Source organism: Glaciihabitans sp. dw_435 (genome assembly GCF_018449675.1).
Classification (GTDB): domain Bacteria; phylum Actinomycetota; class Actinomycetes; order Actinomycetales; family Microbacteriaceae; genus Glaciihabitans.
This window is the reverse complement of the sequence record NZ_JAAVUZ010000007.1, coordinates 56,734-171,080: the sequence shown is the minus strand read 5'-3', so window position 1 is coordinate 171,080 and position 114,347 is coordinate 56,734. Positions and strand designations below refer to the sequence as shown.

106 protein-coding genes (2 of these 106 only partly in view) are annotated in these 114,347 nt (G+C 66.5%); 24 read left to right on the top strand and 82 right to left on the bottom strand.

Annotated elements, in window-relative coordinates:
• The 4 genes from frr to rpsB form a co-directional block, all read right to left on the bottom strand.
• Positions 1-552, bottom strand: the 5' portion of a protein-coding gene (frr, locus tag HB677_RS11455; protein ID WP_213815835.1) for a ribosome recycling factor. Its footprint begins 3 nt before the window's first position; only the first 552 of its 555 coding nucleotides appear in the window; its start codon is at positions 550-552; the stop codon falls past the left edge of the window.
• 149 nt (positions 553-701) lie between these two features.
• Positions 702-1,415 carry a UMP kinase gene (pyrH, locus tag HB677_RS11450; RefSeq protein ID WP_213815834.1) on the bottom strand — a complete coding sequence of 238 codons (714 nt, stop codon included), beginning with the start codon at positions 1,413-1,415 and terminating at the stop codon, positions 702-704.
• A 97-nt stretch (positions 1,416-1,512) separates the two neighbouring features.
• Positions 1,513-2,340, bottom strand: a complete 828-nt coding sequence (gene tsf / locus HB677_RS11445) for a translation elongation factor Ts (protein WP_213815833.1) — start codon at positions 2,338-2,340, stop codon at positions 1,513-1,515.
• 10 nt (positions 2,341-2,350) lie between these two features.
• The gene (gene rpsB, locus HB677_RS11440; protein ID WP_213815832.1) at positions 2,351-3,421 is read right to left on the bottom strand and encodes a 30S ribosomal protein S2; all 1,071 of its coding nucleotides are present in this window, start codon (positions 3,419-3,421) and stop codon (positions 2,351-2,353) included.
• Positions 3,422-3,798: 377 nt separating this feature from the next.
• On the opposite strand from rpsB, the gene HB677_RS11435 reads away from it, so the two are divergent.
• Positions 3,799-4,374, top strand: coding sequence for a M23 family metallopeptidase (locus tag HB677_RS11435; protein WP_213815831.1), 576 nt, complete (start codon positions 3,799-3,801; stop codon positions 4,372-4,374).
• 54 nt (positions 4,375-4,428) lie between these two features.
• Here the strand turns inward: HB677_RS11435 and HB677_RS11430 are convergent, their stop codons facing one another.
• Together HB677_RS11430 and HB677_RS11425 are read right to left on the bottom strand one after the other, a co-directional pair.
• Positions 4,429-5,328, bottom strand: a complete 900-nt coding sequence (locus HB677_RS11430) for a tyrosine recombinase XerC (RefSeq protein ID WP_213815856.1) — start codon at positions 5,326-5,328, stop codon at positions 4,429-4,431.
• 130 nt (positions 5,329-5,458) lie between these two features.
• Positions 5,459-6,742: an MFS transporter gene (locus HB677_RS11425; RefSeq protein WP_213815830.1), complete on the bottom strand. Its 1,284-nt coding sequence runs from the start codon at positions 6,740-6,742 to the stop codon at positions 5,459-5,461.
• Positions 6,743-6,780: 38 nt separating this feature from the next.
• Between HB677_RS11425 and HB677_RS11420 the strand changes: the two genes are divergently transcribed.
• The 3 genes from HB677_RS11420 (at position 6,781) to HB677_RS11410 (ending at position 8,684) form a co-directional block, all read left to right on the top strand.
• Positions 6,781-7,551: a GntR family transcriptional regulator gene (locus HB677_RS11420; protein WP_213815829.1), complete on the top strand. Its 771-nt coding sequence runs from the start codon at positions 6,781-6,783 to the stop codon at positions 7,549-7,551.
• Between the two features lie 90 nt (positions 7,552-7,641).
• Positions 7,642-8,253 carry a DUF3887 domain-containing protein gene (locus HB677_RS11415; protein WP_213815828.1) on the top strand — a complete coding sequence of 204 codons (612 nt, stop codon included), beginning with the start codon at positions 7,642-7,644 and terminating at the stop codon, positions 8,251-8,253.
• A gap of 89 nt (positions 8,254-8,342) precedes the next feature.
• On the top strand, positions 8,343-8,684 hold the full coding sequence (locus HB677_RS11410; RefSeq protein ID WP_213815827.1) for a hypothetical protein: 342 nt from the start codon (positions 8,343-8,345) through the stop codon (positions 8,682-8,684).
• Here the strand turns inward: HB677_RS11410 and HB677_RS11405 are convergent.
• From HB677_RS11405 to HB677_RS11390, 4 genes are all read right to left on the bottom strand, one after another.
• Positions 8,681-9,643 carry a phosphodiesterase gene (locus HB677_RS11405; RefSeq protein ID WP_213815826.1) on the bottom strand — a complete coding sequence of 321 codons (963 nt, stop codon included), beginning with the start codon at positions 9,641-9,643 and terminating at the stop codon, positions 8,681-8,683. The genes HB677_RS11410 and HB677_RS11405 overlap by 4 nt on opposite strands.
• Positions 9,644-9,708: 65 nt before the next feature.
• Positions 9,709-10,923, bottom strand: a complete 1,215-nt coding sequence (gene dprA / locus HB677_RS11400; protein WP_218624658.1) for a DNA-processing protein DprA — start codon at positions 10,921-10,923, stop codon at positions 9,709-9,711.
• A 2-nt stretch (positions 10,924-10,925) separates the two neighbouring features.
• Positions 10,926-12,458, bottom strand: coding sequence for a YifB family Mg chelatase-like AAA ATPase (locus HB677_RS11395; RefSeq protein WP_213815824.1), 1,533 nt, complete (start codon positions 12,456-12,458; stop codon positions 10,926-10,928).
• Positions 12,458-12,814 (bottom strand): YraN family protein, encoded by a 357-nt coding sequence (locus HB677_RS11390; RefSeq protein ID WP_213815855.1) that lies wholly within the window; start codon positions 12,812-12,814, stop codon positions 12,458-12,460. The genes HB677_RS11395 and HB677_RS11390 overlap by 1 nt, the downstream gene beginning before the upstream one ends.
• A gap of 313 nt (positions 12,815-13,127) precedes the next feature.
• Between HB677_RS11390 and HB677_RS11385 the strand changes: the two genes are divergently transcribed.
• The gene (locus HB677_RS11385) at positions 13,128-14,573 is read left to right on the top strand and encodes an MFS transporter (RefSeq protein ID WP_213815823.1); all 1,446 of its coding nucleotides are present in this window, start codon (positions 13,128-13,130) and stop codon (positions 14,571-14,573) included.
• A 30-nt stretch (positions 14,574-14,603) separates the two neighbouring features.
• Here HB677_RS11385 and HB677_RS11380 read toward each other — a convergent pair whose 3' ends face one another.
• From HB677_RS11380 to HB677_RS11355, 6 genes are all read right to left on the bottom strand, one after another.
• Positions 14,604-14,927 carry a DUF2469 family protein gene (locus HB677_RS11380; RefSeq protein ID WP_213815822.1) on the bottom strand — a complete coding sequence of 108 codons (324 nt, stop codon included), beginning with the start codon at positions 14,925-14,927 and terminating at the stop codon, positions 14,604-14,606.
• Positions 14,928-14,974: 47 nt separating this feature from the next.
• Positions 14,975-15,640, bottom strand: coding sequence for a ribonuclease HII (locus tag HB677_RS11375; protein ID WP_213815821.1), 666 nt, complete (start codon positions 15,638-15,640; stop codon positions 14,975-14,977).
• Positions 15,641-15,642: 2 nt separating this feature from the next.
• Positions 15,643-16,377, bottom strand: a complete 735-nt coding sequence (gene lepB / locus HB677_RS11370) for a signal peptidase I (protein ID WP_213815854.1) — start codon at positions 16,375-16,377, stop codon at positions 15,643-15,645.
• A 5-nt stretch (positions 16,378-16,382) separates the two neighbouring features.
• Entirely contained in the window at positions 16,383-17,132 is a 750-nt protein-coding gene (gene lepB, locus HB677_RS11365; RefSeq protein ID WP_213815820.1) for a signal peptidase I, read from the bottom strand.
• Positions 17,133-17,210: 78 nt separating this feature from the next.
• The gene (rplS, locus tag HB677_RS11360; RefSeq protein WP_213815819.1) at positions 17,211-17,555 is read right to left on the bottom strand and encodes a 50S ribosomal protein L19; all 345 of its coding nucleotides are present in this window, start codon (positions 17,553-17,555) and stop codon (positions 17,211-17,213) included.
• Positions 17,556-17,781: 226 nt separating this feature from the next.
• A complete protein-coding gene (locus tag HB677_RS11355; RefSeq protein WP_213815818.1) occupies positions 17,782-18,297 on the bottom strand; it encodes an MFS transporter in 516 nt (171 codons plus the stop codon).
• Between the two features lie 54 nt (positions 18,298-18,351).
• Here HB677_RS11355 and HB677_RS11350 point away from each other — a divergent pair, with 54 nt between their 5' ends.
• Both HB677_RS11350 and map read left to right on the top strand, forming a co-directional pair.
• The gene (locus HB677_RS11350; protein WP_218624643.1) at positions 18,352-18,999 is read left to right on the top strand and encodes a TetR/AcrR family transcriptional regulator; all 648 of its coding nucleotides are present in this window, start codon (positions 18,352-18,354) and stop codon (positions 18,997-18,999) included.
• Complete coding sequence (gene map, locus HB677_RS11345; protein WP_213815817.1) at positions 18,996-19,766, top strand: type I methionyl aminopeptidase; 771 nt, start codon at positions 18,996-18,998, stop codon at positions 19,764-19,766. The genes HB677_RS11350 and map overlap by 4 nt, the downstream gene beginning before the upstream one ends.
• Positions 19,767-19,829: 63 nt before the next feature.
• On the opposite strand, the gene trmD is transcribed toward map, so the two are convergent.
• The 5 genes from trmD to HB677_RS11320 form a co-directional block, all read right to left on the bottom strand.
• Complete coding sequence (trmD, locus tag HB677_RS11340; RefSeq protein WP_213815816.1) at positions 19,830-20,531, bottom strand: tRNA (guanosine(37)-N1)-methyltransferase TrmD; 702 nt, start codon at positions 20,529-20,531, stop codon at positions 19,830-19,832.
• A 97-nt stretch (positions 20,532-20,628) separates the two neighbouring features.
• A complete protein-coding gene (rimM, locus tag HB677_RS11335) occupies positions 20,629-21,249 on the bottom strand; it encodes a ribosome maturation factor RimM (RefSeq protein ID WP_307852570.1) in 621 nt (206 codons plus the stop codon).
• Between the two features lie 2 nt (positions 21,250-21,251).
• A complete protein-coding gene (locus tag HB677_RS11330; protein WP_213815815.1) occupies positions 21,252-21,488 on the bottom strand; it encodes an RNA-binding protein in 237 nt (78 codons plus the stop codon).
• A 3-nt stretch (positions 21,489-21,491) separates the two neighbouring features.
• Complete coding sequence (gene rpsP, locus HB677_RS11325) at positions 21,492-21,914, bottom strand: 30S ribosomal protein S16 (protein WP_213815814.1); 423 nt, start codon at positions 21,912-21,914, stop codon at positions 21,492-21,494.
• A 214-nt stretch (positions 21,915-22,128) separates the two neighbouring features.
• The gene (locus HB677_RS11320; protein WP_213815813.1) at positions 22,129-23,082 is read right to left on the bottom strand and encodes a DMT family transporter; all 954 of its coding nucleotides are present in this window, start codon (positions 23,080-23,082) and stop codon (positions 22,129-22,131) included.
• Between the two features lie 119 nt (positions 23,083-23,201).
• Here HB677_RS11320 and HB677_RS11315 point away from each other — a divergent pair, with 119 nt between their 5' ends.
• Positions 23,202-24,338, top strand: a complete 1,137-nt coding sequence (locus HB677_RS11315; protein WP_213815812.1) for a glutamate--cysteine ligase — start codon at positions 23,202-23,204, stop codon at positions 24,336-24,338.
• A gap of 34 nt (positions 24,339-24,372) precedes the next feature.
• Here the strand turns inward: HB677_RS11315 and HB677_RS11310 are convergent, their stop codons facing one another.
• The 7 genes from HB677_RS11310 to HB677_RS11280 form a co-directional block, all read right to left on the bottom strand.
• Positions 24,373-26,376 carry a hypothetical protein gene (locus tag HB677_RS11310; protein WP_213815811.1) on the bottom strand — a complete coding sequence of 668 codons (2,004 nt, stop codon included), beginning with the start codon at positions 26,374-26,376 and terminating at the stop codon, positions 24,373-24,375.
• A 102-nt stretch (positions 26,377-26,478) separates the two neighbouring features.
• On the bottom strand, positions 26,479-29,013 hold the full coding sequence (locus HB677_RS11305) for a hypothetical protein (protein ID WP_213815810.1): 2,535 nt from the start codon (positions 29,011-29,013) through the stop codon (positions 26,479-26,481).
• 144 nt (positions 29,014-29,157) lie between these two features.
• A complete protein-coding gene (locus HB677_RS11300; RefSeq protein WP_213815809.1) occupies positions 29,158-29,943 on the bottom strand; it encodes an LLM class F420-dependent oxidoreductase in 786 nt (261 codons plus the stop codon).
• A 44-nt stretch (positions 29,944-29,987) separates the two neighbouring features.
• Positions 29,988-31,169 (bottom strand): glycosyltransferase family 4 protein, encoded by a 1,182-nt coding sequence (locus tag HB677_RS11295; RefSeq protein WP_213815808.1) that lies wholly within the window; start codon positions 31,167-31,169, stop codon positions 29,988-29,990.
• 177 nt (positions 31,170-31,346) lie between these two features.
• Positions 31,347-32,909 carry a signal recognition particle protein gene (ffh, locus tag HB677_RS11290; RefSeq protein ID WP_213815807.1) on the bottom strand — a complete coding sequence of 521 codons (1,563 nt, stop codon included), beginning with the start codon at positions 32,907-32,909 and terminating at the stop codon, positions 31,347-31,349.
• 154 nt (positions 32,910-33,063) lie between these two features.
• The gene (locus tag HB677_RS11285) at positions 33,064-34,503 is read right to left on the bottom strand and encodes an HNH endonuclease signature motif containing protein (protein ID WP_213815806.1); all 1,440 of its coding nucleotides are present in this window, start codon (positions 34,501-34,503) and stop codon (positions 33,064-33,066) included.
• A gap of 123 nt (positions 34,504-34,626) precedes the next feature.
• A complete protein-coding gene (locus HB677_RS11280; protein ID WP_213815805.1) occupies positions 34,627-35,166 on the bottom strand; it encodes a hypothetical protein in 540 nt (179 codons plus the stop codon).
• 85 nt (positions 35,167-35,251) lie between these two features.
• Between HB677_RS11280 and HB677_RS11275 the strand changes: the two genes are divergently transcribed.
• Positions 35,252-35,764: a gamma carbonic anhydrase family protein gene (locus HB677_RS11275; protein WP_213815804.1), complete on the top strand. Its 513-nt coding sequence runs from the start codon at positions 35,252-35,254 to the stop codon at positions 35,762-35,764.
• 25 nt (positions 35,765-35,789) lie between these two features.
• Here the strand turns inward: HB677_RS11275 and HB677_RS11270 are convergent, their stop codons facing one another.
• The 7 genes from HB677_RS11270 to HB677_RS11240 form a co-directional block, all read right to left on the bottom strand.
• On the bottom strand, positions 35,790-36,191 hold the full coding sequence (locus HB677_RS11270; protein ID WP_213815803.1) for a hypothetical protein: 402 nt from the start codon (positions 36,189-36,191) through the stop codon (positions 35,790-35,792).
• 109 nt (positions 36,192-36,300) lie between these two features.
• Positions 36,301-36,510, bottom strand: a complete 210-nt coding sequence (locus tag HB677_RS11265; RefSeq protein WP_213815802.1) for a hypothetical protein — start codon at positions 36,508-36,510, stop codon at positions 36,301-36,303.
• Between the two features lie 3 nt (positions 36,511-36,513).
• Positions 36,514-36,825, bottom strand: coding sequence for a hypothetical protein (locus HB677_RS11260; protein WP_213815801.1), 312 nt, complete (start codon positions 36,823-36,825; stop codon positions 36,514-36,516).
• Position 36,826: 1 nt separating this feature from the next.
• The gene (locus HB677_RS11255; RefSeq protein ID WP_213815800.1) at positions 36,827-37,135 is read right to left on the bottom strand and encodes a hypothetical protein; all 309 of its coding nucleotides are present in this window, start codon (positions 37,133-37,135) and stop codon (positions 36,827-36,829) included.
• Positions 37,136-37,137: 2 nt separating this feature from the next.
• Positions 37,138-38,007, bottom strand: a complete 870-nt coding sequence (gene ftsY / locus HB677_RS11250; RefSeq protein ID WP_213815799.1) for a signal recognition particle-docking protein FtsY — start codon at positions 38,005-38,007, stop codon at positions 37,138-37,140.
• Between the two features lie 18 nt (positions 38,008-38,025).
• The gene (locus HB677_RS11245) at positions 38,026-40,317 is read right to left on the bottom strand and encodes a hypothetical protein (RefSeq protein WP_213815798.1); all 2,292 of its coding nucleotides are present in this window, start codon (positions 40,315-40,317) and stop codon (positions 38,026-38,028) included.
• Positions 40,318-40,458: 141 nt separating this feature from the next.
• Positions 40,459-44,229 carry an AAA family ATPase gene (locus HB677_RS11240; protein WP_213815851.1) on the bottom strand — a complete coding sequence of 1,257 codons (3,771 nt, stop codon included), beginning with the start codon at positions 44,227-44,229 and terminating at the stop codon, positions 40,459-40,461.
• Between the two features lie 192 nt (positions 44,230-44,421).
• Here HB677_RS11240 and HB677_RS11235 point away from each other — a divergent pair, with 192 nt between their 5' ends.
• The gene (locus HB677_RS11235; RefSeq protein WP_213815797.1) at positions 44,422-45,498 is read left to right on the top strand and encodes a GNAT family N-acetyltransferase; all 1,077 of its coding nucleotides are present in this window, start codon (positions 44,422-44,424) and stop codon (positions 45,496-45,498) included.
• Positions 45,499-45,502: 4 nt separating this feature from the next.
• Here HB677_RS11235 and mutM read toward each other — a convergent pair whose 3' ends face one another.
• The 12 genes from mutM to HB677_RS11175 all read right to left on the bottom strand — a co-directional run bounded on the left by mutM (position 45,503) and on the right by HB677_RS11175 (position 56,760).
• Entirely contained in the window at positions 45,503-46,390 is an 888-nt protein-coding gene (mutM, locus tag HB677_RS11230) for a bifunctional DNA-formamidopyrimidine glycosylase/DNA-(apurinic or apyrimidinic site) lyase (protein ID WP_213815796.1), read from the bottom strand.
• A gap of 4 nt (positions 46,391-46,394) precedes the next feature.
• Positions 46,395-47,117 carry a ribonuclease III gene (rnc, locus tag HB677_RS11225; RefSeq protein WP_213815795.1) on the bottom strand — a complete coding sequence of 241 codons (723 nt, stop codon included), beginning with the start codon at positions 47,115-47,117 and terminating at the stop codon, positions 46,395-46,397.
• Between the two features lie 29 nt (positions 47,118-47,146).
• Entirely contained in the window at positions 47,147-47,350 is a 204-nt protein-coding gene (rpmF, locus tag HB677_RS11220) for a 50S ribosomal protein L32 (protein ID WP_131415693.1), read from the bottom strand.
• Between the two features lie 2 nt (positions 47,351-47,352).
• On the bottom strand, positions 47,353-47,931 hold the full coding sequence (locus HB677_RS11215; RefSeq protein ID WP_213815794.1) for a YceD family protein: 579 nt from the start codon (positions 47,929-47,931) through the stop codon (positions 47,353-47,355).
• Between the two features lie 336 nt (positions 47,932-48,267).
• A complete protein-coding gene (locus HB677_RS11210) occupies positions 48,268-49,629 on the bottom strand; it encodes an aspartate aminotransferase family protein (protein ID WP_213815793.1) in 1,362 nt (453 codons plus the stop codon).
• 92 nt (positions 49,630-49,721) lie between these two features.
• Positions 49,722-50,864: an ABC transporter substrate-binding protein gene (locus HB677_RS11205; protein ID WP_213815792.1), complete on the bottom strand. Its 1,143-nt coding sequence runs from the start codon at positions 50,862-50,864 to the stop codon at positions 49,722-49,724.
• Positions 50,865-50,930: 66 nt separating this feature from the next.
• The gene (locus tag HB677_RS11200) at positions 50,931-51,704 is read right to left on the bottom strand and encodes an ABC transporter permease (RefSeq protein ID WP_213815791.1); all 774 of its coding nucleotides are present in this window, start codon (positions 51,702-51,704) and stop codon (positions 50,931-50,933) included.
• Positions 51,701-52,540, bottom strand: coding sequence for an ABC transporter ATP-binding protein (locus tag HB677_RS11195; RefSeq protein WP_213815850.1), 840 nt, complete (start codon positions 52,538-52,540; stop codon positions 51,701-51,703). The genes HB677_RS11200 and HB677_RS11195 overlap by 4 nt, the downstream gene beginning before the upstream one ends.
• 20 nt (positions 52,541-52,560) lie before the next feature.
• Positions 52,561-53,430, bottom strand: coding sequence for an ABC transporter permease (locus HB677_RS11190; RefSeq protein ID WP_213815790.1), 870 nt, complete (start codon positions 53,428-53,430; stop codon positions 52,561-52,563).
• The gene (locus HB677_RS11185) at positions 53,427-54,443 is read right to left on the bottom strand and encodes a TIGR03842 family LLM class F420-dependent oxidoreductase (RefSeq protein WP_213815789.1); all 1,017 of its coding nucleotides are present in this window, start codon (positions 54,441-54,443) and stop codon (positions 53,427-53,429) included. Before HB677_RS11185 ends, HB677_RS11190 begins: the two co-directional genes overlap by 4 nt.
• Positions 54,444-54,453: 10 nt before the next feature.
• Entirely contained in the window at positions 54,454-55,887 is a 1,434-nt protein-coding gene (gene hydA / locus HB677_RS11180; RefSeq protein WP_213815788.1) for a dihydropyrimidinase, read from the bottom strand.
• 24 nt (positions 55,888-55,911) lie between these two features.
• On the bottom strand, positions 55,912-56,760 hold the full coding sequence (locus HB677_RS11175; protein ID WP_213815787.1) for a nitrilase-related carbon-nitrogen hydrolase: 849 nt from the start codon (positions 56,758-56,760) through the stop codon (positions 55,912-55,914).
• Between the two features lie 102 nt (positions 56,761-56,862).
• Between HB677_RS11175 and HB677_RS11170 the strand changes: the two genes are divergently transcribed.
• From HB677_RS11170 to HB677_RS11145, 6 genes are all read left to right on the top strand, one after another.
• On the top strand, positions 56,863-58,254 hold the full coding sequence (locus HB677_RS11170) for a PLP-dependent aminotransferase family protein (protein ID WP_213815786.1): 1,392 nt from the start codon (positions 56,863-56,865) through the stop codon (positions 58,252-58,254).
• Between the two features lie 147 nt (positions 58,255-58,401).
• On the top strand, positions 58,402-59,442 hold the full coding sequence (locus tag HB677_RS11165; RefSeq protein ID WP_213815785.1) for a hypothetical protein: 1,041 nt from the start codon (positions 58,402-58,404) through the stop codon (positions 59,440-59,442).
• Positions 59,443-59,641: 199 nt separating this feature from the next.
• A complete protein-coding gene (locus tag HB677_RS11160; protein WP_213815784.1) occupies positions 59,642-60,745 on the top strand; it encodes a BTAD domain-containing putative transcriptional regulator in 1,104 nt (367 codons plus the stop codon).
• A 178-nt stretch (positions 60,746-60,923) separates the two neighbouring features.
• Complete coding sequence (locus tag HB677_RS11155; RefSeq protein WP_307852568.1) at positions 60,924-61,883, top strand: putative F420-0 ABC transporter substrate-binding protein; 960 nt, start codon at positions 60,924-60,926, stop codon at positions 61,881-61,883.
• A 3-nt stretch (positions 61,884-61,886) separates the two neighbouring features.
• On the top strand, positions 61,887-62,930 hold the full coding sequence (locus tag HB677_RS11150; protein ID WP_213815783.1) for a putative F420-0 ABC transporter permease subunit: 1,044 nt from the start codon (positions 61,887-61,889) through the stop codon (positions 62,928-62,930).
• Positions 62,927-63,700: an ABC transporter ATP-binding protein gene (locus tag HB677_RS11145; protein ID WP_213815782.1), complete on the top strand. Its 774-nt coding sequence runs from the start codon at positions 62,927-62,929 to the stop codon at positions 63,698-63,700. Before HB677_RS11150 ends, HB677_RS11145 begins: the two co-directional genes overlap by 4 nt.
• A 78-nt stretch (positions 63,701-63,778) precedes the next feature.
• On the opposite strand, the gene HB677_RS11140 is transcribed toward HB677_RS11145, so the two are convergent.
• From HB677_RS11140 to HB677_RS11130, 3 genes are read right to left on the bottom strand one after another with little or no spacing between them, the layout of a single operon-like run.
• A complete protein-coding gene (locus HB677_RS11140; RefSeq protein ID WP_213815781.1) occupies positions 63,779-66,133 on the bottom strand; it encodes a DUF3488 and transglutaminase-like domain-containing protein in 2,355 nt (784 codons plus the stop codon).
• Positions 66,130-67,419, bottom strand: a complete 1,290-nt coding sequence (locus HB677_RS18840; RefSeq protein ID WP_213815780.1) for a DUF58 domain-containing protein — start codon at positions 67,417-67,419, stop codon at positions 66,130-66,132. The genes HB677_RS11140 and HB677_RS18840 overlap by 4 nt, the downstream gene beginning before the upstream one ends.
• 5 nt (positions 67,420-67,424) lie before the next feature.
• A complete protein-coding gene (locus HB677_RS11130; protein WP_255546552.1) occupies positions 67,425-68,399 on the bottom strand; it encodes a MoxR family ATPase in 975 nt (324 codons plus the stop codon).
• Positions 68,400-68,561: 162 nt separating this feature from the next.
• Here HB677_RS11130 and cofD point away from each other — a divergent pair, with 162 nt between their 5' ends.
• Entirely contained in the window at positions 68,562-69,539 is a 978-nt protein-coding gene (cofD, locus tag HB677_RS11125) for a 2-phospho-L-lactate transferase (RefSeq protein WP_213815778.1), read from the top strand.
• Positions 69,540-69,698: 159 nt separating this feature from the next.
• On the opposite strand, the gene HB677_RS11120 is transcribed toward cofD, so the two are convergent.
• From HB677_RS11120 to fgd, 5 genes are read right to left on the bottom strand one after another with little or no spacing between them, the layout of a single operon-like run.
• Complete coding sequence (locus tag HB677_RS11120) at positions 69,699-70,151, bottom strand: hypothetical protein (protein WP_213815777.1); 453 nt, start codon at positions 70,149-70,151, stop codon at positions 69,699-69,701.
• A 52-nt stretch (positions 70,152-70,203) separates the two neighbouring features.
• On the bottom strand, positions 70,204-70,800 hold the full coding sequence (gene cofC, locus HB677_RS11115; protein WP_213815776.1) for a 2-phospho-L-lactate guanylyltransferase: 597 nt from the start codon (positions 70,798-70,800) through the stop codon (positions 70,204-70,206).
• Positions 70,797-71,648: a coenzyme F420-0:L-glutamate ligase gene (gene cofE, locus HB677_RS11110; RefSeq protein WP_255546543.1), complete on the bottom strand. Its 852-nt coding sequence runs from the start codon at positions 71,646-71,648 to the stop codon at positions 70,797-70,799. Before cofE ends, cofC begins: the two co-directional genes overlap by 4 nt.
• A complete protein-coding gene (locus HB677_RS11105) occupies positions 71,648-72,649 on the bottom strand; it encodes a TIGR03557 family F420-dependent LLM class oxidoreductase (protein ID WP_374193814.1) in 1,002 nt (333 codons plus the stop codon). The genes cofE and HB677_RS11105 overlap by 1 nt, the downstream gene beginning before the upstream one ends.
• Positions 72,642-73,664, bottom strand: a complete 1,023-nt coding sequence (gene fgd / locus HB677_RS11100; protein ID WP_213815774.1) for a glucose-6-phosphate dehydrogenase (coenzyme-F420) — start codon at positions 73,662-73,664, stop codon at positions 72,642-72,644. Before fgd ends, HB677_RS11105 begins: the two co-directional genes overlap by 8 nt.
• Before the next feature lie 81 nt (positions 73,665-73,745).
• Between fgd and HB677_RS11095 the strand changes: the two genes are divergently transcribed.
• Positions 73,746-74,321 (top strand): TetR/AcrR family transcriptional regulator, encoded by a 576-nt coding sequence (locus tag HB677_RS11095; RefSeq protein WP_213815773.1) that lies wholly within the window; start codon positions 73,746-73,748, stop codon positions 74,319-74,321.
• A 6-nt stretch (positions 74,322-74,327) separates the two neighbouring features.
• Here the strand turns inward: HB677_RS11095 and coaD are convergent, their stop codons facing one another.
• From coaD to HB677_RS11075, 4 genes are all read right to left on the bottom strand, one after another.
• The gene (gene coaD, locus HB677_RS11090) at positions 74,328-74,810 is read right to left on the bottom strand and encodes a pantetheine-phosphate adenylyltransferase (RefSeq protein ID WP_213815772.1); all 483 of its coding nucleotides are present in this window, start codon (positions 74,808-74,810) and stop codon (positions 74,328-74,330) included.
• A gap of 85 nt (positions 74,811-74,895) precedes the next feature.
• Positions 74,896-77,130 (bottom strand): ATP-dependent DNA helicase RecG, encoded by a 2,235-nt coding sequence (locus tag HB677_RS11085; protein ID WP_213815771.1) that lies wholly within the window; start codon positions 77,128-77,130, stop codon positions 74,896-74,898.
• 85 nt (positions 77,131-77,215) lie between these two features.
• On the bottom strand, positions 77,216-78,331 hold the full coding sequence (locus HB677_RS11080) for a PD40 domain-containing protein (protein ID WP_213815770.1): 1,116 nt from the start codon (positions 78,329-78,331) through the stop codon (positions 77,216-77,218).
• Positions 78,332-78,434: 103 nt separating this feature from the next.
• Positions 78,435-80,147: an acyl-CoA dehydrogenase family protein gene (locus HB677_RS11075; RefSeq protein WP_213815769.1), complete on the bottom strand. Its 1,713-nt coding sequence runs from the start codon at positions 80,145-80,147 to the stop codon at positions 78,435-78,437.
• Between the two features lie 126 nt (positions 80,148-80,273).
• On the opposite strand from HB677_RS11075, the gene rsmD reads away from it, so the two are divergent.
• The gene (rsmD, locus tag HB677_RS11070) at positions 80,274-80,870 is read left to right on the top strand and encodes a 16S rRNA (guanine(966)-N(2))-methyltransferase RsmD (protein ID WP_213815768.1); all 597 of its coding nucleotides are present in this window, start codon (positions 80,274-80,276) and stop codon (positions 80,868-80,870) included.
• 19 nt (positions 80,871-80,889) lie between these two features.
• On the opposite strand, the gene HB677_RS11065 is transcribed toward rsmD, so the two are convergent.
• From HB677_RS11065 to thiL, 3 genes are all read right to left on the bottom strand, one after another.
• Positions 80,890-81,390: a hypothetical protein gene (locus tag HB677_RS11065; protein WP_213815767.1), complete on the bottom strand. Its 501-nt coding sequence runs from the start codon at positions 81,388-81,390 to the stop codon at positions 80,890-80,892.
• 210 nt (positions 81,391-81,600) lie between these two features.
• Positions 81,601-81,870, bottom strand: a complete 270-nt coding sequence (locus tag HB677_RS11060) for a helix-turn-helix transcriptional regulator (protein WP_213815766.1) — start codon at positions 81,868-81,870, stop codon at positions 81,601-81,603.
• The gene (gene thiL / locus HB677_RS11055; protein ID WP_213815765.1) at positions 81,867-82,841 is read right to left on the bottom strand and encodes a thiamine-phosphate kinase; all 975 of its coding nucleotides are present in this window, start codon (positions 82,839-82,841) and stop codon (positions 81,867-81,869) included. Before thiL ends, HB677_RS11060 begins: the two co-directional genes overlap by 4 nt.
• 24 nt (positions 82,842-82,865) lie before the next feature.
• Between thiL and HB677_RS11050 the strand changes: the two genes are divergently transcribed.
• Complete coding sequence (locus tag HB677_RS11050) at positions 82,866-83,513, top strand: DUF3515 family protein (RefSeq protein WP_213815764.1); 648 nt, start codon at positions 82,866-82,868, stop codon at positions 83,511-83,513.
• Positions 83,514-83,541: 28 nt separating this feature from the next.
• Here HB677_RS11050 and HB677_RS11045 read toward each other — a convergent pair whose 3' ends face one another.
• The 17 genes from HB677_RS11045 to HB677_RS10965 form a co-directional block, all read right to left on the bottom strand.
• Positions 83,542-84,633 carry a D-alanine--D-alanine ligase family protein gene (locus tag HB677_RS11045; protein WP_213815763.1) on the bottom strand — a complete coding sequence of 364 codons (1,092 nt, stop codon included), beginning with the start codon at positions 84,631-84,633 and terminating at the stop codon, positions 83,542-83,544.
• A gap of 3 nt (positions 84,634-84,636) precedes the next feature.
• A complete protein-coding gene (locus HB677_RS11040) occupies positions 84,637-85,641 on the bottom strand; it encodes an NAD(P)H-dependent glycerol-3-phosphate dehydrogenase (protein WP_213815762.1) in 1,005 nt (334 codons plus the stop codon).
• Positions 85,628-86,308, bottom strand: coding sequence for a 1-acyl-sn-glycerol-3-phosphate acyltransferase (locus HB677_RS11035; protein ID WP_255546551.1), 681 nt, complete (start codon positions 86,306-86,308; stop codon positions 85,628-85,630). Before HB677_RS11035 ends, HB677_RS11040 begins: the two co-directional genes overlap by 14 nt.
• Before the next feature lie 100 nt (positions 86,309-86,408).
• Positions 86,409-87,773 (bottom strand): UDP-N-acetylglucosamine 1-carboxyvinyltransferase, encoded by a 1,365-nt coding sequence (gene murA / locus HB677_RS11030; RefSeq protein WP_213815761.1) that lies wholly within the window; start codon positions 87,771-87,773, stop codon positions 86,409-86,411.
• Complete coding sequence (gene leuD / locus HB677_RS11025; protein WP_213815760.1) at positions 87,774-88,370, bottom strand: 3-isopropylmalate dehydratase small subunit; 597 nt, start codon at positions 88,368-88,370, stop codon at positions 87,774-87,776.
• Positions 88,370-89,947 (bottom strand): 3-isopropylmalate dehydratase large subunit, encoded by a 1,578-nt coding sequence (gene leuC, locus HB677_RS11020; protein ID WP_255546542.1) that lies wholly within the window; start codon positions 89,945-89,947, stop codon positions 88,370-88,372. The genes leuD and leuC overlap by 1 nt, the downstream gene beginning before the upstream one ends.
• A gap of 239 nt (positions 89,948-90,186) precedes the next feature.
• Positions 90,187-90,921, bottom strand: a complete 735-nt coding sequence (locus HB677_RS11015) for a hypothetical protein (protein WP_213815759.1) — start codon at positions 90,919-90,921, stop codon at positions 90,187-90,189.
• Between the two features lie 32 nt (positions 90,922-90,953).
• The gene (locus HB677_RS11010) at positions 90,954-91,691 is read right to left on the bottom strand and encodes a GPP34 family phosphoprotein (RefSeq protein WP_213815758.1); all 738 of its coding nucleotides are present in this window, start codon (positions 91,689-91,691) and stop codon (positions 90,954-90,956) included.
• A gap of 20 nt (positions 91,692-91,711) precedes the next feature.
• A complete protein-coding gene (locus HB677_RS11005; RefSeq protein ID WP_213815757.1) occupies positions 91,712-92,362 on the bottom strand; it encodes a GPP34 family phosphoprotein in 651 nt (216 codons plus the stop codon).
• A complete protein-coding gene (locus tag HB677_RS11000) occupies positions 92,359-94,842 on the bottom strand; it encodes a transglutaminase family protein (protein WP_213815756.1) in 2,484 nt (827 codons plus the stop codon). Before HB677_RS11000 ends, HB677_RS11005 begins: the two co-directional genes overlap by 4 nt.
• Complete coding sequence (locus tag HB677_RS10995; RefSeq protein ID WP_213815755.1) at positions 94,839-96,044, bottom strand: DUF58 domain-containing protein; 1,206 nt, start codon at positions 96,042-96,044, stop codon at positions 94,839-94,841. Before HB677_RS10995 ends, HB677_RS11000 begins: the two co-directional genes overlap by 4 nt.
• 10 nt (positions 96,045-96,054) lie before the next feature.
• Positions 96,055-97,023: a MoxR family ATPase gene (locus tag HB677_RS10990; RefSeq protein ID WP_213815754.1), complete on the bottom strand. Its 969-nt coding sequence runs from the start codon at positions 97,021-97,023 to the stop codon at positions 96,055-96,057.
• Positions 97,024-97,060: 37 nt separating this feature from the next.
• On the bottom strand, positions 97,061-102,664 hold the full coding sequence (locus HB677_RS10985) for an Ig-like domain-containing protein (RefSeq protein WP_213815753.1): 5,604 nt from the start codon (positions 102,662-102,664) through the stop codon (positions 97,061-97,063).
• Positions 102,665-102,781: 117 nt separating this feature from the next.
• Positions 102,782-104,512: a serine/threonine-protein kinase gene (locus HB677_RS10980; protein WP_213815752.1), complete on the bottom strand. Its 1,731-nt coding sequence runs from the start codon at positions 104,510-104,512 to the stop codon at positions 102,782-102,784.
• Positions 104,509-105,888 carry an FHA domain-containing protein gene (locus HB677_RS10975; protein WP_213815751.1) on the bottom strand — a complete coding sequence of 460 codons (1,380 nt, stop codon included), beginning with the start codon at positions 105,886-105,888 and terminating at the stop codon, positions 104,509-104,511. The genes HB677_RS10980 and HB677_RS10975 overlap by 4 nt, the downstream gene beginning before the upstream one ends.
• A gap of 10 nt (positions 105,889-105,898) precedes the next feature.
• Positions 105,899-106,759 carry a protein phosphatase 2C domain-containing protein gene (locus HB677_RS10970; protein WP_307852567.1) on the bottom strand — a complete coding sequence of 287 codons (861 nt, stop codon included), beginning with the start codon at positions 106,757-106,759 and terminating at the stop codon, positions 105,899-105,901.
• Between the two features lie 159 nt (positions 106,760-106,918).
• Positions 106,919-107,935 carry a TerC family protein gene (locus tag HB677_RS10965; protein WP_213815750.1) on the bottom strand — a complete coding sequence of 339 codons (1,017 nt, stop codon included), beginning with the start codon at positions 107,933-107,935 and terminating at the stop codon, positions 106,919-106,921.
• A gap of 252 nt (positions 107,936-108,187) precedes the next feature.
• Here HB677_RS10965 and HB677_RS10960 point away from each other — a divergent pair, with 252 nt between their 5' ends.
• Positions 108,188-108,928, top strand: a complete 741-nt coding sequence (locus tag HB677_RS10960; protein ID WP_213815749.1) for a TIGR00645 family protein — start codon at positions 108,188-108,190, stop codon at positions 108,926-108,928.
• Positions 108,929-108,981: 53 nt separating this feature from the next.
• Here the strand turns inward: HB677_RS10960 and HB677_RS10955 are convergent, their stop codons facing one another.
• The gene (locus HB677_RS10955; protein ID WP_213815748.1) at positions 108,982-109,407 is read right to left on the bottom strand and encodes a RidA family protein; all 426 of its coding nucleotides are present in this window, start codon (positions 109,405-109,407) and stop codon (positions 108,982-108,984) included.
• A 183-nt stretch (positions 109,408-109,590) separates the two neighbouring features.
• Between HB677_RS10955 and HB677_RS10950 the strand changes: the two genes are divergently transcribed.
• Positions 109,591-111,051 (top strand): HNH endonuclease signature motif containing protein, encoded by a 1,461-nt coding sequence (locus tag HB677_RS10950; protein WP_213815747.1) that lies wholly within the window; start codon positions 109,591-109,593, stop codon positions 111,049-111,051.
• A 106-nt stretch (positions 111,052-111,157) separates the two neighbouring features.
• Here HB677_RS10950 and HB677_RS10945 read toward each other — a convergent pair whose 3' ends face one another.
• Both HB677_RS10945 and HB677_RS10940 read right to left on the bottom strand, forming a co-directional pair.
• Positions 111,158-112,015 carry an NmrA family NAD(P)-binding protein gene (locus HB677_RS10945; protein ID WP_213815746.1) on the bottom strand — a complete coding sequence of 286 codons (858 nt, stop codon included), beginning with the start codon at positions 112,013-112,015 and terminating at the stop codon, positions 111,158-111,160.
• A gap of 59 nt (positions 112,016-112,074) precedes the next feature.
• Positions 112,075-113,199: a VIT1/CCC1 transporter family protein gene (locus tag HB677_RS10940; RefSeq protein ID WP_213815745.1), complete on the bottom strand. Its 1,125-nt coding sequence runs from the start codon at positions 113,197-113,199 to the stop codon at positions 112,075-112,077.
• Positions 113,200-113,524: 325 nt separating this feature from the next.
• On the opposite strand from HB677_RS10940, the gene HB677_RS10935 reads away from it, so the two are divergent.
• Both HB677_RS10935 and HB677_RS10930 read left to right on the top strand, forming a co-directional pair.
• On the top strand, positions 113,525-113,821 hold the full coding sequence (locus HB677_RS10935; protein ID WP_213815744.1) for a 2TM domain-containing protein: 297 nt from the start codon (positions 113,525-113,527) through the stop codon (positions 113,819-113,821).
• A gap of 73 nt (positions 113,822-113,894) precedes the next feature.
• On the top strand, positions 113,895-114,347 hold the 5' portion of the coding sequence (locus HB677_RS10930) for a hypothetical protein (protein ID WP_213815743.1). Its footprint extends 102 nt past the window's final position; only the first 453 of its 555 coding nucleotides appear in the window; it begins with the start codon at positions 113,895-113,897; its stop codon lies off the right edge, out of view.

The window sequence follows — 114,347 nt, the reverse complement described above, 5'->3', positions numbered from 1 at the left end:
GACCTCGAGCAGCTCGATTTCCTTGCGCTTGAGGGCTTCATCAATCGCGTCCACGTGGACCTTGGTGATGGCTTCAAGTTCCTTCTCGGCGCGGCTCAGCTCGTCCTCGCCGGTGTCGCTCTTGAGGGCGTCGAGCCCGTCCTTGGCGCTGCGGCGGATGTTACGCAGGGCAACCTTGGCCTCTTCGCCCTTGCCGCGCACGATCTTGACGAACTCCTTGCGGCGGTCCTGCGTGAGCTCGGGAAGCGTGACACGCACCATTTCACCGTCGTTGCCCACGTTGGCACTGAGGTTCGGAACGTTGACGAGTGCCTTCTCGATCTCCTTGAGCGCCGTCTTGTCGTACGGCGTCACGATCAGGGTGCGCGCTTCGGGGTTCTGCAGCGACGCGAGCTGGCCGAGAGGCGTGGGGCTACCGTAGTAGTCGACGAGAACCTTCTGGAACAGCGCGGGGTTTGCACGTCCCGTGCGAACGGAACCGAAGTCATCCTTCGCGACCTCAACGGCCTTGCTCATCTTGTCTTTGGCCTCGGCCAATACGTCGGTAATCACGGCAGCTCCTTTGTGTCGATATGAGTTTAGTTGTTAGCCGAGAACCAATAATGCGATCCAGCCGAGAGCGCGAAGGGGATCGAGTGGATGACCCGGGGCCCGGGTCATCCACTCGTCCCGTCGCGCTCGTAGTTTTCAGTTAGTGGGCGCTATGCGCTGACCAGCGTGCCGATGCGATCGCCGCGAATGGCGGCCGCGACGTTGCCCTCGGGGTGCATACCGAAGACGACCATGGGCATCTTGTTGTCCATGCACAGGCTGAACGCGGTGGAATCGACGACCTTGAGGCCCGCGACGAGCGCTTCCTGGTAGGTGATCTCTTCGATTTTGGTAGCGGATGCATCGATGCGCGGGTCGCTCGTGTACACACCGTCTACACCGTTCTTGGCGACGAGCACCACGTCCGCACCGATCTCGAGCGCACGCTGGGCGGCGACCGTGTCGGTGGAGAAGTAGGGAAGGCCGGCGCCAGCGCCGAAGATGACGACGCGCCCCTTCTCGAGGTGGCGCTCCGCGCGACGGGGAATGTAGGGCTCGGCGACCTGCGTCATCGAGATGGCGGACTGCACGCGCGTGGCGGCTCCGGCCTGCTCGAGGAAGTCCTGCAGGGCGAGGGCGTTCATCACGGTTCCGAGCATGCCCATGTAGTCGGCACGACCACGGTCCATGCCGCGCTGGCTGAGTTCCGCACCGCGGAAGAAGTTGCCGCCGCCGACGACGATGGCGACCTCGACGGTCTGCGCGGAGAGGGCGATCTCCTTGGCGATGGTGCTGACCACGTCGGGATTGACCCCGAGGGATCCCCCGCCGAAGGATTCACCCGAAAGCTTGAGGAGTACGCGTCGTTTGGGCTGGTCTGTCATGGGGTGCTCCTCGTGCTGGCTCGTTACAGGGTATTGCTGTTGGGCGTAAAAAAGGGAGGTCCGAGACAATGTCCCGGACCTCCCGTTATTTCACGTGTTACGCGCCGACCTTGAACCGGGCGAAGCCGGTGATCGTCAGTCCGGCCGTTTCAGCGACCTTCTTGACCGTCAGCTTGTTGTCGCGAGCGTAGTCCTGCTCAAGCAGTGCGACCTGCTTGTAGAACGCTCCGAGGCGACCCTCGATGATCTTCGGCAGTGCGGCTTCGGGCTTGCCCTCGCCACGGCTGATCTCCTCGACGATACGACGCTCATTCTCGACGTCGGCCGCGGGGACCTCTTCGCGAGAAACAAATGCCGGGTTCGCGAACGAGATGTGCTGCGCGATGCTGCGAGCAACCTCAGCGTCGTCACCCGAGTAGGCAACAACAACGCCGACCTGCGGGGGCAGGTCCTGGCTCGTGCGGTGCAGGTAAACGGCGAAGTGATCGCCCTTCAGCAGCTCGATGCGGCGAAGCTCGATCTTCTCTCCGAGGATCGCGGCTTCGTCACCGATGAGGTCGCTGACACTCTGGGTGCCGGCGGAGGCCGCGAGGCCCTCCTCAACCGTGGTGGCGCCCGCGGCTGCAACAGCCTCGAGAACCTTGTTGCCGAGTGCGATGAACTTGTCGCTCTTGGCGACGAAGTCGGTCTCGCACGCGAGCTCGATCAGCGTCGTGCTCGTGCCGTTGTCCTGCGCGGCGATGAGGCCCTCGCTGGTCGAACGGTCCGAACGCTTCGCGTTGTTCTTTGCACCACGCAGTCGCAGCAGCTCGGTGGCCTTCTCGAGGTCACCGCCCGCTTCGACGAGCGCGTTCTTGGTCTCAACCATGCCGGTACCGAGCTGCTCGCGCAGCGTCTTGAGGTCTTCCAGCTTGAAATCTGCCATCGTGACTTCCTTACTTGGTTTCGGCGGCGGCGTCAGCCTTGGCCGGGGTCTTCTTGGCGGGCTTTGCAGCAGCCGGCTTCTTCTCGGCGGGAGTTGCCTCTGCCTCGATCTTGGCCTCGGCTGCGGCATCCGACTCGACAGCGTGGACGGGGACGAGGGTCTCGTCAGCGTCGGCCTCGTGAGCGGCGGCGACTGCGTCAGCGTCGTTCTCCTCGACGGGAGCCTCAGCGGTGACGACCTCTGCAACAGCAGCGGTGTCGGCCTCGGTCGATGCGACGAGTCCGTCAACGGCCTCGATCTTCTCGGCCTCGGTGGACGGGGTCTCGGACGCCTGGAGAAGCTCGGCTTCCCATGCGGCGAGAGGCTCGACCTCTGCACCCTCTTCGGGCTTCTGGTGACGCTGGATGAGTCCCTCGGCAGCCGCGTCCGCGATGATGCGGGTCAGCAGGCCAACAGAGCGGATCGCGTCGTCGTTACCCGGGATCGGGTACTGAACGTCGTCGGGGTCGCAGTTGGTGTCGAGGATCGCGATGACCGGGATACCAAGCTTGTGAGCCTCGTCAATGGCGAGGTGCTCCTTCTTGGTGTCGACGATCCACACGGCAGACGGGGTCTTCGTGAGGTTACGGATACCACCGAGGCTCTTCTGAAGCTTGATGAGCTCGCGCTTCTGGATCAGAAGTTCCTTCTTGGTGTAACCGCGGGTCGTGTCGTCGAAGTCGACCTCTTCGAGTTCCTTCATGCGTGCAAGACGCTTGGAAACCGTCTGGAAGTTGGTGAGGAGTCCACCGAGCCAACGCTGGTTGACGTAGGGCTGGCCGACGCGGGTGGCCTGCTCGGCGATGGAGCCCTGAGCCTGCTTCTTCGTTCCGACGAAGAGGATGGTGCCACCGTGGGCAACCGTCTCCTTGACGTAGTCGTACGTCTTGTCGATGTGGGTCAGCGACTGCTGAAGGTCGATGATGTGGCTTCCCGAACGCTCGGTCAGGATGAAGCGCTTCATCTTCGGGTTCCAACGACGGGTCTGGTGTCCGAAGTGGACGCCGCTGTCAAGCAGCTGGCGGATGGTTACGACGGCCATGGCCGTTCTCCTTTACTGGCGGGCGCCGCTTTCAGGGCAGGCTCAAACACGCCGAATCAGTTGTTATCGCACCGGTTGGTGCGAATCCTGGTGCCCGGCGCGCATCCGCTCCGATTCATCATGCTGGGCATGACTGTCAGAGACTGATTGGATGGGGTAGCGCATTCTCACGAACTGGGTCCGATTGATTGCAGCGGGCACGCGTAGTCATCCCGAGTCATCGGGACGCTGAGGAAATCATAGCATCGCGCCGCGCATTTACGCACGACACTATGGCGGGTGGGAATCCTGTTCCCCCCCGCGGTGCTACAGCATCAATTATCCACGGATGAGTCACCTCCCGTTTCCTTGTCGAGCGGCTCGATGAGGATAAGTGGATGCTTCGCACCGCCGCCATTCTCGCCCTGACCTTGCTGCTGCCGGGGGCCACCGCCGGCTCCTCGCCCCAGGTCACTGCCGCACCCCACGTCACCACCGCGCGCTCTTCATCCCACGTCACCACCGCACCCCACGTCACCATCGCGCCCCTCGTCGCTCCGGCCTCCGCCACGACGGAGCACTGGGTGTGGCCGACGGACGCGCCCCGGGGCATCCTTCGTCCCTTCATTGCGCCCGCTTCCCGCTATGGTGCCGGCCACCGTGGCATCGACATGGCGGCGGGGACCTCCGCGATAGCACCCGCGGCGGGAATCGTGCATTTCGCTGGAGTCGTGGTGGACCGACCCCTTATGTCCATCGAGCACCCCGGTGGCGTGCTCACCAGCTACGAGCCGGTGGTGTCCGCGCTGCACGCTGGCGACAGTGTGACCGCGGGACAGATGCTGGGCGCCGTGCAACCGGGCCACTGCACGCAGACATGCCTGCACTTCGGCGTACGTATCAATGGTGAGTACGTCTCCCCCATGAATTACTTCGGCGGCATTCCTCCAGCCGTACTACTACCCCTGAGATGACGTGGCGGAGCATGCACAGTCGAACAGCCGCTCGGATGCCCGGGAAAGGAGCCGCTATGCCCGGGGGTGAGCCGTGCGGTAGCTCTCCTTGAGCCGTTCGGCCGACACGTGCGTGTAGAGCTGGGTGGTGCCGAGGCTCGCATGGCCGAGCATCTCCTGCACCGATCGCAGGTCGGCTCCCCCGTCGAGAAGGTGGGTGGCCGCGGTGTGACGCAGGGTGTGTGGCCCCGCCGGTCCGGATCCGGGGATGGTTGCCAACAGACCCGCGATGAGTTCGTAGATGGCGCGGGATCCGATGCGTCCACCGCGCACTCCGAGGAAGAGCGCCGGTGTCGGCCCCTTCGCGAGGGAGTGTCGGAGCGCCTGGTAGCCGGCGATGGCGCGGTGTGCGGGAATGCCGAAGGGCACTATGCGTTCCTTCGAACCCTTTCCGGTGACCCGAGCCGTCATTCGATCCATGTCGACGTCGACCATGTCGAGACCCACCACTTCACTGACACGCAGGGCGGAGGCGTACAGCAACTCGACGATCGCGAGATCGCGGGCGGCGTTGACATCTTCCTCAGCAGCTCGGGCGATGAGACTGTCGAGCAAACCATCGATCTGTGGACGCGTGAGGACCCGGGGAAGATGCTTGTCGGCCTTCGGCGCGCGCAACCGTGCTGCGGCGTCGGCGGGGGCCACCCCGGTGCGCGCCAGCCAGACCGAGAGAGCACGCGCAGACGCCGACCGCCGGGCGAGGGTCGTCTTGGCCAGACCGGCGTTGGAGCCGCGCCATAGCCAGTCGCGCAGTAGTTCGAGATCCACCTGTTCGGCGGAAGTGACCCCCCGCTCGGCGGCGAATCCGGCGAGATCACCGAGGTCGGACCGGTACGAACGGACGGTGTGCTGGCTGAAACCGCGTTCGGCGGCGAGATAGATCGAAAAGTCCTCGATCGCCCGGTGCAGTTCCATTCCCTTATCGTCACTCACCGGTGGCCGCCGTGCCGGGAGGCGCGTCGCGGCGGGGTCGAGTGGGTCAGGCCCGCGCCTGACTACTGCCGGTCGCCGGTCGGGCACGGGCGTCGCCACTGCCGGTCACCGGTCAGGCCCGCGCGTGGCCGGTGCCCGTCGCGGGCACGTGCTCCGTTCCCGCTCCCCCAGTCGGCACGGCATGCCGGTCGGCGCCCTCGTCGTAGTTCGGAACAAGCGGAACCGCGATGAGGGCGCACAGTGCCGATGCCACGAACGTCAACGGGTACCCAACGAGACCGATGAGCGCGCCCGCAACCGGACCCACCGCAGAAGCGGCAATGTATTGCCCGGTGTTTTGGGTTCCCAGGGCCCGACCCGACCAGTGCGGACCGGCGATCTCCGCTACCGCGGTGAAGGCGAGACCGTTGTCCGCGACAGAAATTGTCGTGGCCAGCACCATCGCGACGATGGCGAATGGCCACTCAAGCCAATCGAGACCCGCCAGGACGATCATGGCAACGGCCGCAGCGATAGCGACCCACCGCAAGGGTCGCATCCGGCTGCCTACCCGATCGCTGAGTACACCGGCACCGATACGGCCGACAGCGCCGACGAACTGCGAGAGCCCAATGACGACCCCGGCGAGTGCGGCGGTGACGTGCTGGTCGGCGATCAGCCACACAAGCCCGAAGGTGGACAGGGTGAACTGCGGAACGACCAGCAGCAGGGAAACCGAATGGATCCGCCACAGCAGCGAGCTCCCCCGGTACGGGTTCGACTCAACCGCCTTCGTCGCGGCGGCGCGGGGGTGCCTCAGGGGATCACGCAAGAAGATGGCGCAGGCAATAGCGAGCACACCACAAAAAACCACCGACGCAAGGATCGCCGGGGCAATGCCGTCGCGTTCGGCAAGCACCGGGATGGTGACGGCCGCGATGGCTACTCCGAGCGGCTGCGACATCTGTCGGATGCCCATGGCGAGCCCCCGACGTTCCCGCGGGAACCACCCCACCACAAGCCGGCCGCTCGCCGCATTTGAGCTGGCAGCTGCCGCACCGCCCAGCAGGAAGAAGATGCCAAGGACCACATAATTTGCGGATGTCGCGGCTGCCGCACCCGCGGCGAGCGCAGCCAGTGCGGTGCCGCCGGCAATCACCCAGCGCTCCCCGACGCGGTCGGCGAGCGCGCCCCACAGGATCAGCGTCAACACCATCCCGATCGTGGGCGTCGCGGCAAGCAAGCCGGCGAGTGGCAGGGGCAGACCTCGCTCGGTGTGTAACAGGGGGATGAGGAAGGCGGGAGTGCTGAGCAGTACCGTGCCTGCCGCCTGAGCGAGAACGCCGAGCGCAAGCATGATCCAGGGATTTCCCGTGGGCGTGGGCACACCTGCTCGGACATCGGGCAACGACTTCATTGGGATACCATACTGGTATACCAATCAGGAGGACAACGATGGTCGATAGCGAGGACCGCGCCACCGCGGCCGCAACAGCGACCCGGGCCGCAGCAACACCGGCCGCAGCAGCAACACCGGCCACAGCGCTGGCGGCCGAGCGCCCGGCGCCCGACCTCTATGCCCGCATGCGTGAGGCGGTGCTGTCACTGGAGTTGGCTCCGGGGCAGAGACTGAGCGAACGCGGGCTGGAACCCCAGTTCGGGGCATCCCGCACTCCCATTCGTGCCGCGCTCATGCGGCTGGAATCCGAGGGTCTCGTCAGCCGCGACCCCCGTGGATGGACGGTTGCGCCGATCGACCTCGATGAGCTGGCGACGCTGGCCGAGTTCCGCGAGGTGCTCGAGACCGCCATCGTGCGCCTGGCAACGGAGCGGGCGAGCGACGACGATCTGGCGGGGGTCGCGGAGCTGGTGATGACCCTGTCGTCCGCGTCATCCGCTGACGACGGCCTCGGGACAGGCACTGGATTCCACCGGGAGCTCGCATCCCTCTCGGGAAACACGTTCCTCGCCACCGCCCTGGAGGGTGTGCTGACGAGGTTGTATCGCACCCGCTGGCTCGAGGTGCGGTCCGCCGAGTCACGGGAGCGCGCCCTGCACGAGCACGAAGCCATCGCCAATGCGCTCCGATCGCGGGACCCGGCCGGTGCGGAACTCGCCGTCGTGCAGCATCTGCGTGCGACCCAGCAGCGGCTTCTCGAGTCGCTGAACGCCAACCGTGTTGGCTTGCGCGCCAGCGGCATGACCATCGCGGGTGACGCGCGGTGACACAGCGCCGCTGGCGAGGCACCAATCTTTCGGGTGCGGCGCCCGCAATTGACGGATGACATCGACCCGCTGTAAAGGTAATCTTTACAGATGACCGACACATTCGATTCAGCCGGAGCTCGCATTCGGGACGAGATCGACCGGTTATTCGTGTCCCCCGCATACACCGGGGACGAACCCGCCCTCGATCGGTTACGGGCGGCGCTGGCGATTCAGGCGCACTCGGCCACGTTGGTCGCAGCCGCCGTCGAACACGCCCGCGCGACCGGTCGCACCTGGCAGGACGTTGCCGACGTGCTTGGCGTCACCCGACAGGCCGCCTTTCAACGATTTGGTAAGCCCATCGATCCACGAACAGGAGCAACCATGAGCACCACACCCCTTGCTGAAGCCACTTCCCTCGCCGAGAGCATCATCGACGCTTTGGCAATGAGCCGCTGGACGGAGGTCACGTCCCGATTCGACGCACAGATGAACAGCGGGCTCACCTCAGACGGACTCGCCGCCGCCTGGGCGCAGGTCATCGGAATGGCCGGCGCCTACGAAGGGCACGGGGTCCCCGAGGCGACGCGGGCGGCAGACATCACGATCACCAACACTCCCCTGGCCTTCGAGGCCGGAGACTTCATCGCGCGTATCTCCTTTCACGATGATCATTCGATCGCAGGGCTGTACATCCTTCCGTCTGAGCCGACGGCATGACCCCCGGGAGCAAGAGCCCTGTCGGGTTCGTGGCGCCTCCAGGCAGGAGCTCCGCAGCCGTGTGGATCCGGGACGACAGCCTTATCGTCGTGCCTCGCAGCATATGGAAATTCCTCAGTCTGAGAGGGCACTTCGTTGTGTCCCTCGACCACGTCCTCGGGTGCACCGTCACCACGCGGCCCGACCGCCGCGTGCCGGTGCGGTTTCGGATCGGTGGAACGGCGGCAGCGGGACTCCTGGCCGGAAACATGATCAGCCAGGGCAGGCGGTCGTGGTGGGCGCATCGGTACGGCTATCCCGCGCTCGTAATTGACCTCCGGTCCAATCGCTACGCGCAGCTGGTCGTGGACGTCGAGGACCCTGGGGCCACCGCTGCCGCGATTGGCGCGGCCATCGAGGATCGTTCCGCCGTGGGGACGGGCCGCGGTTAGGCGTCTTCGTCCGGACCGGCGCCGGCGGCAGGGACATCCGCTTCCCCACCCGTATTGAACGGGGAGAGCTTCTTGGAGAACATCTCGAGCTGCTCCTCGAGGGTCATTCTCTCGATCTCGTCAAGGCGATCATCGGGGAAGCCGGTGATTTCGGTTGTTTCGCCGATGGGGACGATCGAGTGGACGATCTGTTCGTCGTACACCGAGACGATGGTCATCGACTGTCCGGAGTTGGCACCGGAGTAGAGCCGCTTCGGCTCCGTGAGGTTCATCGTGTAACAGGTGGCCGCGGCGACGGCGACGGGAATGCCCGCGAAGGTGCTGTGGGTGGAGTAGTGGAGGTGACCGCCGAGGATGCCACGGACGTCGGTTCCCCGCACGACAGCCGCAAGGCGGTCCTGACCCTGCAGCTCGAGCATCTGCATCGCGCGCACCAGCGGCGTCGGGATCGGTGGATGGTGCACCGCAATGAGGGTTCCGTGGGGAGCCGGTGTTGCGAGAACCTCGCCGAGCCACTCGAGTTGCTCGTCGGTGAGGCTGCCGTGGTGGTAGCCGGGCACGGTCGTGTCGAGCGAGATGATGCGGAGCCCACCGATGTCGTAGACCCGATCCTGCGGTGCCTCGGACCCCTCGGTGCCGAACAGCAGCTGCGAATACTGCAGGCGCTCATCGTGGTTACCCATGACCCAGATGACCTCCGCACCCAGACGCGCAGCGACCGGGTCGACCAACTCGCGCAGGCGGGTGTACGCGGCCGGTTCGCCGAGATCTGCCAGGTCTCCGGTGAAGACGAGCGCCTCCGGGCGGATGCCTGAGCGCTCGAGTTGTTCGAGGGCGCGAACGAGGTTCGCCTCCGTATCCACCGTCCCGTAGAGCAGAGCATCGTTCGCGAGAAAATGCGTGTCACTGATGTGCGCGATCACGTGCTGGGGGTCGGGATACTGTCCAAGTTGAGCCACGGGTTCAGGCTATCCCCGATGAACCCGCAGACACGACGGTAGTTCACGAATGCGGTCCCCCCGGGTTACCTGCTCGGGCTCCTGATCCACCCCCTCTCCCGTTCGCTCGTCACTCCCTCCAGTTCGAGCCGTCCGAGCACCGACTGCACCGTCGTGATGGCCAGACCCGCCCGGGCCGCGATGTCGCCAGCATTGCGGGGCGCCCGGGCGCTGAGCGCGTCAAGCACGCGGGTCTCGTCGGAGGTGCGACCCGTTGCGGGAAAGGTGAGTTCGTCCACCGGGGTACGGGGAACGAGCTCCGCCATTTCGTCGGCGTTCGTGACACAGACAGCATCAAACTCCCGGATCAACCGGTGGCAGCCCGCCGACGCCGCCGAGGTCACCGGACCCGGGACCGCGCCGAGCGGCCGGCCGAGGGTTGACGCGTGCCCGGCCGTGTTCAGAGATCCGGAGCGCCAGCCCGCCTCCAGCACGACGGTGGCGGCGCTCGAGGCCGCGATGAGCCTGTTGCGCTGGAGGAACCTCCACTTCGTGGGCGGCTCCCCGCAGGGCAGCTCGGACACCACCGCACCCGATTCGACGATTCTCGCGAGGAGGGAATCGTGACCGGCGGGGTAGAACCTGTCGACTCCCCCGGCTAGGAAGGCAATGGTGATGCCGTTGCTGGCGAGCGCCGCGCGGTGGGCCATCCCATCGATGCCGTAGGCGGCACCGGAGACAATCGCGAAGCCCCGATCGACCAGCCCGGCGGATGCCTCCATCGTGACGTGCTCGCCGTATCCGGTGGCGGCGCGGGCTCCCACGAGCGCGATCGACGCCGGCAAGGCATCAAGCGCCTCGGCGACGCCCCGCGTCCACAGGGCTACGGGGGCATGGAGTTCGAGGTCGTCAAGGGATGACGGCCAGCCCGGGTCATCCGGAGTCAGCAGTCGTGCGCCGAATCGCACCGCCTGACGCATCGCGAACAGAGCGCCACTGGGATCCGCGCGGGGTTGCCAGCGCGCGAGTGCCTTGCCGAGGTCCTCTGGTGCGAGCGACTCGACGCCCGCCGCGCGGAGTCGGTCGTGAAGCACCACGGTTCCCGCATCCGTGAGTACGAGGGCGAGAGCCTCTGCGGCACCCAGGGTCCCCACGACGAGACCGGCCATGCGATCACCCGGTTCGGCGATCCCCGTCCAGGCTGCGCGGGCGAAACGTTCGGAGATGCCGTCACGGTCAAGATCGGCGCCGGCGACCGCGCGCACCGCGGTGGCGACATCGGCTTCCTTCAGCCCGAACATGCTCACGATGCCATCGCCTTCCTCAGGTAGAGCGCCCGCCCGATGTGATCGGCGGTTGGTGTGGGTGTCCCGTCGAGGTCGCTCAATGTCCAGCCGACCCGGAGTACCCGGTCGTATCCGCGCATGGTGAGGCCTCCCCGTTCGAGCGCACGGTCGATGGACACGGTCACGACAGAGGGAAGTCGCGCCTCTCCGCGGAGCCAGGTGCCCGTGGTCTGACTGTTCAGCGTCCACGGAGTCGAAGACAGGCGCTCCCGTGCGCGGGACCTCGCCACCCGAACGCGTTCGCGTGCTTCGGCAGTCGTGATGTGGGGTCGCTCGCTGGACATGCGCAGCTGCGCCGACGTGATTCGCTGTACGCGGAGCTGGATGTCGATGCGGTCGAGCAGCGGCCCGGAGATACGTCCGAGATACCGCCGGCGAACGCTGGGCCCGCAGGTGCAGTCGGAATCGCGGGCCCCGTATTGCCCGCAGGGACACGGGTTTGCCGCCATCACCAACTGGAAACTGCCCGGGTACTGCGCGACCGCGTTCGCCCGGTGAATGCTGATGACACCCGATTCGAGCGGTTGCCGCAGGGCGTCCAGCACCGCGCCGGAGAACTCCGGAGCCTCGTCGAGAAACAACACGCCGTTGGCGGCGCGTGCAGCGGCACCCGGACGGATGACAGCGCTCCCGCCGCCCAGGAGCGCCGCCGCCGTCGCCGTGTGATGCGGGCTCTCGAAGGGCGGTCGCGCCACAAGCGTCTGGCCGACCGGCATCCCACTCAGCGACCGTATGGAACTGACCTCCAGCGCCGCCTCGGGACCCAGGTCGGGAAGTAGCCCGGGCAGCCGCGCCGCCAACATGGTCTTGCCCGCACCCGGCGGCCCGAGGAGAAAGACATGGTGCCCTCCCGCGGCAGCAACCAGCATCGCCTCAACCGCATCTTCGTTGCCGATGACGTCTGCGAGGTCGCCGTCGTCCCGGGAGGTCTCGACCGGCGGGGGAAAAAGGATCGGTTCCACCGGGCGCGGATCGAAGCGCGCGCCGTGCCAGATTGCCGCCTCCCGCAATGAGGACACACCGATGACCCGCACGCCCGGGACGAGGGATGCCTCGTCAACATTGCCTGTCGGAACCATCACCGTGCGGAATCCCGCCCGTGAGACGGCCAGCACCGCCGGGAGTATCCCGTGCAGCGGCCGGAGGCGTCCGTCCAACCCCAGTTCGCCGAGATGGACAACGCGGTCAATGGACTCGGGTCTCACGATGCCGGCCGCGGCAAGCGAGGCCAACGCGATGGCGAGATCGAATCCCGAACCGTGTTTCGGGAGGGCAGCCGGGGACAGGTTGACGGTGATCTTGCGGTGCGGCAACGCGCAACCGGAATTCGTCGCCGCCGCACGCACCCGGTCTTTCGCCTCGTTGAGAGCCGTGTCCGGAAGACCGATCAATACGAACGCGGGAAGGTTGCTCGAGATGTCCGCCTCGATCTCGACGATCGCACCGCGCATGCCGAGAAGTGAGACCGCCTGCGTGCGTCCGAGCGCCATCAGAAGATCCGCTCGACGTGGTCGATCTCGACACGTCCGACGCGCGGGAGCAGGACGGCGATCGCGTCGATCCTCACCCCGGCCGCGGCGCCGGGATGCGCAGCACACCACGCCGCCGCCAGACGTCGCAGCCGGGCGAGCTTGCGTGTGGTGATCGCCTCGAGCGGATGGCCGAATGACGTGCCCGACCGCGTCTTAACCTCAACAAAGACGAGCTCGCTTCCCGCTCGCGCCACAATATCGATCTCGCCCTGCGAGCACCGCCAGTTGCGTTCGATGAGTTGCATCCCGCTCTTCGTCAGGTGCTCTGCCGCGATCGCTTCGCCCCGTCTGCCGAGGTCATCCTTTGCCGCCATGTCTACGAGGGTGCCGGGAAGCGGGAGTGGGATGTCCGGGGCTGCGGGATCCGTGGACAACGGGATACTGCGGGCAGGTGGGGAGGACGGGAGCGTCTCGGAACAGGGGCGGAGGTGGAGAGGAGAGGACGGTGGAAGGTTCGCGAGTGGAAGCAGGGAGGACGGGGGCGGGGCGACCGGCGCAGGGGTGGGTAACGAGGGTATCTCGGGATGACTGTGCAGCGAGGCATCCCGAACCGTTTTGGTAACGAAAGGGTAACGGAGGCGCCCGCGGGCACCCATCAGCCGACACCGATGGGGCGACCGGCGTTGGATGGAACCGCCCCACCATCCGCACCTTCGGAGGACATCCGTGACCGTCAACACCCCCACCAGCACCCCCGCCGACCGGGCTCCCACCCGGTCGCAGCGCCTCGACGTCCTGCCGTGGACACGCAAACACACCCGGTTGCTCTCCGGATCCGGAATCGGGTGGGCGCTCGACGCCATGGACGTCGGACTCATCTCGTTCGTCCTCGCGCAACTGGTGGTGGTGTGGAAGACCGATGCTGCACAGCTGTCGTGGGTCGCGTCGGCGGGGTTCCTGGGCATGGCCATCGGTGCGAGTCTCGGCGGTCTGCTCGCCGACAGGCTCGGCCGCCGGCAGGTGTTCGCTCTCACCCTGCTGGTCTACGGGGCCGCCACCGGCGTTTCGGCGCTGTCGTGGTCGGTGGGTGCACTCATCGCACTGCGCTTCGTCGTCGGGCTCGGCCTCGGCGCGGAGCTACCCATCGCATCGACCCTGGTCAGCGAATTCGCGCCCGCACGCATCCGCGGCCGCATCATCGTGATTCTCGAATCGTTCTGGGCCATCGGCTGGACGGTGACTGCCCTCATCGGATTCCTCGTCGTTCCGCGCGGAGACGACGGCTGGCGCTGGGCCCTGGCGATCGGCGCCGTGCCCGCGGTGTGGGCCATCTTCGTCCGGCTGAAGCTGCCCGAGTCCGTGCGATTCCTCGAGTTGCGGGGTCGGCACCACGAGGCCGAGGCCATAGTGAGGGACTTCGAGGATGCCGCGGCCGCGCGCACCCCGGCGGCTGGCGTGACGCCCGCCGGGGCATCCGCTCATCCCGCTGCCGCACCGCTCACCGAACCGGACGCGGCCGATACCGCGCCCACCGCGGCGCCACGCATCTCGGCGCTGTTCAGCACGGCGCTGCGCCGGAGGACCATTCCCCTGTGGATCGTGTGGTTCTGCGTGAACTTCGCCTACTACGGCGCATTCATCTGGTTGCCGACCCTGCTCGTGGCGGCGGGTTTCCCCCTGGTGCGTTCGTTCGAGTACACGCTCATCATCACGATCGCCCAGCTGCCCGGATATGCGGCGTCTGCCTGGCTCGTCGAAAAGTGGGGCCGGCGCACGACGCTGGCGGTCTTCCTCGCCGGGTCCGCGGTGTCGGCCGGACTGTTTGCGAGCGCGGGCGAGGTGTGGCAAATCCTGCTGTTCGGCTCGCTGCTGTCGTTCTTCAACCTGGGCGCCTGGGGCGCGCTCTACGCCGTGACCCCCGAGCTGTACCCGACGCGGGTGCGCGGGACGGGTGCCGGCTGGGCGGCGGGATTCGGCCGTCTTGCGTCGATTCTCGCGCCGCTGTGCGTTCCGCTGCTCAGCGCGGCGGGTGGTACGGCGCTGCCGTTCGCGGTGTTTGCGGGCGTGTTTGTGATCGCGGCGATCGCCGCCCTCGCGCTGCCCGACCTTCGTGGGCGCGCGTTGGAGGACTAGCCATTCGGTGGAGCGAACAGCCGGGTGTCGCTACTCGTCGAGCGCGAGTTCCTTGGGAAGCTCGAGTTCCTTCGCCGACAGCTCCTCGACGTTGACGTCCTTGAACGTCAGCACGCGGACCGACTTCACGAAGCGGTCGGAACGGTAGACGTCCCACACCCACACGTCGTTCATCGTGAGCTCGAAGTAGAAGTCGTGCTCGGTGTCCTGGCGGACGAGGGTGACCTCGTTGGCCAGGTAGAACCGACGCTCGGTCTCGACGACGAACCGGAATTGCGAAACAACGTCGCGGTACTCCCGGTATAGGGCAAGCTCGACCTCGCGGTCGTAGTCTTCGAATTCGTCTTCTTCCATGCTGCGATCAGTCTAGGCCGCTTTCGGCCGACTGGTGCGGCGTGGGATTACGCGACGTCCTCGGCTTCGTCGGGAGCAGAGTGCAGCCAGGTGAGACGGTGCAGGGGCGATGGCCCGAGGGTCGCGAGGCCCTCGTAGTGTCCGGCGGACCCGTACCCCTTGTTGCCCGTCCAGCCGTATCCCGGATGCACGGCATCGGCGTCGATCATCAGACGGTCGCGGTGCACCTTGGCCACGACGGAGGCGGCGGCCACGGACGCGCAATCGCGGTCGGCCTTGACCCGCGTGCGCACGTGCAGCGGCGTTGACAGTGACGGGGTCAGCCAGTCGTGCGATCCGTCGAGCAGAATCACGCTCTCGCGAATGCTTGCCCCGGCGGCGTGGAGCTGGCCGAGCGCACGCTTGCCGGCGAGGCCGAGGGCGCGGATGATTCCGACGCTGTCGACCTCCTCGGCAGTGGCCAGACCGACGGCGCTGTAGAGCGCCCAGCTCGCCGCGAGCGGGGCAAGAGCCTCGCGTCGCTTCTCGCTGAGCATCTTGGAGTCGCGAAGCCCCTCCGGATGGGTCCCGATCTCGACATCGACCACGCAGAGTCCGACGCCGACGGGTCCGGCGATCGCGCCACGACCAACCTCGTCGCACCCAATCACGTAGCGGGCGCCGCCCGCGTGCAGTTCAGCCTCGAATTCGAGGGTGGGATCCGCAACCGCCATCGTTACTTGCTCACGACTTTCGCGTCCTTCACATCACCGAAAACACTCGGGTAGTTGTCGAGCCACGTCCACCTGTTCACGGGGAACGTGATGACAAATGCGCGCCCGACGACATCAGAATAAGGCACGTATGGCCCGCCGGAAGAGTCAGTGTTGTACCGCGAGTCACGCGAGTTGTCGCGGTTATCCCCCATGACCCAGAGGGACTTGGCGGGCACGGTGATGTCGAACGGAACGACGGTCGGAACCTTGGCGCCGCTGGCAACCTTCACGTACGGTTCCGCGAGCGTCACGCCATTGACGGTCAGCTGGCCGTTGGCATTGCAGCAGACGACGTGATCTCCCGGCAGTCCGATGACTCGCTTGATGAGGTGGTCGTTGCTGTCGCCGGCGCCGAGGCCGATGAAGGTGAGGGCGGCGTCGAGGGGACTCTGTTCGACGACGGGCGTGCCCTCGAGCCATCCACCCGGATCCTTGAACACCACAACGTCACCGCGCTCGAGCGGGACGACGTTGGGCACGAGCTCATTGACGATGATGCGGTCGTTGATCTGCAGGGTGTTTTCCATCGAGCCTGACGGAATGTAGAACGACCGGAACAGGAACGACTTGATCAGGAACGAGATCAGCAGGGCGGCGATGACGATGATCACGAGATCACGGACGAACCGCAACGGCCCGCCCTTCTTCGGCCGCGGCTTATCGCGCTTCCTGCTGCCCAGCAGGTTCACAGTCATCACGCCTATTTGCTCTCATCCTCGACATCGCGGAACACCACGGGGTAGTTGTCCAGCATGCTCCACCTGCTGATGGGCCAACTGATCAACACAGCGCGCCCCACAACATCGGAATACGGAACATACTCGTGACCGGGTTCGTTCTGGTGATGGTATGCCGAGTCGGCTGAGAAATAGCGGTTGTCGCCGAGCACCCACAACGATTTCGCCGGCACCGTGATGTCGAAGGTCTCCGGCGTCGCGTTCGACGTTGTCGTCGGCAGCACCGTGTACGGCTCGTCGATCGGAATGTCGTTGACGGTCAGCTGACCGAATTCGTTGCAGCACACGACGTGATCCCCCGGCAAGCCGATGACCCGCTTGATCAGGTGGTCGTTACTGTCGGTCGCGCTGAGACCCACGAAGCCGAGAGCGCTGTCGACGGCGGCCGCGATCGGGTTCTTGGCCACGACCGGCTGGGTGTCGAGCCATCCACCCGGATCGGTGAAGACGATGACATCGCCGTGATGGATCGGCATGAGGCCGGGCTCCAGCTGATTGACGATGATGCGGTCGTTGACCAGGAGGGTGTCTTCCATCGACTCAGACGGGATGAAAAACGACCTGATCAGAAAGGTTTTGATCAGAAAAGAAATGAGAAGCGCGACCAGAACGATGATCAGGATGTCCCGGAGAAAGAGCTTCACTCCCCGTGGCTGCCGCGGCTTTTTTGATTCGAGAGTGGGTTGCCCCACCTCGTGCACTTCGCTTGTCATTAAACCCCTGAACTCCCTGCCAAGTGTAAAGGCAGGGAGCTCAGGTGTAATTCAAAAAGCGTCGGGAACGCGCTGGTGTTAGCGCTTTTCCTTGATCTTGGCCTTCTTGCCACGCAGGTCGCGCAGGTAGTACAGCTTGGCGCGACGAACGTCACCGCGGGTGACGACCTCGATGTGATCGATGACCGGGGAGTGCACCGGGAAGGTACGCTCGACGCCGACCTGGAAGCTGACCTTACGGACCGTGAAGGTCTCGCGGACGCTGTCACCCTGGCGGCCGATAACGACTCCCTGGAAGACCTGGATGCGGGCGCGGGTGCCTTCAATAATGTTTACGTGCACCTTGACGGTGTCGCCGGCGCGGAATTCCGGGATGTCGGAACGCAGCGATGCCGCGTCGACACCGGACAGGAGATGACTCATGAGTATTTCGCTCTCTGTAACCGCCACGGGTCGATCACGGATTAGTAGATCAGAAGTTGGATTGCACCGAAGTAATGATTGGTTCCCCTGTGGCAGAACCTAAACATGGCGCAACGGGTAATTCTGTCATAAACGAGCCGGTTACACCAATGAGCCCGGCAGTGCCGACGGCGCGCGGGTTACTACCCTGCGGTTAGTGCGGAGAGTGGATGCCCCGGGGCGGCCGTCAGCGCGTCGGGCCCGGGTCATCCGGATTGATGATGACTACGCGGGGAGCCTCGCCGTCGCGGGTCTCGCCCCCACCCACGGGACCGCCGTAGCCCGGCTGCCCGGGAAGGCGCGCTGCCTGCTCGAAGCCGTCCATCAGGCCGCGGAATCGTGACCGCGTCTCTGTGAAGAGCTGCCATGCGGCGAGCCAGAAGCCCACGACCGAGAGCACGACGACGAGCACTGCCAGTGCGGTGTAGGCCCAGAGGCCGTAGCTGATGATCGCGAGGTACCAGACCGTGAGAAGCCCCGCGTCGTACCGGGAGACCGTGCGCGTCCTGCGTACTGACGTGCGCGCGGAGATCAGTCCGCCGACGGCGAGCATCGCGATGGAGAGGAACGGACAGGCCACCACGTAGACGAGAAACTCCCACCCAACACCGTTGGCGATGACGCCGCGACCGATGAGCACCCAGGTGGGGAGCAGCACGGCAGCGACAAACTGGCCACGGTAGAGAATCCGGCGATACAACATGCGTTAAGGGTATCTTCAGCAGTAGTGACGCACCCAAACGAAAGACATTCTGCAATGAACGACCAGCCGGAAATCCCGTCAGTGAGCAATCTGGTCCGCACGGAGCCGGTTCAGCAACGCAGCGCGCAGCGCATCTCACTGCTGCTCGACGCTGCCGCCGAGCTGATCGACGCCGACGGTATCGACAGCCTCACGACCAGCGATGTTGCCACCAGGTCCGGGTCATCCGTCGGCGTTGTCTATCGGTACTTCCCGAACATCCAGTCGCTCCTTCGTGCCCTTGCCGCGCGGAACATGGAACGGTTCAACGACATGGTCTACGCCTCGCTCGACGGCGAGGCCAGCGAGTGGCGCACAGCGCTCGATCCGGTGCTGGATGCCTACGTGGCGCTCAACCGCAGCGAGCCGGGCTTTAGGTCCCTGCGCTTCGGTGACATCATCGCCGACAGGTTCCTCGATCCGTCGATGAGTAACAACGGCGTGCTCGCTCGCGCCTTCGCCGGAATCCTCGGCGAGAAGTACAACTTTGCCCCCGATGGGCAGCTCATCTTCGACCTCGAAGTGCTCATCGAAATCGAAGACGCGCTGCTCAAGCGCGCATTCCTCCTCGATCGCCACGGCGACGAGCGGTTCATCCGAAAGGCCCACGAATTGGCACGCGACTACCTCAACACGATCTCTGCTTTCCCGGGTGCCCTGTGATCGAGATCCGCACCCCCGCCGAGGTCAACCAGATGCGCGCGGCAGGGAAGTTCGTCGCAAGCGTGCTGGACGCCACCTCGGCTGCAGCGGCCGTCGGAGTGAATCTGCTCGCCCTCGACAAGATCGCCGGCGACATGATCAAGAAGCGTGGGGCGATCAGCTCCTACGTCGACTATCACCCGTCGTTCGGGGCATCCCCCTTCGGTAAGTACATCTGTACGTCGGTCAATGACGCGGCGCTGCACGGTCTCCCCCACGACTACCGGCTGCAGGATGGCGACGTGCTGAGCCTGGACTTCGCGGCATCCGTCGATGGCTGGGTCGCCGATTCCGCGATCACCATCGTCGTGGGCACCCCACGCGACGAAGACCTGCGGCTGATCGAGGTCACCGAGCGCGCACTGCAGGCGGGCATCGCCGCGGTGAAGCCCGGCGGACGCATGGGTGACGTCTCCGCCGCCATCGGCGCTGTTGCGCATGCGGCGGGCTTCAGCGTGAACACCGACTTCGGCGGACACGGCGTCGGCCGCACCATGCACAGCGACCCGCACGTTCCGAACGATGGACGGCCCGCACGCGGTGTGCCGCTGCGCGCCGGACTCGTCTTCGCCATCGAGCCGTGGTTCATGCTCGGCACCGACAAGATCTACACCGACAGCGACGGCTGGACCCTGCGGAGCGCCGACGGATCACGCGCGGCGCACTTCGAGCACACGGTGGCGGTCACTGACTCCGGAACCGTCGTCCTGACGGCCCGCGGCCAGTAACCGGCGGCTGGTGGCCGGTGGCTAATGGCTGACGGCTGACGGCCGGCATCTGACAGCCCGCGGCTACTCGGACAGCAGGTCCGGGCGAACGCGACGCGTGCGCTCGAGCTGCTGCTCGTGCCGCCACGTGGCGATGGCACCGTGGTTACCGCTGAGCAGCACCGGCGGCACGTCGAGGTCGCGCCAGACCGAGGGCTTGGTGTAGCTCGGGTACTCAAGGAGCCCCGCTTCGTGGCTCTCCTCGGTGAGCGACTCGGGGTTGCCGACCATTCCGGGAACGAGACGACCGATGGCCTCGATCATCGCCATCGCGGCGACCTCTCCCCCATTGAGCACGTAGTCACCCAGGCTGATCTCGCGCACCGTGGCGCGGGTCTTGGTGTGCTCGACGACGCGCTGGTCGATTCCCTCGTAGCGTCCGCACCCGAACACCAGGTGCGGTGCAAGCGCCAGTTCGCGGGCGATCGCCTGCGTGAACGGTTCGCCGGCGGGTGAGGGAAAGATCACGACGCTGGATGACCCTGCGCCCGGGTCATCCGCCTGCAGAATGCCATCGAGCGCTTCGCCCCACGGCTCGGGCTTCATGACCATGCCTGCACCCCCGCCGTACGGGGTGTCGTCCACCGTGCGGTGACGATCGTGGGTGGAATCCCGCAGATCGTGGACGGCGAGCTCGATGAGTCCCGACTGGCGGGCCTTGCCGATGAGGGACACGTCGAGCACGGAGAAGAACTCCGGGAAGATCGTGACGATGTCGATGCGCACGTTTTGACCCTAGCTGGTGGTGGATACGGAAAGAGGCGCCGATGTGGTTTCGGTGCGAACACCGGGACCACAGGGGCGCCTCTGAGCGACGGGAGTGTTACTTCTCGTCGAGTTCGATGTCGGCAGGAATGCCGGCTTCGGGAGCGTTTTCCGGAGCGTCGTCCGGCAGCGGCTCGAACAGCCCGGGCGGCGGCGTCACGGTGAGGGTACCCGCCTTGATGTCGACCGCGGAGACGAACGCCTTCACGAACGGCACCAGCACATCGCCGTTGTCGGTCTTCACCGTCAACAGGTCCTGCGCCGGGAAGTGGTCGACCTGGGTGAGCGTGCCCACCTTGGCGCCATCGCGGATTACCGTCAGTCCGACCAGCTGGTGGTCGTACCAGGCGTCTTCCTCTTCGGGAAGCTCTGCCGCGTCCTGCTCGACCCAGAGGATCGCCTTCACCAGGGTCTCGGCCGCACTGCGGTCGGGAACATCCTTGAAGAAACCGACCGCGTGGCTGTTGTACCAGCGCATCTCGATCAGCTCGAGGGTCTTGCCGTGCCAGGCGTGGCCTGTCGGCACCTGAAGCGAGAACACGGCGCCCGGAACGAAACGTCGTTCCGGGTCATCCGTGTATAGCTCGATCTTCAGCGCGCCCTTGAGGCCGTGCGCCTTCGTGAGACGACCGATGCGAAGCTGCGTGCGGCCAGCGCCCGCAGCTTTTTCGGTAGCCACCGTTAGAAGTCGGTGTCGACCACGTCGACGCGCACGCGCTTGCCATCGGCCAGGGCCGTGATAAGGGTACGGAGAGCCTTCGCGGTGCGACCAGCGCGACCGATAACGCGACCGAGGTCCTCGGGGTGCACGCGCACCTCAAGGACCTCGCCACGAGGGGAGTTCTTTGCTACTACCTGCACTTCGGCGGGGTTATCTACGATCCCCTTGACGAGGTGCTCGAGAGCGGCTGCGAGCACGTGCTACGCCTCGGTGGTCTCGGCTGCGTCGGCCTCTTCGACCTCGGCGGGTGCCTCAACTACGGGAGCCGGCTTCTCAGCCTTCGGCTTCAGAACAGGCTTCTTCTTCTCGTCAGCAACGAAAGCGACCTTGGCCTCTTTGGTCTTGACGGTGGACTTGGCGTCCTTGTCACCCTTGAAGATGCCCCAGTCGCCCGTGAGCTTCAGGATGGCTTCGACCTGCGGGGACGGCTGAGCGCCAACGGAGAGCCAGTACAGCGCGCGAGCTGAGTCGACCTCGATGAACGAGGGCTCCTCGGTCGGGTGGTACTTGCCGATCTCCTCGATCGAGCGGCCATCGCGCTTGTTGCGCGCGTCGGCAACGACGATGCGGTAGTACGGTGCACGGATCTTGCCCATGCGCTTCAAACGAATCTTTACAGCCACAATTCTCCTGAATTAATGTTTGGGTGGCGAACTGCTAGCCGTGAGCGTGGGGGCACACTCGGCACAAAAGCTCTAGGGGAATCGTTCCGGACCTGATTAGAGGGTCGGGTACCGGAGGACTCAACTTGCTATTCTGCCAGACAAAGTCACGGTTTGGGTACCACAGGGCCCCAAACAGGGACCGGATCTGGCAAGCGGATGCCACGGAGCGCGGTTACGAAGCGACCACCCCGCTTTTCACCCGCGTGGTGCGGCGACTGAGGGCCACGCCGACGAGGCAGACCACCCCGCCGACGATGGCAAGCGCCGCCGGCACCTCGGCAAAGATGATGAGCCCGAGGATCGTGGCCAGCGGCGGTACGACGTAGGTCGTCACCCCGAGCCGCCCGGCAGGCATGCGCGCGAGGGCGTACGCCCACGTGCTGAACGCCAGCGCGGTGGGAACGGCGCCGAGGTACACGGCCCCCAGAATCGCGGGCAGCGGGGCATGCTGCACATCGCGCACCAGGTCACCCGCGAACGGCAGGCACACCACCATGCCGATGACGCAGCCAAGGAAGGTCACCTGGGATGCAGGCAGGCGGCGAAGCACGGGCTTCTGAAACAGCACGCCCACCGCGTAGGTGACGGCGGCGACGAGGCACCACAGCACTCCCGTGCCATCCCCGAAGCCCGCAGATCCCGTGTTGGCGCTTGTGCCGATACCGATGAGCACGACACCAACGAAGGCCACCCCCGCGCCGATTGCCGGCCACTTGGGGATGCCCTCACCCAGGAACAGCCCAGCGCCGAGCGCGATGAGGATGGGCCCGATGTTGACGATCATGGCGGTCGTTCCGGCGTCGAGGGTTTGCTCGGCCGTGTTGAGGGCAACGTTGTAGGCACCGAACCACGCGGCTCCGAAGATGATGATCTGCAGCCACTCGCGCGCCGTGGGGCGCACCCAGGTGCGGCCGATCAGCACGAGGCTGAGCAGAACCGACCCCACGAGGAGCCGGGCGAGAGCTAATCCCCCACCGGTGAAATACGGGGCGGTGCCACGGATGACGATGAACGCCGTTGCCCAGGCGAGCACAGTGACGATGATCGCGATCAGTACCCAGGGGGTGGGCCGGGCGGAGGAGGTTGTGGGCGACGACGTGAGCGTCACCGGGGCATCCGGAGTCATATTTTACGGTAGCGCGCACCACCCACATCCCCGGCTCCCGTGGCGGGTGAATGGCAGGGGTCCTACGGATTGTGACCGAATGTCACCCGCGGCGATCGAATACTTGCCACAATCGCTGGATGGAGATCGAATTTGTGTCATCCGCTCGGTCCAGCGTCGGTCTCGAGTGGGAGCTGGCCTGCGTCGATCACGACTCGGGAGAGCTGACCCCCGCGGCCCCCGAGGTGCTGGCAAAGCTCGGCGAGGGTGAGGACGGCGTATTCCCGCAGGTCACCGCAGAATTGCTCACCAACACCGTCGAGGTCGTCAGCGGTCCGCACGACCGGATCCGCGATTCGGTGGGTGACCTGTCGCACATGATCGATCGCGTGCGCACCGTCACCGACGGTATGGGCGTCGACCTGATGAGCGCGGGCACGCATCCGTTCAGCCAGTGGTTTGAACAGGATGTCACGCCCAATCACGAGCGGTACGCGACGCTCATCGACCGCACGCAGTGGTGGGGTCGGCAGATGCTGATCTGGGGTGTGCACATGCACATCGGCATCGAGGACAAGAAAAAGGTGTTGCCGATCCTCAACGGCCTTCTCACCTATTACCCGCACTTTCAGGCGCTCTCGGCGTCGAGTCCGTTCTGGGCGGGCGAGGCGACCGGGTACGCCTCCAGCCGTGCCCTGATCTTCCAGCAGCTGCCCACGGCGGGGCTACCCCCGCAGCTGACCGGCTGGGACAAGTACGAAGAACTCGTGGGCGACCTCACCCACGTCGGCGTCATCGACGACCACTCGGAGCTGCGCTGGGACCTGCGCCCCTCCCCCAAGTGGGGAACGCTTGAGGTGCGGTACTGCGATGGCGTGTCAACGACCGCCGAGATCGCGTCCCTTGCCGCCCTCGCCCAGTGTCTCGTAGAGGAGTTCTCCACCGCCCTCGACAACGGCGAAGAGATCCCCGTCATGCAGCCCTGGTTTGTGCGGGAGAACAAGTGGCGTGCCGCCCGGTATGGAATGGACGCCATCATCATCCAGAACGCGGCCGGCGACGAGCAGCTGGTTGCGGATGACCTTCTCGCCCTGCTGACCCGCCTCGAGCCCATCGCCAGTCGGCTTGGCTGCCTCGACGAGCTCATGGGACTCAGCACGATCCTCGACCGCGGCGCCAGCTACCAGCGGCAGCTCGCGGTCGCGGCGGCCAACGACGGAAACCTGCGGTCGGTGGTGTCCTCGCTCGTCGCAGAACTCCGCGACGGGCTGCGGTAACGGGCCACCCCGCCTCAGGCTCCAGTAGGCGGAGCTACCTGCCCGCGGACGCCTGACGTCGCACGACCATGACGATCAGCCCTGCCAGGATCACGGCGAGCACGATCCCCCCGGCGAGAATGATCCACGAGAGACCCCCGGTTGCCGACGCGACGACCGGAGCCGCCGTCTCCGGCCCGGCCGCCGACAGACTCGGAGAGGGAACGGGAGCGCCGGTGGCTGCGTCGGTGGGTGTCGGCGTGCTGCCCGCTCCCGGCGATGGCGTCATCACCACGGTGCCCGCCCCGGTCGCTCCCACATCGGTGAGCAGCGAACTGTCGACCGGACCACCGTCGCCAGTGGCCCCGACTCCAGACGCAGACCCAGTGCCGGAACCGGATGACCCTGCGCCGACGGTCGACGCGGGAGTCGACTCATCCGTGCACGTCGCCGTCGTGTCGCGGTAGAAGTCGACCGCGACGGTCATGACCTTCGGGGTTCCCGCTTTCAGCGTCACCGGGACGGAGCACATGGGTCCATCGACCGTCGTGTAGTCGTCGTCGGAGCGGTATCCGGTGATGGGCAGCCAGCGGGACCCGATGGAGAAGCGCAGGTGGTAGTCGCCCGCAGCAAGGGTGGACCCGGCAAGGGGGAACCCTATCCGGTACCCCTCGGCTGGCACCAACGCTGACGGGGACGAACCGATCTTCTTCCAGGAGGCGCCGGACTTCCGGTACAGGGTCGCGGTCATTCCTTTGAGCGGATCCGGATCGCCTCCCGCCACCAGGGTGTTGAGCGGGTACGGGCTCACGGTGCCGATCAGTGAGGTCACCGTCGGTCGCAGGGAGAAGTTGAATGCGCGCTTATCGAAACCCGGAATAAGGAAGTCGACGGGTGTTGCCTTTGCCTCGTTCTCCGTGTTGGGGAAGAACCGCGTATAGAAGCCCGACTTTGCGGCACCAAGGGTGAGCTTCGCCCCGGGGTGGATCTTGACCGCGTAGTGACCGGACTTATCGGTGTAGGCCGACTCCCGGGCGGACTGATCGACCTTGCCGTGATACGCCGAAACCTCGGCGTCCGCCAAGGGCTTGGTGCCGGCAGTTACGGTTCCGCGCGCGATGACCGCTCCGATAAGCGTCACGTCATTGCCGGGCGACGCCACGCTGTCCGCGAGCAGTGGGGCATGAGCGACGGCCTGTTCGAGGTCACTGGGTTCACCAAAGGAGCCGTACGCCCATTCGTACTGGTCGTAGGGATACCCACCCTGCGCCGTATCGAAGTACGGAGCGGTCTCGCCGGCCGTTACGGCCACGAAATACCGGCCAGCTCGCGTTACCGATGGGAACGAGTAAGTTCCCGTGGAACTGAGCGCCGACCTGTCGACCTCGACAGCCGTATCGGCCGCCGTCGCGTAGTAGAGTCCAACCTCGGTGGCGTTGCCCTTGGCCCATCCGGTCACCGATCCGGAGAACGAGGCGCCGGTTCCCCAGGGCGCAGTGCAGACGGATTTCGCGGTGTCACCCAGGCGGAAGAAGCCCAGGTCGATGTCGTGTCCACGGGTGAGGGTGAGCGGCACGAGGCATCCGTCGCCCGCAACTGATCCGCCCGGAAACATGCTGCCGACCTGTGGACTCAGGTTGTTGTAGAGCGCTGGCACCCATGCGTGCGTGTCGCCATCACGGAAGGCGATCGCATAGTCGCCCGGTGCGAGCTCGTCGAACTCGAAGGAGTCGCCGGATGGGAACGCCTGCACCGGGACAGACGAGACGACGCCGTCCGTCAGGGCGTAGATGCTGACCTGGACGTTCGTAGGTCCGGTGAAGGGCCCGGCGATAAGGTCGCTCTCCTCTTCGTCGTCAACGGCGTCGAAGTACCCCGATACCGTCGACGTCGGTTGGACTGACGCGCGAGCCACTCCGGTCGTCGGGAACGACGTCGTCGCAGCTGCACCGAGCACCCCCGTCGTGCTGGCGAGGGCCACCACTGCGAGCAGAGCGAACGACCGCGTGATCAGGCGAGCGCCCCCGGGCCGACGGGAGGTGTTGATGCGAAGGCTCATTGGCTCGACTTTCACGACTCACAACTGACACATAACAAAACGCAAGGTAACGCGTTGGTGAGAATGTATCAGCTGAGAGTCGTGACTCCGCGCCAGCTGCTCCTACTTGCCCGCGGCGGCCTGCCGACGCGCGACCATGATGATCAGTGCGGCAATGATCGCGGCGAGGATGAGGCCGCCGACCACGTAGATCCACGCCAGGTTGCCGGACACCGAAGTGTTCTGCGGCGAGGCGACGGGCGCTTCCGATGCGGTCTCGGACGGCTCGGCAGTGTCAGTCGGCTCGGCAGTGACCGTCGGGGTGACCGAGGGCGTCGGCGTCGCGGTGGGCGTCGGAGTCGACGTCACGGACGGCGCCATGATCACGGCGGGGTCCGCGGGCCACGAAATGACTGCTGGATTGGATGCGGATGACCCTGTGCTGACGATCGGCTTCTTGACCGGCTCATCCGCACACTTGGTCTTCGTGTCCTTCAGGTCGAGCGAGGCGTAAACCAACTCCTGGGTCGCCGCTCCCAACTTCACTGGAATGAAGCACGCGGGACCGTTTGTGGGCTCATCGATAGTGGCGGGGGTGGCGTACTGGGACATGGGAATCCACCGTGTGCCCACGGAGAAACGCACGTGGTAGTCACCCGCGACCAGAGCGGGGGCTCCCGCCACCGGGAACTGGATCGAGTTGCCAAGCTCTTCAATCGCGGGTGCAAGCTCGGTAGCGACCTTCTTGTAGTAGCCGCCGATCTTGCGATACAAGGTTGCGCTGAGGTTCTTGACGGGGGCCACGCTGTCGGGCAGCTCGTTCGCAGTCAGCGGGAAGGTGACGACGATGCCGCTCACCGTCGGCGAAAGCGGCTTCATGGCGAAGTTGAAACTCCGCGGATCCTTCCCGGGCTTTGCGAAGCTGACCAGGGTCGCATCGTCGAGAGTGGCCTTGCCATCGAAGTACTGGGTGCTGTAGTCATCAGCCTCGGCCGCGATCGCGTAGTTGCTGCCCGTCCGCACCTTCAACAGGTATCGTCCGGCCGCGTCTGTAGCCGTGGAATCGTACGTCAGCGAGTCGCCGTCATCGGCGGAGTCAATTTGGCTAATCAACGCGTAGGCGCCCTCGAGCGGCTTGCCTCCTCCGGTGATCTTGCCGGTCACGATCGCGGCGGGGATCAGCGTCACGTCATTGCCGGATGACGCCGTGTTGGCGGCAACCTTCGGTGCGTGGGAAACGACCTGCGCGGCGACGTCGTTCGACGTGCTGTACCCACCCTGGAGTGTGTCGAAGTAGGGCGCATCCCGGCCGGCCGTCACGAGCACGAAGTACCTGCCCGCGGTCGTGATTGCGGAGAAGGAGTAGGTTCCCGTCGCGCTGACGGTGGCGATGTCCACATCGACGATGTCATTGACGGAGGTCGCGTAGAACAATTCGGCGGTAGTGGCGGCACCCTTCGTCATGTTGGTGACCTTGCCCGAGAAGACGGCGCCGGTTCCCCAGGGCGCGGTGCACGGGGTCGTTGCGGTCGCACCAAGGCTGATGACACCCAGGTCGACATCGTGTCCGCGGACGAGGGTCAGCGGCACGAGGCATCCATTGCCCGACACGGCGCTGCCGATCTTGGGGGCTCCGGTGTTCGACGTCGCGGGAATCCAGGCGTTCGTCGTGGTATCGCGGAACGCCATCATGTAATCGCCGTCGTTCAACCCGTCGAATTCGAACTCGACATCATCTCCGGACGTCTGCGCGGGAATCGACGACACCGTGCCGTTCACCACCGGGTAGATGTACACGTGTGCGGTCGGGAGTGCGTCGTACTGTTCCTGGGTGAGGCTTTCGTCCGAGAGGTCACCGAACGCTCCGACTACCGACGGACGCGAACCCTTGACGGTCAGGTCAACGCCGGTGAGGTGGAACGAATTGGCCGACGTAGTCGACAGCGTCGTCGCGGCATTGCCGTCCTCGGTCCCCGGGTAGTAGGTGTCCTCGTACTTCTCAGCGGAGAGCGAGACGTACATGGGGACGTTGCGCTTGACCGGGAGGTAGTAGCTGCCGTTGGCAGCCGTGGTGGTGGTTGCCGGATAGTCGAGATCGTCGTCGACCGGCGTTCCGGAAACGATTCCGCCGACGATGGGCGCACCCGCGACGTCGGTGATCACGCCTTCGATGACACCGGCTGGGACGAGCTTGACCTCGGCGATCGTCTTGGTGGTGCCCTTTGCTCCGGAGAAGACTGACTTCCCCAGGGTGTCGTCCTCGGGTGCCGAGGTGCCGCCGCCGAGGTACGTGTTGAGGAACGGGATGCGCTTCGTTTCAAACAAGATCGTGTAGCGGGATGACCCGGCCGGCAGCTTCAACGCAAAGGCACCCGTCGTCGCGTTCACCGCGACGGACGTCGCTGCCGCGGTCCACTCTTCCGAGTCGGGATCCCACACGGCAGGGGTCACGGTAACCCCCGTGCGGGCCTCGGCCTGAACGGTGCCGACGACGGTGAAGGTACCCGGGGACGCGGCAGCGGGAGTCGCGGCGACGGCGGCAGAAGTGCCGACTACACCGGTAGCTCCCGCGAGAACTGCGGCCACAACGAGGGCCACGGCGCGCGTCGTCAGACGGCCCCAACCAGAACGACGGGCAGGGCGGGTGTAACGACTCATCGACACGACTTTCACGACACAAACACGATTCATAACAAACGGCAAGGTCGGCCGATTGAGTGAATGTATCAGGCCGCGGAGGACAATTCGGTCTACACCGCTACCGAGAGCAATCGCGCCCCACTACTGGGGTATCGCCCGGGACTATTTTCCGTTGGCGCGGTCGCGCCACGCCAGCCACTTCTTGGTGCTCTCGAGGGAGTAGTCCGGGCCACCGGTGCTGACCGTGAACAGCGTTGCACCGAGCTTCAGGTACTCCTCCGCTTCGGCATCCGTGCGGCTGTCGATCTGTGTGGAGATCTCGATCTCGCTCACGTCGCGCCCCACAGTCTCGCCGTGCTGGGCAAGAATCTGCAGCTTGTGCTTCGTGGTCTCCACGTCGGCGAAGCTGTGCCAGATGTCGGCGTGCTGGGCCACGATCTTCAGGGTCTTCTTTTCTCCACCGCCGCCGATGAGGATGGGGATGTCACGGAGCGGCGGCGGGTTGAGCTTCGTCCAGCGCTCTTCGATGCGGGGCAGGTTTGCGGCGAGGGCGTCAAGACGCTGTCCGGCAGTGCCGAACTCGTAGCCGTAGGCGTCGTAGTCCTTCTCGAACCAGCCGGAACCCGTGCCAAAGATGAAGCGGCCACCACTGATGTGATCGATGGTGCGGGCCATATCGGCCTGCAGGTCCGCGTTGCGGTAGCTGTTGCAGTTCACGAGCGTGCCGAACTCGACGCGACTGGTCTGCTCCGCCCACGCGGCGAGCATCGTCCAGGCCTCGTAGTGCAGACCCTCCGGCTCTCCGGACAGCGGGAAGAAGTGGTCCCAGTTGAAGAGGATGTCGACGCCGAGATCCTCCAACTGCGAGACGGTGTCCCGGATGCTCGGGTACAGGGCGTGCTGGGGCTGAATCTGCACGCCAATGCGTACGGGACGAGAGGTTGTCATGTCCTGCAGCTTATTCCGGGCAGCGAATATAACCCAGCACGACGTCAGACCTGGCGGGGCTCGGTCGGCTCTTCCACCACGTCGCGCGCGGGAGCCGTCAGCCGGGATGCCACGTCGAGGAATTGCGCCAGTACGACTTCCGCGGCGAACTGCGGGCTCCGGCTGTGCGTCATCGCGCGCTCCGAGACATCCGCATATTTTTTCCTGTCGTACAGCAATCGCGCGATCCCCCGCGCCCAGTGCTCAGGCTGCTCGGTCGACTCCAGCAGAACGCCACCGTCACTCATCGCCTCCGGGAGGCCGCCGATGCGGCTAGCCACGGCGGGAATACCGTTCGCCGCGGCTTCGATCACGACCCGCCCGAACGCTTCCTCCCACTGAGACGGCACGAAAAGAACGGCAGTTTCCGCGTACACCGCGGCCATGTCGTCCGTCTGCGGGCGCATCTCGACGTTGGGCAGCAGGTCGACCCGCCGCACCAGTTCGGCGCGCTCAACCGCGGGAAGATGCCACGCTTCGAGAAAGAGGAAACGGCACTCGGGAAGCAGCGCGGCGACGGCCAGCGCCACGTCAACGCCCTTGAGGGACGTGGGATTCACGAGAGTCACGAACCCGCTCACGGGCGTGCCCCGCGCAGCACGCCCGGTGACGACCTGTCGCCGGGGCGCGATGCATCGCTCGATATCGATGTAGGGGTAGATGACCGGAGATGTCACGCCCAGCTGATCGGCCACCCGGGCGGCAACGAACGCGGAATTGCTGACGATCGAGACGAGCGGATGTCGCAGCTGACCGTCCAGTATCGGCGAGGTGAGAGCCCGCTGGCCCAGCTCGTCCGCGCTCTCGGCGGTGACGATCCGGATGATGACGGCGACACCCCGGGAGAGAGCGGGCGTCACCAGGTGGACGAAATCGGTGCCCTGAAGGATGAGCACGTCCGGGGCATCCCGCAGCATTCGATCGGCGACGAGAAAACCCATCTTGTCGCGCAGCACACGCGTGGTGGGGTATCCGTTGGCGTCGTCGACGCGGCGCACGACACTCGACCGCGACATTAACTGCCGCGCCCGGTACGGCAGGAGGCGACCGTGACCTGCCAGCGCCGCAAATACATCCACCCGGTGTCCGGCCGCGACCAGAGCCCTCGACAGCTGATGAATGTCGAGCACTCCCCCGCCCATGGCATCGGGAATGTGCGGCTCGGTGATGGCGAAAACAAGGCGCACGGGTATGCCTTCCGTCAGCGTGCGAGGAGTCCCTGCGAGCCTAGGGCGCGCTCGAATCCGGGACAACGTCTGTGGTCGCCCATCCTATTGAGATGCACTCACCTCGGATAGGGATCGACACACACTGTTTCCGACCACCGCGAATTGCCAACGCGCCTTCCGCGTCGAGCGTGCCGCCTAACGGCCGAGGAACTTCTGCAACGACGCGAGCTCGTCCTCGGTCGGTCCACCAGACTTCTTGCCTGCGAGTCCGAAGCCCGAACCGGCGGGAGCTTCGGATGTCCCGGGCTTGGTGCCGGCCGCCAGCGCCGCGTTTTCCGCGGCACGCTTGGCGGGGTTTCCCGACTTCGAGCCCTTCTTGGCCTGGGGCTTCGCCTTGCCGCCGCCGAACTTCGCGCCGGGAATCGGCCCCATTCCGGGAACCTGGGGCATTCCGCCCTTGGCTACGGTCTTCATCATCTTGGCCGCCTGCTCGAAGCGGTTCACGAGGCCGTTGACCTCGGTCACTGTCGTACCGGCACCGCGGGCGATGCGAACACGACGGGAACCGTTGAGCACCTTGGGCTGACGACGCTCCATGGGAGTCATCGACTGGATGATCGCCTCGGTGCGCGTGATTTCGCTCTCGTCGAAGTTCTCGAGCTGTTCGCGCATACCGCGGGCGCCAGGGATCATCCCGAGCATGTTCTTGATGGAGCCCATTTTCTTGAGCTGCTGCATCTGGCTGAGGAAGTCCTCCAGCGTGAAGCTGTCGGTCATGAACTTCTCGGCGACCTTGCGCGACTCCTCCTCGTCGAAGGCCTCCTGGGCCTGCTCGATGAGGGACAGGATGTCACCGAGGTCGAGGATTCGGCTCGCCATGCGGTCGGGGTAGAAGGGCTCGAAGTCGTCGAGGCCCTCACCCGTGGAGGCAAAGATGATGGGACGGCCGGTGACGGATGCCACGGACAGCGCGGCACCACCGCGTGCGTCGCCATCGAGCTTGGACAGCACGACGCCGGTGAAGTCGACGCCGGTCTGGAACGCCTTTGCCGTCGCGACAGCGTCCTGACCGATCATCGCGTCAATCACGAAGAGAACTTCATCGGGGTTGATGGCCTTGCGGATATCCGCGGCCTGCTTCATCAGTTCGGCGTCGACACCGAGCCGTCCGGCGGTGTCAACGATGACAACGTCGTACTGCTTGTCCTTCGCGAACTTGATCGCGTCCTTGGCAACCTTGACCGGGTTTCCCTTGCCATTGCCGGGCTCGGGAGCAAAGACCGGCACTCCGGCCTGCTCGCCGACAACCTGCAGCTGGGTGACGGCGTTGGGGCGCTGGAGGTCGGCCGCGACCAGCAGCGGAGTGTGGTTGTCCTTGGCGAGCCACTTGGCGAGCTTGCCGGCGAGCGTCGTCTTACCGGCACCCTGCAGACCGGCGAGCATGATGATCGTCGGGGGCTGCTTGGAGAATTCGAGGCGGCGCTGCTGGCCACCGAGGATCGTGACGAGTTCCTCGTTGACGATCTGGACGACCTGCTGCGCGGGGTTGAGTGCCTTGGAGACCTCGTCGCCGAGGGCACGCTCGCGGACCTTGCCCGTGAACTCCTTGACGACCTCGAGCGCGACGTCAGCGTCGAGCAGGGCGCGACGAATCTCGCGAACGGTGCCGTCGACGTCGGCGGGGCTGAGCTTGCCCTTGCCGCGAAGGTTCTTGAAGGTTGCCGAGAGGCGATCTGAGAGGTTTCCGAAACTGGCCATGGTGCAGTTAGTTTAACCGCTCGGTGACGAGGCTGGCTGACGACCAGGTCTGGATATGGCGCCGGGTGCGCTCCGGGCGCACGCCGTGAGCGAAATCCGCGCCCGTAGCGGCAGCGACGAAGGGCGAGTGGGCACACGGGTACTGCGGACCGGATTACGTCCGCCGCTTGCTGTTGAGGCGGGATCTCACGCTGGAAGTCAGCTGGATCCGGGATTTACCCAGTGGCTGCAGTTCCTGCTGGGGATCCAGCCAAGGTGGGGCGATGAGGGCGGGTCGCCCGTCGACCATCTTCACGGTGAAGGCCGATCGGTGAAGCATGTGGTGGTGTGCTTCGCAGAACAACATCGCGTTGTTGATGTCGGTTGGCCCGCCGTATTGGTATTCGATCACGTGGTGGGGTTCGCACCGTCGGGGTGGTTCGGGGCACCCTGGCCAGCAGCACCCTCCGTCTCTCACCGCGAGGGCCCTGGCCTGAGCCGGGGAGAACAGCCGGGGCTTCTTGCCGAGATAGAGAACCTCGCCAAACCGACCGAGGAGGATCGTCTGGTAGCCATCGCTGCAGGCGAGCTCCTTGATGGTCTCGATGGAGACAGGCTCTTCTGCCGTGTCGATCCACCCCGTTCCGATACCGGCTTCGAGGTCGGCGACGGTCGCAACTGCCAGGACTGTCGTGGTGCTGCGCACACCGCCGGTCTCGTCGGCGCTTGCCCGCATTCCAGCGCCGAGCATGCCGAACAACACATCGCTGTGGCGTTGAGCCCGGGTTCGGGGATCCGCCACGAATTCCACCCGCTCGTCGCCGGAACCGTCATCGACGGGAACGGTGGTCGACCCTTGTGCCCTGTCTTCCTCGGAGAGAAAACGCGGGATGGATGCCTTGTCGGCTTCGATGAGGATTTCGTTGATGCGGGCGGTCTCGACCGGTCCGGTCATCCACACATTCTTTGTCATTCCATCTTTGCCGCGCGACTGCCAGAAACCTCGGCGGGATCGGATGTCTTCGTCCCGCGGCTCTGCGCCATCGGGGTCGAGTGCCGCTACCCACACCGACGCCTGCACCTTGATGCTGTCGGCGCCGGCATATTGCCCCTCCATCACCAGTTGAGTCTCGGCTTCGGCGAGGTCGGCGCTATCGGCGTGAGGGGCGGAAACATCGAGTGCCTTGAGGATGTGACCGGCGGATTCCACGCCGAGCCGCCCGGATTGCACCGCGGCCGAAACGACCGGGTAGGTCGGGGGAAGGAAGACTCCCGGGCTCACCTGACGCGGTGCGATCGCCTTCCCCAAACGCATGCGGCGGAAAGCCTCTGCCTCGGACACCCGGGCGAGGGATTCGATTGCATGCTGAGGCTTGCGGTGGCCGAGTCGGAACGACAGACCCTCGTCTCCCAGCTCGTAGCGCGAGCGCTCGGCCATCTCTGCCGCGCCGGAGGCACGCATCGCGTCGATCAGTCGACCGGCTTCTTCCGTTCGGGAAATCAGCGATGTGAGGTCGTCATCGGTAAACGTGCCCACGGCATACGCGGCTGCCTCGACCAGCAAGTTGCTGGCCGTTTCGAGGAGCCCGAAGACCGGGTGGGTGGCGTTTTCCATGGCTTAAGGCTTTCAATAGCCGCCGACAATCCGAGGCCAAATCACGCCAAAATCCGCCGTTTCTGGGGGTTCTGGGGATAACTCGTGGCAAAAAAGTTTGGGAAGGACTGGGAACGTGGGCGATCATTCGAGCCCGAAGTGCGTCCTGATGATCGCCTGACCTTCGCTCCGGCCTTCCGCCAGTCGTGCCACGAATGGGACAACAGCGAGGCCTGCCTGACGGTCGATCCAGACTTCTGGATCCCTCTCACCGAAAGCCACCCAGTGAGCCTCGGGCAGACACTCAATGAGCGCGTTGCCGTAGAACACCGCCGCCGATCTCAACAGCGCCACGTCGCGGAGGAGCAGCGAACCGTTATCGCCAATGATCCGGGCCACGCGATCGAGGCGTGCGATGCGGCCTGTCAGCATTGCGGATGTGTCGGCAGCCTCGAGAAAATCTGTGGCCGCTGACGCGATGCCGGGCCGGTGCGCCTCCGTCGCATCCGATTCGGCCCAGAGGTGAAGTGCGAACCACTCGTATCCTTCGGCGTGACGCACGGGTGCGACATCCGCCCCTTGCCTGGGCACGACGTACTGAGCGCTGCCCTGCGGGATGGACGACGGCAACGGTGCCGGCTCACCCTCGAAGGGACTCGGTCTGCGCGCGGACGGATTCGGCATGGTGGCACCCTATTGGGCAGCCGGTGGCAGGCATATCCCGTTGCGGTGGCGGCGTCATCCGCTGTCCTGCGCCTAGCCTGAGTGCATGGCTACCGTTCATCCCTTCGGCGGGGTGTCCCCCGTGATTCATCCCACAGCGTTCGTGGCTGCGAGCGCGACGATCATTGGCGCGGTGACGCTGGGCGAGGAGTCCAGCGTGTTCTACGGCGCCGTTCTGCGCGGCGACCGGGACGCGATCACGCTCGGGGCTCGCTCGAACCTGCAGGACAACGTCGTGGTGCACTGCGACGCCGGTGCTCCGGTCGTTATCGGGCACGGGGTCAGCGTCGGGCACGGCGCGGTGATCCATGGCTGCACGATCGAGGATGGATGCCTCATTGGCATGAGTGCGACCGTGCTGAATCGTGCGGTGGTGGGGCGCGAGTCGCTGGTGGCGGCCGGGTCCGTGGTGCTGGAGGACACGGTCATCCCGCCGCGGTCGCTGGTCGCGGGCATTCCTGCCAGGGTCAAGCGGCAGCTGACCGACGACGAGGTGGAGGGGCTTCGTCAGAACGCGCACGGCTACGTGCAGCTGTCCCGGGCGCATCTCACGCTGTAGGCGGTGAGGAGGCGCCGCCGGGCGCCTAGAACAGCAACACGTTTCCCGTGTACATCGCCGCGAGCGGCACGATGGAGAGGATCGCGGCGACCCACGCGGGCCACCACCGCCGGTGGAGGCACACCGTCAGGATCCCCACCACGAGCACGAGCGCGCCCGCGGGAAACGCTGTGAACATGACCACCATCACACCCAGGCGACCCAGCGGCATGTCGTCGTTGTCGTGATACGGGTGGATCGTCGGATCGGTCGCGTATCGCAGGGCCAGTTCGATGGCCAGCGCGATCGCGGTTATCACCAGGCTGGTGATGGTCAACGGCAGGCGAGATCTCATGATCCGCGTGCGAATCACCATCGCCGTCGATGGCGCGTACGCCGTGGGCCTGTCGTGCGGCAACGGGTCGGATATCTGAGAGTCGATCGGCATGCATTCACCCAACCACCGCGGACATGGCAGCCGCGTCAGCCGAGCGAACTACCCGGGCTGTCGCGGGAGGTACTACCTAACGTCGCGAGGGCTTCGCAGGGATGACGCGTCAGTTGATTGCGAAGAAGAGCAGCACCAGGCCAATGACGGCGACGGTCATCGCCGCGGCGTAGAGGGCGCGCGCTCCCGGCACCGGGTCGTTCAGGTTGGTGCGGCGAAAGGCGGCCGTGCGAAACGTCGAGACAACCAGCAGCGTTATCGCCGCCACGATGAGGACGACTCCGATCACAAGTTCGATCCAGCCAGGAATGGATGTCACGGGCTACCCCCTGCCGTCGATGACGAGTAAAACGATGACAGCCAGTGGCACCAGTCCGATACCGAGCGCGATGCCCCACAGCACGCGGCGACCCGAACGCAGGAGTCCGAACAGCCCCGCAACGATCGTGCCGAGCACCAGCAGTCCGCCGGCGATGAACATGATCACGTAGCCGTCGGCCCCGCTGCCGTTCCCACTCAGCGCGACGCCGACGCCCACCGCGAGGGCGATGTAGAGGAGCCCGGCTCCGACGATCCCGGCGAGGATCGTGAGGATCGGGGCAAGAACGCCGGGCCGCGTTCGGGTCTCGGCCACGTCAGGCCACCGATGCCATGGCAACGAGTCGAAGTAGAGACAGCACCACGCAGGGCACCAAGACGAGCAACGTAATGATGCCGAGGGTGCGGGTGCGTGCACCGAACAGTGCCCAAATGGCGGTGATGAGTCCGAGCACCGTCGCTCCTATCGCGACGGGGCCGAACACCTCCGCAACGCTTCGCGATCCGCCGCTGCCCAACACGATGATCACGATGAAGAGCGTGCCCGCAAAGATCGCGAACGTGATGGCGGCCAGCGAGACGACGCGCGAAACACCGCGGAGAGGTGGTCGCTCGCTCTCACTCATGACTAACCGATCAGGTTCTGAACAAACACGTGGGGCGTGAAACCGGTGAGGTCGCCGATTCCCTCGCCCTGACCAACGAGCTTGATCGGGATGCCCGTGCGCTCCTGCACCGCGAGCACGAAGCCACCCTTCGCCGAACCATCCAGCTTGGTGATCACGAGCCCGGTGACTCCCGCGTGCTCGATGAAGGCCTCGGCCTGCGACAGGCCGTTCTGGCCCGTGGTGGCATCCAGCACGAGGAGGACCTCGGCGATCGTCGTCTGCTTCTCGATCACGCGGCGGATCTTGCTGAGCTCGTCCATCAGGCCGCTCTTGGTCTGCAGGCGCCCAGCGGTGTCGATCAGCACGATCTCGATGCCCTCACGCTGGGCGCGCTCGACGGTCTGGAATGCCACGGACGCCGGGTCCTGGCCCTGCTGCTGCGGGCGCTGAATGGATGCCCCGCCGCGTTCGGCCCACGTCGCGAGCTGGTCAACCGCTGCCGCACGGAACGTGTCCGCGGCACCGACGATAACCGAACGACCGTAGTTCGTGAGGAACTTGGAGAACTTGCCGATGGTCGTCGTCTTGCCGACGCCGTTGACGCCGACGACGAGCACGACTGCCGGCCGGTCGGTGAGCTTCAGCGTGGAGTCGAGACGCGTGAGGCGTTCCTCGAGCGTCTCGCGGAGCATGCGGCGCAGGTCGGCGGGATCCGTCGTCTTGTACTTGGCGACGTTTGCGCGCAGTTCGTCGACGACGGCGTCGGTGATGTCCGGACCGAAGTCAGCGGACAGCAGCGCGTCTTCGAGGTCCGTCCACGTTTCGTCGTCGATAGTTTTTTTCGCGAACATTCCGCGCAGGGCATTGGACAGAGACCACGGTGAAGCCATGCAGACAGCTTAGGAGGCTTAGCGCACCCGTGCAGTCGCCGGGCTGGTGCGACTGGCCGGGTAGTACCCCTTCTTGGTTCCGGTCACGGTCACCGAGATGACCTTGCCGCGGGCAGCGGCCGGGATCGTATAGGTGCGGCCGGACGCCTTCGCGAGCAGTACGCCATTGACGCGCCAGCGGTAGCTCAGCGCAACGCCCTTCGGAGCCCACACTCCGGCGGACGCGGTCAGCACCGATCCGACCGCGGGTGTGCCGACGACGTGGGGCACCGGCGACTTCGTGAGCAGCGGATTGGCCGTCAGGATTCGGGTGACGGAGGTCTTCGTGGCCGGGGCATAACCACCCTGCGTCGCCGAGACGCGCACGTCGACGTGCTTGCCCTTGTCCGCGGCGACCAGGCGGTACGTCGAGTGGGTCGCCCTCGGGATCGTCTTACCGTTGCGCAGCCACTGGTAACGGAAGGTTGCCGTGGTGGGACGCCAGGCCGAGACATCCGCTCGCAAAATCTGACCGACGTTCGGCGGCCCGACCACCTTCGGCAATGACGTGACCATGGGTGCGACGGCGAGGGGCTTGGTCTGCACGGCGTTACGGATGAGGGCGACGTATCCGCTGTGGCGGACTGTCACGATCACGTCGATGCGCTTGCCTGCTTGTCCGGGGCTCGGGATGTACGTGCTTCGGTTAGCACCGACCGTCACACCGTTGGAGCGCCAGCGGTACGAGTACGACTCCGCGGCGGGCGACACGGACTTCACGACGGCGGTGAGGGTTGCACCCACGCGGGGCGTTCCGACGACCTGCGCGATGCCGGCGCTCATCTTCTGCAGCACGACGGAGTTGGAGAAGGTTCCGACGACGGGGTTTGACACTGACGAGGTGGACCAGCGCGCGACGACCCGGTAGGAGTGGGTGCCGGCGGCGACGCCGGGCAGCGACAGCGTCCAGGAACCGGATGCCGCGGACGCGCTCGCCATCGGGGTGGCTGATCCGTCGAGGTAGAGCTCGACGGTGTGGTTCGCGTTGGCGCTCGAGAGCGTGCCCTGGATGATTCCGTCCGCGCCAATCGTTGCGGCGCTGGATGTCACGACGGGCGTCGGGACGCCGACGGACAGCTCCCAGCCGGCTCCGTAGCGGGCCTGAACGCTCTTCTTGGTGGCGGAGACCATCGGGAAGAACCCTGCGTCGTAGTCGCGGGCGGTGCAGTCCGTCGCGCTCGTGGTCGTGGAGTTGATGCCGACGGCGAGCTGGCCGATGACGGCAGCGCCGCCGCTGTCACCGGGGAGGATGCAGGTGGTGGCGATGATCGAGTTAACGGTCTTGGGCTCGCCATCGTCCACGTGAACGGTTTGGTCGACGGCGAGGACCTTGCCGCAGGTCCAGCCCGTACGGCTACCCGACTTGCAGAGGGTCGCACCGACGATTGCCTTGGTCTGGCCGAGCACCGCCAGCGGTGCGGAGGAGAGCAGGCTGCCCTTGCCGCCGCCCCAGGTTGCCACGGCCGCCTTCGCTACGGCAGCCGTCGAGGTCAACGCGACGATGCTGCTGTCGAACCCGCCGCCGAACGCCACGGAACCCGGGTACAGGGCACCCATTTCACTGCCGATCTGGCTGGGTACCGACACCAGCTTGGGGGTCGCAGGGTTCACCGGGTACACGGTGGCCGACGACGAGGTGCCCGCGAGGCAGTGGCCGGCGGTGGCGAAGGTGTGCTGCTGGGAGGCCGGGATGACGCCGGTGAACCCGACGGAGCACTGGGTGACGTCGTAGTCGCGCACGAGATATCCACTGCCGTCGTAGATGTCGGAGGCGGTGTAGTAGGTCTTGCCGGCCGACGAGAAGACCTCGGGGGCTGAGCGGTCCGCGATGGCGCCCGCGGCGGTGACGGCGGCCGCGTCATCCGCTGTCCGGACATTGACGACAAGCTTGGTGCCCTCGACGCGCGAGCCCTCGATGTCGACGCCCGCGCTCGCGAGGGAGTCGACGACGCCCACGGCATCGGTCGCGGCCTTTGCCTGCGCGAGGTAGGTGGCTCCGGACTGGTCCAGGTCGCGGCTGAGGGCCTGCAGCAACGGCGCGGGGAGCTTCTTCGCTGCCGCGGCGAACTTCGAGTCCGCGTAACTGCCCATCTGCGTGGTCTCGGACGATCCGTCGGTCGCCGAGGCGACGGGCTTCGGAGCGACGGCAGTCACGGCGGCGGACGTCACACCCGCGGCGGCAGCCGGCAGGGTTGCGGTCACCGAGGACAGGACCAGGCACAGGCCGAGGCCTGCTGCGAGGGCGCCGAAGCGTGCGTGCGATGTGGCCATTACTGTGTGGTCCCCTCGAGAAAGACGCTGCGCGAGGCTGACAGGTCAGCCGTAACGGCAGCGGTAGAACTAAGAGAACCCCGGGACCGCGGAAATAGCAAACGCGAAAGCGGGCGCGTCCGGGAAAATCGGTGGCGCGGGTCAGCTCGCGCGTGCCTCGACGTCAGCGTCGGAGACGACGGCGTCGGTGCGGCGGGATGCCCCTGCGTCGGCACTGGCCACACGCTGACCGACGACCGCGCTGATGCCGTCGGCGCGCATCGAGACGCCATAGAGGGCATCGGCGATCTCCATCGTGCGCTTCTGGTGGGTGATCACGATCAGCTGCGAGGTCTGGCGGAGGTCCTCGAAAATCGCGAGCAGGCGGCCGAGGTTGGCGTCGTCGAGGGCGGCCTCGACCTCGTCCATGATGTAGAACGGGCTGGGGCGCGCCTTGAAAATGGCGACGAGCAACGCAACGGCGGCGAGCGAGCGCTCTCCACCCGACAGCAGCGAGAGACGCTCGATCTTCTTGCCCGCGGGACGCACGGTGACCTCGATGCCCGTGGTGAGCATGTTGTCCGGGTCCGTGAGGAAGATGCTGCCAACACCTCCGGGGAACAGGATCGGGAAGACCTGCCCGAACGCGGCCTTCGTGTCTTCGAACGCCGCCTGGAAGATGTCCTGCATCTTCTCGTCGATCTCGTCGATGATGGTCAGCAGGTCGCGGCGGGTGTTCGTCAGGTCGGTCAGCTGCTCGCTGAGGAACTTGTGCCGCTGCTCCAGCGCCGCGAATTCCTCGAGGGCGAGGGGGTTCACCCGGCCGAGCTGGGCCATCTTGCGTTCGGCCTTGGCCAGGCGTGCTTCCTGCTCCGCGCGCACGTACGGCGAGCCGGTCGCCGGAGTGACCGATGCGCGGAACGCGGCCCGCTCGGCGGCGCGGCTGCTGGCTGCGTCGTCTGCAATGTCCGCGTCGTCCTCGGCAGAGTCGACGCCATCGGTCTCGTCGTCATTGGAGGGGGTGGATGCCTCTGCGCCGCCGTCATCGCCCGGGTTCCCGCTCCCTGGCGCCGCCGGTTCCGGCTGCAGGTCAACCCGCAGTGCTTCGTCCGGCACCAGCTGGTCGGGACCGTACTCGGCGACGAGGACGTCTTCGACCAGTCCCAACTCCGCGCCCGCCCGCTCCAGCAGCGACGACAGCTGCAGTTTCTTCTCGTAGATCTGCATCTCGAGCCCGTGCACCGTCTCGCTCACGGAGTGAAGCCTGTCGCGCAGGGCGGCCTCTCCACGGCGCAGCTCCGCGAGCTCCTCGTTCTGGTGGGCGCGTTCCGCCTCGCGGGCCGCGAGCTGCACGCGGGCTTCCGACACCGACCTGTCCACGGAATCCAGCACCGCCGGCAGGGTCTCCACGACGCTCTGCGCCGAATCGACCTGGCGGCGACGGATCACCGCCCGACGGGCAGCCTCTTCGGCCGCGGCACGCTCGGCGTCCAGCTGGCGCGCGAGCTGCGTCGCCCGCTCCTGCTGGGCGCGCACGCGCTCGCGCGCCGTCTCCACGCGCAGACGTTCCTCGACCTCACGCTCGCGGGCAGCGTCCACCTCGGCGGCAACGTCATCGCGGGCGGACGCGTCCAGAATCGGTCGGGGACGTGACCTCGCCATCTCAAGCTCGCTCTGGGCGCGCTCGACCGAACTCACGGCGTCGGCAACCGCCTCATCGGCCAGGGCGACACCGCGCTCGAGACGCTCGGCCTCGGCCTCGAGGGCCTCGGCCTGGATGCGTGCGCGGTTCAGACGTTCCGTCTGCGCCGCCAGCTGCGAGTCGTACTCGCGCAGCGACGCGAGCGCCCGCACCGACTGCTCCTTTGCCGCCTGCACCGATCCCCGCTGTTCGGCCAGCGCGAAGCGTGCGTCATCGATGAGCGCGACGACCTCGGCAAGACGGTCACGGGCGGCGTCGCGGTCCGCGACGAGTTCGAGCCGCGAGCGCTTGGCTCCGGACCCACCCCTCAACACGAACTGGCTGAGCACGTCTCCCGAGCGCGAGATGATCGTTGTCCCGGTCGCGCTCCCGTCGGTGGGCAGCGACGCCCAGACCCCCCGGGCGACGTCGAGGTCGTCCGCGATGACGACACGGGACAGGATGCCGAGGATGCCCCGGGGTGCCTCCACGACCGAGAGTGCGCTGACCGCGCCATCCGCCAGCGCGAGAGTCGGTTCGGTGAACTCGCCGGCGTCCGCCAGCAGTAGTTCGATGCGCCCCATCTCGTCTCCGCGCGCATGGGCGAGGGCGTCGAGCCCCGCCTCACGATCGTCGGCGAGCACGGCGTCGGCGAGGGACCCGAGAGCCGCGGCGACGGCGGCCTCGAACCCGGGCTGCACCTGGATGTGCTCCGCGACGAGACCGCGGATTCCGGGGCGGCGGGCAGCGACGAGCGCGCTCGAGCCGTCCTTTTGATCGAGAGCGGATGACAGTGCGCCCTGGCGAGCCGACAGCGCGTCGCGTTCCCGCTCCAGGGTGTGCAGCTTCTCGCGCAGGGAGTCGATCTGCGCCTCCGCGGCGGTCACCTGGCCCTGCGCCTGCTGGTAGGTGGCGTCAAGATCGGTGTCGCTGGCGTCGGCGAGGGTCGCCTCGGCCTCGGCGGCGACCCGGCGCTCCTGCGCGGCGGCGCGGCGTTCGAGGGCGGCGTCGAGCGCGTTCTGCTGGCGCAGCACCTCCCCGCGCACCGCGGCGAGGCGGGATGCCGCGGTGTCGGCCTGCCCCGTGAGCTTGGAGATTTCGAGGTCGTGGCGCGAGACGAGCGAGCTCTGGTGCGCGATCTCCTCGTCGAGGCCGTCCAGATTCGCGCGGGCTTCCGCTGTGGCGAGCTGGGCCTCGTGCCAGGCGGCTTCCGCCTCCGTGATGGCCTCGGTCAGGTGTTCGGCTTCGTCACGGGCATCCTGCACCATCTGCGGGGTGACGCCGGGAGTGGCATCCGCCGTGTCCGCCTGACTGCCGAGCAGGGACAACCGCTGGTTTGCGAGGCTGTAGAGGCCGCGCAGGCGTTCCTGCACCGACTCGAGTCCGAAGGCGACGCGGCGGGCGATGTCGACGGCGTCGCCGACCTGCAGCTGCTCGATGCGGTGCTCGCGCAGTTTTGCCTGGTCGAGCTGCTCCTGCAGCACGATGCGCTCGGTCTTGCGCTCGGATTCGCTGCGACCGTGGGCGTTCAGCGCCTCGCGCAGGGTGACGACCTCGTCCGCGAGGAGCCGGGCGCGGGCATCGCGCACGATGGCGGCAATGGTCTGGGCCTCGCGGGCGATCTCCGCCTGGTGTCCGAGGGGCTTGAGCTGGCGTCGCACCTCGCCCGCCAGGTCGGACAGGCGCGTGAGGTTTGCCTGCATCGCGTCGAGCTTGCGGAGGGTCTTTTCCTTGCGGCGGCGGTGCTTGAGGATGCCGGCCGCCTCCTCGATGAAACCGCGGCGGTCCTCGGGGCTCGCGTGCAACACGGCGTCGAGCTGGCCCTGACCGACGATGACGTGCATCTCGCGTCCGAGGCCGGAATCGCTCAGGAGCTCCTGCACGTCGAGCAGACGGCAGCTCGAGCCGTTGATCGCGTACTCGCTGCCGCCGTTGCGGAACAGCGTGCGGCTGATGGTGACCTCGGTGTAGTCGATCGGGAGGGCGCCGTCAGAGTTGTCGATGGTCAGCACCACCTCGGCACGACCGAGCGGGCCGCGGGTCGAAGTGCCGGCGAAGATGACGTCTTCCATCTTGCCGCCGCGCAGGGTCTTCGCGCCCTGCTCACCCATTACCCAGGCAAGCGCGTCGACGACGTTCGACTTGCCCGATCCGTTCGGACCGACGACGCAGGTGACACCCTGCTCGAAGGCGAACGTTGTCGGCTGGGCGAAGGATTTGAAGCCCTTGAGGGTGAGGCTCTTGAGGTACACGTCGCCGCCCTTCCTGTCTTCCGTCACTTCGCCGCGACCCGGCGGGGGTTGCATTCCCCGCGCACACGCCGGAATGTCTGGACCCAAGGTACCGGAATGGCGCCCCTCTCCCGCGGAAGCACGCGGCAGTGACACGCGTACGGCCCGGGGTTAGGCTGCCGCCACGACACAATCGCAAAGGAGCCCGCCGCCATGGCCATGGCATTCACCATCGATGAGCTCGAGATCCCCGCCACCATCCAGGCGCCGGACGCAACCGATTTTCTGCGGATGACCGCCCTGCGCAACGAGATCGAAGCCGAGATCATCGGCAGCCGCATTCTCGCGGTCGAGGGAGCGGAGCTGCTCCCCACCTGGCTCGACCCCTTCCAGCCCAAGCGCCTGCTCGTCGCCCGGGTCGATGACCGCATGGTCGCCCGCGGGGTGTACGAAACCGGCGCGGACGCCTCGGCGCCCGAGGCGTGGGTGGCCATCGAGGTGCTTCCCGAGTTCCGCCGACAGGGCATCGGTGCTGCGCTCTACAACGATGTCGAGCGGATGGCCCGGGCCGAGGGTCGCACCGTCCTGCAGGGGTATGGCATCGTTAACGCCGACCCGCGTGGCCGCCGCCTGCACTCCCCCACCGGTTTTGGCTCCGTGCCCGAGGATGCCCCCGTTGTGCGGTTTGCCCGCGCCCGCGGGTTCTCCCTCGAGCAGGTGGAACGCGCGAGCCAGCTGCTTCTGCCGCCGGACCGTGGCACCATCGCGGCGCTCTTCGCCGAGGCATCCGCCAGCGCAGGCAACGACTACAGGATCGCGCGCTGGGTGGGACGCACCCCCGACGAGTGGATCGACGACATCGCGTTGCTCGGCACCCGGATGAGCACGGACGCTCCCAATGCAGGTCTCGAGGTCACCGAGGACATCTGGGATGCCGCCCGCATTCGCGCGAAGGAGGAGCGGGAGGAGTCGAGCCCGATCACGAACCTCGTCGCGGCAGCCGAGCACGTGCCGAGCGGACGACTCGTGGCGTACACCGAGCTATCCGTGCCTCGTGAACTCGAGCGGGCCGTGAGCCAGGAGGACACGCTCGTGCTGCGCGAGCACCGCGGGCACCGTCTGGGGATGCTGGTGAAGCTGGCCAACATCCGACAACTGGATGACACGCACCCGGGTCATCCGGCCATCACGACCTTCAACGCCGAGGAGAACCGTCACATGCTCTCGGTGAACGAGGCCGTCGGCTTCGTGGCGATGGCCTACGAGGCAGCCTGGCGCAAAGAGTTGTAGTTCGTCAGCGCAGACGCTGGCAGCGGGGGCAGAAGTGCGATCCGCGGTTCATGAAGCTCTCGCGCACGATCGGGAGGCCGCAGCGGGGGCACTCCTTGCCGTGCTGGCCGTAGGCGTTGAGCGAGTGGGAGAAGTAGCCGGACGCTCCGTTGACGTTCACGTACTGGGCGTCGAAACTCGTGCCGCCCTCGGCGAGGGCCTTGGCGAGCACCGACCGCACCTCGGCGAGCAGCACCTTGGCGCGGGGGCGACTGAGCGTCTGCGTCGGCTGGTCGTAGTGGATGCGTGAGGCCCAGAGCGATTCGTCGGCGTATATGTTGCCGATGCCGCTGATGAGCGTCTGGTCGAGCATTGCGCGCTTGATGCCCGTCTTGCGCCGGGCTAGAGAGGCGAAGAAGAGGGAATCACTGAAGGCGGGGTCGAGCGGGTCCCGCGCGATGTGGGCGACCTGGCTGGGCACGAGACCGCCGGCGAGATCGGGAGTCGCGACCATCCGGTCGATCGCCATGGAGCCGAAGATGCGCTGGTCGACGAAGTTGAGGCGCAACGGGCCGTGGCCCGGGTGGTCGATGTCGAGGCGGATGCGGGTGAGCCGGTCGTCGGTCGCGCGGTCGCGCAGCAGCACCTGGCCGCTCATGCCGAGGTGCACCACGAGCGCCTCGGTCGGTGCGGTGGCGTCGCCCCCGGGGGCGATGGGAAGCCACAGGAACTTGCCCCGACGTTCGGCGCCGAGAAAACGCGCGCCAGTCAGCCGGTCGGTGAAGTCCTCGCTTGGGCCGACGTGACGGCGCAGGGATCGCTCGTCGAAGACGGTGACGGATGCCACGGAGGCGCCGCTGACCGCGGGCTCGAGCCCCGCTCGCACAACTTCGACCTCGGGAAGTTCGGGCACGGCGTCAGTGCTGCGCGGGCGCCTCGGAGGGCGTCGACGCCGCGTGCAGGATGGTCCAGGCCTCGAGGGCCGCGACCATTTCTGCCTGCTTCTTGCTCGTGCCGGAGCCGGAGGAGACGACCTCGTCGCCCACGGTGATCGTGGCGTGGAAGCGCTTGGAGTGATCGGGGCCGGTGTCGGTGACCGCGTACGCCGGGGCGCCGCGTCCGAGTCGGGCCACGAGCTCCTGCAGGCTCGTCTTGGGATCCATCGCAGCGCCGAAGCGTTCTGGGTTGGTGAGAAGTGGCCTGATCAAACGGAGAACGAAGGCGGTCGCTTCATCCGCTCCCGCATCCAGGTACACGGCACCAATGACTGCCTCGACCGTGTCCGCGAGGATGGACGACTTGTCGTTGCCGCCGGTGAGGATCTCACCGCGTCCGAGACGGATGTGCTCGCCGAGGCCGATGGAGCGGGCAACTTCCGCGAGGGCGACGCTCGAGACGAGGCTGGCGCGGCGCTTGGCCAGCTCGCCCTCGTCGAGGTCGGGGTTCTCGCGGTACAGCATGACCGTGACGGCCTGCCCGAGGATCGAGTCTCCGAGAAACTCGAGTCGCTCGTTGTGCCCGATGCCGCCGTTTTCGTACGCGAACGACCGGTGGGTCAGCGCCTGCTCCAGCAGAGCGGGGCTGACTTCGACGCCGAGCGCGCGCGCCAAATCGGCCCGGCTGGCTTCAGTTCCAGACACGGGCCGACTCGGAGAAGAATGTGCGGGGACTATACGTCCGCGACCTTACGACCCTTGTACTCCATGTACAGGGGCGTTCCGGTGGAGTCCTCGACGACCTTCGCGCGGTGCGGGAGGCTGTACGTCGTCTTGCCGTTCTCAACGGTCTTCACCAGGGTCGGCGCGGTGGCCTTCCACTGCGCGCGGCGCATGCGGGTGCTTGCACGGGACATCTTGCGCTTCGGTACGGCCATGGTTATCTCTTTTCTTCCGTGGCACTGCTCGCAGTGCCATCAATGTCTTCGGTGGTGGCCTCGGTCAGGGCTCCGAGTCCGGCAAGTCCGGCCCATCGAGGATCGATGGGCGCTTCGTGCTCGTGACCCGGGTTGTCGAGAAGGCGTGCCCCACACTGCGGGCACAAGCCAAGGCAATCTTCCTGACAGACCGGTTGAAACGGAAGTGACAACACAACCGCATCCCTGACCAACGGTTCGAGATCCACGTGATCATCAGAAACCGTGTAATCAAAAGCTTCGTCGACAGAATACGCGAAAAGCTCCGCAAATTCGACCTCGACAGGCACACTCACGTCAATGAGGCAACGAACGCACTCACCTTCGGCGTCCGCGTCGACCCTTCCGGTGACGAGAATTCCGTCGTGGAGCGACTCGAGACGCACGTCTACGCGCATCTCCGCACCCTTTTTGATCCCGATGACGGCATTGCCGAATCCCTCGGGCACGGTGATATCGAGGGTACGCTCGCGCATCTCACCCGGACGGTGGATCAGATCGAACACCGGGGTGGTATATGGGGTGGGGGTGAAGTGTGACACAACCGTCTATCTTATGCGGTGATGGGGGTTCCCCGCAGGACACGGCCCGAATTGCCCCTCGCCGGCCCTTCTCCGGTTCGCCAGATAAGGAACTCCCGCCGTTGCGGGCCCAGATCCTCCTCATCTGGGACGAAAACAGCGAAACGTCCGAATGTAGCGAAATACGGTACGGGCGGATGCCCCGGCGGACGCACACGGCGGATGGCCCGGGCGGACGCACACGGCGGATCACCCGGGGCAGGACCGGTCGGGACGGGCGGCCCGGGCAGGCGGATGCCGCCCCGGGCGGGACGCGCCGCGCGGCGGGAGGCCCGGCCCGGGACGGCGGTCCGGTGGCTAGAGGGTGGCCTCCAGGGCCGTGAAGGCCTCGTCGTAGATGGCGAGGGCCGAGGTGGTCTCGTCCGGCGTCACGACACACGGCGGCACGACGTGCAGTCGGTTATCCGCGGTGAACGGGAGGAGTCCGCGGGCCATCAGCTGCTTCTTCAGCTCGAGGATGACACCGCCGGAAACGGGCTGACGGGTCTGCGGGTCATCCACCAGGTCCAACGCCCAGAAGACGCCGACGCCGCGCACCTCGCCGATGATCGGGTGCTTGGCCTTCAGCGCCGCGAGACCCGGGGCGAGGTAGTCGCGGCCGATCATGCGGGCGTTGTCGACGATTCCCTCGGACTCCATGGCGTCGAGCGCCCCAACGATCGAGGCCATCGCGAGCGGGTGGCCGGAGTAGGTGAGCCCGCCGGGGAAGACCTCGGTCTCGAACGCATTGGCGATCGACTCGGAGATGACGACACCACCGGTGGGAACGTAGCCGGAGTTGACTCCCTTGGCGAAGGTGATGAGGTCGGGCACGACCGGGCCGTCCTCGTCCGCGAAGCCCTGCCAGGCGAACCACTCCCCCGTGCGGCCGAAGCCACACATGACCTCGTCGAAGATGAGGACGATGCCGTACTTGTCCGCCAGCTCGCGCACTCCGCGCAGGTAGCCGGGCGGCGGCACGAGAACGCCGGCGGTGCCGGGAATGGTCTCGATGAGGATGGCGGCGATCGACGAGGACCCTTCTGACTGGATGACCCGCTCCAGGTGGTGCAGTGCGCGAGCGCTCTCCTCCTCCGGCGTCGTCGACCAGAACTCGGAGCGATAGGCGAACGGACCGAAGAAGTGCACATGGCCCCGCGCGTACTGATTGGGCACGCGGCGCCAGTCGCCGGTCGCGACCACCGCGGCGCCGGTGTTGCCGTGGTAGCTGCGGTAGGTGGAGAGCACCGTGTCGCGGCCGGTAGTGAGGCGGGCCATGCGGATCGCGTTCTCGTTGGCATCCGCACCACCGTTGGTGAAGAAGACCTTGCCGAAGTGACCACCGGCGCGCGCCAGGATGCGGCTGGCCGCCTCACCGCGGGCGAGGTTCGCGTGTGCGGGGGCCACGGTCGTCAGCAGGTCGGCCTGCGCCTTGATGGCGTTGACGACCGCGGGGTGCTGGTGGCCGATGTTCGTGTTGACCAGCTGGCTCGAGAAGTCGAGGTAGTGCTTGCCATCAAAGTCCCAGACCGTGCTTCCGGACCCGCCTGCGATGGCGAACGGGGTGAGGTTTCCCTGTGCACTCCAGGAGTGAAAGACGTGAGCACGGTCCATCGCGAGCGCGTGGGCCCCGTCGGCGGGAGTCGTACCGCCGAGGAAGGCGGGATTCACAGTGGTCATCGGGGATCCTTTGGTGCGATAGCTGAGGTGCAGTTGGGGGTGGAGCGGAGGCCGCACGAGGCAGCCTCCGCTCACATTACGCGCGGCAGTTGTTACTTGCCGCCCTCTTTCAGTTCGACGGTTGTGGGAGTCCAGCTGGCGCCCATGACGTCGACGTTCTCGTCCTTCAGTTCCTTCAGCGCCTTGTCGACGTACTCGTTCGAGTACGCGGTGTCCGGCGGGGTGGCGGTGACGATGGTCTGGCCGGTGTCATTCTTCGTCGCCTTCGCGATGTCGACCGTCTGGTCCCACGCGCTGGGGATGATCTCGCCGATGCCCGCGGTGGATGGCCAGATCAGCTTGTTGACCTCGTTGGTCATCCACAGCTGGTGGCTCGTGCCGAGCGTTGACCCGGCGGCCGTGACGATGCTCGCGGCCTCCGTGGGGTTATCCCGCACGTAGACCCAGCCCTTGATGGACGCCTTGATGAACTTGACGGTCTGCGCGTCATAGGCGTCGTCCTTGAGCTTCTCGGTGTCGGCCCAGATGGCGTCCTGGAGCATGGCCGTGCCCTCGTCGTTCCAGTTGATGACGTTGAGGTCGTCCGGCGTGTAGAGCTTGCCGGTGTCGGGGTTCACCGTCTCGAGAACCTGCGCGTACTCGTTGTACGTCATCGCCTGGGCGGCGTCGATGTCCCCGGCGAGAAAGCCCTTCATGTCAAAGGCCTGCTGCACGAGCTTGATGCCGCTCGTGGTGTCGATTCCCGCCTTCTGCATGCCGGCGAAGAGTTCCCACTCATTGCCGAAGCCCCAGCTGCCGACCTTCTTGCCCTTGAGGTCGGCGGCAGTGGTGATGTTCTTGTCCTTGAACGAGATCTGGGTCGTGCCGCTGCGCTCGAAGATCTGCGCGACGTCGGTGACATTGACGCCCTGCTCGATCGATCCGAGCACCTTCGGCACCCAGGAGATGGCGTAGTCAGCATCGCCGCTGGCGACCGACTTAATCGGAACGGTGTCGGCTCCCGCCTCTTTAATGGTGACGTCGAGGCCCTCGTCCTTGTAGTACCCCTGCGACACGGCGGCGTAGTAGCCGGCGAACTGCGCTTGGGCCAGCCACTGCAGCTGCAGGGTCACCGGCGTCAGTCCGCCGTCAGAGCTCGTGGTGGTGGGGCTGGAACTGCTGCAACCACTCAGAACCAGTCCGGTGGCTACTGCCATCGCACTGATGCCGAGAACGAAACGTGTGCTGTGCTTCATTGTGCTTCCTCCTTGGTGCTCTCTTCGGGGGGGTGATTCGCCGAACCGCCTCACGGCCGTCGGACGTCAGGACAGAGAAGGCCTGTGCCTCGTTGCCAGCTTCTCCAGGGCGAGGGTGACCATGTAGAAGACGAGCCCGAGCAGAATCGCTCCGAGCACGAATGCGTAGGCCAGCGTGTAGTTGCTGTAGGAGGCTGCCGACGTGATCGACTTCGCGAGGCCGTCGATCGGACCTCCGAAGTATTCGGCGATCAGGGCGGAGATAACGGCGAGGGATGACGCGATCCGCAGTCCCGTGAAGATGAAGGGCACGGCTCCCGGCAGTGTGACGGTGCGGGTGACCTGCCACGACGACACCGCGTACGCGCGCATGAGATCCCGGTGCACGGGTTTTACCTGACGCAGCCCCCGCAGCGAGTTGACGTAGACGGGGATAAAGACGGCGAGCGCCGCGATCAACTGACGCGCGGTCTCCGCCCCGGCACCAAACATTGTGTAGAGCACCGGCGCGAGGGCGACGATGGGGACGACGGATGCCGCGGTGATGACCGGAAGGCCGATCTCGTCGAAGACGCGGGCGAGCGCGGAGATGATGGCCGCGATGATTCCCGTCACGGCGCCGAGGATGAGTCCGATCAGCGCGTTGAATCCGGTGACGCGGGTTCCCGCCCACACCGTGTCGAACGCTTTCGTGAACTGGCCTCCGATGTTGATCGGGCTGGGCAGAACGTAGGGCTTGATCCCCAGGACCACGACAGCGACCTGCCAGATCACGAGCACGGCGAGACCGAAAATCACCGGCGCGAGAATGGCGCGCGTGCGCGAGGTCGATGTCCTCATCGGGTCTCCACACCGCGAGCAGCAGACGCACCCGCTGCCCCTCCGGCAGGTGTGCCGTGCAGTGCTTCGCGCACTGCGCTGACGGCCGCGAAGAATCCCACGGCCTCGCGCAGGTCGTCGTCACGATCTTCCGCGGCGCCGAGGGCAACGGGGATGACATCTACGATGCGTCCCGGCCGCGGCGACATCACGACGACGCGGTCGGAGAGGAAGACCGCTTCCGGAATCGAGTGGGTGACGAAGACCACGGCCGCTCCGGTCTCCGCGCAGATGCGAACGAGCTCGTTCTGCATGCGCTCACGCGTCATCTCGTCGAGGGCTCCGAACGGTTCATCCATCAGCAGCAGCTTGGGGCTCTCGGCGAGCGACCGGGCGATCGCCACCCGCTGCTGCATTCCGCCGGAGAGTTGCTCGGGGTAGCGGTCCGCGAAGTCGGTGAGCCCCACCAGTTCGAGAAGCTCGGCAGCGCGGGCCTTGCGGGCCGTCTTGCCGGTGCCGTGAAGCTCGAGAGGCAGCTCGATGTTGCCGGCGACAGTGCGCCAGGGAAGCAGGCCCGCCTGCTGGAAGGCGATGCCGTAGTCCTGATCGACGCGGGCTTGCCGTGCCGACTTGCCGAAGACGGTGACGCTGCCGGTGGTGGGCTGGTCAAGGTCGGCGATCAGCCGAAGCAGGGTGCTCTTGCCGCAGCCGCTGGGGCCGATGAGGGAGACGAACTCCCCGGGTGCCACGCTCAGGTCGATGGTGTCCAGCGCTATGACCTGGGCGCCCTTGGCGACGGTGAAGATCTTCGTGGCGCCAACCACGTCCACGGCGGTCGCGGTCGAACCGGCGGCCATTACCGCAACATCAGAACTTCTCACGCGGTCACTTCTCCTCTGCGGTAACGCTTCAATACGAGCCCGAGAAGGGCGACAACGCCGGCGGCGATCAGCCCGATGGCGACAGCCCCGAAGATCGGAGCCCACGGTTTTCCCGGGTCACCGCTTGCGGTGCTCGCGTACTCCACCATCATTCGGCCAACACCACCGCTGAGCCCGATGGATACTTCGGCGACCACTGTTCCGATCACCGCGTTGGCCGCCGCGAGTCGAAGGGCGGGAATCAGGTAGGGAACGCTCGCCGGCAGTCGCAGGCGCAGCAGCGTCTTCCACCAGCCGACCGCGTACGTGCGCATCAGTTCCATGTGCGCCTTCTCGGGTGACTCGAGTCCCCGCAGCGCGCCGATCGAGACGGGGAAGAACGCAAGGTACGAGGCGATGACGGCGACAGACATCCAGTCCTGCCAGCGGGATTCGCCGAATCTGATCTGCGATCCCCACCCGCTCACGAGCGGCGCGATGGCGATCAGTGGCACGGTCTGGCTGAGCACGATCCACGGCAGCAGCGCCGACTCCGCCGTGCGGAACCGTTGCATGAGGATAGCGAGCAGCATGCCGACGACGACACCAATGATCCATCCGACGGCGGCGATTCCGAGGGTGAATCCCGCCGCCTTCACGACCGCTTCCCATAGCGCCGGGGAGCCGGCGGCCGAGGTGACCGGCTCGCCGAGGCGCGTCCACATCGTGACGAGATGCGGCATCGCGAGGTCGCTCGTACGGGGAAGGACGGTGAGGCCGTTGACCACGACTCCGTCCGCGGGTCCGAGCGCCTTGTAGCCTTCCCAGGCCACGCCGAGGAGTACGACGCCAGCGACGCCGAGCAGGATCGGACGGGCTCGGGTCATGCTTTCGCCGTAATGTGCTCGCGCATCGCGGGGATGACCGTCTCGCCATACACGCGCAGTGTCTCTTCTTTGTTGTCGTGCTGGAGATACCCGGCGAACTGGTCGACGCCGAGCTCCTTGAGAGCCTTGAGCTTCTCGATGTGCTGGTCTGCGGTACCGAGGATGCAGAAACGGTCGACGATTTCGTCGGGAACGAAGTTCGTGTGCGTATTACCCGCCCGGCCATGCTCGTTGTAGTCGTAGCCCTCGCGTCCCTTGATGTAGTCGGTCAACGCGGTGGGTACGGCCGAACCCTCGCCGTACTTGGCGACGATATCGGCGACGTGGTTGCCGACCATTCCGCCGAACCAGCGGTTCTGGTCGCGCATGTGCTCCCAGTCCGAACCGATGTACATCGGCGCCGCCACGCAGAACTTGATGGCCATCGGATCACGGCCCACCTTTTCCGCCGCATCCCGCACCGTCTTGATCATCCACTCTGCGACATCGAGGTCCGCCATCTGCAGGATGAACCCGTCGCCGACCTCACCCGTGAGTTTGAGCGCCAGTGGGCCGTACGCTGCCACCCACACGTCGAGCGTGGACCCGGTGCTCCAGGGAAACTGCAGTGTCGCGCCGTTGTACTCGACTGCCCGGCTGTTGGCGAGCTCGCGGATGACGTGGATCGACTCGCGCAGCGTCTTCAGCGTTGTCGGGGCACCGTTGGTCACCCGCACGGCGGAGTCTCCCCGCCCGATGCCCATGATGGTGCGATTGCCGAACATTTCGTTGAGCGTCGCGTAGGTGGATGCGGTGACGGTCCAATCGCGCGTGGCGGGGTTGGTGACCATGGGTCCAACGATCACGCGTTGGGTCTGGCTGAGGATCTGGCTGTAGATGACGTACGGCTCCTGCCAGAGGAGGTGGGAGTCGAATGTCCACACGTGGCTGAAGCCGTGCTGCTCGGCGAGCTTCGCCAACGCGATGGTGCGGGAGGCGGGCGGGTTGGTCTGGAGTACTGCTCCGAAGTCCATGTGTCTCTCTCTAGATCAGGTACTGGCTGAGGCCGCGCCGGAAGTACTTGCCGTCGCCCTTGGTGCCGACGTACTCGTTGTTATCGACGACGACCTTGCCGCGGGAGATCACCGTGTCGACGTGGCCGTCGATCTCGAAGCCCTCGTAGGCGGAGTAGTCCATGTTCATGTGGTGGGTCTTGCCGACACCGATCGACGTGTGACCGTTGGGGTCGTAGACCACCACATCGCCATCGGCACCGGGCTGGATGACGCCCTTCTTGCCGTACATGCCAAACATGCGGGCGGGAGTGGTCGATGTCAGTTCGACCCAGCGGGGAAGGCTGATCTGGCCGTCCACGACACCCTGGTACATGAGGTCCATTCGGTGCTCGACGGAGCCGATTCCGTTGGGGATCTTGGAGAAGTCCGTGAGCCCCATGTCCTTCTGGCCCTTCATGCAGAACGGGCAGTGGTCGGTGGAGACCATCTGGATATCGTTGGTGCGCAGCGCCTGCCACATGTGGTGCTGGTGACCCTCCGCCCGGGACCGCAGCGGCGTCGAACAGACCCACTTGGCTCCCTCGAAGTCACCCCACTCCTCTCCCTTCGCCCCGAGCTGTTCCTCGAGCGACAGGTAGAGGTACTGCGGGCAGGTCTCGCCAAACACGTTCTTGCCGTTGTCGCGGGCGGTCATGATCTGGTCGACGGCCTGCTTGGCGGAGACGTGCACCACATACAGCGGCGCCCCGGTGAGGTCGGCCAGCATGATCGCGCGGTGGGTCGCTTCCTCTTCCGCCTGCCATGGCCGGGTGAGACCGTGGTTGTAGGGAGAGGTGTTGCCGGCCTCGATGGCCTGCTGCACGAGGAGGTCAATGACGCTGCCGTTCTCTGCGTGCATCATCATCAGTGCGCCGTTGCTTGCCCCCTTCTGCATCGCCTTCACGATCTGGCCATCATCGGACAGGAAGACACCCTTGTAGGCCATGAAAAGCTTGAAGCTCGTCACTCCCTCGTCGATCAGTTCGTCCATTGCGGTGAGCGAGGAGTCCTGCACGTCCGACAGGATCTGGTGGAATCCGTAGTCGATGGCACAATTGCCGGCGGCCTTCGCCTGCCACGCGTTGTAGCGCTCGACGGGATTCTCGCCCGGGTACTGCACGACGAAGTCAACGATGCTCGTCGTCCCGCCCCACGCGGCCGCCCGGGTGCCCGTCTCGAAGGTGTCGCTGGCGAAGGTGCCACCGAACGGCATCTCCATGTGGGTGTGCGCGTCGATCCCGCCCGGGATGACGTACTTTCCCTGGGCATCGATCACCGTGTCGACGCTCGATTCGAGGTCGAACCCGAGCAGGGTCGACCCGGGAGCAAGCACCGCGGCGATTGTCTCGCCGTCGATCAGCACGTCCGCGTACCCCGTGCCCGTTGAGTTAACAACGAGACCGTTCTTGATCAGAGTCTTCATCGACCTGGGCTCCTTGGTCTCGTGTTACGGCTTCGGGATGGACGTGTAGGACTCCGGACGACGGTCGCGGTAGAACTGCCAGTCGTCACGCACCTGGCGGATCATGTCGAGGTTGAGGTCGCGGATCAGGATTTCTTCCACCTCGCCGCTGCCGTAACCACCGATGACGTTGCCCTGCGGATCGACGAACTGGCTGTTGCCGTAGAAGGTGACGGCGTCATCGCCGTATTCGTTGTCCTCCCGGCCGACGCGGTTCGGCGCCGCCACGAAGTATCCATTGGCGCCGGCGGCAGCGGGCTGCTCGATCTCCCAGAGACGGTTGGACAGGCCTGGCTTCGTGGCGTTGGGGTTGAAAACGATCTGCGCACCGTTAAGGCCAAGCTCGCGCCATCCCTCGGGAAAATGACGGTCGTAACAGATGTACACGCCGATGGGACCGACAGCGGTGTTGAAGACCGGGTAGCCCAGGTTGCCGGGGCGGAAGTAGAACTTCTCCCAGAACTTGTCGAGGTGCGGGATGTGGTGCTTGCGGTACTTGCCGAGGATCGTGCCGTCGGAGTCGACGACGACGGCGGTGTTGTAATACACGCCCGGCATGTCCTCCTCGTAGATGGGAAGCACCATCACAAGGTTCAATTCTTTGGCCAGGGCAGCGAAGCGCTGAACGATGGGACCGTCCGCGGGCTCCGCGTAGGCGTAATACTTCTTGTCCTCGGTGATCCCGAAATAGGGGCCATAGAACAGCTCCTGGAAACAAATGATCTGGGCGCCATCGGCCGCAGCATCACGCGCGAACTGCTCGTGCTTGGCGACCATCGATTCTTTATCGCCCGTCCAGGTTGTCTGGGTTATCGCTGCTCGAACTACGGCCATGGGATTACCTCCGAAGGGACTACGTTTTGTTATTATTCGCCGTAAACATTTCTCTTACGTTTTACGTTTATGACGCGTTCGTAAAACCTAACGGGGGTTCACGTGAAGTCGATAGCCCTCGAAGTCGAGGACGCGTCACCCAGCGGCATCGCCGGGGCCATCGCCCGGCTGATCACTTCGGGCGATCTCGCGCCGGGTGACAGGCTGCCCACGGTGCGGGAACTCGCGGCCGATCTCGGCGTGAGTCCGGCCACCGTCAGCCACGCGTGGCAGGCGCTCGCGAGCGTGGGACTGATCGTGTCCCGTGGCCGCAGCGGGTCGTTCGTTCGCGCGGCACCGTCGACCTGGCTGCCGCCCCGTTCGCGAAATCTCGCGGGCCAGCCGGGCGCACGCCTCGACCTGTCGACCGGAACGCCGGACCCCGCGCTGCTGCCGAACCTGGGGCCGGCCCTGTCACGGGTGTCGAGCCGCGCGGGAACCTCGAGCTACCTCGACTCCCCCGTCCTGCCCGAGCTCGAGGCGATGCTGCGCGAGTCGTGGCCGTATCCGGTTGACGCAATCACCGTGGTGGATGGCGCGCTGGACGCGATATCCCGCGCGCTCGACCTGCTGCTGCGCTACGGCGATCGTGTCGTGGTCGAGAACCCCGGATTCCCGCCGATCTTCGACCTTCTTGAGCACTATGGGATCGAGAAGATCGCGGTGGGAATCGACGAAGAGGGGATGCTCCCGCGGGAGCTGTCCGCGGCGCTCACGCGATCGCCCGCCGTCATCGTGCTGCAACCCCGCAGCCAGAACCCAGCGGGGGTCTCGATGACGGAGGAGCGCGCGAAGGAGCTCGCCCGGGTCATCCGCTCGAGCAGAACCGCACAGAAGACGATCGTGATCGAGGACGATCACTCCGGGGAGATCAGCACCAAACCACAGGTCAGCCTCGGCACGTACCTGCCGGAGAGGGTGCTGCACGTGCGGAGTTTCTCGAAGTCTCACGGCCCCGACCTGCGGATCGGAGCGCTGGGCGGACCCACGGAGTTGGTCGATCGCATCGTGGCCCGGCGACTGCTCGGCCCCGGCTGGACGTCGCGCATGCTGCAGACGATTCTGTACGACTTGATGACGGATGCCTCGACGGTGGCGGCCATCGACGTGGCGCGCGTCACCTACGGCCAGAGGCAGCACGCGTTGTCCGCGGCACTCGCGGCCGCCGGGGTGTGCACGCGGGTGCCGGACGGCGTCAACCTGTGGCTTCCCGTCGACGACGAACGCGCGGCAGTTGTGCAGTTGGCGGCGGCAGGCATCCGGGTGGCCGCCGGCACCGCGTTTCTCGCCGCGCAGGCGCCGGCCGGGGGCAGACGACCGGCCGCGGCCGATGACGGAGGCGCGGCGGTCAGCGAACTGACCCGCGGAGGGCAGTTCATCCGGGTGACGGCGGGGCTCGTCCGGGACGATTTTGCGTCGGTCGGGGCCCTTCTTGCGGCCTCGACCCGCGCATGAGCAATATATTTCTTTATTGATTTTGCCCCGGATTTCCGCGGATTTTCGCCCTGGGGTGGAACGGTCATTCGGCGCTGTAACGCTGGCGTGACGCCCACGTAACGGGGGCGTCAAGAAAATGGCTCTCGAACGAACCTAGGAGCATCCATGTCACGTACCTTCGCCTCGCACGCAGACAGCACAGCAACGTCCGGCACTCCCCCGCTTCGACGTTTTCTCTACTTCTTCGGGGCGATCCTCCTCGGTCTCTTCCTCGTCGTGGGCGGCGGTGGAACAGGAACCGCATTTGCCGTGACAGCTCCTGCCATCAACCAGTGCAACGCTGCGGATGCCGGAGGCGGAACGGGCACTCGCTGTGACGTCACCGTCCTCAACACTCTCGACCTCGCGACGGGCGTCGGCAGCTCCGTCGTCACCGTCGTCGACTGCCACGGCGCGGCCAACTTCGCTCCGGCATGTCCGACCACCACAACCACGTACCCCCAGGTCGTTACCTCCGTCACCCAGTGCAACGGCACGGGCGCGGATGGCTCGACGCTCGTCTGCAACGTGAACATCACGAACACCATCACGGGCGTCACCACCGTGGGTAACGCCACGGTCAACCAGTGCGTAGGTTCCGGCGCCGGCGGACCCGCAACTCCGCTGGACTGCAACCCGTTGCAGAGCACCACCGGCGCGACAGTCACCCAGTGCAACGGCTCGGTCAACGGCGGCGGCGCCGACGGCCAGGTTCACTGCACCGTCGGGGCATCCACCGTCAGCCCCGGCCTCCCCATCACCGTCAACCAGTGCAACGGCTCGGTCAACGGCGGCGGCTCGACCGCCGACTGCGCGACGACGATCACCACGCGCGTTCTCGCCGCTGTCGTGACGCCGGTTCCGTCGAACACGCCCACCGCCACTCCGTCGGCAACGCCCAGTACCACGCCGAGCGCCACGCCCTCGGCGACTGCCGCTCCGACTCCGCCGACCAGCTCCGCCAGCCCCACCGCCCCGACTCCCGGTACCGACACGGGTAACGGCACCGGCGAGGCAACGCCCGGCATCACCACTGACACGCTCGCCGAGACCGGCTGGGACAACCCGGGCCTCCTCATCGGCGGACTGTCGCTCCTGCTCGTCGGTGGAATCCTCGTTCTCACGCGGGCAGTACCTAAGCTTCGGGCCGGCAACAGCCAGAAGTAACCCCATACACGTCCACGGGAATGTGAGGGGTTAGTCCCCGTGGATAGGGTCCGATGGGGTGGGTTCCTCGGATCTTGCGGGATGTTCGGAGGGTCGGGTCCCTTCGAACTTCCCGCATGCACGGCCATCTAGAACAAGGATTGTCAGAAATATCGCAATTGGGCGATAAAGTGGCACCACGGTTCTGGGGGTGGTCGTCATGATGGTGCTCGTCGAGCGGTGGAGTCTCCTCATCGTGCGTGAGGCCCTCGCTGGTGCGAGCCGGTTTCCGGAGTTCCAGTCACGACTGAACGTCGATCCCAATCTGCTGGCCTCGCGACTCGATGACCTCATCAGCTTCGGAGTGATGACCGTCGATACGAATCCGGCCCACCCCGAGGCATCCGAATATCTCCTGACGGCCAAGGGCCGCGACCTCCGCTCCGCGATTGACGAGTTCCAGGCCTGGAGCGCGCGCTGGGCCGAGGCGATCTCTGCGCCCGATACCCCCTCGCTGTTCCCCACTCCCGTGGCCCCGCGCCGCACGCTCGCCCTCGCGCTCGCGCCCGAGCTGCCGGACGCCATCGTCACGACGCTCCCCATCGTCATCGAGATCTCGGTGCTCGGAACCTTTGCGCTGCGCGTCGGCGGCCAGGAGGTCGGACCGCTGTCCGTCGGGTCGCAGCGGCTGCTCGTGTTTCTCGCGCTCAACGACAGGTCGGTCGGACGAGCCGCGATGGCCGGTCGCATGTGGCCGGATGCCACGGACGAGAAGGCCGGCATCAGCTTGCGCTCCGCGCTGTCCCGCCTCGACGCGGCCACCCGTGACGCGATTCTCGTGGCATCGGCAGGACTGCGTCTCGCCGAGACCGTGATCGTCGACCTCCGGGGAGCCCAGGCCCTCGCCCGCCGGCTGCTGCAGGCCGACAGCGAGCTGACCCCCGAGGATCTGGGCCCGCACGCCCTGGCCGCTCTTTCGTCTGAACTTCTTCCCGACTGGTACGACGACTGGGTCGTGGGTGAGGCCGAAGACTGGCGGCAGCTGCGGCTTAACGCCCTCGAGGCGCTGGCCGCGCTGCTGACCGACGCCGGCCGCCTCGCCGATGCTGCCGGCGCAGCGCGCGCCGCGATGAAGGTCGAGCCGCTGCGCGAGAGCGCCAACACCGCCCTCATCCGCGTGCATTTGGCCGAGGGCAATCAGTCGGAGGCGCTGCGCGTGTACGACCGCTACCGCGAACTGCTCTCCCTCGCGCTCGGACTGGAGCCGACCGAGTTGCTCACCGACCTCATCACCCGCATTAACAACCGCCAGGCCTCGATGTAGGCACGCCGTGGCGACCCACGGCTAGAGTTAACGGCAGACCCCCGCGCCGGTTGTGGCGTGGTGCGTCGACCTCTGATCTGAGGCGGCAGGTCTCCCGCTCGATCCCCTGAGCGGAGCCCTTTTCCCTGCTCGCTCCCGGAGGCACCCCCTGTTTTCTCGATCCATCATCCTGCCCGTCGTGACCCTCGCCGTGCTGGGGCTCGCCGCGTGCGCGCCCGTCTCGGCGACGGGACCGGCCGCGTCCGGGACATCCGCCCCCACCGCCTCTCCCGTGAGCGTCGACAACTGTGGCGTCCCCGTCACCGTGACCACGCCGCCACAGCGCATCGTCACGATCAAGTCCACCTCGACGGAAATGCTGCTGGCGCTCGGTCTGGGCGACCGCGTGATCGGGCAGGCGTTCCCCGACGGACCGGTTCCGGCCGAGTGGGCAGCCGCGGCCGCGAAGATTCCCGTGATCTCCGACTTCGCACCCAGTTCCGAGGCCGTGCTGGCCTTGACCCCCGACTTCGTCTACGGCGGATGGGAGTCCAACTTCGCAGCCGATGCCGCCGGCGAGCGGGCAACGCTCACGAAGCTGGGCATCGGCAGCTACGTCTCCCCCGCCGCGTGCAAGGAGCCGGACTACATGCCCGCGATGCTCACCTTTGGCACGGTCTTCGAGGAGATCGGTGAAGCCGGCCGTGTGTTTGGAGCACCGGATGCCGCTGCCGCCCTCGTCTCCTCCCAGAAGACGCAGCTGGCGGCCATCGCCCCCGACTCGCGTGGCCTCAGCGCGCTCTGGTACTCGTCCGGAACGGACACGCCCTACGTCGGCGCGGGCATCGGCGCACCCGAGATGATGCTCGACCAGCTGGGGCTGACGAATATCGCCGCGAACGTCGCGGACACCTGGACATCCCTGAGCTGGGAAGCCATCGTCGACGCCAACCCGGACGTCATCGTGCTGGTCGATGCGAGCTGGAACACGGCGGCCAGCAAGATCGCGGCGCTTAAGGCCAACCCCGCCACCGCAGCTCTGGATGCCGTCAAAAACGCGCGGTACCTCACCATCCCGTTCGCCGCGAGCGAGGCGGGCGTGCGCAACGTCGCCGCCACCGCCGACCTCGCACAGCAACTGACGAAGCTGGCGCTGTAGGCCATGACGACGATCACGCGGCGGGAGAACCGTCGGGTTCCCCCGAGCGCGTGGGCAATCCTCCTGGTGATTGGGGTGGTGCTGTCGGTCACCTTCGCGATTACCTTCGGACCCGCCAGCATCACCGCGGGTGACGTTTGGTCGAGCGTGCTCTCGCACCTCGGCCTCGGTGCCAGCCCCCTCACCCCGTTGCGGGACGGCATCGTCTGGCAGCTGCGCCTGCCGCGCGTGCTGACCGCCGCCGCGGTCGGGGCGGGGCTGGCGATCGCCGGAGCCGTGATGCAGGCACTGACCCGCAACTCTCTCGCCGACCCCTACCTGTTGGGCCTGTCGTCCGGGGCATCCCTCGGCGCCGTGTCCGTCCTACTCCTCGGGGTCAGCATTCTCCTGCCGGTGGCGGCGTTCGCGGGGGCGCTGCTCGCCCTTCTGCTGACGTTGCTCATTGCGAGTTCGGGTGGGGGGATGACTCCCTCCCGCACGGTTCTCGCGGGCGTCGCGGTCTCGAGCCTCGGCGCTGCCCTCACGAGCTTCATCATTTTCTGGACGGCGAAGGGCGACTCGTACCGCGAGATTCTCAACTGGCTCCTCGGGTCGCTCGCGGGGGCGGACTGGTCGGCCGTCGCCATCGGTGCCGTTGCCCTCGTCATCGTCGGGGTGCCGATCATCATGGCCGGCCGCTCCCTCGACGCGTTCAGCTTCGGGGACACGGCGGCCGCAGCCCTCGGGGTGTCCGTCGGCCGCACGCGCTGGCTCCTCCTGGTGAGCACGGCCCTCCTCACCGGAGCCATGGTGTCGGTGAGTGGTTCCATCGGATTCGTCGGTCTCGTACTCCCGCACGCCGTGCGGCTCGTGGTCGGATCGCGCCACCGCGTGCTGCTGCCGCTGTCCGCGCTCGTGGGCGCCATCTTCCTCATCTGGTGCGACACCATCGCGCGCACGATGTTCGATCCGCGGGAGCTGCCCGTCGGCATCATTACCGCGGTGATCGGCGCTCCCCTGTTCGTCATGCTGCTCGTGCGCCGCCCCGCGGGAAGCGGTCGCCCGTGAGCGGCCTCGTCGCGACCGGCGTGACCGTCACCATCGCGGGACGCACCATCGTCGACGACGTCAGTTGCACGATCGCCCCGGGCCGCGTCACGGTGCTGATCGGCCCCAATGGCGCGGGAAAGTCGACCCTCATCCGGGCGCTGGCGGGAATCGTCCCGCCCGACTCCGGCTCCATCACCTGGAACGGCTCCGACTGGTTCGCGATTCCTCGCCGCGAGCGAGCCCGCACGGCCGCGCTCGTAGAACAGGATGCCCGCTCCGAGCTGCCCATGACGGTGCTGGCCGCGGTCGAGCTGGGCCGCCTCCCCTACGCCTCCCGATTCGCCTCCCCCGGACACGACGACACCCGCGTCGTGCTGCAGTCCCTCGCCAGCGTCGGGATGACCGCCTTCGCCTCACGCCCGTTCGACAGCCTGTCCGGGGGTGAGCGCCAACGCGTGCATCTTGCCCGTGCCCTCGCGCAGCAGCCGTCGCTTCTTCTGCTCGACGAGCCCACCAACCACCTCGACGTGCACGCCCAGCTCGACACGCTCGCACTGGTCACCCAGCTCGCCACGACCGGCGTCGCCACGATGGCGGCGCTGCACGACCTGAACCTCGCAGCCACCTACGCGGACGACCTGCTCGTGCTGCACCACGGACGCATCGTCGCGACCGGCAGTCCCGCAGACGTGCTGACTCCCGGGCTGCTTCGCAGCGTCTATGGGGTGGATGCCACGGTGCTCGAGCACCCCGTTACCGGCCGCCCCCTCATCGCCTACTCCCCGTAAACACCCCCGCGACTTGCACAAAAGTGCTGCAAAACCGGCCAAAATACAGCATTTTTGTGCAAGTCGCGAGGCGCTGGGTTAGGCGCGGGGCAGGCGGGCTCCGAGGGTGAGCGCGCGGTCGAAAAGGGTGCGCGGCAACAGCGTCGCGCGGACACGCTCGTTCGTCGTGCCGGCCCTGCGCAGGGCGTGAAGGACCACGCGGGTCTGTCGGGCCGTCTGCGCGGAGACCGCGGCGGAGTCCGCCGAGTAGACCTCGCGCTCGACCGCCATGCGTACGGCGTCGAGGGCTTCCGCCTGCGGGGGCGACATGCCCGAGGCATCCCGCAGCATGATCGACAGCTCCCGCGGGGTCGCACCGAGCGTGTCGGGATACCAGAGGTCCCGCGCGGTGTCGCCGATCTCGAGCCACGCGGCGGCCGCCGAACCGGGTCCGCGGCGCACGACCGCCATGCGGCGGGCTCTCAGCACCACGCGGAAGATCGCGGGGATCAGCAGCACGATGAGGATGCCCACGAGGATCAGCGCCGAACGCAGGGCGGACGCCGGGGTGGCGGCGGGGGTGATTCCGGTGTCGGCGGTGACGTCTTCGGGTGCTTGGGTGGCTCCCGTCGTGGGCGCTGCCGTCGGGGTGGGGGTCGCGGTGGCCTGCGACTCATCAACGTTGGGTGTCGCCGGGTCATCCACCGGCGCCGACTGGAAGACGGGAACGATTCCGAGGCCGGGAGTCGGCTCGAAACGCACCCAGCCAGCGCCCTCGAAGTACAGCTCGGGCCAGGCGTGCAGGTCCTTGGAGGACACCGTGTACTCCTCTTTGTCGCTTCCGGCGACGAGTGCACCGGTGCCGGGAAGGAATCCGACGGCGACACGCGACGGGATGCCCAGCGTGCGGGCCATGATCGCCATGGTCGACGCGAAGTGCACGCAGTAGCCGGTCTTCGCCTCGAGGAACGGAACGATCACGTCGAGCCCCGATCCGTCGAAGCCCTCCCGCACGGGTGCCTCCTCCGAATAGGTGAACGCACCGCCGCGGAACCAGCTCTGCAGCAGTTCGGCCTTGTCGTACTTCGTTGCGCCGTCCCTGGTGATGTCGGCGGCCGTCTGCGCGACGATCGGGTCGAGCCCGGCGGGTACCTGCGCCAGCGGGGAATCGGACGAGTCGGCGGCGCCCTGCAGCTGTGTCGAGGTCGGCGTGACCTCGAGGCTCGTCACCGTGTACGTCTGATCGCGCATGTTGGAGGTGGAGGTGCGCACCGACAGACCGTCCGGCTCCCAGAACCAGCTGCCCTGGAGGCCGTCGATGCTCTTGGCCGGGTACGGAACGGGCAGCCACTGGCTGACGGTGTTGTCGACGTTGACCTGAGTTTGCACCTCGGTGGTCGTGACGGTGGGGCCAAGACCGGGAGGAGCCGCGATCGCGTCCACCGAGTTGCCCGGCTGGCGGCGGGTCGAGACGGGGCTCCACTCCCGCCCGTCAAAGGTCTCGAGCGTCGTCAGCCGCAGGTACTGGCCGTTGTCGGAGCTGGTCGTGTAGCGCAGGGCGGTCGTCGGGTTTGACTGTCGCAGGTCGCGGCCGAGATCGATGATCGGATTGATGCCGGCGGTGACTGACGAAAAACCATTGCCGTCGGTGGGCACGCTGACCGGCGGCAACAGCAGCGGCACCACGAGGGCTCCGGCGATCGCGACGGCGCCGAGCCCGATGGCGGTGCTCGGCTGCACTCGGCGGGTGCGGGGACGCAGCAGCAGCAGGTAGATGACGGCGACAAGGGCAAGCACGAACGGCTCGGTGAAGTCGTCCTGGATGATTCCGGGAACGGATGCCACGAGCAACAGCGGCACCCCGGCCAGCGCGGGTGACTTCCACCACACCACGAGACCGTCGAGCACCACCGCGATACCGGCAACGGCGACGCACAGCAGGAACTGGATGCCGGGCACCGCGTCGGCCGGCACACCCTGCTCGGTGATGGAGGTCTGCCCCGCGAGGGCGAGGTTGCCGAACTGCGCCCAGCTGTCGAAGGTGGGGATTACCCCGAGGATCGCTGTGTCCGCGGCGAACAGCACTGTGACGGTTCCGAACGCGAGCAGGAGGGCCACGACAGTTCCCCACACGCGGGAGTTCGAGAAGTACCGCACGGCGGCGGCTCCCCCGAGCACCACGAGCGCCACGGCCACGATCATCAGCCACCAGCCGATACCGGCAAGCACGCTGTGCAACCCGCCGAGGGCGACCGCGAGAGCGATGAACAACAGGACGCTCGAGCGCAGCTCACCCCCTCGATCCCGGGGCGCGCTGCCCCTGCGGGGACCGCCGAGGCGGAAGCCACCGCGCCCGGCCGTTCCGCGTCCGGCCGTGTTGCTGGGCTCCTGACGGGGAACTCCCGGCCGCGCCGGGGTGGTCGCGGTCAACGGGACCGTCTGGTGCGCGGTCACGAGACTGCCGCCGAGAATCGGGCGATGCTCGACCAGGCGAGAGCCGGGTCATCCGCCGTCCCGACAGGCACGCAGATCCACCCGGCGTTGCCGAGCGTCTCCAGCACGTGGTCGGTGCCTCGTCCGACGATGAAGGCGACGCCGAGTTCGCGCGGGCGGCGCTGCGCCATGATCCAGCGCAGGGTGTCCGGGTCGGAGATCGAGAGCACGGCGAAGATGGGGCCGGGCGCACCATCGGCGCGGTTCATCCCATCGGTACCAACCGAGGGCGGAGGCGCGGGACTGAGCTCCAGAGCGGCGAGGCTCACGAGGAACTCGAGGTCCTGGCCGGAACCCTGGTTGATATCGCCGAGGGCTGCGATTTGCGGATGGCCCGTCTCGAGCAACTGCACGCGGAAACCCGAGCGGTGCAGGTGCACGCCGAGCGACGCGATCATGCGCACCGCCCACTCGAAGGCGGACTTGCCGCCCTCTTCGCCGCCGAGCTCGGCCCACACGTCCGCGTAGCCGTCGGAGCGGGTATCGAGAAGCACGCGCGCCTCGGGGAAGGTGCGCTGCTCTTCCTGACGCACCATGAGTTCGCCGTGCCGCGCCGACGCCCGCCAGTGCACGCGGCGCAGGGCGTCGCCGCTGCGATACTCGCGGGTCATGAGGTCGTCGTCGCTGCCGGTGGTGCGGCGCTGGATGAGCCGGGCGGAGCCGTCCCCGGAGACGATCGACGGTCCTCCCTCGCCGAACGAGACGGTGGCGGGCACCACGACGAGCGACTGCACCCCGGCTAGGGATGCCCGGCCGGTGGACAGCCCGAACGGATCGGCGTACTCGACCTCGAGCGGACCGATCGTGTAGATACCGCGGGTCGGCGGGCGCAGCGTGTACGACAGCCGCGCGGTCGTGGCGGAGGTAACGCGTCCGGGGAGGGCAGCCGCCAGCGCCGGAAGCTGCCCGGGGCCAGCGGTGCCGGGATTCCACGGGATGCGGTCTGCCCAGGTGGCCGGCCCGCTGGCGGCGAGGGAGACGTTGGTCACCGACAGTTCCACGTCCACGGGCGATCCGGCCGGCACCACCACGGGCGAGAACGTTCGCACAACCGACAACCGCAGGCGGCGAAGCCGCACGAGCAGCGCGGCGGCCACGATCAGCACGCCGAGGAAGCTCGCTGCGTAGAGCAAAGTCGTGCTTCCGCTGCTGTAGGCCACGACGAAGAAGACTGCCGCGAGCGCGACGAAGTACCAGCCGCGACGGGTCAGCCGCGTGGTGCTGCGACGGGGTGAGGTACGGGGCACGGCAACTACGCGCGGTCGCCGGTGCCCAGGGGAACGGGAGTCTCGGCCACGATCCGGGTCACGATGTCGGCGACAGTTGCACCCGAGTAGCCTCCGACAGTGACGCCGGCCCGCCCGGCGGGGATCAGCCGGTGGCCGAGCACCGGCACCGCGAGCGCGTTGATGTCGTCCGGTAGAACGAAGGTGCGACCGTCGAGCGCGGCACGGGCCTTGGCCGCGCGCAGCAGCTGCAGGGTCGCGCGGGGGCTGGCACCGAGGCGCAGGTCGGGGTCGCGGCGGGTCGCCTGCGCAATGTTCACGACGTACTGCTCGACCGGTGCGCTGGCGTACACGCCGCGGGCGGTGGCGATCATCGACGCGAGTTGGGCGCTGTTGACGACGGGAGCGATGGCATCGAGAGGACTGGATGTCGCGCGCGTGCGCAACATTGCCAGCTCGGACGCGGCGTCCGGGTACCCCATCGAGATGCGCGCCATGAAGCGGTCTCGCTGGGCCTCGGGGAGGGCGTAGGTTCCCTCCATCTCGATCGGGTTCTGCGTGGCGACGACGGTGAACGGGGTGGCGAGCGTGTAGGTCTTGCCGTCGACGGTGACCTGGCGCTCCTCCATGCTCTCCAGCAGTGCCGACTGCGTCTTGGGGCTCGCGCGGTTGATCTCGTCGCCGATCACGATGTTCGCGAAGACGGGGCCCGGCTTGAACTCGAATTCCCTGTCGGACTGGTTGAACACGGAGACACCGGTGATGTCGGCCGGCAGGAGGTCGGGAGTGAACTGGATGCGCGAGACCGAGCAGTCGACCGTGCGGGCGAGTGCACGCGCCAGCATGGTCTTACCGACGCCCGGGACATCCTCAATCAATAAATGTCCCTCGGCGAGCAGCACCGTGAGGGCAATTTCGACCGCCGCGCGCTTGCCGTCGATGACGGTTTCGATCGTCGAGATGATGTCGCGACTGGCGGCGAAGAACTCTTCGTCGGGCATTGCAACTGCCGTGGGGAGGGACACTTCTGCGTGGCCCGCTTCGAACTTCGCCGGGTAAGAGTTCATCTTTAACACTCTGCCATGCAGGGGCCCGATAGCGACCTGCGAATGTACTGTATGCGTCAGTATGGATACCCCAATCAGGGGCGTTAGCGTGGGGGCATGAGAATCACCGTGCTGTCCGGTGGCGTTGGCGGCGCCCGTTTTCTGCGCGGGCTTCGTGCCTCGTTGCGCGAGTCCCACCCGGACGGGTCCGGAGGCACCACGGCCGAGATCACGGCGATCGTCAACACCGGCGACGACATGTGGCTCACCGGGCTGCGGATTGCGCCCGACCTCGACTCGATCATGTACACGCTCGCGGGCGCCAATGACGAGGTGCGCGGCTGGGGACGGGTCGGCGAATCCGAGCGGGTCAGCGACGAGCTGCGCGCCTACAACGTGGGCTGGCCGTGGTTCACCCTCGGCGACCTGGACATCGGGACTCACCTCGCCCGCACGTCGATGCTGCGGGACGGGCTGACCCTCACCGAGGCGACCGAGCGCATCACCGCTCGCTGGGACCTCGGCGTGACCCTGCTGCCCGTCACCAACGACGAGGTGGAGACCCACGTGGTCGTGGAGGACGCGGGCACGACGATGCACTTTCAGGAATGGTGGACCCGCCACCGTGCCGCCGTCACCGCGCTCGGCTTCGTGCAGCAGAACGTGTCCACGGCGCGGCCGGCTCCCGGCGTGCTCGCGGCGATCGCGGAGGCGGATGTAATCCTCGTCGCGCCATCGAACCCGGTGGTGTCCATCGGCACCGTGCTGGGGATCCCGGGCATCCGGGAAGCGCTGGCCGAGGCATCCGCCCCCATCATTGGCGTCTCGCCGATCATCGCCGGCTCCGTCGTGCGCGGCATGGCCGACGCTTGCCTCGCGGCGATCGGTGTCGAGACGTCGGCGTCCGCGGTTGCGGCGCACTACGGCTCGCGTGCGGGCGGCGGACTGCTCGACGCGTGGCTCATTGATGAAGCGGATGCCTCGGAGGCCGCCACGATCGAGGCGGCGGGTATCCGCGCGGTCGTAGTGCCGCTCTGGATGCGGGACATACCGACGAGCGCGCAGCTCGCCGCCGACGCCCTGGCTGCCGCGTAGCCCCGCAGCGACGTCTGACTTGCGGCAAATGCACCGTCTGAGAGCCCAGAACGGTACGTTTGCCGCAACTGGGCGGCCCGGAGGCACGGAAATCCCTCCCACTTGCGGCAAATGCACCGTCAGAGTGCCCGGAACGGTGCGTTTGCCGCAACTGGCGGGCTAGTCGTCGTCGGACTCGCTGATGTACACGGTCCCGAAGAGATCGCACTTCATCCGGGCGAGATCTGCGATGAGGTCCGCGGGGATGACAAACCCGCCCTGCGAGCTGTCAGAGTCACCCGACCACAACAACCGCACGTCATAGTTTTCGGCGACGAGTTGTGCAAACGCGTGTTTCGCGGGACGCACGAGGTCAAGGAGTCGCCGCACACTTGCGAAGCCCGATTCGTCGTCGTGATCAACGTCCTCTGGCGCATCGAGGATCCACGTCGCTTGCTTGTAAACGAAGCGGCGAGCCACCGTGCCATCCGGCTGGATCCGCGGAGGACGTTTGAACTCGCCCAGCTCTCCACCGTCGTGCGGAATCAGGCCCATCAACTCGGTGACGCGGGCGGCAGTGTGGGAATCATCCTGACCGAAGACGACAAGGGACGCGCGGCTCGTGATCACCATGCCGCACACCATAGTGGCGCTGTGTAAATTGCAAGTGCCCTTGTGTGCCCGGTCAGAGCAGCGCGCGGGTGCGCGGACCGACGCGGTCAGCGACGGCGGCGAGCTGCTCGACGGTGTCGACGTCACGGCGGATCCCGTACCAGTCGGGCGCCTGCATCTCGACGTAACCCCGGGCGAGGTGCGCGGCCCGTGAGGCACCACCAAACGCCGGCTCGTGGGCAACACCGGGCAGCGCAGTGAGCAGGACCGTGCCGACATCCTCGGCGTCTGCGAGCATGGCACGCGGATGCCCCGAGCCGATGACCAGCATCCGGGTGAGTTCCTCCGGGGCGAGCGCCGGCAGATCCCCGAGCAGCAGTGCCACGCCGGTGCCGGCCACGGCGGACCGCGCGCCGAGGACAACGGCGGGGTTCAGTCCGTCCTTGCCGTCGAGGATCACCTCGGCGCCGAGTTCACGGAACCCCGAGGCATCCGCTTCCGTCGTCACCACGATTACCCGCGCGACGTCCTTTGCGGCGACGACGGCTTCGACCGTATCCAGCGCGATCGCGCGCGCGAGGGCACCGCGCAGCACCGAGTCACCGCCCAGACGGGATTTCGCGTCGTCCGTGCCCTTGATGGGAACGACGACTGTCCACTGCAGCGTCATCGGTGCAGGTCGCCGGGGTGCGCGGTGGGCGCCGCCTCGCCGTCGAGCTCGGGCAGTACGGCCTCCGTCGGCTGCGACGAAGCGAGCGCATCGGCGCGACCGGCATCGAACCCCTGGCGCCAGGCCTCGTCCGACCCGAGACGGAACATGTCTTTCTCCCCGGTGCGGTTGAGGGAGCGGGCTCCCGGGGCGTCCTCGAGCAGCAGGTGCGCGAGTCCCCGCACCACCGCGACGGGCAGCCCATCGCTCTTGCGCTTGACAAGGTCGGCGGCCGCGGCAATCTCGTCTCCGACGGCGGGCGCCGTCACATCGAGCGAGCGCCCCTGCGTGTCCAGGGTGCCCCGCAGGTCGTCGATGAGCCGCACCCCGCTGCCGCCGATGGCCGCGTCACTCTGGCCCTCGCGCCACGGGCGGCCGAGCGTGTCCGTGATGACGATGCCGAGCGTGACGCCGTAGCGGGCTTGCAGCCCCGCACGCAGGCGCGCGGCCGAGGCATCCGGATCCACGGGCAGAAGCAGCACCGTTCCCTCGGGAGTATTCGACGCGTCGACCCCGGCGGCGGCGGCCACGATCCCCAGGCGATTCTCGACGATGCGCGTGACGCCTCCCGGGTGGGCGCGCGTAGCGACAACCCGCACGGTCTCGTCGGTGATGGCCTGCTCGCGGTCGGCGGCGCGAATGCTGCGTCCCTCGGCCTTGCTGATGATTTTGGACGTCACCGCCAGGATGTCACCGTCCGCCAGCGGGGTCGCCGGCTCCGTGCCATCCAGGGCATCGCCAATGATGGCGACGAGGTCGTCCCCGCTGACGATCTCGGGGATGGAGGGAATGGCAAAAACGGTGAGCATCAGCGCCTCAGATTCGGCAGTACATCGCGGGAGAAAACGTCGATCCATTCGCGCTGGTTGCGCCCAACGTTGTGGAGGTAAATGCGGTCGAACCCGAGGTCGACGTAGCGCTGGATGAAAGCGCGGTGCGCGTCGGGGTCCGCGTCGATGACCATGCGGCCCTCGAAGTCTTCCGGACGCACGAGCTTCGCCATCTGTTCGAGTTCATAGGGAGAGCGGATGTCGCTTTTGGGGAATCTCATTCCCCCGCTGGGCCACTCGACCAGCGCGTTGCGCATGGCTTCCTCGGTGGTGGGCGCCCAGCTGAGATGCAGCTGGAGCACCTTCGACATGCCCGACGGGTCGCGGCCTGCTTCGCGGGCACCATCATCGAATCGGCTGAATAGCGCGCCGATCTTCTCCAGCGGTGCGCCGACGGTGATGAGTCCGTCGGCGTTCTTCCCCGCACGCTTGGCCGTCACGGGGCCGGCCGTCGCGACGAGGATGGGAGGCGCGACAGCGGGCATGGTCCACAGCCGGGTCGACTCGAGCTTGAAGAACTGACCGGAGTGCTTGGTGTCCTTCCCCGCGAGTGAGGCCGAAAAAAGCTTCTTGATGATCTCGATCGCCTCGAACATGCGGTTGATGCGCTCGGCAGGTTCCGGCCAGTACTGCCCCACGATGTGCTCGTTGAGCGCCTCGCCCGACCCGATGCCGAGCCAGTGGCGTCCCGGGTACATCGCCGCCAGCGTGGCGCTGGCCTGGGCCACCATGGCGGGATGCCACCGGAAGGTGGGAGTCGTCACACCCGGGCCGATGTCGCCGCGCGTGCGTTCGCCGAGTGCCGAGAGAACGTTCCAGACGAACGAGCTCTGCCCCTGCTGGGGAACCCACGGCTGAAAATGGTCGGCGGCCATCACACCCGAGAACCCCTTGCCCTCCGCGTAGGCAGCGAGAGCTATGGCCTCGGTCGGGTGGAACTGCTCGAGCATCGCGGCATAGCCGACGGACAGCTCAGGCAAGGGCGCGCAACCGCGGGGCGAGGTCCCGCTCGAAGCTGGAAAGGAAGCGACGCTGGTCGTGGCCGGGCGCGTGGAAGACCAGGTGGTTGAACCCGGCGTCCATGTAGACCTTGATCTTCTCGACCGTCTCGTCGGGGTCGGAGCCCACGATCCAACGCTCGGCGACCTGCTCGATCGGCAGGGCGTCCGCGGCGGCCTCCATCTCGGACGGGTCCGTGATGTCGTGCTTCTGCTCCTTCGACAGCGACAGCGGAGCCCAGAACCGGGTGTTCTCCAGCGCGGCCGCGGGGTCGGTGTCGTACGACAACTTGATTTCGATCATGTGATCGATGGATGCCACGTCCCGGCCCGCCTTCTCGGCGCCCGCTGCCACCGCGGGCAGCAACTTGTCGGTGTAGAGGTCCATGCCCTTGCCGGAGGTGCAGATGAATCCGTCGCCCGCGCGGCCGGCGTACCCGGCAACGAGCGGACCGCCCGCGGCGATGTACACCGGAATGCCGCCCTCGGGGCGATCGTAAATGCTCGCGTCGTGGGTCGAGTAGTACTCGCCCTGAAAGTTCACCTTGTCTTCCGACCACAGGGCACGCATGAGTGCGATGGCCTCACGCAGCCGCGCGTAGCGCTCCTTGAACTCGGGCCAGTCCTGCTCGCCCGCGCCCCTGAAGCCGGTCGCGATCTCGTTGAGGGCCTCCCCCGTGCCGACGCCCAGCATGATGCGTCCCGGGTACAGGCATCCGAGGGTGGCGAACGCCTGCGCGATGACCGCGGGGTTGTACCGGAACGTCGGCGTCATCACCGAGGTGCCGATCTGCACGGCGGAGGTCCGCTCCCCCACCGCGGCCATCCAGGCAAGGGAGAACGGCGCGTGTCCGCCGGTGTGCCGCCACGGCTGGAAGTGGTCGCTCACGGCCACCGACTCGAACCCGTGCTGCTCCGCGGCGACCGCGATTTCGACGAGTTCACGCGGGTCGAACTGTTCGGCGGACGCCTTGTAGCCAAGTTTGAGGGGAAGCATGTCCCAACTCTAAGCGCTGAAGGTTCCCCACATCACGGCGGGAATACCATAAATAGAACGAACGTTCTCTAAGATATGACCATGAATGATGTCACCCCCACGAAAGTCTCCGAGCCGCGCGAGCGCCTGCTCGCCACCGCCGCCGATCTGTTCTACCGCGACGGCATCCACTCCGTCGGCGTCGACCGCATCGTGGCGGCCGCCAACGTGACGCGCGCGACCTTCTACCGCCATTTCCCCGGCAAGGAAGACCTCGTCAACGCCTACCTCAATCTGGAAGACGCCACCATCCGCGGCTTCTTCGCGAACATCCCCGAGGGAGCCACACCCGAGCAGATCCTCGAGGGGATCATCGAGGGCATCGCGAACGACATCACCTACAACCACACCCGCGGCTGCCCGTTCATCAACGCGGCAGCGGAATATCCGGATGCCACGAGCGAGGTTCGTAAGACAGTGACGCGCCATCGCGAATGGTTCCGCCAGTCGTTGCAGTCAGCCCTTGAGGCGGCCGGACGGGATGACGCGGCTGGCCGCGCCCGCACGCTCGTGCTTCTGCGTGACGCTGCGCTCGTCGGCGGCTACCTGGACGGCGTCGACACCATCCGCGACACCTTCATGACCGCGGCCCGGGCAACGGCCGCTCTTCCTGCCTAGACCGGGCTACTTGGTGGCGAGGTAGGCGGACACCGCCGAGGGAACATACGGCGAGACATCCCCGCCCAGCGCCGACACCTGGCGCACCAGGGAACTGGACACGTACGCGTTCGCGGGGTTCGGCAGTAGGAAGACCGTCTCGACTCCGGCGAGGTTGCGGTTGACGATGGCCATCGGGGTTTCGTAGGCGACATCGACCTGCGAGCGGATGCCCTTCACGAGCACGCTCGCACCGACCTCCGTGCAGTAGTCGACGAGAAGACCAACGCTCCAGCTGGTGACCGTGATGTTGCCCGGCAGACCCGCCTCGGCGATCGACTGCTCGAGCAGCGCGACCCGCTGGGCGATCGGCAGCAGCGCGGTCTTGCCGGGGTTGTGCACCACCAGCACGTGCAGTTCGTCGAAGATCCCGGCCGCACGGCCAATCACATCGAGGTGACCAAGAGTGACGGGATCAAAGGACCCCGGAACGACAGCGATCCGACTCATGGGCTTCACCCTACCGGCTGCACGTTACCGTTTCGTGACGAAGGACTCCCGCCCGACGAATGCTCAGGCTCGGGCGCGGGTGAGGCTAGTTCTTGGCGAGGAACGCCGCCTCCGAGTCATCCAGTCGGCGCAGCAGCGCCTCGCGCAGCGCCTCGTGTTCCACGAGCATCGGGTCGGAGTCGACGACCTCCGAGGCCATCTCCCGCGCATCGGCGATGATCGCGCCGTCCTTGACGACCCGCAGCAGACGCAGGCTCGAGCGGCCGCCCGCCTGCATGCTGCCGAGCACGTCACCCTCGCGACGCAACTCGAGGTCCTTCTGCGCGAGTTCGAAGCCATCAAGGGTGGATGCCACGGCCTCGACGCGCTCCAGGGAGATCGAGCCGTCCTCCGCCCCGGTCACAAACAGGCACAGGCTCGGCACTCCGCCGCGGCCGACCCGCCCGCGCAGTTGGTGCAGCTGGGAGACGCCGAAGCGGTCGGCGTCGAGCACGACCATGGCCGACGCGTTGGGCACGTCGACGCCGACCTCGATGACGGTCGTAGCCACCAGCACGTCGATCTCGCGGCGGACGAACGCCCGCATGACGGCGTCCTTCTGCTCGCTCGTCATGCGTCCGTGCAGCGAGGCGATGCGGGCGTTCGCGAGGAAGGGGTTTGTGCGCAGCGCGGCCGTCACCTCCGTGACGTTGGCGGGCTTCGGTCCCACGGGAACGGGTTCGGGCGGCGCGGCCTTCGGCGGAATCTTGGACTTCTTGACGGGAATCTCGGGCTCGGCCACCGGGTCGCCCGCCATCACGTCGCCCTCGAGCGCGTCCGCGGGTTCGGCGACAGTCGCGTCGATCGCGGGGCACACCACGAAAGCCTGGCGGCCCTGCGCGAGCTCTTCGGAGACCCGCTGCCATACCCGGTTGTAGAGCCGCTGATCTCCCCGGCGCACCACGAAGCTCTTGATCGGCACACGGCCCGCGGGTAACTCGGTGATGACCGAGATGTCGAGGTCGCCGAAGACCGTCATCGCGACGGTGCGCGGAATCGGGGTCGCCGTAAGCACGAGAACGTGGGGTGGCTCCGCTCCCTTGAGCCGCAGAGCCTCGCGCTGCTCGACGCCGAAGCGATGCTGCTCGTCCACCACCACGAGTCCGAGGTCGAAGAACGACACCATGTCGCTGAGGAGTGCGTGCGTTCCGATAACGATGCGCGCGCTGCCCGAGACGATGGCCAGCAGTGCCTTCTTGCGGTCGGCAAGGGGCATCTGGCCGGTGAGGAGGGTGGGGCGCAGGCGCGCGGACAGGTCGGGGCCGAGGGTCGCCGCGATCGATCGCAGGTGCTGGGCAGCGAGCACCTCGGTCGGGGCGAGAAGGGCAGACTGGCCGCCGGTATCAGCGACCGCGAGCATCGCCCGCAGCGCGACGAGCGTCTTGCCGGAGCCCACCTCACCCTGGAGCAGGCGGTTCATCGGGGCGGTACCCGCCATGTCCCGGGCTATCTCTTCACCCACGAGCATCTGGTCACCGGTGAGGGTGAAGGGCATGGCAGCGTCAAAACCCGCCGCGATGGCACCCGGCACGCGCGGGGTGGCGGCGGTCGCCCGCAACACCGCGCGCTGCTGTAGCAGTGCCGTCTGCAGAACGAAGGCCTCCTGAAAACGCAGGGCCGCACGGGCAGCACCGAAGTCGGCGTCCTTCTTCGGGCGGTGGATCAGCTCGATCGCGCGGGAATAGCTCATCAGCCCGCGCTCGGTGCGCACGGACGCCGGCACCGGGTCATCCAGCGGCGGCAGGGTGTCGAGCACCGTTGCCACGGCCTTCTCGATCTGCCAGCTGGCCATGGTCGAGGTGGCCGGATAGATCGGGATGGGGTGCATCGCGAAGTCCTGCGCGATGTCGCCGGGCTTGTCATCCGCCAACTCATCGAAGAGCTTGTAGTCCGGGTGCGCGAGCTGCCGCAGTCCCTTGTAGGCGCCGACCTTGCCGGCGAAGATGCCCGTCACTCCCGGTCGGAGTTCACGGGCGCGGAACGCCTGGTTGAAGAACGTGAGGGTGAGGATGCCGTTGCCATCGGTGATCTTCGCCTCGACGATGCTGCCCCGGCGGGCCTTCATGGTGCGCTCGTTGACCTCGAGCACCTTCGCGACGATCGTCACCGAGGTGTCGAGCTCGAGTTCGGCGAGCGCGGTCAGTTCACCCCGCCGCGCGTACCGGCGGGGATAGTGCGTCAGCAGATCGCCCACCGTGACGAGGCCGAGGCCCTTCTGCAGCACGGTCGCGGTGCGCCCACCCAGTGCGGAGCTGAGCTTGATATCGAGGGGCGAGGTCACCTTATGAGGGTATCCGCAGGGTCCGACCTCGCGCGCGCGGTCGCCGATCTGGGGACAAGTGCGGACTGTGGATGACCCGGGGCGATCAGCCCGCGCTGTAGAAGCGACCCCAGTCCGCACCGTTCAGACACGAGCCCTCGCCGCTGACGACGGTCTCCGCTCCCCCGGTGGACGGCACGATCTTCAGGTCGCACCCGCCCTCGACTCCACGTTGCGAGAAGACGACCCACCGGCCATCGGGCGAGTACGACGGGTACGACGCCTGGTAGTCGGCGGTGTTCTGGGACAGGATCGTGAGGGTTCCCCCGGCCGCCGGCGCCGTTGCGACGTCATAGATTGTGGCGTCCCCCTCCTTCACCGCGAGCGAGAACGCGATGCGGTTGCCCGTCGGTGACCAGACGGCATCGGACGCGTTGGCGCTGATCCCGAGCTCGGCCAGCCCCGTGCCATCCGCCCGCACCGTCATGAAGCGGTGAGTGCCGTTGTCCGCCTCCCGGTCGAAGACGATCGTGGAGCCATCGGGCGAGAAATGAGGGCTCCCGTCGGGCGGCTTGCCTTCGCCCACGTCGGTGAGGCGACGGAGCCCGGAGCCATCGGGACGCGCGAGGAAGATCCCCTGGTGCAGCCCGTCGGACTCGACCTGACCATAGGCAAACGCAAGCCACTGCCCGTCGGGAGAGAAGGACGGGGCACCCGCACCGGTGCAGGGGGTCCCGGTGCAGGTGGTCACCGCGCGCGGATCACTGCCGTCGAATCCCATCATCCAGACGTTGCTCGCCCCGGGCGCATCGCAATCGGCGGCGGTCGTGCAGCGCAGGAAGGCGATGGTGCGCCCGTCGGGCGACAGCTCCGGCTGGCTGTCGAGCGAGCCGGTCGTCAGCACCTGGCGCTGCGTGCCGGGCGGGCGCATCGACACGATCTCCTCGCCCGTGTCCGTCGACGCTCCGACGACGATCAGCCCGCGCAATTCGGGTGCGGTCGGGGTGTTGGAGAAGCTGGGAGCGGGCGCCGGGGCCGGGGACGACGTGGGGGCGGCGGTGTTGGAGGGCGCGCTCAGCGAGAAGGCCAGCCAGGTTCCAAGTCCGCTGATGACGAGCAATGCCACCACAAGCGACGCCCCGATGACCCTGCGACGGTGCATCTTCTCCGTCTCGGTGGCACCTCCGCCGGACTTCCCGGGTGTGCCGCTCTGGCTGTTCATGGGCGCCATCCTCCTCCGCGAGAACGCGCGCCGTCACCCGTCCCCACCGAGCAGAGTGTCGCCGGTGGCGCTGGTTGGCCTCGCCCGGAGGGGATGACCCGTCTCAGAACGAGTACTGGTACCCGCCGGCCGCACGCACGGCAGTACCGATCTGCTTCGTGTGAACGTCGTCGTTGATCTCGAGTCCGCGCAACTGTCGGGCGACCTCGCGTTCAGCACGCTTGCAAAAGTTGATCGCGACGATCTTCTCGTCGCGCGACTCGGCGAGCCCGTCGCGCGCGATTGCCGACGATGCGCGGCTGATCACCGCGACCTGCGCGTAGATGCCCGAGGCCGCCTCCGCGAGTCGCTTCTGAACGAGCTGCTTCTCCTGCACCTTCTTGCCGTACTTGCGCAGCGCCGCCTCGGCGTGGTCGCGCAACTGCACGGTCTGTTCCGCCACCGCAGTGGTCTGTTTGGCGAGCGCGGCGTGGGCGCCCACGAGCTTCTCCGGACGCAGCCGACGGGAAATGCGTCCGGCGATGTACGGACCGATCACCCCGAGCGCCTTGGTCGGGTCCGAGATGCGCAGACTCGCGACATCCGGTAGCGCCTCGCTCAACGCCTTCAACCCGTTCAACGCGACGAACGCGCGCATCACATCGTTTGAGCCCTCGAATATGGGGAAGATGCGGAAGTCGCGCATGGCCTTGGAGAGCGGATGATCCGCCATGTACGCCTCCCCTCCGTGCACCTGAAACGCGCGGTTGAGGGCATACCACCCGGTGTCGCTCGAGGAGACCTTGGTCATGGCGGACTCCAGCGAGAAGTCGGCGTTGCCGCGGTCGACCAGCCCGGTGGTGAGGTAACTGGTGGACTCGAGTCCGTAGATCTGCGTGTTCATCCAGGCGATCTTGTCCTCGACGAGCTCGAAGTCGATGAGCGGGCGGCCGAACTGCTGCCGCTTCGTTGTGTGTTCGATGCTCAGTTCCATGAACCGCTTCATGCCGCCGGAGATCGCCGTACCCATCGACATGCGCCCGTTGTTGAGGGTGTTCATGGCGATGCGGAACCCGTCGCCCGGCTCCCCGAGCAGGTTCTCGGCGGGCACGCGAACGTTATTGAAGTGCACTCGCTGGAGGTGATTGGCCTTGAGTCCGAGGGTCTCGAAGCGCGGGCCGGTGCTCAGTCCCTCGGTTCCCTTCTCGACGATTAGGGCGACGTGGCCCAGGTCGCTGCGCGCGAAGACGGTGAGCACGTCCTTGTCCCCGTTGCCGATCCAGCGCTTCTCGCCGTTGAGAATCCATGAGCCGTCGCTCTGCCGCTCGGCCCAGGTCTCGAGGTTGTACGCGTCGCTGCCGACGTTCGGCTCGGTAAGCACAAACGCGGCAAGTTTGCGGCCCGCGGCGAGGTCGGGCAGCCAGCGCGCCTTCTGGTCATCGGTGCCATAGAGGAACAGCGGCTTCGTGCCGATGGACTGGTGCACGCCCATCACCACGCTGAGAGTTCCGTCGACCCGCCCGAATTCCTCCATCACCCGGCAGTACCCGCTCTGGCTGAGGCCCAGCCCGCCGTACTCCTCGGGGATGAACAGTCCGGTCAGTTTGCGGTCGCCCAGTTCGCGGATGACGTCGTCGCCGACCCATCCCTCCCGCTCCGCCTTCCACGGGTCGTACTCCTCGGTCAGGAATTGGCGGGCGGATGCCACGGCCGCCGCCACCCGATTCTTCTCGTTCTCCGCGAAGGTCGGGTACGGCATCACCAGCTCGCTGGCGACGGATCCCAGGAAGAGGGATTTCGTGAAACTGGGCTTGACGGTGCGGTCGACGGTGGCCATTCCCCGATTGTGAACGTGAGACGGTCTCGTGCCGAATATGTTGTGTGATGCCTACTACCGCGGCGCGGGTGCGGCGTTGCGGGATTGTCCGGTTTCTCCCTCCGGGACGGTAGCGTTGGCACCGTCATGACGCGCATCATCTCCGGTTTCGCCGGCTCCCTCTCCCTCGTAGTGCCGCCGTCCGGCACGCGTCCCACCAGCGACCGCGTGCGCGAAGCGATCTTCTCCGCGCTGCAGGCCCGCGACGTGATCGCCGGAGCCCGGGTGCTCGACCTCTACGCAGGCACCGGCGCCCTCGGCCTCGAGGCCGCGTCCCGGGGCGCATCACACGTCACCCTGGTGGACAAGGGATCCTCGGCCGCTGCTGCCTGCCGCAAGAACGCAGCCGTGGTGAAGAAAGCGGCGCCGCGCGGCACCAAGGTCGAGATCGAGGTCTCCGGGGCATCCGTACAGTCCTACCTCGACTCCCCCAAACAGCCGTTTGATCTGGTATTTCTCGATCCCCCGTACCAGCTGACCGAGGCGGAGCTGCTGGCGAACCTCGAGTCGCTCGTGCATCGCCTTTCGGAGGACGCCGTGGTGCTGCTGGAGCGCAGCTCGCGGGATCCGGAGCCGGAGTGGCCCGCGGACCTCACCCTCGACAAGCGCAAGGACTACGGGGACACGGCGCTGTACTGGCTGAGTCCGACGGAGCACGACGACGCGGTGGTGACCGCCGAATAACGGTGTTCGGTCGGCCGGCTTACTCCCGACTCACTACAACGAAGGCATCGTCGAGGTTGTCGAAGTCCCCGTCCATGGTGAGCTGAATTGAGCTGCCCTTCGGCAGCGCGACCGCTGCGACGTCCTTGTGCAGCTCGGAATCGCACGTTATCGACGCGCTCTCGAAGTCCGCACCGTCGAGCGTGATCGCGTACGAGAAGCTGATCCCGCTGGCGCGAGAGTTGCAGGCGAAGGTCACCGCGTAGGAGCTGACTCCGGGCGAGACGATCGTCACGGAGCTGGTGATGGTGGACGAGCCGGACGAGTACCTCAGGCGGGCGAGTTCGTTTGCATCCGGCGCGGGCGGCGTCACCGCCACAGACGTGACGACGGGGTGGGCCGTGGCGGCGCGGGTCGGCTGCTGAGTGGGAACGGGCGTCGGCGCCGGTGCCGTGCAGCCGGTGAGGGCGGCCAGAAACACGAGGCCGGCAAGGGTTGCGGCGACCCGGGTCATCCGCCCCACCACCAGCTTCTTCACCATGCGCCCCCATCGTGAGCATTATTCGCCGTGCACCGAGGCTACCGTGACGCGCCCACCGATCGAAGGGACCCGGCGGGAGAAAAAAGCAGCCGGCGGGAGTCGTAGCTCCCTCCTCTCGCCAGGTTCTCCCGCCAAACCCTGCGATAACTCCCGCCGAAGGGTAATGGCGGGCAGGAGGGCGCCAGAGGGCCGCACCCGGCGGCGGCGCGGCTACAGGCCGGCGATCCAGCCGATGACTGCGGCCAACGGGTCGCGCTGCAGGCGGTAGATCGAGCTTGTGCCGCGCTTGGTGACGTCGACGACGCCCACGTCGCGCAGCACGGTGAGGTGCTGCGAGGTCGACGCCTGCGTGATCTGCAGGGCCTCCGCGAGTTCACCGACCGAGCGCTCGCCCGCGGAGAGCAGCTCGAGGATGCGGCGCCGGTTCGAATCCCCCACCGCGAAAAAGATGTCTTTCTGCACTGCCGGTCGTGCACTCATCCCGCTGCTCCGTTCCACCCCGCGTACGGGTCCCATCCACCGAGTTCACTGTACGGCTGGCCATCGACGAGCAGGCCCTCTCCGGCAACCACGCGACCGATCGCGCGGAAGGACGGCGGCAGCACCGCGTCGGGCGGGAACGCCGCCAGCAGGGAATGGTCTTCCCCTCCGTCGAGAGCTTCGCGCGAGCCCACCAGGGCGGACGACAGGTCCACTGCCACACCGCTCGCGGCCGCGATGCGCCGCGCGTCGATGGCGAGCCCGTCGCTGAGGTCGAGCATGGCCGTCGCCCCCGCGGTGGCCGCGACGGGGCCCTGCCCGATGGGAGGCGTCGGCGCGAGCTGCGCACCGATCAGGTCGGGATACTGCGCACGAAGGGCTGTGGCGGCCGAGGCATCCGGCACACCGTCCTTCACGGCCTCGGTGAAGAGCAGACGGAGACCGGATGCCGCGGCGCCGAGCACCCCGGCGACGGCCACGACATTCCCGGGCCGAGCTCCGGAGCGCAGCACGGGGTCGCGCCCCTCCAGGTCGCCGAACGCCGTGACGGCGAGGGTGAGCGTGTGGGAAACGGACAGATCGCCACCGACGACACCGCATCCCGGCGCGAGCGCGGCACACGCCTCGCGCAGGCCGTCCGCGATTCCCTCGAGAAGGGAGACGGGCGAGTCCGCGGGGGCGGCGATCGCGACCACGAGTCCGGTCGGAACCGCGCCCATGGCCGCGACGTCGGCGAGGTTGGAGGCGGCGGCCTTCCATCCGAGGTCGAAGGGGCTCGACCACGCGAGGCGGAAATCGGGCCCGTGGATCATCATGTCTGTCGTGACGACGAACCGTCCATCGGGGGCCGCGAGTACCGCCGAGTCATCCCCGGGTCCGAGGAGCTGGGCGCGGGCTGTGGGGAGGCGGGGGAAGATCCGTGAAAGAGATGCGGACTCCCCGATGCCGCCAAGGGTGTCGGCTGCCGTCATGGTTCACACGGTAGCCTGAATGCGATGAAAGCGACGCTTCGGCAGACCGCAGGCGCGGTGCTGGCACTGGGATTACTGGCCACGGTGTTGACCGGATGCACCCAGGCGGTTGCACTGCAGCCGGCAGCGGATGCCATTAATCCGAAGTGCGCGTCGGTGGTCACCCACTTCCCCGAGACCGTCGCCGGTCTCCCCTCCCGCGAGACGAACGCGCAGGCGACCGGTGCCTGGGGCTCCCCCGCGACCGTGCTGCTGCACTGCGGCGTCGCAGTGCCCGACCCGACGTCCACCCTGGTCTGTGTGACGGTGGACGGCATCGACTGGCTGCGCGATCCCGCCAAGGACCCGGTCTTCGCGTTCATCACCTACGGCCGTGACCCCGCGGTGGAGGTCGTCATCGACAGCTCGAAGGGCCTCAGCGGCAACACCGTGCTGACCGATCTCTCCCTCGCGGTCAGCGCCATCCCCGCCGAGCGTCAGTGCGTCACCCCGGACGAATCCATCGAGGGTGGCCTCCCCGTCGATACCCCGACGTCGTCCGCAACTCCGGTACCGACTGCGACGCCCCTACCGACAGCGACGCCCGCGCCATCCGTTATCCCGGTGCCAACCACGACGCCCGAGCGCGCCGTCCCGCCCACGCAGTTCGCGACGGACGCGCCGAGCAACTAGCTGTTCGCTCGCCTGCCCACCGCGAGGGTTAGCGGACGGTCTCGAGGCCCAGCGTGATGAGCTCGTCGATCAGCTCGGGGTAGCTCATGCCGCTCGCGAGCCAGCACTTCGGGAACATCGAGATCGGTGTGAACCCCGGCATCGTGTTGATCTCGTTGATCACCCAGCCCGACTCGGTGAGGAAGAAGTCTGCACGCGCCAGCCCCGATCCGCCGATGGCGTCGAAGGCACGCGCTGCGAGCTGACGGAGAGTGGATGCCTCGGCGTCCGAGATCTCGGCCGGGCACACCAGATCGATGCCGGGCGCATCAAGGTACTTCGCGTCGAAGTCATAGAACGCGCGACCACTCACCACGATCTCTCCGGCGACGGATACCCGCGGGGCGGCGTCTCCCCGCCCGCTGAGCACACCGCACTCGATCTCGCGGCCGACGATCGCGGCCTCGATGAGCACCTTGCTGTCCTCCGCGAGTCCGATCGCCATGGCAGCAGCCAGGTCGAGCGCGGACTCCACGCGTGTCACACCGACGCTGGAGCCTGCGCGGGCAGGCTTCACAAACACGGGCCACCCGAGGGCGGCGGCAGACTCGACGACAGACGAGGGCGAAGTTGCCCACTGGCGGGCGCTGACGGTCACACCGGGAGCGACCGGGATACCCGCGGCCGCGAACGCGATCTTCGCGAAGTGCTTGTCCATGGCGAGGGCTGACGCCAGCACCCCGTCACCGACGTAGGGGAGGCCGAGAAGCTCGAGCATGCCCTGAAGCGTGCCGTCCTCGCCCCATGGCCCATGCAGGATCGGGAAGACGACGTCGACGTCGCCGAGCGAGTGAGCCTCGCCCGAGGCATCCACTACCCGCAGTTCCTTGCTCGCGGTCGATTGCGGCCAGAGGATGCGGGAACCGTTGTCGACGACCTCGGGCATGGCGTCCGGGTTGAGGGTGAACTTGGCGGCGCGGTCCTCTTCGAGGGTGAAGGCACCCTCGCGGGTGATGCCGACGGGGATGACCGTGTACCGATCGCGATCGATGGCGTCGAGAACACCGCCGGCGGTGGCGCAGCTGATCGTGTGCTCGGAGGATCGGCCGCCGAAGAGTAGAACGACGGTCTGTTTCGGCACGGGTTATTCTCCCTGGGGCATCGGGTCGGTGGTGAGGTGGGGCGCGATGTCCCGCGGATTCAGCGTACCGGCGAGCACCTCGGCGACCTGGCTGACGATGGGCATGTCGACGCCCTTGGCCCGGGCCAGCTCGAGGATGGGCGCGACGGACGCGAGACCCTCGGCGGTCTGGTTCATCTGCGCGACGACCTCGGCAAAGTTGTATCCCTGGCCGAGCAGGCGACCGGCGGTGTTGTTGCGCGACAGCGGTGACTGGCAGGTGGCGATGAGGTCGCCGAGTCCCGCGAGTCCCGAGAGGGTCTCTGCACGGGCGCCATACGCGACGGCGAAGTCTGTCATTTCCGAGAGGCCGCGCGTGATGATCGAGGCCTTCGTGTTCTCGCCGTAGCCCACACCGTCGACGATGCCGATGGCCACCGCGATGAGGTTCTTGAGCACGCCGCCGAACTCGGTGCCGATGACGTCGGTGTTGACGAACGACCGGAAGTACGGGTTGGTCGCAGCCATGGCAACGGCCGTGGCCGTCTCCAGGCTCGCGGAAGAGATGACGGCCGCGGTCGGCTGCTGCTTGGCGATTTCCAGAGCCAGGTTGGGTCCGGATGCCACGGCAACGCGATCCTCGCCGAGTGCGAGTTCCTGCTCGATGACCTCGCTCATGCGATATCCGCTGCCCTTCTCGACACCCTTCATGAGGGAGACGACAACGGCGTCGGCGGGAATCATGCCGCGCACGGCGATGAGATTCTCGCGGAGGGTCTGGCTCGGGATGGAGAGGTACACCTGCTCCGCGCCATCCAGAACCTCGGCCAGCTTGGAGCTTGCCTTCATGCTGCGCGGCAGATTGATGCCCGGCAGGTAATCACTGTTGCGCTTGGACTCGGAGATTTCCCGCGCCAGCTCCGGGCGACGTGCCCAGATCGTGACGTCGGAACCGCCGTCGGCGAGGATCTTTGCGAACGTGGTTCCCCACGATCCTGCGCCGAGAACGGCGACCTTACGATTGGTCAAAACGTCCCGTTTCGGCTTGGTTGTTTTTGCTCGGGTCCCAGCGGGTGGGAGGAGCCGTCTCGTCACGAAGGCCCTCGAGCAGCTTCGTGATGGACTGCATCACGACGTCGGTGGCCTCGGACAGGGTCTTGGAGTCAAGACCGCGGCCGCGGAAGGCGGACAGGTCAACGGGGTCTCCGAAGACGATGTGGATGGTCTTGCGGGGAAAAAGGCTGATCTTCTTGCCGTATCGCGGCATGACCTTCTGCGTGCCCCAGTGGGCGGCGGGGATCACCGGGATGTCCTGCTGCAGGGCAGTGCGCACGGCGCCGGTCTTGCCGCGCATGGGCCACAGGTCGGGATCGCGGGTCAGCGAGCCCTCCGGGTAGATGATGACAGCGAGGCCGTCCTGCGAGATCCGGCGGGCGCCGGCAATCGGATCGCTTCCCCGGGTCTGCCCTGCGCGCTCGACGGGCACCTGGCCCGAGCGACGCAGCAGCGCTCCCACCACGGGAATCTTGAAGAGCGATGCCTTCGCGAGGAACCGGGGGGCACGCCCCAGTTTCCACAGCGCCATGCCCATGATGATCGGGTCGATCTCGCTGTAGTGGTTGGGAGCGAGCACGAAGGCACCAGTCTTCGGCACCTTGTCGCCGTTGTGAAGCACCAGCTTCGCGATGGCCTGCATCGGCGGAATGGCGATGAACGCCATCAGCCGAAACGTCGGCGTCTTTTCGGATTTGGTGTGCTTCTTCTGCACTGCGGGTGACGTCGATGGCACCTTCTGGCTATCCCTCGTAGACGAAGTCGGCGCCGAGCAGCTCCAGCTTGTCGATGAAGTGCTCATAGCCGCGGCTGATGATTCCCACGTTGCTGATGGTCGACTGACCTTCGGCCGTGAGCGCAGCGATCAGGTGGCTGAAACCGCCGCGCAGGTCGGGAACGCGGATGTCGGCGCCGTGAAGCTTCGTCGGACCGGTGATGACGGCCGCCTGCTCCAGCGGACGCTGGGGCACACGACGCGTGAGGCCGGCAAGACCGTCCTTGTGCACGACGATGTTGGCGCCCATCTCGATGAGCGCGTCGGTGAAACCGAAGCGGTTCTCGTAGACGGTCTCGTGCACGACCGAGATGCCGTGGGCCTTCGTCAGTGCGACGATGAGCGGCTGCTGCCAGTCGGTCATGAAGCCGGGGTGCACGTCGGTCTCGACGACGACGGGCTTGAGGTCGCCACCCGGGTGCCAGAAACGAATTCCGTCATCCTTGATGTCGAACGCTCCACCGACCTTGCGGAAGATGTTGAGGAAGTTCATGAGTTCCTGCTGGCGTGCACCACCGACGAAGATGTCGCCCTCGGTAGCGAGCGCGGCGGATGCCCAGCTGGCTGCCTCGTTGCGGTCGAAGAGTGCCGTGTGCTCGTATCCCTCGAGCTTGTCGACACCCTCGATGAAGATCACGCGGTTGGGCTCGACGTTGATGATCGCGCCCATCTTCTGCAGGATCGCGATGAGGTCCATGATCTCGGGCTCGATGGCCGCGTTCTTGAGTTCGGTGACGCCCTTCGCCCGCACGGCGGTGAGCAGCACCTGCTCGGTCGCGCCGACGCTCGGGTAGGGCAGCTCGATCTCTGCACCCTTGAGGCCGTTCGGGGCCGTCAGGCGGATGCCCTCGTAGCTCTTGTCAACGACGGCACCGAACGCGCGCAGCGCGTCCATGTGGAAGTCGATCGGGCGGTCGCCGATGCGGCAGCCGCCGAGGTCGGGGATCAGCGCCTCGCCCAGACGGTGCAGGAGCGGGCCACAGAACAGGATCGGGATGCGGCTGGAGCCGGCAAGCGCGTCGATCTCGGCGAAGTGAGCCTTGAGCACGTTGCTCGGGTCGAGCGTCAGCTCGCCCTCGGCGGTGCTGGTGACCGAGACGCCGTACGCGTTGAGCATTCCGGTCACGACATTGATGTCGCTGATGTCCGGAACGTTCTTCAGAACGCTGGGCGAGTCACCGAGCAGTGCCGCCACCATGGCCTTGGTCGCGAGGTTCTTTGCACCCCGAACCTCGATACGCCCGCGAAGTGGTTTTCCGCCGTTGATAACAATTTTGTCTGACTTCAGTCCGACTCGTTCTCCGGCCTTCTGGGCGTCTGTGAGGAGCGACATCTATTTCACCGGCAATGTTTTGGGCCGCCATGAAGCACGGCTGTTTTCGAATTCTGTAATGTGCGCTTCGTCACGCAGGGTCAGGCCAATATCGTCCAGGCCTTCGAGCAAACGCCATCTAGTGTAATCGTCGATCTCGAATGGAACGCTCAGGTCGCCGATCACGGCGGTTCTCTCGAGCAGGTCAACGGAGATCTGGATTCCCGGCGTCGCAGCGGTCAGAGCCCAGATTTTCTCTGCGTCTGCCTCGCTGATCTGCCCGGCCAGAAGGCCCTGCTTTCCCGAGTTTCCCCGGAAAATGTCGCCGAACCGAGGGCTCAGCACGGCGTTGAAGCCGAAGTCTCGAAGTGCCCATACCGCGTGCTCGCGGCTGGACCCCGTTCCGAAGTCCGGGCCGGCGATCAGAACACCGCCGTGTGCATACAGCGGGTTGTTGATCACGAAGTCGGGATCCTGGCGCCAGCCGTAGAACAGCGCATCCTCGAAGCCGGTCTTGGTGACGCGCTTGAGGAAGACGGCCGGGATGATCTGGTCGGTATCGACGTTGCCACGTGGCAGCGGAACCGCGGCGCCGGTGACGACCGTGACTTTCTCCATCAGTTGTTCTCCTGGCTTCCGTCGGGACCCGCGACATAGTCGGGATCGATGTCCAGCGTGCGCGCTCCGCGGTTCGCGGGAGTGCCGGATGCCTCGGCAGACGCGAAGTCGCCGGCGAGAACCGGTTCTCCGGCCGTCGCGAGGTCCCACGGGCTGCTCAGCGTTCCGCGGATGGCGGTCGCCGCGGCAACGAGCGGGGAAACGAGGTGGGTGCGACCACCCTTGCCCTGGCGTCCCTCGAAGTTGCGGTTGGAGGTTGACGCACAGCGCTCCCCCGGTGCGAGCTGGTCGGGGTTCATGCCGAGACACATGGAACAACCGGCAAAACGCCACTCGGCGCCGAACTCCTCGACGATCTTGTCGATGCCTTCGGCCTCGGCTTCGATGCGAACCCGGGCGGAACCGGGGACGACCATGACGCGAACGCCATCGGCCTTCTTCTTGCCCTTGATGATCGAGGCGAAGGCACGCAGGTCTTCGATGCGGCTGTTGGTGCACGACCCCATGAAGACGGCGTCGACGTGGATGTCCTTCATCGGGGTGCCGGCCGTGATGTCCATGTATTCGAGGGCACGCTCGGCGGAGGCCCGCTCGTTCGGATCGGCGATGTCGGCGGGGTTCGGAACGGGCTCGCTCAGCGATACGCCCTGGCCCGGGTTGGTGCCCCAGGTGACGAACGGTTCGAGTTCGTTGGCGTCGAGGAAGACCTCGGCGTCAAACACGGCGTCATCGTCGGTCGCCAGGGTGTCCCAGTACGCGACCGCGTCGTCCCAGTCCGTTCCCACGGGAGCGTGCGGGCGCCCCTTGAGGTAGTCGTAGGTGGTCTGGTCGGGAGCGACCATGCCAGCGCGTGCACCGGCTTCGATCGACATGTTGCAGATGGTCATGCGGCCGTCCATAGACAGCGAGCGGATGGCACTGCCGCGGTATTCCAGGACGTAGCCCTGTCCCCCACCGGTGCCGATCTTCGCGATCACAGCCAGGATGATGTCCTTTGCCGTGACGCCCGGGCGCAGGGTGCCCTCGACGGTGATCGCCATGGTCTTGAAGGGCTTCAGCGGCAACGTCTGTGTGGCGAGCACGTGCTCCACCTCGCTGGTGCCGATGCCGAATGCCATTGCGCCGAAGGCGCCGTGCGTTGACGTGTGGGAGTCTCCGCAGACGACGGTGATTCCCGGCATGGTCAGTCCGAGCTGCGGGCCCACGACGTGAACGATGCCCTGCTCGATGTCTCCGAGCGAGTGCAGGCGGACCCCGAACTCGGCGGCGTTGTTGCGCAGGGTCTGGATCTGCGTGCGGCTGGTGAGGTCGGCGATGGGCTTGTCGATTGCCAGCGTCGGAGTGTTGTGATCCTCGGTGGCGATGGTCAGATCGAGGCGGCGTACGGGGCGCCCGGCCTGGCGAAGGCCGTCGAATGCCTGCGGGCTCGTTACCTCGTGCACCAGGTGAAGGTCGATGTAGATGAGGTCGGGGCTGCCGTTCTCGCCCTTGACCACGACGTGGTCGTCCCACACCTTTTCGGCCAGGGTACGGGCGGGGACGTCGTGCGTTTCCGGTTCTTCGTGCGGAGCGTTCATGATTGCGGTCTTTCTAAGAAGGTGGTCAGCCAACGGCAAACTCCGCGACGAGGAAGGCCTGGGGAATTAGGTCTCGTCGCGGCAACGAAGAAGGAGGAGCCGCTCGAACTGCACATTTTTCAGGGTAGCACCCGACGGCTGCCGGCACCCTGAGCGGCGCGCACGACACGATCAGGCAGCGTGGATTAGCGCCCGCAACCGCTACATTCGCCCCACGACTGGGGCGGCGGACTGACCGCTCAGCCCATAGTTGGAGTGGTGAGCTCTGCAAGCTGGCGAAGAATGACATCCCAGTGGGCGCGTGCCTCCGAGAGTGACTCATTTCGCGCGAGGTGCAGGCGCGAATTCACGCGATCGTACTCGTCCGCCGACAGCCCGGGCCACACCCGTGCCCACACATCGCCCTCGAGCAGCAGCGCAGCGAGCGCACGGGAGTCGGCGCTGAGATCCGAGGTAGCGGGGATGGATTCCCGGCCCCGGGCCGCGGCACTCGCGTCCACGTCGTCGCGCTTCGCCCACGCCACCAATTCCGCTCGCGTCTTCGCGGCAGTGGCCTTGCCGGACTCCGTCAGAAAGTCATCGAAGGGTGCCTCGCGGCGCCGGTCGATCAGGCCAAGTTCCACCGCGCGCCCCGACATCCTTGTTTCCAGCCAGATGAGCTGGCGTCGCAGCGCGTGGGACTTCTGATTGGCGAGGCTCACCCACGCCGTGTGCAGCAGCGGGTGCGCGGGCTCGACCGCGGTCGCCACGGCGGTGATCTCCGTCGAGTCCGACAGCGACTTCGACTGCAGGGCCGCGTGCCCACCCCCGACGAGATCCGCGAGCACCGCCGCCTGAATTACGGCGTCGAACGATCCCTGCTTGCCCTGGCCCCTGGGCCAGGGAGCCGCCAACCGGGTCGCGGGATTCCATTGGGTCAGAAAGACGACGTCGGCGAGAAGGATCTCGCTGCCCGCGTGTGATCCGGTGGTCATCGTGTGCCTCTTTCGGGAAAGGTTGACGTTGATCAGGCTGATGGAGCGTTGAGAAGCCGGAGTTCCTGCAGGATTGCCGGCAATGCAGCGATCCCCTCGTACAGCGCCTCATCCCGCGCGATACTCAGCATCCCCTGAGCCTTCGAGCTTATTTCACGATCGGGCCACATCTGTGCCCAGAGGTCTCCGGCCGTCACAAGAGCCGCAAGCAGACGCGAGCGTGGGCTCAGCGGTGACGACGGCTCGGTTGCCCGCGCGATCATGACCCGGTCGGCGGCCGGTATCGCCACGTCGTTTCGCGCCACCCATGCGTTGAGTTCGGCGCGACTCGCGCGGGCCGCGGTCATGCCGTCCACGGTGAGGAACAGTGCCCCGGGACGCGCCACCTGCCGGTCGAGAACGCCCAAGCCCATCAGCCGCTCCTCCATGTCGATCCGGATGGCGAGCAGCGTCTTCCGCACGGTACGCGGAGCGCCCGCATCGCTGAGCTGCTCCCAGACCGAGATCAGGAGCGGGTCGGTGGGTGTGAGTGCGGTGACCGAGATCTCCGGACGCGAGTCATCCATTCCCATGAGAGCTTTGCGGGGATCTGTTGTGTGCGTGGCGACCGCGGTCGCGTGCCCGGCCGCGATCAGCTCGACGAGTGCCGCCGCCTGCGGTGCCCGCACGGGCGACGGTGCTGTGGCGTCCCACCTCGGGCGATGTGCCGTGAGCCCTGTCGTCAGGTCGAATCGTGCGAGGTATACCTCGTCGGCGAGGGTCAGTTCCACGGGTTTCCTTGTCGGATGCGTCATTCGCCCGCGGTGAGCGCGCGGGTCGACTCGAGCGCTGCTTCGATGACGTAGCGGACGGCGTCCGGGTATCGCTCGCTCGTTCGGGGAGCGGAGACTGCTGGCTGTGGCGGAGCACTAACGGTCTGGCGCCAGATGTCGAGGAGGATCGCCGCCCGGTCATCGGTCGCGAGAAGGTCCGCCGGGCGCGACCGGAGGTGCTCTTCCGCCGCGCGGCGGGCGTCAGCGTCGACCACTTCCAGATAGGCGGTGGGCTGGCCAGAGCGCCCGTGGGCGACAACCAAGCCCCGCCCCGCAAGCGAGACTGCCGTGGCCGAGGAGACCGAGGCCGCGGTCCTGGTAATGCAGGCCACCGCCTTCCACGGCTTGTCGCGGGCGACGAAGGCCTCCAGCAGGACGTCGAGCGGAGCGATGCCCGTGGGAGTCGGGTCGGTCACACGAATCTTGCGATCCCACGCATTGGTCGACGTCGACGGCGGGTCGACGGGACCCAGCCGGCCCGCGAGCGCCAGGTCGATGACCGCTGCCGCGCCGATCTCCCAGAATCCCCAGGCAATGGAGTCCGACGGGCCGCGGCGGGGCGCCGGCAGCGCGAGCTGCAGCTCTTCGGGAAGGCTCAGCGGCGGGACTGCGATGGACGGTGTCGTCACGGTGTGATCTCCGTCTCGTTGGCGGCCGCGGCACGATCGGCACGGTCGCGCGCCCTGAGGTAACGGGCGGTCGCCGCGCGGGAACGACGGATGCTCGAGCGTTCCTTCCGTGCGTCGGCCGACTCGACCCGGGCCGCGACCCGCGCCGCCCAGGACCGTGCGGCGCTGACGCGGTAGCGACTGAGGATGCTGCGCCAGCGGCTGACGCTCCCCCCGGCGATGTCGACGGCGGCGAGAACCTCGGTCCACACGCGGTCCGTCTCCTCCTTGTCGATCTCCCGGCCGGAGAACACGGCGGCGTCGGCGGACTGGGCGATGCCGCGCAGCGGCGCTCCCTCCACCTGCTTCTCGAGATCGGCGGCGACGTGGATGCGCGTGGTGCGCTGGGGTGCCGTGTATCCGAGCTCCGAGTAGCGATCCACGAGCTCGTCCCACGCTCCCGCGACGGACATGTCGCCCGAGGCATCCGCCCGGCGTCGACGCATGCGCCGCACCTTGAGCGCTCCGACGACGATCATCGGGCCAAAGATGAGAATGAGCGGAATCAGGATGCCCCCGGCTACGCCGTAGGCCCAGCCCGGAATGAGCGCGTTCTTCTTCTTTTTCTTGTCATCGCTCTTGTCGATCTGCACCGGAGTGACGAGATCGTCCTGCGTAACCTCGGAGCGCGGCGGCTGGCGCACTTGCGGCTGCGGCTCCGACTGCGGCTTCGGCACCTGTGCCTGCGGGACGTCGGTCTGCTTCGGCGTCGGGTAGAACGGCACCCAGCCGACGCCCTCGAACGCGACCTCCACCCAGGCGGTGACGTCACGGCCGGTGACCGCGACGGGGGCCGTGCCCTCGGCCGGAACGGTGGGCGCGAAGCCCATGACGATGCGCACGGGGTAGTCGAGACTGCGGGCCATCAGCGCGAACAGCGACGTGTACTGTTCCTCGTCACCGACCATCTGCGGGCCGGTCACCATCGAGTACATGCGGTCGGCACCTTCGCCGGCGAGGGACGGTGCCTGGTCGGACGCGGAACCATGGCTGAGGTAGCCGGTGGTCACGAGGTACTGCTCGAGCGCCCGCAGCTTCTCGACCGGGGTGGTCGCCGAGCTCGTCACTTCGATGGCCTTGGCGACAACGGCGTCCGGGGTTCCCGTGACGGAGGACGGAGCGAATGACGCGATGGATGTGCCCTTGAGGCTCTCGTCCGTCGGAACCGACTGCAGCTCTGCCTTCAGCGAGTACTCGCTGCCCTTGGCGAGACCGCTGGTGAGGACCGCGGTGCCGGTGGCATCGTTGTAGCGCAAATCCTCGTCTTCCGACCCGTTGGTGCTCGCGCCCACGGTGATCGACGAGGGATATCCCTCGGATGGAACCCACACGTCGGAGTAGCCGTCAACCTTTACGTCGACGGATGCCTTCGCCACGCTGGTGAGCAGGTCGGGCGCGGGAATGTGCTGGCCTACGAGACGGAAGCTGCCCGAGGCATCCGACGACTCCTCCGACCCGGCGACACCCCAGATCTCTCCGTCGTAGGTGTCCATGGTTGCCAGGCGAATGCGCTCCCCCTCCTGCATGCCATTGACCGTGAACAGGGTCGTGTCGACGAGGTCCTTGGTGTACTTGCGGTAGCCGGCGAGCGGTGCCGGGTACTTGAGCGGCTCGAACGGGGGCTGCACCTGGTCGCGCAGCACAAACCGGTCGGCGGCCGGGGGTGCGACCGTGGATCCGACGATCGCGCCGACGACGACGGCCGCGGCAATGACGATCCCCGCACCGATGATCTTGCGACGCAGGACGGTGCCGGTTCCGCCGACGGCGAGACCGGCGGCGTCGCGTCGGCGCCAGCCCAGCCAGACAAGAGCGATCGCGGCGAAGGCGATGCCACGCAGGGCGGCAAAGTAGGGCTGCTCGGTTCCGAGCAGGATGCCTGCCAGGTAGATGACGACGGGTCCGATGAGCAGGATGCCCGCACGCCAGGCGGTGCGCGGACGCGTGGGAAGCCAGCGCGCGGCCAGGGTGACGGCGACGAGCGAGATGAGCCAGCCGGTGACGTACGGAACCGCGGTCACGTAGTCGGGCAGCGCGACCGGTGCCCGGAGGGTGAGGATGTCGGCCCACCCGTAAGCGGCACCGATTGTGAGGCTGGAGAGGGAGTTCAGGCTCGGCAGGAACCCAAACAGTGCCTGGCTGGACAGCGCGAACGCCGACCCAAACAGGTAGTACGCGATGATGCCGACGCCCACGGTGAGGAGGGCTCCGAACCCGAGGCGGTAGGACAGCAGTGCGGCGAACGCGCCGACGAGCAGACCGCCGATGCCCGCGAGAAGGTAGACCGGGGAGTCGAAGGCCGTGCCGAAACCGAACATCGCGATGATTCCGAGGCCGAGGATGACCGCGGTGTCGATCCAGGTTCGGCGCGCGATGGGGTGCATCTCGGCCGCGATGGCCGCCGCTGACGGGGTGCGGGCGGACGTGGCATCCGTCGTCATGTCGCTCTCCTGACAAGGCGGGGAAGATCGTCGAGCGATCCGATGGTGGCGACGCGGAGTCGGTTGATGGACGACAGGCGCGGCGTGCCGCCCTGTTCGACGCGGAAGCCGACGGTTTGGGTGTCCTGGCCGAAGAGCGCCTCGACCGAGCGGAAGTCGCTGACGGGGAACAGCGATCCGGCAACTACCATGACGACGCTGGGCGCGGGGAGGCGGCGTGTGGCCGAGCGGGCGAAGTCGCGCGTGGAGGCGAATGGCGTGGTGAGCGCCTCGATGCGGCAGCTGTCGTCGAGCAGCGAGCTGACGGTGCGGGCGCGAAGCTCGCGGTCCTCGGTGAGGACGTTGATGGTGGTGCCGTCGCGGATCACCTGCACGCCGAGCGAGGCGAGCACGGATACCGCAAGCTCGAACTCGTCGTCGGACGCGTAGTAGCTGCGCTCGGAAGAAAACAGCAGAACCAGCTGCGAGCGACGGGTCTCCTCGAACTGGCGAACCATCAGCTGACCGGTGCGTGCGGAGGTGCGCCAGTGCACGTACCGGCGGTCGTCGCCGGGCTCGTAGGCACGCAGAGCGTGGAAGGCGATGTCGTTGTTGCTGATGGTCTTCGTGACCTGACCCTCGAGGTCCCGCACGAGGCCCGCGGCCGACGGCGCGAGCGGCGTCGTGATCGGGTGCACGAACAGCTCGACGGACTCGGCGAGCGTCACCGTGCGGCGAAGCAGCCCCAGCTGGTCACCCCGCACGGAGATCGCGGGTCCGGCGACGATGACAGCCCGACGGTTGGTCGGCACCGCGAAGAGTTCCTCGTGCACGACCTTGGAGTCCAGCGGCGGCACGATGAACTCGGCCGAGCCTGCTCCCACCGGGAGTTCGACCCGGGATGCCCCGGAGCGCTGGTCCCTCGTATTGGTAACGAGAAGACGTCCCAGCGCACGATCGCCCGCGACCACCCGCAGCGGGTTCAGCTCGATCTCGACCGAATACGTGGACCGGCCGAAGATGAACGCCAGCGCGACGAGAAGCGCCGCGGCGAGGGTCACCCCCAGATAGACAAACTCCTGCCACCCGAGGCTCCAGCCGATGACACACGTCACGACGGCAGCGCCCAGCACGAGCCATCCAACTCCGCTGATAACGGAGAGAACCGGCCCGACGGTGGTCACCACCCGGCGGGATGCGAGCGAGAGAAGTTTGCGAATCATGCTGCGGCGATCACGCGGCCCGGTAGGCGGGCGGCTCCGCATCGATGAGGATGCGGGTGACGATGTCTTCCGCCTTGACACCGGCGAAGTCCGACTCCGGGTCGATGATGAGGCGGTGGGCAAGTACGGGCACGGCGAGGTCGCGCACGTCGTCGGGGGTGACGTAGGTGCGACCGGAGGCGATGGCCCAGGTCTTCACCGCACGGGAGAGCGCCATGGCACCACGCATGGAGGCACCGAGCACGACGTCCTTGTTGTTGCGGGTGGCGGTGATAAGGGTGCTGATGTACTCCATGATCGAGCGGTCGACGAAGACCTCGGAGGCCAGCTGCGACATCGTAGTCACGGTTTCCGACGTGACGATGGGCGTGATCTTGGCGGCACGAGCGCGGTTGCCGGAGTCCAGCAGCAGGGCGACGGCGGTCGCGTGGTCGGGGTATCCGAGCGATGTCTTGATGAGGAAGCGGTCGAGCTGTGCTTCGGGCAGAGAGTAGGTACCCGCCTGCTCAATCGGGTTCTGCGTGGCAATCACCATGAACGGCGAGCCAACGGCGTGGCCGACGCCATCCACCGTGACGACGCCCTCTTCCATGACCTCGAGCAGCGCGCTCTGGGTCTTGGGGCTCGCGCGGTTGATCTCGTCCGCGAGCACGATCGACGCGAAGATCGGGCCCTTGTGGAACTCGAAGATGCCCTTGCCCTGGTCGTAGATCGTCACACCGGTGACGTCCGACGGGAGGAGGTCGGGGGTGAACTGGATGCGGGAGTTCGTGCCGTCGAGGGTGTTGGCGATCGCCTTTGCGAGAACCGTCTTTCCCGTTCCCGGGAAATCCTCCAGCAGCACGTGTCCGTCAGACAGCAGCGCCGTCACAACGAGACGGATGACCTCGTCCTTGCCGAGGATTGCCTGTCCAACGTTGCCGACAAGCTTGTTGAAGGCGTCCGCGAACCAGGTCGCCTGCTCTTGAGTTACGGGCATTGCGTTTCCTCTTTCTGGGGTTGAAGTCTGAGAGCCATTAACGCTGTGGAAGGTTGAGCCATGTGTCGCGCCCGACCGGGTCGGTGTAGAAGGTCCCGTTCGGTCCCACCAGCTTGACGCGGACAGAGTTTCCGGCACCCGGGTCGGCTACAAAGCCACCGGTGCGGCCGTCGTTACCGGAGACGGACCCGGTGCTCTGCGACGTCCAGGTCACCGCACCGCTGCTGTTGAGCAGCTGCAGGAAGGCCTGGTTGGTGCCCGACGGTGCATCGTGAATGGTGAAGATTGCCTGGCGGCATACCTTCTTTGCAGATGCGTCCTGACAGACGTAGGTTTCCGCTGACACCGCGGTGATAGATCCACCCGGCGGAGTTGGTGGCGGAACATCTTCCGGGGTGACCGAGTTCGACGTGATCGCAGCGCCAGTAGAGCCGTTGTCCACGGCCCGCACTGAGAAGCTCGTCGCGGAACCGAACTTGCCGGTGTACGAGGCGCTGTGTTCGAGGCCCTGCGACTTCCACCCCTCACCGTTCACATTGATCTCGTATCGATCGATGTCGCCGGTGGTCGCTGCGTTCCCCCACTTCAGCGTGACGGTCTTGTCGCCCTTGGCGCCTGCCGTAGCGGTGGCGCTGGCGACCTGGCCTGGGGTCGGCGTCACGGATGACCCGCTTGCCTTTCCTGCGCCAGCGAGCCCAGTAGGTCCGACAGCAACGACCGTGACGGTGTACGACGAGCCGACGGTGCGGGTGGATGACGCGGACAGCGAGGTGGTCTCACCAGTCGTTCCGTCACTCAGCGTCCACTTGTAATGGTCGACATCGCGTCCATTTCCGCTGGCCGCTCCCCAACTCATGGAGACAACTCCGCTGCCGTTCGTCGCAGAAGAAATGGAAACGGACGACGGTGCCGATGGAGCACCAAACGGACGCGCCGCCGCACTGGCTTCGGACACCGTACTCACCCCGAGCATGTTGCTCGCCGTGATGCGGAAGTTGTAGTTCGTTCCGTTGGTCAGGCCGTCGATCGTTGCCGTCGACTCGTTGGGACCGAAAGTCTTCGATCCGCCGTTCCAGGTCAGAACGTACTCGAGGATCGGTTCACCGTTGGTTGTCGGTGGTTGCCAGCTCACGCTGACTGCCGTGTCCTGCTCCGAGACAATCGCGGGAGCCGCGGGCTGATCGGGGATATCCCGAACGGTCAGCGTATAGATCGCCTTCACCCGGCGCGCAGGATCCTTGGTCGCGTCTTCAATCGTGTAGATCACATGGAAGTTACCCACAGCCGTCGGAGAGATAGTGACCTGACCGTCCGGCGTCCACGACATTGTCGCCGACGGCTCCTGCAGTGCCGCGTCGAGAACGACGAGCGGCTTGTCGGGGAACGGATCGAAGTCGTTCGCAAGGACATTGACGGTGGATGTCACGTTCCGCTGTCCCTTCGCAGCATCGTCCACCGCGTTGGGAAGCGGACGGGTCGACGACACCGTGGTGATCGTCACCGTGCCGGGAACCGAGAATGCCTTGTACTTGATGACAAAGCTCACGGTCGTCTTGACGCCGGGCTGCGTGCCGAAGGGGGCGGAAGCGGTGAGGACCGACCCGTTGAGGGTCGCGACGATGCCACCGGTCGCTGCCGTCAGGCCCGAGTAGGTGAAGGTCGGGATGAGCTTCTTGTTGGGGTGGGTCGTCGAGTCGCGCAGGTCGGTAGCCACCGCGGTTTCGCCGGACTGCACCTTGATGTCGAGCTTGGTGAAGGAGGGCGCAACGTCCTCGAAGTTCGGGTCGCCGACGGTGATGGGCAGCTGAAGGATTGCCTTGGCGCCCAGAGGGTCGGTCGCAGACGTGCCATCGGTGGCCTCGAAGGTGATGCTGCCCTGGCCGCGGAAGTCCTTCTTCGGCGTGAAACGGATGGTGTCCTTGTCGACGTACGCGAGGGTGCCGTTGCCGTTGGTGGCGACGACACTGCCCTTGTTCACGATGATCGGAGGCTTGCCCGACGGCACCGTGACGATGTCCTTGAGGTTCCAGTCACGCGTACCGTTCATCGGCACGATCTGCTTGGGCAAGCCGATCTTGATATACGGCGGAGCCGCGGGCTTGGGTGTGTTCGTCGTCGTCGACGTGGTGGGAACGGGCGGTGCCACGAGCGGGGGGACGACGATGAATGCGGTGCCACTCAGCGTCGGGTCATCCGGATCCGTCACCTGATACGCAACCGCGTACCGGGTGGACTTTGGGGTGACCGTGACGGTGCCATCCTGCTGGCTGACCGTCGCGTTTCCCTTGTTGGGGCCGACGCTCGTGATGAGCAGGTCTGAGTCGAGACCGGACGGGTTGTTGATGAGCTTCTGCACGTCGACCACGACCGGGTCCGTGCCCTTGATCTCGGTGTCGAGCACGTAGTAGTCGGTCGCCGTGGGCGGAACGATCCGCGCGTTCTTGGTGACCTTGACCTGAACGAACGCGGTGGCCGAGCCGCCGTGGCCGTTGGAGATCTGGTAGCGCAGCACGTAGCCGCCCTCGGTCTCGGGCGCGGTCACGATGACCTTCTCGCCGTCAACGGACGCGTCGAGCACGGAGTCCACGTCGAGCAGCTTCGGTTCGAGTGAGATGCCGAACCCGTTCGGGTCGGAGTCATTGAGCAGCACCTGCACCGAGGCGGTCTTGCCCGGGCGCATCTCGATCGCGTCGTTGACGGCGTTGGGCTGGGCGTTCAGGTCACCGCGGGGAATGATGCCGACCACGATGCTTCCGGTGGCCTTCGCGCCATAGGTGTCCTGGACCTCGTAGCTGAACGTGTCGGTTCCTGCCACACCCTCGAACGCCTCGTAGACGAACCAGGTCGCGCCCCTGGAAGAGATGCGGCCCTGCTGCGGGTTCACGGTGATGCCATTGAGGGCGACCGAGTCACCATCGGGGTCAATGCCGTCCAACGGGATGTCGATGCGCACCGTCGAGCCCGAGAACGTGCGGGCGGTCTGCGTTGTCGCCGTCGGCGGACGGTTGGTTGCCGCGTCGGGCGCCGTCACGACGAAGGTGACAGTCGCCGTGGCCGACTCACCGAACTGGTCGTCGACGCGGTAGACGACCGAGTACTCCCCCGCCTTTGCGGGTGCCTGGTACCGCACCGTGTCGCCGTTCACGAAGGCGAGCCCTCCGCCGGCGTTCGACACATCAGACAGCGTGTTGTTGAGGATCAGGCGTTCCTGGTCCGGGTGGTAGTCGTTCTTCAGCACGGAGACGCTGGCGATATCTCCCGCGCGCACGGTCTGGCGGTCATCCGTCGCCACCGGGGGCTGCCTCTTGAGCAGCGGCGGAACCGGAACGATGGTGACACCAGCGGTCGCTGTGCTGTGCCCGTCACTGACGGTATACGTGAACTGGGTCTGTTCGGTCAACGCCGAGGATGCGGTGACGCGGATGACCGTGTTGTTGAGAAGCTCGACCGTGACGGCGTCGCTGGTGTTCTCGGTGTCAACGGATTGCACCGAGAGCACCTTGCCGGTCGGTGAAACGTCGTTGTCGAGAACCTTGACAGTGGTGGCCTCGTCGCTGCGGAGGTACCCGACGTCTTTCACCGCGATGGGCGGGAGATCTTCTGTGGGGTCGGGCAGGACGTCCACGCGGATGAGTCCGTTGCCGGTCGGCGTTCCGGCGGCCACGGCGTACTTCAGGTACATCGGACCCACGAGGGTCGAGCTGACCGCAACGGTGCCCGCGTCGAGGTTTGGCGTGACGGTCGCGGTGGGCGGAGCGTCATCCACTGCCAACAGGCGCAGCGGCGCACCCGACGGAGAGAGGTCGTTTGCCAGCGGCTCGACCACGACGGTCTGACCGGCGAAGACCGAGATGAAGTCGGGGGTGGCGACCGGCGTCATCGAGCCGTCGGCCTTGACGTCGACGGTGAACTCGCCGGTGGCGTTGAGCGTTCCGTCGGAGACGATGAAGGACACGGTCTTCTTGCCGAGCACTCCGGCCTTGTCCTGGAAGGTGATGAAGCCGTCCGGGGTGTAGCGCACGTCGTCGGCGCTGGTCGCGGAGGCGGCCTTGAGGAGCAGGTCGTCGCCGTCCGGGTCGATCCAGTCGCTCAGCACGTTGTACGCGATGGAGTGGCCAGCCTCGACGCTGGTTGCGCCGTCGCGGTTGGAGACGGGAGCGTTGTTCTGCTCGAGCGGAACGATGCGGAGGTTGACCGACGCCTCGGTGACACCGCCGGAACGGCCATCGCTGACGGTATAGCGGAAGGATGTTCCGCCGGAGACGGACTGCCCCGGGGTGAACTGCAGAGCCCTGCCTCCGTCGATCGCGTCGATGTGGCCAATGTTCTCGGGGATGGCGGTGAAGTCGGTGATGACAAGCACGTCGCCGTCGGGGTCGGTGTCGTTGTCGAGCACCGGCAGAATCGTGGTGCGTCCCGGGCGCACGCCAAAGTCATCGTTGCGCGCGATCGGCGGACGGTTGACGTCGGTGCGGGTGGCGAGGGTCTCCTCGAAGGACTGCTGCGAGGACTTCTCGGTGCCCTTCTCCGGGGTGTTCTCCTGAGGAGGGGTGATCTCCTGCCAGTTGTTGATCAGGCGGAGGGAGGACTGCAGCACCCAGGTGTTGCCGTTCACCAGGTTGTTCAGGGCGACAACGTGACCGTTGACGCGGAACTCGAGCGCGTAGCCCCGGGTCGGCTCTGTGATGTCGATGGTGCGGGCCTTCGCGCCCGTGCACGCCTCGAGGTAGCGCTGGCCGCCTGCCCAGGCGGCGTGGGCACAGCCATCGAGCCAGACGGGTGCGGAGACATCCGTGGCCGCGGTGACAGGCGCGATGTCCGCCGAAATCTTGGTGACGTCGCCGCCATCCAGCGGTACTTCCAGCAACGAGTCGGCGCCCGCGACCAGGGCGAAGTCGTTCTTCGCGCTCGACTGCTGGAGCCGGATGCCGTCGGAACCGAGGGCGATGTTCGTGCCGTCCTCGGTGATGAGCACGTCCTTCTCGGCGTCGAGAATGACGGGCTTCGATCCGACGACGGCGAGCTGGTGCACGGCCGGGATCTTCAGCGAGACGGAGGTCGACTTGAATCCGGCGCCCTCGATCTCGTACAGCTTGGACTTCTTGGGCGAGGTGGCGTAGACAACGCCATCAAGCCCGACGGTGGCGTGTGCCCCGACGCCGAGGGTGAGGGCCGGTTTGGCCGTGGTGGGGTCAAAGTTCAGCTCGTTCGCGACATCCACTACCCACAACTTGCCGTCGGCGGGGTCGAGGACGGTTAGGGTCGTGGCGCCCAACGCGATCTCTGCACCGGCAGGCACGAGTGCTTTTTGCACGAGGGTGACCCGGGACTGATCGATACGCTCGAGCGTGTTCTGCGACAGGTCGTGCAAAAAGACGTTTTTGCCGTCCTGCACAACGTCGATGGACTGGCTGACGGTCGTGACACCGGCGGTGAGTTCTTCGATCTGGCGGTTCAGACGACCGGCGAGAGACAGTGTGTTGTTCGTTACCCACACGTCGCGGGTGTTCAGCTCGACGTCAGAGGTCGGAAAACCCTCGTGCAGAACCGCAACGGTCACCGGAATTCCGGCCGCGATCGCGATCACTACCGCGGACGCAATCGCGCGCCGCCCACGCCCCCACGAGCTGAAGATGCTCACTTAGCCCCGCCCGCGTCAGCATTGAGTTCTTAACAGTTCTTTCTCGATCACCGTAACACGATGTGTCGTATTCGAGACAGCCGCTTCTGCCCGCGAATGGGTGGCTACACCCGATCGTTACTTTTGCGGGTCGCACATCTCCAGCGGAACGGCGGAGGTCTTGCCCGACCGCAAGATCGAGACGGACACACAGACACGTGCCCCGGCACTGGGCCGCTGCACCGTGACCTGAGCCTCCTGCACGGGAGTCTGCACGCCCGGCTGCTCCGAGTACGACCAGCGGTAGGTATCGCCGTCCACCGGTGACGGGTTCTTCCAGACGAACGTGGCGCTCAGCCCATCGGCGCTTGGCATGACCGACAGGTAGTCGGGAGTCGGTACCGGGCTGTCCACGACGGCGCTCTGGCCGGGTGCATTGGCGGGAGCCGTCGCGGCGGGCGGCTGGCGGGTGGTGGAGGGGCCGGACAGGGCGACGGATGTCCCAACCACGCCACCCACGACCACGAGGGCTGCGACCGCCCCGATGATCCAGCGCCGGCGTGTCTTCGAGGGCGCGGTGGACGCCGCGTCGGCGGCCGGGGTCTCCGTTGCTGTCGGCGACGACCCGTCCAGCGATGATGGCGTTGCGAGACTTCCGGTGTCGGCGGCGCCGGTTGCCGGAGAACCGGAGGTGGTCCGGGGGCGAACCACCGTGGCATCCACCACCCGCGGTCCCCGCACGATGGTTTCTTCGAGGCCCGATTGCGTGCCGCCGGCGGAGGACGGCGCGACCGGCGGCGCGATGATGCGCACCGCGCGCACGAGTGTCTCGTCGTCGCCGACGCTGGGGGTGGAGCGGGGAGCCTGCGCCGCGATGGTGGCGACGGGGCGAACGCGGGTCTCCTCGTCGCTGGCCTGCGTGTCATCGGCGCCGCGCTGCTCGACAACGAGGTTCGGCACCTCGATGGAAGTGGCCGAGTACCCGAGCTCGAGCTCGATGCGCTGCAGCGCGCGGGCGAAGTCGACCGCGGTCGCGTAACGCTCCTCGCGACGGGTCGCCATGCCCTTCTGCAGCACCGCAACGAGCGACCGGGGCACGTCATCGCGGCCGATGGGCGTGATGACGCCGCGTTCGATGCGCCCGATGAGATCCAGGGCGCCGTTCGACCGACCCGGGATTTCGAACGGTGTACGACCGGCGAGAAGCGTATGGATGGTGGCGGCGAGCGAGAAGACATCCGAGCGCACGTCGGGCTGCGGGTGGGTCTCGAACATCTCCGGCGGCGACCACGGCACGCTCATTCCCACCGACTGCCCCATGGTCGAGCTGTCGCTCTCGCGCAGTTCGGCGACCGTCGGCTGATGGCCAGGCAGCTCGTCCTCGAGGGACGAGCTGATGCCGAAGTCGGTGAGCGCCGGCCAGCCGAACTGGTTCGACAGCACGTTGGCGGGCTTGATATCGCGGTGGAGGATGCCGGCGGAGTGCGCGGTCGCGATGGCACTGGACAGCCGAACGCCCGTGCGCAGGGCGTCCGCAACGCTGAAGACCTCGGACTTGTAGCGATCGGCGAGACTCGGGCCCGAGCAGTACTCCATGACGAAATAGGGGCGATCGCCGGATGCCACATCTGCGTGGAAAATCGTGACGATATACGGATGCGCCGACAGCTGCGCCATCAGGTTGGCCTCGTCGACGAACGCCTTGCGCGCCTCGGTGTCGAGGCCGTCGGTCAGCAGGACCTTGACCGCGACCTGGCGTCGGGGCAGCAGCTGGTCATAGAGGAAGACGTCGGAGAACCCACCGGTGCCGAGCGGCTTCACATATTCCAGACCCGGAATCTGGGGAGGAGTGGATGGCGCGCGGCTCATGCGTCGTGCCGAAGGGTGAACGAAATTCCGCCGCCGAGGTCAATGACCGTGCCCACCAGGATCGCCGTGGGCTCGCCCTGCCGCAGCAGCTGCGGGGACTTGCCCGGGAGCACGATCGACGTGCCGTTGCGTGAGTGCAGGTCAGTGACGACGACGGTGTCTCCCTCGAGAGCGATCTGGGCGTGGCTGCGGGAGATGTCCTGGTTGCCCGCGATTGTGAGCAGCCGCGGAACCTGACCGCTGGAAACCTTGCTGACGCTCGGCGCCCGGCCGATCAGGACCGGCTGAGTCAGGGGTTCGCGGGTGCCTGAGGCAGATTCGAGGTACAGGGTCGCCTGTTCGGGCACCCGGGGCGCGTCATCCGCCCCTCCCCCCGTCGCCGTGCCTGACCCGGCGCCTTTGGCGGAACGCAGGGCTGCGAGGTCGGCGCTCATGATGGTGAAACCGTCGTGGTCGCCCTCGGGCTCCGCCGTTTCGGCGTCGACGACGGGCAGCACGTCGGTGGCGGGCTCCGCGACGGGACGGGACGGAACGCTGTCCGTCGACCGCACGATCGTCGCGTCGAGCAGGTGCTCAATGTCGTCGTCGGGCTCCGCGGTTCCCTCGGGATCGGCGGGCTCGCCTGGCTGGTCATCCGGGGCAGCCGCGGCATCGGCGTCTGCACCAGCAGCGTCGTCAGCGTCAGCGGCGTCGGCGCCTGCCGGGTCGGTCGGACGCTCACCCACCGGCGGCAACGTGATGCGCATCGACGTCTCTTCGACGACATCGGACGCATCGGAGAACGTCGCCGCGGGCACGGGGGCCGCCGCGGGCGGAGGCGTGACGGCAGGCGCGGCCGGGGTCTGCGCGGCCGAGGTGGTCGCGGCCGAGGCCGGCGCGACAGGAGCGGCGCGAACCTCGGAGATGGCCGGCGCGGGAAGCGACGCGTCGAAGCTCGCCGTGGCGGACGACGCCCACACTGCACCAGCGCGCAACGGCAGAGCCGTTCCGGCGGCAGAAGCCGTTTCGGAGGTGGTGACCACGAGCCCGGTCGCGGCCTCGATCGTGGTTTCGCGCCAGGTCGACACCCCACGCGCGTCGATGCGGTTGCTGACGCGGGTGGACTCGACGTCGACGAGAAGATCCCCGCGCACGAGAACCTGCACGGACGAGTCGACCGGCGACCAGATGGCGAGGGCGAAGTGGGGCGTCGACTCGAGCCCGGCACTCGTCAGGCGGCCGAGGACCGACTGCACCGGGTCATCCGCCCCCAATGCGTCCCAGACGTCGCTGATCGATCCGGTGGTCGTCGTGGCCGGTGCGCGGAAGAACAGCACGCGGTTCTCCGTCGCGACAAGCAGGAAGTCGCCGCCCGCGGCGGGTACGTAGGAGATCATGCGGTCCGTCCTAGGCGCGTGGGCGCGTGTCTTCGAGGTATTCGACGGTGCGCAGCGCGCGGTCGGACGTTTCTTCTTCGTCGATGAGGGGCTGGTCGATGGATGATTCGACCACAACGACCGTCACGTTGTCGCGTCCCCCGGACCGCAGTGCCGCGGCGACGAGGGCATCGGCGATGGAGGAGCGATCGCCGTCCGCGGCGTGCTGGGTCATGATCTGCGCGATCGCGTCGTCTTCGAGTTCCTTGGTGAGCCCGTCGGAGCAGATGAGGAAGGACTGCGCGCCGATCGCGGGGAGCAGCCAGACGTCGGCGTCGGCGTCCTCCGACGCACCGATGGCGCGGGTGATGATGTTGCGGTCGGGGTGCACGAGCGCTTCCGCTGACGTCAGCACACCGGCATCCACCAGTTCCTGCACCGCAGAGTGGTCAACGCTCAGCTGGATGAGGTGGCGGCCATCCCAGCTGTAGACGCGGGAGTCGCCGATGTTGAAGATCATCCAGTGCGCATAGTCGGCGCCGCGAGCCTCGACGAGGGCGATGCCCACGAGAGTTGTGCCGGACAGAACGCGGGCACCGTCTTCGTCGGAGAAGCCGAGTACCGCGTCGTTGGCGTCACGAATTGCGGCAAGTACCTGCTCGGGCGCGGGGATCGATCCGGCGGCGAAACTGTCGCGCAGTACCGAAACGACGGTCTGGCTCGCGCGGTCGCCGTGCGCGTGGCCGCCCATTCCGTCAGCGACGACAAACAGGGGCGGTTGCGCTATATAGCTGTCTTCGTTGATCGCGCGGACGGATCCGACGTCAGTGGCAGCGCTCACCGACAGGCGCGCTTCACCCGCGGTCAAGGCGACAATGGCGCTGCTGTGCACGGATGCCCCCTCCGGCTAGTCCCGTATGACGCTCTACGGTACCAACACAAGCGCCTCTCAGTTACGACGATTGTGCCGCGAGGCGAAACGTGTCTGTGGTGCAGAGGGCGTGCCGGACGCGATCCACGCCCGGCACGCACTCCTTATTACTCAGCGACGCTACTTGTCGTCGACGGACCCTGCCGGCTCGAGGGCCGCACGATTCTTGTCGATACGGATCTTGATCAGGCTCGCGATTACCGCGACGGCCATGGACAGAATGATCACCGCGAGGGACATGAGGGTCGAAATCTCCGGCGCCCAGTCGACGTGCTCGCCGCCGTTGATGAACGGGAGTTCGTTCTCGTGCAGGGCGTGGAAGAAGAGCTTCACGCCGATAAAACCGAGGATGAACGCGATTCCGTAGTGGAGGTACACGAGCTTGTCGATGAGATCGCCGAGCAGGAAGTACAGCTGGCGCAGCCCCATCAGAGCAAACACGTTGGCGGCGAAGACAATGAACGGACTCTGCGTGATACCGAAGATCGCGGGGATCGAGTCCAGCGCAAAGACGATGTCCGTGGTGCCGATGGCGATGAACACGATCAGGATCGGCGTGAAGATCTTCTTGCCGTCGATCACGGTGCGGATCTTGGCGCCGTCGTAGTCGTCGGTGATGGCGATGCGCTTGCGCAGGAACTTGATGAGCTTGTTTTCGGTTTCGGTCTCGTCATCGTGGTTCGTGAACGCCTGGTTGTAGGCCGTATAGAGCAGGAACAGACCGAATAGGTAGAACACCGCGCTGAAGTTCTCGATGATCGTCGCCCCGAGGAGGATGAAGATTCCGCGGAAGATCAGCGCCAGGATGATGCCCACCATGAGCACCTCTTGCTGGTACTTCCGGGGTACCGAGAACCTGGCCATGATGATCACGAACACGAACAGGTTGTCGATCGAGAGACTGTATTCGGTGAGCCATCCCGCAACAAACTGCCCCGCGTGCTCACTGCCACCAACGAAGAACATGATGACGGCGAAGATCAACGCCAGCACGACGTAGAACGCTACCCAGAGGGCCGACTCTCTGGTCGACGGGATGTGTGGCCTGCGGTATGCCAACACGAGGTCGGCAACGATGATCAGGGTGAGTACGACGAACGAGATGATCTCGAAGGCCAGCGGTAATTCAAGCGCCATGGAGGTCCTTTGGTCAGGAAACGGGTACAGCAGAACCCGAAAGTCTCTCCCTCACCGAAAACGGTGGCCACGTCCGAGGCTTCACCATTGGAACCTGTGCTGACGAACGCGGCTCAGTGGGATACTCCCCTTCACTCTGACGATCGTACAGGACGTTCCCAGATGAGGCCTCCCTAGTATGGGCGCGTGAGCCAATCCCCCGCACCCCACCAGTTCAAAGAGCAATCCCGATGGGTCCAGAGCGTCGGATTCATGATCTTTTTCAGTCGGTGGCTTCAGGCCCCGCTGTACATCGGTCTGATCATCGCGCAGGTCATCTACGTCGTCGTCTTCATGGTCGAGCTGTACCACCTGGGCGGCACCGTCTGGGAGGCGTTCGCGCACCCCGGCGACCACGGAATCGAGATCGATGAGGCCGTCATCATGCTGGCCGTCCTCGGCCTGATTGACGTCGTTATGATCGCAAATCTGCTGATCATGGTCATCATCGGCGGCTACGAGACGTTCGTCTCGAAGATCAAGATCGACGGACATCCCGACCAGCCTGAGTGGTTGTCCCACGTCAACGCGAATGTGCTCAAGGTCAAGCTCGCGATGGCCATCGTCGGCATCTCCTCGATCCACCTTCTCAAGACGTTTATCGAGGTCGGCAGCATCGGCCCCCGCGGCTCCGCGGCCACCGCCGGCGACACCTCCGAAGAGTCGTACACCTGGGACGGCGTGCTCTGGCAGGTCGTCATTCACATCGTCTTCATCCTCTCCGCCATCGCCCTCCAATGGATCGACCGGATGTCCCGTTCCGGCGGTCACGCCGAGCCGGCCCTCGAAGAGGCGCCCCACGCACCCAACGGTCACGCACCCATGGTGTCTGCTCCGGCCGGGTCTGCCGCGATCGGCGGCGCCCCGACCTATGCACTGCCCTACGAGGCCGCGACGCCCGAGGAACTCGCTGCCCGCGAGGTCAAGCGGCTCCAGCTGGCCAACGAGCGCTAATCGCCCACAGTCCGACACAGAGCCGTCCCACCAGCGTGGTGGGGCGGCTCTTCTTAACTCCCGAGGGTCGAATCAACGGAGATCGCTGCAACGGCCTCGACCTCGACGAGTTGGTCCGGGTAACCGAGGACGGTGACTCCCAGGAGCGTGCTCGGTACGGCGTGATCCCCGAACGCAGCGCGGACGATGTCCCACGCCAGCACCAGGTCTTCTCGGTCGCGGGACGCAACAAGGATCCGCGTAGAAACCACATCGCTGATCGTCGCCCCGGCTGCCTGCAGCGCGATCGCCATATTGTCGATGCACGCGCGAGCCTGTCCAGCGACGTCCCCGACTGCGACAGTGGACCCATCGAGGTCAACCGGGCAACTTCCGGCGAGGAACACCAGTCGTGTACCCGATGCCACCACTGCCGCGTGCGAATATCCCGCGTGGCTCGAAAGCAGGCTCGCGGTGATGAGAGAAACGGCAGCTGACATGGTGATGGCTCCTTTGCCGGTGTCGCGTGTGATCTCATCCTCGCAGGGGTGCTGCACTACTCAATGTGCCTTCGGTGGGATACCCACCTGGTCGCCGAAATATTTCGCACAAACTTATCCACATCCCCGGAATTCCGGGCTTTTTGACCCCGAAATGTCAGTGCCAGCCGAGAAAATTTACGTATGGAAATCGATGCAGCGGCTCTCTCCGAGTACCTCGGAATGGGCACCGACGCGGGCGCCGAAGAGGCACTCGTGCCCGACGTCGTGTCGTCGATCGCGTTGCTCGAAAACGTGGCGAGCAGGTCCCTCGATGCGCTCAGCGACGACACCCTGTGCTCGGTGACCGCGCAGATCGAGCAGGCCGGCAGACTCGTCGACGGCATCCGCGCCAAGACCGCCGCAGAGATCGCCCATCGGTCGCGCTACGAACTCGGGACCGAGGGACTTGCTTCCCGACTGGGAGACGCAAAGCCTGCCTTTCTGCTTGAGCGACTGACCCGCATTTCCGAGGCCGAGGCGTACCGCAGAATGAAGCTGGGCACCACGCTTCGCCTTCGGCTGGCCCTCGACGGATCCTTCGAGCCCTACTCCTACCCCCGCATCTCGGGAGCCGTCGAAGCGGGACTCATTGGAGTGGATGCCGCGTCCCGCATCATTAAATGCCTAGACGGCGCGACCGCCGCCCCCACCGACATCGCCACGGCAGAAGAGAGCCTCGTCGACTTCGCACAGGAGAAGTCGACAGACCTCGTTCAGACTCAGGCCCGCATCTGGCGAGAGGCCCTTGACCCCGACGGAGCAGAGCCGCGGGAAGACGAGATTCACGCCCGTCGCGGTCTTCGGGTCGGGCGGGAGAACAATGGCATCTCCCGCATCGTGTGGGACGCGACCCCGGTCGAAACTGCTCACGTCAAGGCGCTGTTCGAAGAGGCACAGAGCGCCAAGGTGCCTCGCTTCCTCTCCGAGGATGACAGCGAGAACGTGACAGTCATTGACGATGATGGACGCGAACGAGTGGTGATCGCCGACAACCGCACGCGGGAGCAACGTCAGTCCGACGTTCTCTTCGGCTATCTCAAGGCCGGAATGCGGGCGAGCGCCAACGAGACCGGCGGCGCCAGGGCGACCGCCACGGTGACCGCGGTGGTAACGCTCGAAGACCTTGAACGGGGCACCGGCGTCGGTTGGATCGACGGCGGTGACGAGCCCGTCTCCATGGCCACGATCCGCCAGATGGCGTGCGACGGCGGTGTTCAAAAGGTAGTCCTCGGCAACTCCGGCGAAATCCTCTACCTTGGCCCCAAACCGCGACTCTTCAGCGACGCACAGCGGCGGGCGATGATCGCCCGGGACGGCGGCACCTGCGCAGTCGATGGTTGTTCAACCTCGGCGCGACAGAGTGAAGGTCACCACGTGATCCCCTACGGCGAGGGTGGTCCCACCGACATCGACAATGCGGTGCTGATCTGCGGCCCCCACCATCGGGATATCCACCGCTCCGACAACCAGATGACAATGATCAACGGCAAGCCCTATCTGCTGGCCCCACCGTGGGTAGATCCGACCCAGACGTGGAAACCGATGGGCCAGAACCGCGCGGTGGCCGTCGCCGAACTCTCCCGGCGCCGGGCGGCCGCTTAGCTGGACCACCGGTTGCGGAGCTGAACTATGCCCACAAGCGCCCACCAGTCTGAGCCGGCTGCCTCGCGAACGGAAACAACCCACACCAAACCGCGCATCGCCCTCGCTACGACAGCAGGTGCTGGTAACTCTCGGGATGCGCGAGCAGGAACTCGTCGAAGGACTGCGGCGCATGACCGGTGACGCGCTGCACATCGTCACTGATCGCCGACAGATCGCCCGCGGCAATCGCCTGGTACGACGTCACCCAGCCCTCGACCTCGAAGTCGGGAGCGTTGAACTTCGCCCGCGAGGCGTACGCCTCCGCCTCGGTTTCACGCTCGTATCTCACTGGCCGACCCGTCGCTTTCTGCAGCGCCGCGGCCACGTCATCGAGCGTCAGCGCCTCCGGCCCGGTGACCCGGTACGTGACTCCATCATGCACGGGGTCACCATCGGCGGCGGCGCGAAGGATCGTCGCCGCGACATCCGCCACATCGTCGGTGCTCACCGCGCTGACGGTGCCATCGCCTGCCGGACCGCGAATGACGCCCTCCGGATCCGTCATGAACGGAAGGTAGTCCTGGTAGAGGCTGTCCTGCAGGAACGTGAACTTCATGCCCGTCTCGCGGATGCGCTGCTCGGTGAAGTAGTGGTGACGCCCGAAGGTGAAGGTGCAGTTTTCAGAGTTGCCCAGGAACGACAGGTACACGATTCGCTCGACACCCGCGGCGAAGGCCGCCGCGACCACCGAGAAGTGCTCCTCCAGACGATTCGGGGCTTCGCGCCCGGAGACGAAGAACAGCGTCTCGACGCCGGCGAGCGCGGTCGTCATGGCATCGGTGTCCCCGTAGGCGGCCTCGCGGTGGGCGCCGCCCGCCGGAAGCTTCGCCAGGTCGCGCCCGATCAGCACATGCTCACCGCCGAGCCGCTCGAGAACCTTGCGTCCGATATTTCCCGATGTGCCCGTCAGCGCGATTGTCATGCTGAGATCGTATGCGGATTGGCGGGCGGATGCCCCCACCCGGCGCCCTCGAACGCGAGCTATCCGGCCGACGTCCCGAACGCGAGACCCAGCGCGTACGTGACGGCCGCGGCACCAAAGCCGATTGCGAGCTGGCGCAAACCGCGCTTGACCGGCGAGGCGCCCGACAGCAGTCCGACGACCGCGCCCGTTCCCAGCAGGGCGATGCCGACCAGAACGGAAGCGACAATCACGGCTGTGATGCCGCTGAGTCCGAACAGGTACGGGATGATCGGGATGATCGCGCCCGACGCGAAGAAGCAGAAGCTCGACAGCGCGGCACCGAAGCCCGACCCGATCGCCTCGTGCTCATCGGGCGCGTCGGCCGCGGGCGCTTCTGCCTTCTCCTGATGCATGCCATCGAGCACCTCAGCGGCATGTGTCTCGGCCTCCTCGATGCTCATGCCGCGAGCGCGGTACAGCAGCGCGAGTTCGTTCGCGTCGACGTCCAGCTGCGGTATCGCCGTCCGAGCTTCAGGATTGAAAGTGGATGCCTCGAGCAGTTCCCTCTGCGACCGCACCGACACATATTCGCCCGCGCCCATCGACAGCGCGCCGGCGAGCAACCCCGCGACACCGGTCAGAAGCACGATTTGGGTGGACACTCCGCTCGCACCGACACCGAGAATCAGCGACAGGTTGCTGACCAGGCCATCGTTGGCGCCAAAGACCGCTGCCCGGAAGGTTCCCGACAGCCGGTTGCGCCCGCGTTCTGCGAGTCCGCGTACGACCTCCTCGTGGATGCGCTCGTCCGCGGCCATCTGGCGCGTGGCATCCTCGTCCTCCTCGTAGGGCGACCGGGACTCTGCACGCTGCGCGAGCGCCAGCACGAAGACCGAACCAAAGCGTCGGGCGAGAAATCCGAGGAACCGGGTGCGGATGTCCCCGCGTCGCGGCTTGCCCACGTTGTCACCTAGCAGCTCGAGCCAGTGCGTCTCGTGGCGGCCCTCGGCCTCGGCGAGACCGAGAAGAATCTCCCGCTCCTCACCCGTGCGCCGGCTCGCGAGATCGCGGTAGACGGAGGCCTCGGCCAGTTCGTCGGCGAGGTACTGACGCCAGCGTTTGATCTGTGCGGGAGTGGGATCCGGTGCAGAGGTGGGGTTGCCCGCGTCGCCCGCGGGGCGAACTTCGGATGTGGGTGTCATGGCGTTCCTTCGGTCGACTTCGGCCGAAGTTCCGCTGGGCGAGAGTTCGGCCAAAGACGCGAAACCCGGGATGAGCGTGTTTCGCTGTGTCTGGCCGAAGGTCTCGTTCGCCGCGTGGATGTCCACGAGGTGGCGCACCGGGCGGATCCTGAGATTCGCCAGCATGTCGACACGCACGTCGCTGCGGCGGTGCCACAGCGAGAACTACTCCCCTTCGATGCCGCCAGTTTAGCCGAATGCCTGCATCGGCGCCCGGAATCGCGGTGCAAGAAACCAGCCGCTGACCCCTGCCGCGAGCGGGCACGGAGTTCTACCCTAAGGACCCATGAACGAGGAAGAAATCCGAACGCTCGCCCGTCGACGCCTGAAAGCCAGGGCTGATTTCACCGCGCTGTTATGGGTGTGGCTCGTCGTTTCCGTGTTCCTCATTGTCATCTGGTGGATGACATCACCGGGCGGCTACTTCTGGCCCATCTGGGCGATTCTGGGCATCGGCGTTGCGGTGGTGTTCCAGGCGATCGAGGCCTACGGAACCCGGCGTTACATCACGGAGTCGGATGTCGACGCCGAGGTCGAACGCCTCAATCGTGGACGCGAAACACCCGGCAGCGGCACAGTCTGATCGGCCCGACTCGTCACCGTCCCCGCCGCCGCCAGCCCGCGCGATCCTTCGTGATCTGAGTTATCGTCGCCACATGACGCGGAACACTCGCTCGTCGGCCCCCGCTCTTCCCTGGCGCCATGTCGCCGTCATGGCGGTCGCGGTGTTGGCCCTCACGGGATGCACCCTCGCGGCGGCGGGCACCGCACCGAGCTCTCCCGCCGCATCTGCCACCCCCGGCCCGATTCGCGTCGTCGGGCAGACCGGCTCCGGCAACGAGACGACCTGCGCACAATCCGAGGTGCAGGTGGTGGTTGACGATGACATACCCATTCCGCTTGCCGGGTGCACCGGCGAACTGGCGAGCGCACCGACCCCACTGATCTTCATCCACGTGGGTGAATCCCTGCTCATCGTCGGTGGCACCGGCCGTCCCCTCGGCGGTGTCATTGCCAGCGGCTCCGCCCTGGCACACGGCGTCGTCGCCTCCGGTTCTGCGCTTCAGCGGGATGCCTCGTTGTTCACGGCCAGTTCGGTGGGGACATCC

What these genes read in the sequence shown, in the direction of transcription:
- pyrH (WP_213815834.1), bottom strand. Translation starts at nt 1,415, where the DNA reads ATGACAGACCAGCCCAAACGACGCGTACTCCTCAAGCTTTCGGGTGAA.
- tsf (WP_213815833.1), bottom strand. Translation starts at nt 2,340, where the DNA reads ATGGCAGATTTCAAGCTGGAAGACCTCAAGACGCTGCGCGAGCAGCTC.
- rpsB (WP_213815832.1), bottom strand. Translation starts at nt 3,421, where the DNA reads ATGGCCGTCGTAACCATCCGCCAGCTGCTTGACAGCGGCGTCCACTTC.
- HB677_RS11435 (WP_213815831.1), top strand. Translation starts at nt 3,799, where the DNA reads ATGCTTCGCACCGCCGCCATTCTCGCCCTGACCTTGCTGCTGCCGGGG.
- HB677_RS11430 (WP_213815856.1), bottom strand. Translation starts at nt 5,328, where the DNA reads ATGGAACTGCACCGGGCGATCGAGGACTTTTCGATCTATCTCGCCGCC.
- HB677_RS11425 (WP_213815830.1), bottom strand. Translation starts at nt 6,742, where the DNA reads ATGAAGTCGTTGCCCGATGTCCGAGCAGGTGTGCCCACGCCCACGGGA.
- HB677_RS11420 (WP_213815829.1), top strand. Translation starts at nt 6,781, where the DNA reads ATGGTCGATAGCGAGGACCGCGCCACCGCGGCCGCAACAGCGACCCGG.
- HB677_RS11415 (WP_213815828.1), top strand. Translation starts at nt 7,642, where the DNA reads ATGACCGACACATTCGATTCAGCCGGAGCTCGCATTCGGGACGAGATC.
- dprA (WP_218624658.1), bottom strand. Translation starts at nt 10,923, where the DNA reads ATGTTCGGGCTGAAGGAAGCCGATGTCGCCACCGCGGTGCGCGCGGTC.
- HB677_RS11395 (WP_213815824.1), bottom strand. Translation starts at nt 12,458, where the DNA reads ATGGCGCTCGGACGCACGCAGGCGGTCTCACTTCTCGGCATGCGCGGT.
- HB677_RS11390 (WP_213815855.1), bottom strand. Translation starts at nt 12,814, where the DNA reads ATGGCGGCAAAGGATGACCTCGGCAGACGGGGCGAAGCGATCGCGGCA.
- HB677_RS11385 (WP_213815823.1), top strand. Translation starts at nt 13,128, where the DNA reads ATGGAACCGCCCCACCATCCGCACCTTCGGAGGACATCCGTGACCGTC.
- HB677_RS11380 (WP_213815822.1), bottom strand. Translation starts at nt 14,927, where the DNA reads ATGGAAGAAGACGAATTCGAAGACTACGACCGCGAGGTCGAGCTTGCC.
- HB677_RS11375 (WP_213815821.1), bottom strand. Translation starts at nt 15,640, where the DNA reads ATGGCGGTTGCGGATCCCACCCTCGAATTCGAGGCTGAACTGCACGCG.
- lepB (WP_213815854.1), bottom strand. Translation starts at nt 16,377, where the DNA reads ATGACTGTGAACCTGCTGGGCAGCAGGAAGCGCGATAAGCCGCGGCCG.
- lepB (WP_213815820.1), bottom strand. Translation starts at nt 17,132, where the DNA reads ATGACAAGCGAAGTGCACGAGGTGGGGCAACCCACTCTCGAATCAAAA.
- rplS (WP_213815819.1), bottom strand. Translation starts at nt 17,555, where the DNA reads ATGAGTCATCTCCTGTCCGGTGTCGACGCGGCATCGCTGCGTTCCGAC.
- HB677_RS11355 (WP_213815818.1), bottom strand. Translation starts at nt 18,297, where the DNA reads ATGTTGTATCGCCGGATTCTCTACCGTGGCCAGTTTGTCGCTGCCGTG.
- HB677_RS11350 (WP_218624643.1), top strand. Translation starts at nt 18,352, where the DNA reads ATGAACGACCAGCCGGAAATCCCGTCAGTGAGCAATCTGGTCCGCACG.
- HB677_RS11320 (WP_213815813.1), bottom strand. Translation starts at nt 23,082, where the DNA reads ATGACTCCGGATGCCCCGGTGACGCTCACGTCGTCGCCCACAACCTCC.
- HB677_RS11315 (WP_213815812.1), top strand. Translation starts at nt 23,202, where the DNA reads ATGGAGATCGAATTTGTGTCATCCGCTCGGTCCAGCGTCGGTCTCGAG.
- HB677_RS11310 (WP_213815811.1), bottom strand. Translation starts at nt 26,376, where the DNA reads ATGAGCCTTCGCATCAACACCTCCCGTCGGCCCGGGGGCGCTCGCCTG.
- HB677_RS11305 (WP_213815810.1), bottom strand. Translation starts at nt 29,013, where the DNA reads ATGAGTCGTTACACCCGCCCTGCCCGTCGTTCTGGTTGGGGCCGTCTG.
- HB677_RS11300 (WP_213815809.1), bottom strand. Translation starts at nt 29,943, where the DNA reads ATGACAACCTCTCGTCCCGTACGCATTGGCGTGCAGATTCAGCCCCAG.
- ffh (WP_213815807.1), bottom strand. Translation starts at nt 32,909, where the DNA reads ATGGCCAGTTTCGGAAACCTCTCAGATCGCCTCTCGGCAACCTTCAAG.
- HB677_RS11285 (WP_213815806.1), bottom strand. Translation starts at nt 34,503, where the DNA reads ATGGAAAACGCCACCCACCCGGTCTTCGGGCTCCTCGAAACGGCCAGC.
- HB677_RS11280 (WP_213815805.1), bottom strand. Translation starts at nt 35,166, where the DNA reads ATGCCGAATCCGTCCGCGCGCAGACCGAGTCCCTTCGAGGGTGAGCCG.
- HB677_RS11275 (WP_213815804.1), top strand. Translation starts at nt 35,252, where the DNA reads ATGGCTACCGTTCATCCCTTCGGCGGGGTGTCCCCCGTGATTCATCCC.
- HB677_RS11270 (WP_213815803.1), bottom strand. Translation starts at nt 36,191, where the DNA reads ATGCCGATCGACTCTCAGATATCCGACCCGTTGCCGCACGACAGGCCC.
- HB677_RS11255 (WP_213815800.1), bottom strand. Translation starts at nt 37,135, where the DNA reads ATGAGTGAGAGCGAGCGACCACCTCTCCGCGGTGTTTCGCGCGTCGTC.
- ftsY (WP_213815799.1), bottom strand. Translation starts at nt 38,007, where the DNA reads ATGGCTTCACCGTGGTCTCTGTCCAATGCCCTGCGCGGAATGTTCGCG.
- HB677_RS11245 (WP_213815798.1), bottom strand. Translation starts at nt 40,317, where the DNA reads ATGGCCACATCGCACGCACGCTTCGGCGCCCTCGCAGCAGGCCTCGGC.
- HB677_RS11235 (WP_213815797.1), top strand. Translation starts at nt 44,422, where the DNA reads ATGGCCATGGCATTCACCATCGATGAGCTCGAGATCCCCGCCACCATC.
- rpmF (WP_131415693.1), bottom strand. Translation starts at nt 47,350, where the DNA reads ATGGCCGTACCGAAGCGCAAGATGTCCCGTGCAAGCACCCGCATGCGC.
- HB677_RS11210 (WP_213815793.1), bottom strand. Translation starts at nt 49,629, where the DNA reads ATGACCACTGTGAATCCCGCCTTCCTCGGCGGTACGACTCCCGCCGAC.
- HB677_RS11205 (WP_213815792.1), bottom strand. Translation starts at nt 50,864, where the DNA reads ATGAAGCACAGCACACGTTTCGTTCTCGGCATCAGTGCGATGGCAGTA.
- HB677_RS11200 (WP_213815791.1), bottom strand. Translation starts at nt 51,704, where the DNA reads ATGAGGACATCGACCTCGCGCACGCGCGCCATTCTCGCGCCGGTGATT.
- HB677_RS11195 (WP_213815850.1), bottom strand. Translation starts at nt 52,540, where the DNA reads ATGGCCGCCGGTTCGACCGCGACCGCCGTGGACGTGGTTGGCGCCACG.
- HB677_RS11190 (WP_213815790.1), bottom strand. Translation starts at nt 53,430, where the DNA reads ATGACCCGAGCCCGTCCGATCCTGCTCGGCGTCGCTGGCGTCGTACTC.
- HB677_RS11185 (WP_213815789.1), bottom strand. Translation starts at nt 54,443, where the DNA reads ATGGACTTCGGAGCAGTACTCCAGACCAACCCGCCCGCCTCCCGCACC.
- hydA (WP_213815788.1), bottom strand. Translation starts at nt 55,887, where the DNA reads ATGAAGACTCTGATCAAGAACGGTCTCGTTGTTAACTCAACGGGCACG.
- HB677_RS11175 (WP_213815787.1), bottom strand. Translation starts at nt 56,760, where the DNA reads ATGGCCGTAGTTCGAGCAGCGATAACCCAGACAACCTGGACGGGCGAT.
- HB677_RS11165 (WP_213815785.1), top strand. Translation starts at nt 58,402, where the DNA reads ATGTCACGTACCTTCGCCTCGCACGCAGACAGCACAGCAACGTCCGGC.
- HB677_RS11160 (WP_213815784.1), top strand. Translation starts at nt 59,642, where the DNA reads ATGATGGTGCTCGTCGAGCGGTGGAGTCTCCTCATCGTGCGTGAGGCC.
- HB677_RS11150 (WP_213815783.1), top strand. Translation starts at nt 61,887, where the DNA reads ATGACGACGATCACGCGGCGGGAGAACCGTCGGGTTCCCCCGAGCGCG.
- HB677_RS11130 (WP_255546552.1), bottom strand. Translation starts at nt 68,399, where the DNA reads ATGCCCGACGAAGAGTTCTTCGCCGCCAGTCGCGACATCATCTCGACG.
- cofD (WP_213815778.1), top strand. Translation starts at nt 68,562, where the DNA reads ATGAGAATCACCGTGCTGTCCGGTGGCGTTGGCGGCGCCCGTTTTCTG.
- HB677_RS11120 (WP_213815777.1), bottom strand. Translation starts at nt 70,151, where the DNA reads ATGGTGATCACGAGCCGCGCGTCCCTTGTCGTCTTCGGTCAGGATGAT.
- cofC (WP_213815776.1), bottom strand. Translation starts at nt 70,800, where the DNA reads ATGACGCTGCAGTGGACAGTCGTCGTTCCCATCAAGGGCACGGACGAC.
- cofE (WP_255546543.1), bottom strand. Translation starts at nt 71,648, where the DNA reads ATGCTCACCGTTTTTGCCATTCCCTCCATCCCCGAGATCGTCAGCGGG.
- fgd (WP_213815774.1), bottom strand. Translation starts at nt 73,664, where the DNA reads ATGCTTCCCCTCAAACTTGGCTACAAGGCGTCCGCCGAACAGTTCGAC.
- HB677_RS11095 (WP_213815773.1), top strand. Translation starts at nt 73,746, where the DNA reads ATGAATGATGTCACCCCCACGAAAGTCTCCGAGCCGCGCGAGCGCCTG.
- coaD (WP_213815772.1), bottom strand. Translation starts at nt 74,810, where the DNA reads ATGAGTCGGATCGCTGTCGTTCCGGGGTCCTTTGATCCCGTCACTCTT.
- HB677_RS11080 (WP_213815770.1), bottom strand. Translation starts at nt 78,331, where the DNA reads ATGAACAGCCAGAGCGGCACACCCGGGAAGTCCGGCGGAGGTGCCACC.
- HB677_RS11075 (WP_213815769.1), bottom strand. Translation starts at nt 80,147, where the DNA reads ATGGCCACCGTCGACCGCACCGTCAAGCCCAGTTTCACGAAATCCCTC.
- rsmD (WP_213815768.1), top strand. Translation starts at nt 80,274, where the DNA reads ATGACGCGCATCATCTCCGGTTTCGCCGGCTCCCTCTCCCTCGTAGTG.
- HB677_RS11065 (WP_213815767.1), bottom strand. Translation starts at nt 81,390, where the DNA reads ATGGTGAAGAAGCTGGTGGTGGGGCGGATGACCCGGGTCGCCGCAACC.
- HB677_RS11060 (WP_213815766.1), bottom strand. Translation starts at nt 81,870, where the DNA reads ATGAGTGCACGACCGGCAGTGCAGAAAGACATCTTTTTCGCGGTGGGG.
- thiL (WP_213815765.1), bottom strand. Translation starts at nt 82,841, where the DNA reads ATGACGGCAGCCGACACCCTTGGCGGCATCGGGGAGTCCGCATCTCTT.
- HB677_RS11050 (WP_213815764.1), top strand. Translation starts at nt 82,866, where the DNA reads ATGAAAGCGACGCTTCGGCAGACCGCAGGCGCGGTGCTGGCACTGGGA.
- HB677_RS11035 (WP_255546551.1), bottom strand. Translation starts at nt 86,308, where the DNA reads ATGCAGGCCATCGCGAAGCTGGTGCTTCACAACGGCGACAAGGTGCCG.
- murA (WP_213815761.1), bottom strand. Translation starts at nt 87,773, where the DNA reads ATGTCGCTCCTCACAGACGCCCAGAAGGCCGGAGAACGAGTCGGACTG.
- leuD (WP_213815760.1), bottom strand. Translation starts at nt 88,370, where the DNA reads ATGGAGAAAGTCACGGTCGTCACCGGCGCCGCGGTTCCGCTGCCACGT.
- leuC (WP_255546542.1), bottom strand. Translation starts at nt 89,947, where the DNA reads ATGAACGCTCCGCACGAAGAACCGGAAACGCACGACGTCCCCGCCCGT.
- HB677_RS11015 (WP_213815759.1), bottom strand. Translation starts at nt 90,921, where the DNA reads ATGACCACCGGATCACACGCGGGCAGCGAGATCCTTCTCGCCGACGTC.
- HB677_RS11000 (WP_213815756.1), bottom strand. Translation starts at nt 94,842, where the DNA reads ATGACGACGGATGCCACGTCCGCCCGCACCCCGTCAGCGGCGGCCATC.
- HB677_RS10995 (WP_213815755.1), bottom strand. Translation starts at nt 96,044, where the DNA reads ATGATTCGCAAACTTCTCTCGCTCGCATCCCGCCGGGTGGTGACCACC.
- HB677_RS10990 (WP_213815754.1), bottom strand. Translation starts at nt 97,023, where the DNA reads ATGCCCGTAACTCAAGAGCAGGCGACCTGGTTCGCGGACGCCTTCAAC.
- HB677_RS10980 (WP_213815752.1), bottom strand. Translation starts at nt 104,512, where the DNA reads ATGAGCCGCGCGCCATCCACTCCTCCCCAGATTCCGGGTCTGGAATAT.
- HB677_RS10975 (WP_213815751.1), bottom strand. Translation starts at nt 105,888, where the DNA reads ATGATCTCCTACGTACCCGCCGCGGGCGGCGACTTCCTGCTTGTCGCG.
- HB677_RS10965 (WP_213815750.1), bottom strand. Translation starts at nt 107,935, where the DNA reads ATGGCGCTTGAATTACCGCTGGCCTTCGAGATCATCTCGTTCGTCGTA.
- HB677_RS10960 (WP_213815749.1), top strand. Translation starts at nt 108,188, where the DNA reads ATGATCTTTTTCAGTCGGTGGCTTCAGGCCCCGCTGTACATCGGTCTG.
- HB677_RS10955 (WP_213815748.1), bottom strand. Translation starts at nt 109,407, where the DNA reads ATGTCAGCTGCCGTTTCTCTCATCACCGCGAGCCTGCTTTCGAGCCAC.
- HB677_RS10950 (WP_213815747.1), top strand. Translation starts at nt 109,591, where the DNA reads ATGGAAATCGATGCAGCGGCTCTCTCCGAGTACCTCGGAATGGGCACC.
- HB677_RS10945 (WP_213815746.1), bottom strand. Translation starts at nt 112,015, where the DNA reads ATGACAATCGCGCTGACGGGCACATCGGGAAATATCGGACGCAAGGTT.
- HB677_RS10940 (WP_213815745.1), bottom strand. Translation starts at nt 113,199, where the DNA reads ATGACACCCACATCCGAAGTTCGCCCCGCGGGCGACGCGGGCAACCCC.
- HB677_RS10935 (WP_213815744.1), top strand. Translation starts at nt 113,525, where the DNA reads ATGAACGAGGAAGAAATCCGAACGCTCGCCCGTCGACGCCTGAAAGCC.